Below are 112,148 nucleotides of genomic sequence, written 5' to 3'. Positions count from 1 at the left end.
GGCGTGCGAAATACCCGGCGCCTGCTGAAGCCGACCGCCGGTCTCGTCTGTCTGGCCGCGCTGGTGTGCTCCGGGTGCTCGGCGAGCGAGGACTCCCCCGCAGGCACGGCCGAGAGCACGACGGCGTCCTCCGCGCCCGAATCCACGACCGCCTTCGCCCCGTACGTCAGTGCCACGACCGCCGGGGACGGCGACAGCTCCGGCACCCCGTCGACGTACAACCTGGCCTTCGTCGTCGCGGACGGCGGCGACTGCGCGCCCGTGTGGGGCGGGACCACGGACATCGGCGACGACGCCGTGGCGTCCCGGATCGCGAAGCTGAAGTCATCGGGCGGCGCCGTCCGCGTCTCCTTCGGCGGGGCCGCGGGCAAGGAGCTCGCGCTCACCTGCGACAGCGCGTCCGAACTCGCCGACGCCTACGCCCAAGTCCTGGACGCCACGGGCGCGACCGAGGCCGACTTCGACATCGAGGGCGACGCGCTCACGGATGCCGCCTCCGTCGCCCGCCGCTCCGAGGCGATCGCGCTGCTCCAGAAGAAGCGCGACCTGAAGGCCACGTTCACGCTCCCCGTGATGCCCTCGGGCCTGGACGCCGACAGCGTGGCGCTCCTGGAGTCCGCCAACGACCACGACGCACGGGTCTCGACGGTGAACATCATGGCGATGAACTACGGCACGTCCTACACCGGCGACATGGGCGACTACGCGATCACGTCGGCCACCAAGGCGCACGCCCAGATCAAGAAGGCCTTCGGCCTCTCGGACAGGAACGGCTGGAAGGGCCTCGCGGTCACCGCGATGATCGGCGTGAACGACGTGAAGGGCGAGACGTTCACGCTCGCCGACGCGGCCCAACTGCGGGCGTACGGCGAGAAGAAGGGCGTGGCCTGGCTGTCGATGTGGTCGTCGTTCCGCGACCAGGAGTGCGCGAAGGGCACGTCGACGGCGAAGGCCCAGGACACGTGCAGCGGGGTGGAGCAGGAGGCGGGGGCGTTCGCGGAAACGCTGTCAGGCTGACCGGCACCTACCGCCGCCGGTACACCAGGCGTCCGCCGAGGACCGTGGCGACGCACGTCCCCGAGCCCTGCGCCAGGAGCCCGGCTTCATCACGTACGTCGAAGGCGGCGAGGTCGGCGCGACCGCCCACGCTCAGCGGACCGTGGACCGTACCGGCCAGGTCGATCCCCTCGACGAAGGGGTCGAGGTCAGGGCCGGTCGTCAGCGGCGGCGCAAGCCGCCACGCGTCCGCCACCTCGCGAAGCCCGGACCGCGTCACCGCCTGCCGCACCCCGTCCGGGAAGCCCCCGCCGACGTGCGTCGTGCCGTGCGCCAGCATGCGCTGCAGACCGCGCCGTACGCTCCCGGCCCACCGGGAGTCGTCGTCGCACTCGAAACCGACGATCGGCTCGGTGCCGAGTTCGTCGGCCTCGCGCGGGTCGGGGTGGTAGACGCGGGTCAGGAGCCAGCGGCCGTGCCACTGCCGGAGACCCGGCGTGATCACCCCGGGCCACTGCCGGACGCGGGCGCGCGGCTGCGCGGCCACCACGTCCTCGTACGTCCCGATGGCCGCGATCCGGTCGCCGTCGACGAGTACCGCACCCCCGGGAACCGGCGCCGCGCCGACCGGCAGGACCAGCGGCGCGGCGTGAACCGTCAGCACAGCGGCATCAGTTGGAGGCCAGCAGCTTCAGCTCGGGGTGGGCCGTGCCACCCTCGATCGCCGTGGACGAGATGTGCGAGGCGACGCGGTCGTCGGTCGGGTCGTTCGCCGGGTCGTCGTGCACGACGAGGTGCTCGTACGTCGTGGCGCGCTGGGCCGGCACCCGGTCCGCGGTGCGGATCATGTCGATCATGTCGCGCAGGTTGTTGCGGTGCTTGGCGCCCGCGGAGGAGACGACGTTCTCCTCCAGCATCACGGAGCCGAGGTCGTCCGCGCCGTAGTGCAGGGTGAGCTGGCCGGCCTCCTTGCCGGTGGTCAGCCAGGAACCCTGGATGTGGGCGACGTTGTCGAGGAAGATCCGCGAGATCGCGATCATGCGGATGTACTCGAAGATGGTCGCCTGGGTGCGGCCCTTGAGGTGGTTGTTCTCGGGCTGGTACGTGTACGGGATGAAGGCCCTGAAGCCCCCTGTCCTGTCCTGCACGTCGCGGATCATCCGCAGGTGCTCGATGCGCTCGGCGTTGGTCTCGCCGGTGCCCATGAGCATCGTGGACGTCGACTCGACGCCGAGCCCGTGGGCGATCTCCATGATCTCCAGCCAGCGCTCGCCGCTCTCCTTGAGCGGGGCGATGGCCTTGCGGGGGCGGGCCGGGAGCAGCTCGGCACCGGCACCGGCGAAGGAGTCGAGCCCGGCGGCGTGAATCCGCTGGATCGCCTCCTCGGCGGAGACCTTCGAGATGCGGGCCATGTGCTCGATCTCGGAGGCGCCGAGAGAGTGGATGACCAGCTGCGGGAAGTTCTTCTTGATCGCCGAGAAGTGCTCTTCGTAGTACTCGACGCCGAAGTCCGGGTGGTGCCCGCCCTGGAACATGACCTGCGTGCCACCGAGCTCGACGGTCTCGGCGCAGCGCCGCAGGATGTCGTCGAGGTCGCGCGTCCAGCCCTTCTTGGTGTCCTTGGGGGCCGCGTAGAAGGCGCAGAACTTGCAGGCGGTCACACACACGTTGGTGTAGTTGATGTTCCGCTCGATGATGTACGTCGCGATGTGCTCGGTCCCGGCGTACCGGCGGCGGCGCACGGCGTCGGCGGCGGCACCGAGCGCGTGCAGCGGCGCGTCGCGGTAGAGGTCGAGCGCCTCTTCGGCGCTGATCCGCCCACCTGCGGCGGCACGGTCGAGGACGGACTGAAGGTCGGCCTTCTCGGTCACCGGGGCGTCCCTTTCGTAAGGGTTCTGGACGGACCGATCCAGCGTACGCCAGGGGGTCCGGCCGCCCGACGTCAGGCGGCGTAGGCCCCGACGTCAGGCGGCGTAGGCCCCGACCAGCAGCCCCACGAACGCGCCGCCGATCAGGAACGGCCCGAACGGGATGGCCGTCTTGCGCCCGGCGCGGCGGGCGACGACCAGGCCTGCCCCGTACAGGGCGGCGAGCAGGAACCCGGCGAAGGTGCCGAGCAGCACCCCGCCCCACCCGTACCAGCCGAGGGCGGCCCCCAGGCCGAGCGCCAGCTTCACGTCGCCGAAGCCCATGCCGTTCGGACTGATGAGGAAGAGCACGAAGTACGCCCCGGCGAGCCCGAGCGCCCCGTACAGGGAGTGCAGCCAGGACCCACCGTGCTCGGGCAGCAGCGCGGCGGCCCCCAGGAGGGCGAGCGCGGCCACGGCGAGCGGCAGGGTGAGCACGTCGGGCAGCCGGTGCACCCCGAAGTCCACGACGGCGAGCAGCACCCCGCAGGGCGCGAGCAGCAGCCAGACGCCGAGCTCGGGCCGCGCGCCGGTGGCGGCGGCGAGGGCGGCGCAGACGAGGGCGGTGGCGGTGGCGACGGCCGCGGTCCGGGGCCCGTAGCGGGTCCCGTCCTCCCCGCACCGCGCGAGCCCGACCCACCCCCCGACGGGATGCCCGCCGGGGCAGCTGTCCCGCCACGCCTCATCGGGCGAGACGGAGAGCCGGTACGCGGCGCGGGGGACGAGCAGCCCCGTGACGGCGCCCCAGAGGAGGGCGCCGATGATGAGCGTCACGTACACGAGATAACCGTCTCCCCCGTTGTAGGCAGGCGTTCCGCAAGGCGATTGGGGTCTCCCCTGCTCGAGCGGAGCCGAGAGCTTGGGGAAGGGTGGGCACAACGCCGAAGCTGCCGAGTGCCGACTCAGCCGGCGTCAGCTGACAGCCGTGAGGCCACTGCGCCAGGCAGGCAGGAGCTCGTCCAGCAGGGCTTCCGTCCGGGGCGGCACGCCCCGAGCCCCACTCCGGGCGACGAGATCCGCGGCCACCTGCTGAAGGCGACCGGGGTCGCCCACCGCATGGGTGGCCCGCAGCAGCTCGTTCCAGAGCCGCTCATCGCCCGGCGCGGAATTCAGCGAAGCGTTCAGCGCCTCGATGGCCTTCTCCGCGCGCCCCTTCTCCAGGTGGAACTCGGAGAGGGCGAGCCCGATGTCGGCGACGAGCAGCGGCAGCTGCGCGTCGATGATCTCGTGCGTGAGCCACGCGTACCGCCCCTGCGGCCGGTCCGCGAGCAACGGCCCCCGCACCAGCACCAGCGCATCGGTGAGCATCCGCCCACGTACGGCCCGGCTGTTGGCCCCGCGCCCCTGCGTCGCCTCGTGGTAGAGCGACCGCAGGACATCCAGGTCGGAGACGACGGACTTGGCGAGCGTGAGCCGCCCGCTCTGGTCGGCCCGCAGCCGCGGCGATCCGTCGGGCTCGGTGCCGAGCCACTCGCGCAGCCGGTCGACGAGCGCGTCGCGTACGTCCTCGGTGACGCCCCGCGGCCACAGCGCGGAGGCGAGCACCCGGGGGTGCACACCCTCGCGGTGCAGCAGGAGCAGCGCCAGCGCCTCGTGCATCAGCGGGCTGCGCTCGCCGTCAGGCGTGTCGAGGCCGATGATCTCGTACGTACCGACGAGGCGCGCGTACACCGCGGGCCGCCCCTGCTCGGTGACGTCGACGAGGAACGGCGGAGCGGTGGCCGTACGACCGGAACCGGTCTGACCGGGCGAACCGGGTGTGCCGCCCTCGCCCGGGTCCGCGTCGACGAAGAGCTCCACGACTGAGCGCTGCAGGGCCTCGGGCAGGGTCTGCGCCTCCAGCTCCAGCCCGAGCAGCGGGGCGAGGAGCTTGCCCTGGGGGGTGATCTCCATCTCCCAGGCGGCGCCCGGCATGTCCCCGGACTCGGTGCCGACGAGATAGCCGATGCCCAGCCGGCTGGCGTCCGCGGCCAGTTCGGCGAGCTTCACGGCGTCGTCGCCGGTGGGCTCGGCGGCGAGAAGCACCAGGTGCGGCGCCCAGCGCGTGTGCTGGGCGGGCCCCGTACGACCGGTGAGCACGGAGTCGTGCCCGGCCGCGCCCAGGGCACCGCGCCGCTGGCGCGTCTCGGCCTCCATCGTCTCGATGAGCGCCTCGATGTCGTCGAGGTGGCGCAGCCGGTTGGGCGCGAGCGGCGTCAGGTCCTGCCCGAAGCCGACGAGGGTGATGGTCATGCGGTCGGACCAGCCGTTGGTGGCGAGCTCGGCGGCGACGGAGGCGAAGACCGCGGCGCGGTCGGCCTCGGTCCCGCTCAGCGACACGACACCGGGCACGGCTTCGAGGTTGAGCAGCAGCCGCGAGTCGTCGAGCGTGCCGAGGCTGACGAGCCCCGGGTAGGGAGCGGCGGTGTCCACGTCCTCGTACTGCTCGGCGTCGGTGCGCGCCAGCATCCAGAACGTCTGGTCCTGCCCCAACTGCCAGGGCGCGGGCGGCCGTCCGGCGGGCTGGGCGAGCTGGAGGTGCAGATCGCCGTTGCTGAGCCAGGCGGCGTAGACGGTGGGCAGCGCGCGCGACTCCTCGGCGAGGGCGGCGGCGAGCCCCCTCAGCGAAAGATCAAGAAGGCGTACGCCCTCGGGGTCGGCCCCCACGAGCAGGGCGTCCTGCGCGGCGGCCGCGCCCCCGGTCGGCGTCGGCGGCTCCATGCCGCGACGTCCGCCGACGGCGCCCATGGCCGACTGCCACAGGGCGTGACGCCTACGGCGGCCGAGGGCGCCGAGGAGTCCAGCGGCGAGGAGAGGCGCGCCGATGAGCGCCTCGGGCAGCCCGAAGGAGAACCCTTCGGACTCACTCCCGCTACTGGCGACGGGCGCCTCCTGCCGCGCGCCGTCGGAGGGCCGCTGCTCGGGAATGGTGATGTGCGCGGTGTCGCGGTCGACGGACCCGCCGCCGCCCTGCTCCTTGGCGCCGCCACCCTGCTGGCCGCCGCCTTGCTCGTTGGCGTGGTCCCCGGACTTGGCGTAGTCGGAGATCTGCTCCTTCACGTCCTGCGAGACCTTGGGTGCCTCGTCGGGCATCTCGACGAGCTCGCCGCCGTGCGCGTCCGCGGGCATCTCCATGATCCAGCCCGGCCGGATGAGGCTGGCCTCGGACAGCCGCGACCCGTCGGGCTGCTCGCGGTCCTTGTTGAGCTGGTAGATCTCCTTGTACCGGCGGCCGTCTCCCAGGTGCCGCTCGGCGATCTCCCACATCGAATCGTGGTGCCGTCCTTCGGGCGGCTGGATCCGGTAGTACTTGGTGTCCCCGTCCTTGGCGCTGCTGCCGGCCTGCGCGGCGGCCTGCTCGGCCTGCTCGGCGACGGCACTTGCGGCGCTCCCGGCCTGCTCCTGCCCGAAGAGACCGCCGGGGGTCTGCTGGGCGGAGGCGGCGGAAGCGGGCTTCTGATTCCCTTCCAGGGACTGCCCGAACTGCGAGAGCCCCGGCGCGAAGCTGGCGGCGGTGGCGCCGACCAGGAGCAGGGCGGCGACGAGTTGCCGGGCGAGCAGCTGACTGCCACCGGCCCCGGGAATGCGCCCCGGCATCCCGACCCCGGAGAGCGCGGCCTTGACCTCCACCAGCACGCAGGCGGTGAACTGGGCCCAGGCGAGCCAGACGACGACGGTCAGTACGTTGATGAACGTCCCGACCGTGATCTCCTGCTGCAACCAGTCCAGCGAGGGCGCACCGCCCGGAAGCGGCCACCCCACGGCGTACGCGAGCGCGCCAGGGACGCCGATGACGAGCACGGCCAACGCGACGAAGGCGAGGAACGCCTTGACGAAGTCCCCGAACGTACGACGACGCCGGGGCAGCGGCTGCGGCGTCCGATTCCGTGGAGCCGACGGGCCGCCGTTCGAACTTGAAGTGGTGCGCGCCATGGCGGGAGTCCTGGTGTCCTCTGAGAGGGAGCGGATAGGGATCAGCGGTGTGTGCGCTGAGGGTACTGAGGCGATGGTACGGAAGGGGCCGAAGATCATACAGAGGCATCGGTGCCCAAGGGTCTTGCGCGGGTGCCCGTTTGAGCCCGAGTTGAGAGTTAAGCGGCACTCTCTCCGCCCGCTTACGGTCCGCCTCCGCCCGTTCTCGCGCCCGGGATTGCCCGCCCAGAACAGGCACGCATCCCCCCTTCACTCCGCCGCGTCACAGTTCCGGCACGGAATCGCTGCGCCCCCGTAGCACTTGGGGCCCCGTCATTCGCGTTCGCTTCCGTCACCGCACAGAACACGAGAACCTTCACAAGGCCCACCGGTACTGGTTACCCACGCCTGGTAATTTCGTCCGGCTCCATTCTCTCCTGCACACACGCCGAACTCTGGGGGACTGCAATCGTGGCCCGTCGCACCCTGCCCACCGTGACCGCGCTGGTGACGAGCGCGGCCCTGCTCCTGAGCGCCTGCGGAGGCGGCGGGGGCGATGACTCCTCGGACAGGATCGAGGGGGCGGGGAAGGAGGGCGACAAGGCGGCAGCTTCGGCGTCACCCTCGAAGGCCCCGAATCAGCCGGACCTCACCCTGCCGAGCGACCTGGACCTGAGCTTCGACTTCGCGAAGCCGTCCGACCCCAAGCACGCCGCAGCGCTCGACAGCGCGCAGAACTACATCCGGGCCCTGAACCACGGAATCGTGAAGCAGGACGCGGAGGACCCGGCGTACAAGTTCTACTCGACCTCTGATGCCGCGCAGTACGCCAAATCCCAGATCCAGGCATGGATCAAGGGCAACTGGACCCCCACGGGCAAGGACGTCTACTCCAAGTCCGAGGTCTCTCCGGTCGGAGGGGGCAAGAACGTCCGCGCCACCTTCTGCCGGAACCAGGCCGAGTACTTCAGCAAGAAGATCAAGACGGGCAAGACCAACCGCACCGACGAGAACCTCGACAGCTACCAGAGGTTCAGCCTCCTCATGACGCCGCCGGACGCAAGCTCAAAGGTCTGGCAGGTACGACAGATCCGGGTCGAGGGACGGGTAAAGGAGTGCAAGTCCTGATGGTCAACCGACGAGTTCTCTGCTGGTCCTCCGCGCTGGCCACAGCCACCATGCTGTGGTGCGCGGGACCGGTCCAGGCCAACGGCGTCCCACCGAGCACGACTCCGCAGCCCGACGGGCCCAGCGGCAGTGCCGACAGCAACACCCTGAAGGCCTCTGCCTCCCAGTCCCAGATCAAGATCACGTACAAGAGCGGCGGGGACGGCGGCGGCAAACGGGGCAACCTCACGACGGTCGACCCCAACTGGGAACCGCCGCCCTGCTGGTACGAACCCGTGTTCACACCCGAGGAGCTCAAGGACTTCGTCGACAAGACGGACGGCGCCGGCGATGTCGGCGCGCTGTGGTCTTGGTACGGCAAGGGACTCTGGACGGATCACTACAAAGACGGCAAGTCGTGGGAGAACAACGACAACACCACAGCCGAGGGCTACAAGAACTACAACATCGGCAAGGGTGGTCACTTCTGGCGCAGCGTCGAGAACAAGGACTCCGACGGTGACCCCTGGGACTGCGGCAAGGTCATGTTCTGGCAGGCGGACAACGAGATCCCGAACGTTCCGAACGCCCCGACCGCCGAAACGCTGGCCGAGTACGCGTACAACAAGGTGAAGGTCCCCGACACCAAGGTCGAGCTGAAGCCCGAGGCCAAGTCGACGGTGAATCTGCCCACTTGGGTGTGGCTGGACAAGGGCACTTTCAAGGACGTCAAGGTACGCGCGGAGCTCCCGAACACGGATTTGTGGGCGGAGACCACGGCCAAGCCGAAGAGCCTGCACCTGGAGCCCGGCACGGCCGACGCGAAGACCTTCCCCGCCTCCGGCGAATGCGAGATCAACGAAGACGGCAGCATCGGCACGCCCTACACCAAGGGCAAGTCGAAGCAGGACCCGCCGTGCGGCATCAAGTACCTCCGGGCGACCGACGGAAAGCCGTATCAGCTGAAGGCCTCCATCACCTGGGAGATCTCCTGGGAAGGCACGGGCGGCGCGGGCGACACTATGCCGAACGGCACCTTCGAGACGACCCAGGACATGGACGTCCAGGAAATCCAGTCGATCAACCGCTGAGGCAAGAGGTGGCGACCCAGGCCTGGTTTCGACCCCGAGATATGGCATTGACGGCGGCGATTCACCGGCGGACCCTGGCCGGGGTCAGCGGTTCACGGACTGGATCTCCTGTACGGGAATCCGCTGAGTCGCGCCGAAGGAGCCGGACGGCAGCGAGCCGCCCTCGCCCGTGGTGCTGGTCCAGTGGATCTTCCAACTGAGCGTGGCCCGGACGGCGTACGCCTCGTCTGCGGCCGTGGAGCGCAGGTACGTCACCCCGCACGGCGGCACCCTCTCCGCCTTGTCTCGCACGTACGGCTCGCCGATGCCGCCGCCCTTGCGGATCGCGCACGCGCCCGACGCGGGAAAACGGGTCGCGTCCTGCGTGCCCGGATCGATGTGCAGGGCCTCGGGCTCGGCCGTCGTCGTCGCCGAGAGGCCCGTGCCGGGCAGGCTCGCGGTGACGGTGATCTTCTTGAACCTGGCCTTGTCCAGCCAGACCCAGGTGGGCAGGTTCACCGTGGACCTGCCGCGCGGCGCCATCTTGATCTCGGTGCCGGGGACGGGGAGTTCGTCGTACGCGTACTCGGCGAGGACCTCCGGGGAGACGGCCAGGGGCTCGTCCGGAGTCTGCCCCTTGTCCACCCAGAAGGGCTGCCGGTCGCACGACGTCGCCTCGGGCTCGCCCTCACGGTTCGGATTGACCACGGGCGCCCAGAACATGCCCTCGCCCTGCTTGGAGAGGTTGTAGTTCTTGTAGGGATGGCCGTCCTTGTAACGGTGCTCCAGCGCGTCGCTGATGACGTACCCGATCCCACCGACGAGCGGAGCCCCCGCCCCGAACCTCCGCCACGCCTTGACGGTGCGCTCGATCTCCTTCGGAGAGAACGCGGGCTCGTACCAGCACGCCGGGGGCGTCCAGTTGTCGGCCGTGGCAGGGGTCAATGCTCCCGTCCTCGGCGAGGCGCCGCTTCCGCTGACGACGGTGCGGATCCTGGTCTGAGCGTGAATACTGCCCCCGCTCACACCGCCTTGGGCGGTGACGACCTCCTTGCCGGCTCCGCCCGTCCCGATGCCATGGGCGGGCGACGACCATGCAGCCACTGTCAGAGCCACTACGGCCACCATGACGCATCGGCCCGTCACGACGGGAGACATGAGACAGCCCCTCGCTTCGAGAAGCCCTTCGTGCTCTGCCAGACGCCCTTCGAGTTCAGCGTCAGCCGCGTGTTGTAGAGCACGTAGTTGTCGTCGCGCTTCGTCTGGCCGGACTTCCTGGTCTCGCCCGTCTTACGGTCGGTATTGACCGCCCCGCTCTCGTCGGCGCAGTAGACGAGCGTCGCCGTTTTGTCGTCGACGATGGTCACCCGGCGGTCGAAGTAGCGGATCGTCCCCTTGTAGCTGATGCCTCCGTCCAGAAAGCTCTGCACGTACTTGACCTCCGACATCAAGGTGTCGCCCTTGTTGTAGAAGCGCAGGGCGGCAGAGGCCGGAGTGCCTCGCACGATGGCGTCGCTCTCGGCGTCGATCCCTCGCTCACTGTCCGCGAGTACCGCGTCCTTGGCCACATCCCCCGTACGCCCCTCAAAGACGTTCTTCACGTCTTTCGGAAGCCTGATCACCGGCCGCTCGATGCCGCCGTCAGCGGCGGACGGCGAAGGTGCCGCCGATCCGGACGACGTGCCCGCGCCGACGATCGCGTCCGAGCCGCGCTCCCCGCTGCCGCACCCAGCCAGCACCACCACAGCCACAGCCACACCAACCAGCGACGACGACGCCACTCTCGTACGCATCCGGACCTACCTCCTGCAAACGGGGACAGGAGGTAAAACCCGCCGCCGCTCCCGAAGGTCACCAGATGATCGTCGTCCCCGGAGTGAATGTCGGATGAGTCCGGCTGACCCCTCAAGTAGACGCCTCGCCGCGCATGCCCTTCGAGGCGTCTACGACGCCGGGCGCCACCCGCGGGGCGGCCTGAACGCCGCAGTGGTTTCGGCTCGACCCTCTCGCGGCCGAGTGGGACGATGAGATCTCCGCAACAGCTATGCGGGAATCGCTCCGGACGGCAAGCTCTACCTCGGCACCCAAGGGGGATACGAACATGGGCGGTAAGGGAAAGAGCGACCTCGCGGTCCCGCTCACCGAGCTGGAGGACTACGGATCCCGGCTGCGCTCCATCAAGGACCGCATGAACCGGACGAAGAAGACCTTCGAGTCCTACAGGGACGACATCGGCGACGGCGGCGTGTACGACTCGCTCGAGGACTTCGAGTCCAACTGGGAGGACGGCCGCGAGGACATCGGCCAGCAGCTGACCGCCCTCGCCGAACTGTCCGACGCCGTCGTACGCGAGTTCAAGAAGCTGGACGACAAGCTGGCCAAGGAAGTCAACGACGCGGTGAAGCCGAACAAGGGCACGGGCACGGGAAAGGGCAAGGGCAAAGACGGCACGTAGCCGTCACTCCGCGAAGCGGAACGTAGACGTCACCGCGTCGAAGATGTCGAAGAACGCGTCCGCCAGTTCGAGTTGTTGGCTGCTGCCCGAGACCAGTGCCACCTTGCCCTCCTGCCCCGGCACCGGAATGAAGGTCTGCATCAGGACGACGCGGATCGTGCGCTCGTCGCCCGGCACGGAGATGTCCTCCAGGCCGTACGTCCGCGCCGCGAGCCCGACGCCCGGGATGTCGACCGTCTTCACCTTCCGCCACGCGTCACCCTCCCGCCTGGCCTCGCGCACGCCGAGCTGGGCGACGATGCGGTCCGGGTCCGTCGGCAGGACGTCGCCGTTCGCCGTGCGGGCGCCGACCAGGGAGACCGTGACCGAGCCGGTGACCGGCGTATCGCCGCCGAAGCTCTCCGCCATGCAGCCGCAGTACAGGGCGCCGGACTGCCAGGCATCCTTCGACGCCTTGCGCAGGAAGCCCTCGAAGTCCTCCCGATACGGGGCCAGCTCCGGTCGCTGACGTACGCGGTCGTTGATCATCTGCCGGATGGCGGCGTCGCGCGACTCGGGCCGCACGTCGAACTCCCACCACGTCTCCGGCACCTTGATGCTGAACCCGCCGCGAGCGATGGTCCGCGGCTCCGTATACCGGGTCATGGCTGTCCTCGTCCTTTCGACAACACTCACCGCCGCCGGCGTCAGCCGACCGCGTTCTCCGCCGCCGCGCGGCCGTGCACCGTCACGTCGCCGCCGTAGAACATCCCCGTGAACACCGGGCTGTAGGTCAGCTGGACCTCGACCTCGACCTGGTTCGCGTTCGCCGTCACGCAGTGCGTCGCCGCGACGTCCGCGCCGCGCATGCCCGTCGAGCGGGCGTACTGCTGTACTCGCGCGCCGCAGTTCTCGAAGTTGATGGGCGCGCCCTTGGCACCTTCGTAGATGCCCTCGGTGTCGAGATCCTGCGCGGCGTACCGCGCGGCCTGTTCCGCGATGTCCGCGGCCCGCTCCCGTTTGGAGATCGACAGGCCGCCGTCGATGACGAAGGCCGAGAGCGAGAGGAAGACGAGCGCGAAGATGATGACGGCGCCCGCGCCCGAGCCGCGGTCGTCCAGGCGTTCACGGCGGGCGGCCACCCACGCGCGCAGGCGCGGGCCGATACGAGTAGCGGTGCTCACGCCGACCTCCGGTAGGGGTCCAGCGAAGAGCTGAAGCTGGCCTTCAGTGTCGTCTCCATGTCGAGGCCCAGCATGGCCAGGCCCCTTACCTCACAGCTCACTTCCACCGTGAAGAACGTGCCGGGGACGAAGCCCGCGCTCGTCTGGCTGACGGTGACCGGGCCCACGCAGACGCCCTCGAGGTCTGCCTCCGCCGCCGCCCGTGCCTCGGCCATCGCCGTGCCCATGTCCTTCTGGATCGATCCGGCGCGCGCGGCGTCACGCGCGGCGCCGTCGACGGCTCCCCGGCCGTCGACGAGCTGACCGAAGGCCACCAGGATCAGGATGAAAAGGATCATCACGGGCGCGAGGATGACCACCTCGATCGTCGAAAGACCCCGGTCGGACCCGAGGCCGAGCGCGCGGTACCGGCGAAGAGCACGTACCCATACGTTCCTCATCAGCCGCCCTCGCCCTCCTCGACGAACCGCTCCACCGGTCCGGACGACCGCGCGCGCACCGTCATGTCGAGGCCGGGAAAGACGGAAGGCACCTTCGCGGTGATCTCCACGCCGACCGTGTTCGCCTTCGGCTCGACCGTCTTCACGTCCGGGCCGAGCACCAACTGCGGGCCGAGCTGCCGGATGTAGGCGTCGACCACGTCCCGCGCCTCGCCCCGCCAGCCGCCCGGGTTCTCGTCGGCCGTCGCACGGGCCTTGCGCGCACCCGCCTGGGCCGCGGCCTGGGCTACGTGATCCGCGAAGAAGTACAGCGCGAACTGCACCGTCGCGAAGATCATGAAGAACAGCACCGGGGTGAGCAGCACGAACTCGATCGCGGTCATGCCGGATTCACCGCGGGTGGAGGCTGCCTCCACCCTGCGGCGTATCCATCGCTTCACGCATCCGCGCACTCGTATCCGCCCTCGCTCCCCGGTCAACGGCCGATCAGCAGGTGCCGTCGGCGTCCGCGCCCTCGATGCAGTTCTTGACGTCTTCCGCGCCGCCCTTCAGCGCGCCGTTGATCACGGCGGCGACCACGCCGACGATCGCCACGACGACCGCCGAGATGATGACCCACTCGACCGCGGACGCACCGCGGTCGAGCTCGCCGGAGCGGGCACGCTGCACGCGGCCCTTCAGGAAGGTGACCAGGAAGTCCACAGCCGGGTTGCCGGTGCTGAAGTTCCGTCCGTTCATGGTGAGTTGTCCTCTCAGGAGTGGGGGGAGGTTGTCGGGCCGCCGCCGTCCGCCGGCCCGTCCGTCGCCGTAAAGATCGCTAGACCTGGAACACGCGCATGGCCGCGGGGAAGATGAGGAAGACGAGGAAGCCGGCACAGAGGAGCAGCTGGGCGACGAGCATCGACTGGGACTTCTCGCCCGCGCTGCCCTCGATCTCGGCCATCTCGCGGTGGCGCATCGTCTCCGCTCGGGAGGCGAGCGAGTCACGCACCTTCGCACCGTCGTCCGCCACCAGGGCGAGCGAGGCCGACAGGTCCTTGAGCTCTTCGATGCCCAGCTGCTCGCCGAGCGTGCCCAGCGCCTGCCACTGGCTGATGCCGGTAATCCGCGCGTCGGCCAGAGCGGTTCGGATACGTTGCGTCGCCCATCCGTCGGAGATCTCCGCCGCCGCCATCAGGGCCTCGGGGAGGCCGCGGCCGCCCGCCAGGCTCATCGACACCAGGTCCAGATAGGCGCCGATGACGCGGCGCAGGTCACGCCGCTTGGCCGCGGCGTCCCTTCGCACTTCGAGGTCGGGAAGGAAGAAGAAGATGACGCCGAACATCAACGCGAGCCACACGGGGATGATCGGGCTGCGACCGACCCCCAGCGTCCAGATGATGACGAACATGAACGGGCCGAAGAAAACTCCCGCAGCCGCCAGCAACGTCTTGGTCGCCAGGAACTTCTCCCAGCTTCGGTCGAGCACGGCCAAGTCGGCCCGCAGCGAGCGCTGTTCCCAGCCCTGCGTGAGGTAGAACTCGGCGACCCGCTCGCCCACCCGGGAGCGCGTCGAGTCCAGCCGCCCCGAACTCTTGCCGGCGTTCCCGGCCGGTGAGCGGTGCGATTCGTACGCCGCCCCCCTGGCCCGCATCGCGTCGATCCGCGCGACCGTCGCGACCGCGCTCCGCTTGGAGGGCATCAGGGCGCGGACGAGGGCGTAGATGCCCAGGCCCATGATGGCGCCTATCACTATCGGCATCGTCAGGCTCATCGACGTACCCCCTCAGGATTCGAGTAGCCCGGCTGACCGGGGTGACCCGGCTGGCCCGGGGCCGAACCCGGCTGTGCCTGCGGCTGGCCGTACGGGCCCGCCTGGCCCGTCAGCGGGGCCTGCTCGCCCGTACCGGGGGCGGTGCCCGGGCCCCGCGGGCGCACGAACTGCACGCCCGGCTCGTCCCTGACCAGGAAGCGGTCCGGTGTCTCCACCGTCGAGAGCTTGCGCAGCCACCAGAAGCCGAGTGCGAACAGGCCGCAGACGCAGGCGAGTACGAGCTGGCCCACCGCCGTGCCGTAGGGCTCGACGAAGTCGCGGTTGAAGATCGAGAGGCCGAGCACGAACGCGATCGACACCGCGACCACGATCTGCACCGACCGCCGTGTCGACGCCCGCTGCGACATCACGCGCTGGCGCATGTCGACCTCTTCGCGCGCCGACTTGGCCAGGGCGCCGAGCACCTGCCGCAGACCCGGGCCGCGCAGCTTCGCGTTCAGGATCAGTGCCGCCACGATGATGTCCGCCGACGCGTCGTCGATCTCGTCGGCCAGGACCTGCAGCGCCTCCGGCAGCGGCGTACGCGCGCGCAGACGGTCCACCAGGGCGTCCAGGTGGGGACGGAGCACCGGAGCCGCCGCCCGCGCCGACGCGGGGATCGCCTGTTCCAGGCCGACCGCTCCCGCGATCGTGTCGCGCAGGGACTCCGTCCAGGCGGCGAGCGCCTCGACGCGCCGCATCTGCGACCGCTCCTCCGACGCGCCGCCGAACAGCTTGTCCCAGAAGAAGACGAGGATGCCGGACGCGATGCCCGCCACCGCCCAGCGCGTGAGGAGCAGGACCGCCAGGCCCACGCCGATCGCGAGCGAACCGCGCCGACCCGCGAAGCGGATGAGTTCGCTCATCCGCTCGCTTGCCTTCTGCTTCTCGTGCTCGGGTTTCACCGGCAGCCCGCGCAGCGCGATCGCGAGGACCGCGAGGCCACCGCCGACCGCGACACCGCAGCCCAGTGCGTACAGGACGGGCAGCGAGAAAAGGCCGCCCATCGAGCCGAGTGAGTTCATGTCGTGCTCACCCCCATTGCCCGGCGGGGCGGTAGCCGAACGCGGCCAGGTCGTCCATGCAGGAGATCGGCGCGTGCGCGACGACCTGCCCGTTCGCGGCCTCCGCGAAGACCTCACTGGACAGCACGCGGCCGTCGACGCCGTTGACCTCGCGGACCGAGGTCACCATGCGCTGGAGCTTGCCGCCGGTCTGGTAGTTGTTGCGCCGCTGGATGAAGACGACGAAGTTGACGGCTCCGGCCACGAGCATCTGGCTCGCCTCGATGGGCAGCCGCTCGGTGGCCTGGAGGGCGTACGTCGAGATGCGGTTGAAGACCTCACTCGAACTGTTGGCGTGGATCGTGGAGAGCGAGCCGTCGTTGCCTTGCGACATCGCGTTCAGCATCGTCACGATCTCGTCGCCGAGCACCTCACCGACGATGACCCTCGACGGGTTCATACGGAGCGATCGGCGCACGAGCTCCGCCATCGAAATGGTGCCCTGGCCCTCGGAGTTGGGCAGACGCTCCTCGAAGGCGACGACGTTCGGGTGCAGGTCGGCGAACTGGTCGAGGCCGAGTTCAAGGGCTCGCTCGACGGTGACAAGACGCTCGTGCGGCGGGATCTCGTTCGCGAGCGCCCTCAGCAGCGTCGTCTTCCCGGCGTTCGTCGCGCCCGCGATCATGATGTTCTTGCGGGCTCGCACCGCGCACGCCATGAAGTGCGCGACCTCGGGGGTCACCGTGCCGTTGCCCACCAGGTCCGACATGAAGACCTTGCCCATGCGGGCACGTCGGATGGAGAGCGCCGGGCGCCGCGTGACGTCCATGACGGCCGACAGACGCGAGCCGTCGGGCAGCCGGAGGTCGAGCTGCGGGTTGGCGGAGTCGAAGGGGCGCGAGGAGAGACCGGAGTAGGCGCCGAGGATCTGGATGAGCTCGACGAGCTCCTCGTCCGTCTCGGCGACCGGGTCGGCCTTGGCCTCGCGGCCGTCGGCGTATCCGACGAAGACCTGGTCGCACCCGTTGATGTCGATGTTCTCGACCTCGGGGTCGTCGAGCAGCGGCTGGAGCCGTCCGACGCCGAAGAGCGCCGCGTGCACGGCGGCCGCGTACTTCTCCTCGGTCTCGGCGTCCAGCGGGGTGCGCCCGGCGTTGATCTCTATCCGGGCGTACTCCTCCAGGATCTGGGCGATGACCGCGCGGGCGTACTGCCGCTCGTCCTCGCCCGACATGGGGGTGACGCCGGAGACCTGGTCCAGGCGGCGCTGCTCGGCGATGCGGTCACCGGCGTCCTGCCGGAACCGCTTCACGAGCTGGTGATCGACGGGAACGCTCATCGGCCGGCCCCGTGCGCGCCGGCCCCGTGCCCGCCGTGCGTGCCCGCGGTCGGGTTGGCCCACGCGGCGCCGTACTGCTGGTAGAGGTCGACGGTCACCTTGCGGGCCGAGCGGATCAGCATCGACTTGTCGAGACGTCCGCGCTTGCGGCCCGCCAACTGCTCGGCGCCCGCCGGGTCCTCGGCGAGCGTGCCGACGACGCGGGCGCCGGTCTGCGCGGCCATCAGCATGTCGTTGACCTGGTGGACGAGCTTGGCGGATGTCGAGGGGTCGGCGATCAGGAGTACGCCGATGAGCGGGGTCGCAAGGGACGCGGCCCCCCGCGATCCGCCGTGCAGCTTCGTGGCGAGAGCGGCGGCCCGGTCACGGACGCGCGCGATGGCCTCGGGCTCGGTCCGCGAGACGAGCAGCACGAGGGCCGCCTGCGGGAAGAGCTCGACGGCGGGGGTGTCCCCACTGATACGACCACAGTCGGCGATGACGTCGGCCGGCGCGTGCGGGGAGTCGGCGAGCTGGGAGAAGGCGCGGCCGAGGGTCGGCCAGAGACCCGCGAGCCCGGCGGCCTGCTCGGCCACTCCAAGCCCCACGAGGACTTCGAGCCCACCGGCCAACGGCTGGGTGTGGTCCCAGAGTTGGTCGGGCACGAGGCCGCGGCGTGCGGTGGCCGCAATGCTGAGCATCCCGGTGTTGGGGTTGAGCGGTCCGCCGTGCGCGGCGGCACTGCGGTAGACCAGGTCGCCGCCGGCGGGGTCGGTCTCCGCGACAAGGACGCGCCGCGGCCAGACGGCTGCGAGCGCGACGGCCGCGGTGGTGACTCCGGGAGACCCCTTGTCGGCGGCGAGAGCAATGAGCGCCATGTCTCTTCTACTCGCCTCTAGTTGCCGTCGGGAGACACTTGGACGAGGGAGACGGCACCGGCCGACGCGGCCCTGGTGACGGCTGCGGCGTCGGCGCTGTCCACCAGGAGCGTGACGCCGAGGGAGCCGGTGCTCACGGTGGCGTCGCTCTTGGCCGCGACGGAGCTGACGCGGGCGGCCGAGACGATCGGCGCGTCACTCGCGCTCGATCCGGCGGAGCCGCCGGTCTCCTTGTCGCTGGACCCCGAGGAGGCGGAGTCGCCGACCTGGTAGACGTCCACGCTGTCGCCGGCCTTCACGCCGTCCGCGGGGTACTGCCCCTCCTTGAGGGAGACGCCGACCGCGGACTTGCCCGCGGGCAGGCCGCTCTTGCTGGAGAACATCTCGCCGACGGCCACGGCACCCTTGGGGATGGTGTTGGTTGCCTTGAGCTTCGTCAGGCTGTCGAGCTGGGACCACTTGACGTAGTTGATCGCCGAGTCCTCGGCGACCATCACCGAGCTGACGTTCTTGTCGCGGACGACGGACTCCCCGGCAGGGATCTCCGCCGTCACCTGGACGACCTCGATCCGGTCCCCCGCGCGCAGCACGAGGACGGTGGCACCGAGGGCGCCGATGAGGATGAGCAGAACGGCCAGGGCGGCGAGTGCCGGTTTGCGCTCGCGAGGCGGCGCGGGAAGGCGCTCACCGACCGCTGGCTGAACCGGCGCGGCGGAACGGCTGTTGCCCGCCCCCGTACGCTCTTGGATCTTCACGCAACTGCTCCCCGCACGCCCAAGAAGATTCGGTCATTTTCAGACACTCGCGACTCTCTTCGCCCGCCTCGGGCGGGCTATTCAGCCCCAGGCACAGTGTCAAGTCATCGCACCGTATCAGCAGCACATAAGCCCCTCAAGGCGCGCTGAGACTGCTGCGGCCCACGCCCCTCATCGTTATCCACGCGCAATCCGTACTCCATGGTTCCCACGCATTCCGGCATCGGAGACGGAGGGCGAGGATGTGCGTACGCGAATAATTACCCTTTGCGCAACGGGCCCCGCGGAGTGCGGTGATGAGGAACACCAGCCGACCGGTGACCGATGAACAGCTGATCCACCAGCCGGACGGATGACGCCGGGAGGGGCGGGAGTGGTTCCCGGGTGGGCGGAGTTCGGCCATGTGGGGTGGTGGGGGTGGGGCTGGGGGTGGCGCTGGGGTTGGAGGTGGGGGTGGCGCTGGGGTTGGAGGTGGGGGTGGCGCTGGGGTTGGAGGTGGGGGTGGCGCTGGGGTTGGGGCTGGGGTTGGCGCTGGGGGTGGATCAGCTCCGCCGCAGCTCGCTCTCGACGTGGACGAGGAAGCCTCGGAGGCCGAGGGCGACAACCTCGATGCCCTCCGCACAGCGGTAGACGGAGCCGTCAACTCGCGCTGGCGGAAGGCGATACACGGTCGCGCCATCCGTACGGCTGAGGGCGAAGAGCGCCCCGCCGCCGTCGGACCCGAAGACGGCGACGGAGTCCTCGACCTCGCCCACGACCCGGGTGGGCAGATCCCCGCGGAGCCCGTCAGCTGTCTGCCGCACGGAATGGACGAAGAGTCCGACTCCTACGTCCGGCAGGCTGAGGCGGCTGATGTGGCGATAAAGGAGCGCAAGGTCGCCGGAGACGGCGAAGACGGCGGAGACGGCGAACACGGCGGAGGCTTCGTCGCGAACGGCTTCGTCGCACCCACTTCCGGTCTCGACGGAGTTGGGGTCGGGCGGATACCCGAACCGGAACTCGAACTCGTTGAGATAGACGGCCAGCTCACCTCTCACACGAGAAACCCAGCCGTCGATCCACGCCCCGGAAAGGGCGTCATGGCGCCATGACGTCATGGCGCCATGGCCCGGCGGCTCGACATTCCGCGGCACCCGATGAACCCCCACCAACGCTCCCCCGTCTCACAGTCCGGCACGCCGAGACCCGCAGCGACGGCGAGCCGAGCGGTGATGTACCGCACCACAAGAATCCCTGCTGTGCTCGACACGGAAGCGAAATTCAACCCCCATGAGACTTTCCTTTCCTTCGCACGTACGACGTACCTCGCGCAAGGCATCACGTAAGACGGTGGCGGCAGCCGGCGTGACCACGGCGGCACTTGCCATGCTGGCGACCAGCACCCCCGCCGCGCACGCGATCATCGGCGGCACCGAAGTCTCCAACGACGCCTACCCCTTCATGGCTGCCGTGCTGGACAAGGGCCCCGGCAGCCCGCTCGACCGCCAGTTCTGCGGCGGCAGCCTGGTCACCGCGGACACGGTGATGACGGCGGCGCACTGCCTGGTGGACGACGCGGGCAAGCCGCTGAAGCCGAAGAAGCTCCAGGTTGCGGTCGGCCGCACGGTCCTCTCCGCCTCCGGCCAGGGCCAGATACGCAACGTGGCCAAGGGCGGCGTGGTCGTGCACCCGCGCTACCTCAAGGGCCAGGAAGCGTACGACGTGGCATTCATCCAACTCAGCAAGCCGGTGCGGGGCATTTCCCCGATCGCCCTCCCCACGCAGGGCACGGACGCCCTGATCCGCCCCGGCCAGAAGGCCACGGTCGCGGGCTGGGGAAACACGGACACGGAACTCCCCAACACCCCTGACCGCTTGCGCCAGGTAAAGGTCCCGATTCTCTCGCACGCGGAATGCGCGACGAGTTACAAGGAATACGAGTCAAAGGTCAACTTCTGCGCGGGAGTTGAGACGAAGGACTCCTGCCAGGGCGACAGCGGCGGCCCCATCTTCCGCAACGTCCCCGGCCGCAGGGCGCCGATCCAGATAGGTGTCGTCTCGTACGGAGACGGCTGCGGGGCGCAGGGCGCTCCGGGCGTCTACACGTCGGTGAGCTCATCGAAGCTGTGGAAGACGCTGGACGAGTCGGCGGCGGGGAAGAGGGTGAAGCGGGGCATGAACCGCCGCTGACGCGAGTTGCGCTGAGCTGATCCGGCGGGCTGAAGTGCCGCGCTGATCACGCGGGCGGGGAGGGCTGATCGCTCCCCGCCCGTTGGCGGGCTCGGAAGCCGCGGTGTTCGGAGCCGCGGTGTTCGGAGCCGTGGTGTTCGGAGCCGTGGCTTTCCGTGTCCCCGGCGGGTGATTCGTCCCGCGAGCGGGCCCTGGCGAACGCGAGCAGATCGTCCAGCCCGATCTCGCACGGGACAACCGCGTCGGAATCCTGCGGAGGGCAGGCTTCCGTACGCCACTCCGCGATGAGCCACGGGCCGTCGTGCCACTCGACCCGCCACACCTTCCGGGGGCGTTCTCCAGGAGGCGGAGGCGGAGGTCGGCACCGGGCCGGTCAGGGCGGGCCACGGGATCGGGAAGAGGCAATGGCACATGGGCAGCGGGGCAGGCAGGGTGCGATCAGGCAGGGCGATCGCTGACCACGGTCGCCGCCGGCCCAAGGAGGCCGACCTCACAGGCAGAGGACGGCGACACCTCAACCGATCGGGCCCCAGTCGCGCCGCGGCCGGGGCGGCTCGGAAGGCGCGCCGGAACCGGCGGTCCCAGGCGACGCCGCACCCCTCCCACGCCACCGCTCCCGCAACGCCAGCACCCCGGCCGCCACCATCAGCCCCCAGGGGACGGCCATGATCGCCCCGAACCCGAGCGCGAACCAGCCCCCGCTGTTCCCCTGCGTCAACTGACGCGCCCCGCCGACGATCGCCACCGTCATCAGCGCGGTCCAGGGCAGCATCCAGGGCCACGGATCCGGATCGGGCACCGGCTCCTCGCGCCGCCCGGAAAGGAACGCGGCGTACCAGTAGCGCGCCGCCCACCAGGCGACGACCAACAGAGACACCCCCACCCACCCCAGGGCCAGCCCCCCGAGACCCCCCATGTCCCCGGAGACAGCGGAAACCGTCATCCCAAGGCCGGGTACGAGCAACCCCAGAAACAACATGACACCGGCAGCCAGCCGGTACCGACGACTGCCCTCGAGCGCTCGGGGTGAGATGTACATGCGCGCCACCCTAGGAGGCACCGCAACGCACTTGCGTCGCCCCCATGTCGCACCCGCGTCGCAGAGACCGACACCGATCTCCGCGACGGGTCTCTCGGGCGACCTCAGTGAGATCCACGTCGAACTCTTCGCCGCCGTCATGGCCACGTGCCGCCGGAGGACCGAGTGACCGTCGTCCATCCCTGCCGAAGGCAGCCGTACTGTCGATCCGTTCGTCGCCGAGTCCACTGCCTCCACCGCCACCCGCCCCGGCAGTCCCGGCAGCCCCGGCACTCCCCAGCATCACGACACGATGACAGTCCGCCGAAATGATCCCACTTGCCCCACAGACAACCCTGGCGGAACCAACAGCCCCACGGATAACGTCGGCCCGCTGAAGCCCCCCCCCACCCACCCCACCGGGAGCCGACCGTGAACCGCCGCACCAAGCACGTCACCGCCGCGCTCACCGCGACCGCAGCCCTGCTGCTGACGGCATGCGGCAGCGGAGACGACGACAAGGGAAGCAAGGGCGACAGTGCCGGCAAGGCGGCGGCCTCTTCCGCGGCCCCCGCCGAGAAGAAGCCCACCAAATCGGCCTCTCAGCTCTCCCTGACCAGGAACGAAGTGCCCGCCCACGCCGTGGTGAAGCCCGCCGACGGCTTCGTCTTCGCGAAGTCGAGGGACAACATCAAGGTCAGCAAGCCCGCCTGTACTCCGCTTGCGTACGCGATGAACCAGTTCCCCGCCGGCGACCCGCGGGACAGCTTCGTCCGCGTCGCGGAGGCGAAGGAGTTCGACGGCACCTTCACCTACATCACGCTCGCCACGTACGCGCCCGGGAAGGCGAAGGACGCCATGGCCGGCATGACGAAGGCGGTCAGTGCCTGCGCGGGTGGCTTCACCGCGAAGGGGGACAAGGCCTCCAGCCCGTACGAGTCCGTCGCCTCCGAGACCACCGGAACCGCACCCACTCCCGGCGCCGACGAGTCCCTGGCCTTCAGGACGACGAGCAAGTACAAGGGCAACACGCACACCGTGCGCACCCAGGTCAGCCGCCACGGCGCCGCCATCGCCATCTATTTCGCAGTGGACGGCAACGCCTACCTCCAGTCACGTGCCGGCGACGCCAAGATCTTCCCTGCGGTTGTCAAGTCGCAGGAAAAGAAGCTCAGTTGAGGGCGGGGGCCCGTCGCGACGGACCCTCTGGCGCGGCGTCGAACCCCCCGCGCGGCGGAGCCCCATCCCCGCAAAACCGGGCGAGGCCCCGCATAGCGGCGTTCTTCGCGTCACGACACGATGACAGTTCGTCGAAATAGAGCGCTTTGTCCGGCCATCGACCCTGGCGGAACCAACAACCCCACAGTTAACGTCGGCCTTTTGGAGACCCCCTCGCCCCACCGGGAGCCGACTGTGAACCGCCGGACCAAGCACGTCACCGCCGCGCTCGCCGCGACCGCAGCCCTGCTCTTGACCGCCTGCGGCAGCGAAGACGACGGCTCCAAGGACAAAGACAAGATCGCCGGCGCCGACCAGGGCGCAGACAAGTCGAAGAAGTCGAACGAGCCGTCGGACGCACCCGCCGAGGACAAGCCGGACGGCGTGGACCTGACTCTGCCCAAGGACATGGTCCTGGTCTTCGACTGGGACAAGCCGGCGGACAAGGACGAGGCCGCGGCGATGGACGACGCCCGGCACTTCGTGCAGTCGATCTACCGGGGCGTCGCCGAGCAGAAGGTCGATGACCCGGCGGTCGCCACCTACGCGACGGACAAGGGACTCAGCTACGCCCGCACCCAGATCAAGGGCCGCGTCGACGCGGGAGTGACCTCCACAGGCACCCGACGCCATTTCCAGGAGAAGGTGCGGAAGTCCCCGAACGGCAGCGCGGTCGAGGTCTCGTTCTGCGTGGACTCCAGCAAGTTCTATTCAAAGGACGTGAAGTCGAAGAAGGTCCGCAAGGGGGCACCCAGTGCGGCGTCGTACGACTTCTTCAAGATCGTTATGAATAAGTTCCCGGGGAAGGACGACTTGTGGCGCGCTTCGGTTGTGTTCGTGACGGAGAAGGCAGACCAGTGCGCGTGAACAGAGCCGCGATCACCTGCCTCTCACTGTCCCTCGTCGTCGGCGGTCTTCTGACGGGCGGCGTCGCCCACGCCGACGAAGATTTCGGCAACGGCAAGGGAAGCGTCAAGGAAGAGGGCGGCAGCGACAAGACCGGCGTCTACGCCGCCGCACAGGTCAAGTACTCGGGAGCCGTCACCAAGGACGGCGGCAGCGGAAACGTCACGTCTGCCGACGTGAACTGGGATCCGCCGGCCTGCTGGTACGCCCCGTACCTCGGTGCCAAGGACTTCAAGAAAGAGATGTCCGCGAACATCAAGGAGCAGTTGAACACCCCCGGCTTGGGCTCGGGGGGAACCGCCCTGGGGCAGCTCAAACGCCACTACGAGGACGATTTCGGCTGGACCGACACCCCCGGATACAAGGACTACAACGTCGAGAAGGACGGCGAGGGGATGTTCTGGGCAGGTGTCCAGAACCCCAACGAGCCCGACGTCCTCAAGCGCATGTCCTGCTCCGACATCCCCTTCTGGGTCGACAACGGCGAGCCGCCGCCTCCCCAGCACGAGGAGGCCATCACCCCGGAGATGCTGGCCGCCCTCGCCTACCAGCACATGGAGCTCCCCGGCACCAAGGTCACCCTCGCGCCCGAGGCCGTCACCAAGGTGAATCTGCCGACGTGGGCCTGGCTCGACAAGGCCGTCTTCGACGACGTCACGGCGACGGCGGAGATCAACGTCCCCGGCTTCAACCTCCAGGCGACGACGACCGCGACCCCCAAATCCCTCACGCTCGACCCCGGCACCAAGGACGCCACCACGATCCCCGCGAACGGTGAGTGCCCCATAGTCGACGGCAAGATCGGCGAGCCCTACGCCAAGGGCAAGTCCAAGGAGACGCCGCCCTGCGGCATCACCTACCGCCGCTCGTCCGGCGGCGACACGTTCCCGCTGAAGGCCTCCCTCACCTGGGAGATCACCTGGCAGGGCACGGGCCAGGCGACGCCGGTCGGCATGCCCAACGGCACGATCGAGGCGGTCCAGCAGATCGAGGTCGAAGAAATTCAGTCCATCAACCGCTGAAGATCACCGACTTAGGGAAGCGGTCAAGGGCCTGGTGGCGCCGCCAGGCCCTAGCGAAGGAGCACATGCACATGTCGGACGAGGAAGACCGTGATCCCGGGCCGTGGGAGTACAGGGCCCGGGAGGGGATAATCAGGAAGATGGTTCCGGGCGACGTCATCGCCGCGGTACCGGCTGCCCGCGAAGCCGCCGCATCAGAGGGTCGCAGGCTCCAGTTCGACTTCCTCGACGACGAAGCCGTCCTGAAAATGCTGCGCCTTCGCCATATCGACGACCAACAGATGAACAGTGCCGGAGCGAAAGCCGGAATTCCTACCGCATTGATCCTCGTCGGGCTCTTCATCTACTGGGGCGCCTACGTCCAGTACTGGGAGTCCCCGAGGAACCAGTCCCTCTTCTATGCGGCGGCCGGTCTCATCGTCTGTGGCACCCTGGCGTTCTTCTGCGCCACGGTGATCCGGCAGTGGAGCAACCGCCCCCGCCAGAAGGTCCGGGCCAGGGCAGCCGCGTACCGGAAGATCGCGCACATCGCGGCGGAGAACGGCGGCGACGTCCCGACCTTCTACCCGCACTACGGCCCGTACCCCTTCGCGGCGAACTTCCATTCCGACGCCGCCGAACTCGACCTGCCCGAGCAGAGCAGATTCTGACGGCAGGCATCCGCCCGCTGCGCCGCCCGCCAAAGAGGCGAGCCCCGCCTTCTGCTCTCTACTCCCAGTGAAGGGTTTCGGCCACAGTGTCGAAGAGCTCCACCATCTTTGGGGCCAGGCCCTCCATGGGAGTGGAGAAGGTGAGGGTCAGCCACAGATCGCTCGCGGGCACCGGCACGTGATAGTTCACCGTCGTCGTGGCGAGCGTGTTCCCCATCTGGCGCTCTGGGTCCGGAGCTTCGGTCCGCTCTTCCCGTACGGCGTCCCCGGCAGCATCCAGCCTCCGCACCTCCGGACGGCGGCCTGCGTCCGCCAGCCTACGAGCCAGGTCGTGCGCCGTACGGCAGCCGGGCCAGCGGTCAGGGAGAAGGCTCACCAACAGCGAGGACGCCAACGGCAGGCCATCGACGGTCAGCAGCGAGATGTACAGCTCGACACCGCCGGCGCGGTGGGCCGCCTTCGCCTGCTGTTGCAGCTCCCGCATCAAGCGTTCCTTGAGGACGGGCGCGTCGTCGATCCCGGCGAACTGCCGGTCGGCGAGGGCGACGATGCCTCGGTCGCGCTCATCGGGGTCTAGGTGCAATTGGAACCAACCCGCCGGAACGAAGATGGTGTAGTCGCTCGGCGGGGTGTCCCACTCGGTCTGGAGGGGCATGTCAGCGCTCGCTGGAAGGTTCGGTGAGGGTGTCCTCCGTGCCGGGGCCCGTGGGGACGGGCACGAGACGCATGGTGGGCACGAGGCGGTCCACGAGCTCCGTCAGCTCGTCCGTGCGCTCGAAGTTGAGCCATCTCGCCTCGACGACCAGGATCTCCTCCTGCCCATCCGGCCAGACCCCGTATTGGAGGGACTCACTGAGTTTCTTACCCCAGCCGAAGCGCCGCTTCTCAGCCAACACCGCCTGCACGCGAAGAGCCGGGCCGAGCGGTAGCTGAACGGTGGAGACCTGCGGTTCGCCCTGCAGCTTGGCGTAAGGCCATTCCAACAGCTGGGGCAGATATTCCTGCGGAGAAGGCCGCTGAACATCGTCCTCCCCGTACGCGAAGACCGACAGGTCGGCCAACAGCGAGCCACCCTCCGTGTAAGCGACAGTTGTCAGGACCGGCTCGGACTTGAATGCCGTCAGAGCCCGTTGCTCCAGTTCCTCTTGCAGCGAGTTCTTGTTGACGCCGAGACGCAGTGGATTGAACTCAGCCACAAGGTTTGCGGCCATCTGTCGGGCCTCTGCCCGGGTTCCCTCGTGGAGCGTCAGCGGGAGCCAGTCACCGCCGAAGTCGAAATCAACAACGTAATCGCCCCCGGGGCCAGGAGAAATCCCCGCCGCTTCTCTGTTCTCTCGCTCCATCAACTCACCTCATCAATAAGAAGACCACCGGCAGTGATTCCGCTACCAGCCGCATTCAGTGCCGTCGCTCGGATCGAACTGTCGTTGGTCGCGTACCCATCGCCCACGGTCTTACTCAAGTGCTTCAATTCCTTGAGCTCTGACGCTACGGAGGCGTCCGACAGGGAAACCGACTTGCCGACCCCCTTGATCAGGCTTCCGTTCCCGCGCTCCCTCAATTCCTGGGCCGATTCACGGTAGCCCCCCTTGAAGGCGTCCTTCCAAGTGGATCCCTTGAAAATCTCGGTTACCGGCTCCCGCATCGACCTCGAGATGTCGCCCTTCTGCAGCCCCTCGATGTGCCTCGCCTTGCTGTTGTACTTCTTGCGATTGCGCTTGATCTGCTTACCAGTCGGATCCGGCTCTTCGGTCTTCTTCGACCTGCCAGCCTGCTTGGCCCTCTTGGCGAGCCGCAGACGGCTCAGCATGCCATTCGCATAGCGGCCGCTGACCTTGGACATCGCCTTACCGGCCCCCATCATCAGCAAGCCCACCGCCGCCGTGGCCAGTGCCGTCCAGGACTCGTCGCCCATTCCGACCTGGATCGCCGTGCAGGCGATGTTGACCAGTGTGGCCACCATGGAGATGCCGCCCAGAAGACCGGCCAGCCCTTGCCCGATGATGGGGATCCAGCCGACGGCCAGCGCAGCGAGGCCAGCCCATTTGGAGATGACCTCCGTCACGTCCGCAAGCCACGCCACGGCATCGGCGAAGTCGTCCCAGAAGCCGTCCTTGAGGGCATCGTCGGAGATGACGTCGTCGATGGCCTCTCGCGCCTTGCGCGCGGCCGTGTCGCGAATTTCCTGGGCCTTTTGCAGCTTGCCCCGGGCCGCCTCCAGGGCCTTGCCCGCGGCCTCCGCCTGATCCTCCAGCTTTCCCTTGCGCCCCTTGGCGCCCTCTTTGTCGTCGTCCTTCTTGCCGGAATCGCCGGACAGGCCGTCCAGCCCTTTCCGAGCGGCGCTCTTGTCGGCCTCGGCGTCCTGGGCCTCCTGCCGGGCGATCTCGGCGATCCGCTGGGCCCGGTGGAGTTCGGTGGCGTAGCTGCCGGGCTGGGCAGCGGCGTTCGACTCGTATCCGGATCCGTGGTCGACGATCCGGTCGCCGACCGCGTCGGCCACTGTCTCGTAGCGCTTGTGCGCGGCCTCCAAACGGCCGCGGCACTTCTTGGCCTTCTCGCGGAACTCCTTGCCGGCGTCGCTGTCCCAGGACTCGACCTCGGACGCTGCCTTGAGGTGACGTACTTGTCGTTCCAGCTCGTCGGCCGTCTTGCGGAGCTTGCGGCCCAACTGCTCCAGACGATCCGGGTCGCCGGGAATCGGGTCGTGGTCGGCCAAGGGCTGCCAGTCCTTGGTGCGCGCACCGCCCATCAGGACTTCTTCGTCCGGCCGGACTCGCGCAGGACCTTGGCCAGCTCGCTGTCGATGCTCTCGTACGTCTTCGCGGCGGCCTTCGCGATCTCGCCCAGCCGCTTGATCTCATCGCCGAGTTCCTCGCGGTGCCTGTCCCAGTTGTCGACGAAGTCCCCGAACTGCCAGGAAAGATCGTGTTCGCCGAAGTCGTCTTCGTACTGCCCCTTCAGCTTCCCAAGTCCGTCGAAGGCGTCCTTGATCTTGCCCAGACCGACACCCATCTCCCGAATGACGTTGAGGTCGTCGATCCTGGTGCGCTCCCCCACAGGGCCCCCTCTACCGCGTCATGCGTCCCACTGCTTCTCGCCTGCGAACTGTTCGATCAGATATCCGACAGCACTCCTGCGGATAGTCTGATCGTCCGCCTCTGAGGCAGCAGCTTAGGGGTGGGACGGAAGGGATCGCACCCCGGTCGGGGCGCACACCGAACCGCGAGCCGGTGTGCGGGGGTTTACCTGTGGGAACGGTGGAACCCGGTCAGCAGCCCTGTCACATCACCCACCGCAGCGACCCCGCCATCGCATCGCACAGGCGCTCCATCGGGCCGGACATTCCCGTTACGGGGGCCGAGAAGGAGAGGGTCAAGTAGGCCGTTCCGCCTGGCATGTGGACGTGGATGTCCAGGGACGTGGGGCCCAGTACGCGTATCGCCGTGCCTGCGGCAAGGTTCACCACGGACACCTCTCTTCCGGCCCCGTCCTCCTCGGACTCCCGCGCCGCCAAGTACGTCGCGTACCGCTCTGGGTCCGCCAGCGTATCGCCCAGTGGCCTCAGCGACACCAGCAGTGATGCGGGCAGGCCGCCCTCCTGGGAGGTGGTCAGGAGGAAGAACTCCATGGCGCCGCGCGCCAGGCCGGCCTCCGCGGTGTTCCGCAGCGTGGTCCATACGTTGCGTGTGAGCTCCGCGGAGACGCCGCGGCCCTGCGCCTCGCGGTCCACGAACGTCTTCAGGTGACTGCGCCACCGGTCCTGCGTGAGGTCGACGCGGAACCACTCGCGGGGGACCAGCAGGCGGTAGTCCGTGGGGACCGCCTGCTGGTCCGCCGTGAGGGGTGAACCCGACGCCGGCCGTGGTTCGTTGACCGCGTTCACCCCGGCATCACCAAGGGCAGACCCTGCTCGTCGAAGAAGCGCACGCTCTTCACGACGCCGGCGAACATGGAGGAGAACGTGTCCCAGCCCTCGGCCGTCGGCGTACCCATCTCCAGCAGCATCACGGTCTGGTTGCTCAGCGGTATCTGGACCTGGATGAACGACGTCCAGATCGGCTCGTCCTCCCCCGACTCCGTGAGGCTGCCGTCCACGTAGGACTGCCGGGCGCCTATGCAGGTCACTGCCGGGCCGCAGGGCAGCTTCACCTCGTCCACCTGGCCTATGTCCAGGTGCCGCATCGTGGACGCGATGAAGCCCACCGGCTTGGGCCCGGCCCGTTCGTCCAGGTCCACGAGGCTGACGTTCACCGTGGCGGTGCAGCGGACGCCCTCGACCTCCGTCGTGACGAAGCCCGCGTACTGGACTCCCGCCTCGATGAACTCGTCGTAGTTCGCCATACACATGGCGGCCCATTCGAGCTGTACGTCCTCCGTGCCGCCCGGCAGGGCCTTACGGGCCAACTCCTCCAGTTGGTCCGTGAGTTCGTCCAGGTCGTCCGCCTCGAAGGGGAGCTCCAGAAACCCTTCGGGCATGACCCAGCGGACTTCGATTCCGTCGCTTCCCTCAAGGCTGCGCCGGGTGTCTTCCGTGCTGTCCGTGGTGTCCGTGCTGTCGGTGGTGTCGGTCGTGTCGGTGGTCAATTGAGGGTCCGCTCTCGGTCTCGTACTTCGCCGGACATCGCCTATGCCGCCAAGGCCGCGTTGAACGGCTTCGGCGACGCCTGGGGTGTGGGTGAAGGCCGGGGAGCAGGAGAGGGAGTGGGAGAAGGCGTGGGAGAGGGCTCGGCCTTCTTCGGCTCCTGGTATCCGGTCTTCTCGCCGTTCTCACCATTGCGCATACGGTTCAAGGCACTCGCGAGGCCCGACCCCTTGATCACCGCTGTGATCTTCTTGCCGTCGATGAGGTCCTTGCGCGCCGTCTTGCCCAGGATCTTGTTGACCCCCTTGACGGCAAGGCCGTTCAGGAAGTTGTGCCCGACGCCATCGAGAGCATTGAGGCCCCTGGCCCCCATGCGCCCGAGCTTCGTCATGTTCTTCATGCCCTTGAAGGCCTTGAATCCCTTGAGGGCGCCGAGGCCGGGCAGCACGCCCAGTGCGTCGGTGCCCAACTTCATCCAGTCGAGCTTTCCGCCGCGCGCCGTCATGTCGTACGCGTGGCCCGCGAGTGCGGCAGCACTGGTCAGCACCGCAAGGGTGGCGAGGATGGGAACCAGCACCTGGAGCGGGGGAACGAAAGCGCAGATCACCGCGAGCACGGACAGGACCGCGGAGATGTTCGAGAGCGCGTCCGCCCAGTCCGCGAGCATGTTCATGAAGCCGCCGGGGTCCCGGACGTCATCATGGTGCACGACGTTCTTGATGTGCTTCGCGGCCTTGTCCCCCGCATCGTCATAGATGTCCCTGGCGTCCTTCACCCCCTTTCTCGCGCTGCCGTAGCGGCGCAGAGCGTCGGCACGCTTCTCGACCCAGCGGTCGTAGTCCTCCTTGTCCTTCTCAGGGATATTGCGCGTGGGGTACTTCTCTTCGTACTTCTTTACTTCGCGGTCGGCGATGTCATGGTCACCCTCGGCCTCGCGATAATCGCTCAGCGCCTTGTCCGCCTTGCGCTGCGCCCTGCGCATTTCGCTGGCGAACTCGTTCGAGCTGCCTTCCCGCACCTGCTCGCCGACGGCCTTGGCCGCTTCGTCGTAGCGCTCGAAGGACTTCTTCAGTTTGTCCGCCGTGCCACCGGCCATCTCATGGAAGCCTCTTCCGGCTTCACTGTCCCAGCCCTCCACCGAGGCCAGCGCCTTGATGACCCGTGACTGCTCGTCGATCATGTCGGCCATCTTGCGCAACTTGCGCCCCAGTTCGGCCACTTCTTCGGGGTCGCCGGGCGTGGGGTCGTCGTGCCAGAGTGGCGGCCAGTCGCTGTCCGTCCTGCTCACTTACTTCCCCTTGCTCTTCGCCTTGGCGTCCCGGATGGCCTTCGCCAGCTCATGGTCGATCTTGTCGTACGCCTTGGCGGCGGTCGACGTGAACTCGGCGAGCTGCTCGAGTTCCTTCATCAGCTTCTTCCTGGTCTTCTTCCAGGTGTCCCCGAATTCCGAAAAGGCGTCCTTCAGGCCGCCGTGCCCCACCGCACTTCCGTATTCATCGGCCGGATTTCCGTTGCGCTCGAACTCGTTGTGAATCTTGCCAAGATCGCGTGAGCACTTCTTGATGGCGGCGAGATCCGCCTTGATATGGTCCCCCATGAGGGCCACCCCTCTTCTCGTTGATTTCCGACTGAGCACCTGATGCAAGGAGAGCCTTGACGTGACATCCAGGGGCAGACAGAGCGTGATATCCGACCGCCTCGGCCTCCAGGTCGACGCCGGGGCGTGGTGCTCGATCGACAAGATTCCCCAGCCGCCGTCGGACGTGCTCCAGGCGGCCGGTGCCCCGCGCCTTCGCCCCGGGAGGAAGCCCGCGCTCGACATGCTCGGTGCCGCGCTCTGTCTGCCGTTCGTGCCGTTCGGCTTGCTGTTCGTCCTTCTTGCCAACATGGGACAGGCGATCGAGCGATCCCTTGCCCCGAAGTCGGTGAAGGAGAGGCTGCGCGCCAAGCGCGAGGACGAGCAGCGGCGCGACGCCCTCGTCACAGAGCAAGGACTCGACCGCGTCTTCGACGGCAACTGGCAGGGCAACGCCGGGCAGTTCCTGCTGCGTTGGTACAGCCATTCCCCGCACGACATGCGACTCGTCCTCGTGTCCCAGGGCGACATCGTTCTGGCGGCCCCGCCCCGGCGCGTGTCCGGCAGCAGGGAGAAGCTGATGGAGATCGTCGCCCGCCTTCCCGCTGCCGAAGCAGCCCTTGTCGACCCGTTCTTCGGTGAGTTCGAGACCAAGATGCTGCTGCTGCGGTTCCGCGACGGTTCCTGGCTGCGGGTCGAGACCGAAGACGCCCGCAGCGACCTCCACATGTACCTCCTGCGCCAGCCCCGCACCGCCGGCTGAAAACCCCGCGCCGCCGCCCGGGACCTCCTGACCGACTTCCTGCAACACCCGGACTCCCACAGCCGACATGTCCGCCCCGAGCGCCTGCGGCTGCGTGGTGCTCAGCTCGGGCGCACCGCATGCGTGCGCTCCGGGAACGCCGCTCCGAGCGACCTGCGTACGCGGCTCCTCAGGGAGCGGTCGAGGCGGCATAGAGGAGTGCCAGTACGGGACGTACCGCGACGAGGGTCGCGATTCCGGCGATCAGCGTCACGCCCAACAGGCCTCGCGGGTCGAGCAGCTGGCAGACGCAGACGACCGTGAGCAGCGTGAGGAAGCAGACTGCGAAGAAGATGCGGATGTTTCTGGGGGGCTGCGCGACGATGCCCGGCTCGTCCGACTCCAGACGGTTCCGGCGGTCCCGCCGGACGCGTCCGGTCTCCGCCGTGGTGGTGGCGTCAGCGCTCATCGGCCTCACCACCCATCGGCCTCACCGCAGCCGCCTCACGACTCATCGCTGATGCGCTCCCCGTACTCACGACCGTCCGCCCGGACGCCCGGCTCTCCAGTCCCGCCGACGAGGGCGGGGCGACAGGATCCCCCGTCACCCCGCCACTCTCGGAACAGCCACCGTCACTACTTCTTGGCGGCGCGACCCAGCTCGTCGTCGATCTGCTCGAACTTGTCCGCGGCGTTGGTCAGGTAGTCGCCCATGCCGTCCAGACCGTCGAGCGTGTCCTTCGCGCCCTTGACGAACTCGTCGAAGTTCTCGTCGAACGCCTTGGACGCGCTCTTGGTCACGAAGCCGGACTCGACCAGGTTTGCGATGTACTTCCGCAGACCGTCGAGCTTCTCCTTGAGCTTGTCCTTCTCCTTGACCACATGCTTGGCCGCGTCACGCATGTCCTGATATGTGACATCAAGGTCCTTGGCCATGTAGCCCACTCCCTAATCAACTTGCCGCAGGGAAGGCCCCCGTGGCTCCCGTGTGCGCGGATGGTGTGATCGTCCGCTCTTTGCGGCAGCAGCTTACGGGTGGGGCTGGTGGGTTCACACCCCGGTTGAGTCACAGCTCTGCTATGAGCCGGTGCACAGGCCGTTGCCAGTGGGAAGGGTGGAGCGGCTATCGTCAACGCCATTGTTCATTACGGGGAGGACGATCGTGCGCCTGACTCTGACCGTCGTCGATCCGTTCGGCGGTGGGGCCGCCGACGTGGTCCTCGACGCCGATCCCGAGTCCACCGTGCAGGACATAGCGGTGGAGCTGGCCCGGCAGGTCGGCCACACCGGCGCGCAGATCATTCCGATCGGCCAGCGCCACCAGTCGCCCGCAGCGGGCGCCCCGATGATCTACGTGGACGGGTACGCCGTCGATCCCAGCGCCACCGTCGGCACCTCGCCCCTGCGCGAGGGCGCCGTCGTCAGCCTGAACGACCCGGCGGGATGTCTGCCCGGCGAGCCCGCCGGCCTCGTCGAGCTGCGCGTCGTGAGCGGGCCCTCGGCGGGCTCCCTGCACCGGCTGGGGATCGGGCGCTACGACATCGGCAGCGGCAACGCCTCGTACATCCGCGTCGACGACCCCGAGATGCCCGCGCGCGCCCTCACGTTGTCAGTTGCAACCGATGGAACATGCCAAGTCGCCCTGCACGGGGAGAAGAAGGACAAGGAAGCCGTAACGCTCGACGGCGAGCCCTTCGGCCTCGACAAGAGCGAGAGCGACCAGCACGACGACGAGAAGACGCGGAAGGAGCGGCGGCGGGAGAAGAAGGAGGCCAAGCGCGAGAGCAACAAGCGCGGCGGCGCCCGGCGCGACAGCGGTGAGTGGCCCCTGGGGGCACAGATCGCGGTCGGGAACACCCTCTTCGAACTCATCCGGTACGCACCCCCCAACGCGGCCCTCAAGTGGTCCGAGGACGGCGCGGGCCTCGACTACAACCGGCCCCCGCGACTGCGCCCGCCCGAGCGGCAGACCACGTTCCGACTCCCGGCCCCCGTACGGGACTTCGAGGCCCGGCCGCTGCCCTGGCTGATGGCGCTCTTCCCGCTGGTCGGCGCGGTCGTGGCCGCGATGATCTTCGACCGCTGGTACTACCTCATCATGGCGGGGCTCAGTCCCATCATGCTCTTCGGCAACTACTTCATGGACAAGAAGCACGGGCGCAAGTCCCATGCGAAGCAGGTCAAGGAGTACAAGGAGACCAAGAAGCGGATCGAGAAGGACGCACAGGACGCCCTGGTCGCCGAGCGTCTCGACCGCCGCAACGCCATCCCCGACCCGGCCACCGTCCTCGCCCTGAGCACCGGCCCGCGCACCCGCCTGTGGGAGCGGCGCCGCACCGACGCCGACCACCTCCTGCTCCGCTTCGGCACCGGCCAACTGCCCTCCGAGGTCGTCCTGGACGACCCCGAGAAGGACGAGCACCGCCGCCAGGTCACCTGGAAGATCGAGGACGCGCCCGTCGCGCTGCCCCTGAAGGGCCTGGGCGTCATCGGCATCGCGGGCCCCGACGACTCGGCGACCGCGCTCGGCCGCTGGGCGGTCGCGCAGACCGCGACCCTGCACAGCCCGATGGACGTGCAGTTCTACATCCTCACCGAGAACGGGGCGCGGAGCAGCTGGGACTGGGTGCGCTGGCTGCCGCACATCAGGCCGTCCTCCGGCCAGGACATCAACGTACTCATCGGCACCGACGCCGAGACCGTCGGCGCCCGCATCGGTGAGCTGACCCAGATCCTGGACGCCCGGCTGAAGATCCTCGAGGCGAACAAGAGCCAGGGCGCCAGCTTCAGCGAACCGGACATCGTCGTCGTCTGGGACGGGTCGCGCCGGCTGCGGTCCCTGCCGGGTGTCGTACGGCTGCTGCGCGAGGGCCCCTCCGTGGGCGTGTACGCGCTCTGCCTGGACACCGAGGAACGGTTCCTGCCCGGTGAGTGCCTGGCCTTCGTCGTCGCCGAGCCCAAGCCCAAGGACAACGAGCAGCCCCGCGGCGCCTCCCCGCAGCAGCCGGCCGCCGCGCCCCAGCAGGCCCCCGGCGGTTTCCCCTCCTTCCAGGCCTGGCACACCACCGCGCCCGACACCCCCCAGGCCAGCGCCGCGCAGGAACTGCGGCTGCGCGTGGAGATGACGGGGGCGGAGCGGGTCCTGAACGTACGCCCCGACTTCGTCTCCCCCGCCTGGTGCCTGCGGCTCGCCCGCTCGATCTCCCCGCTGCGCGACATCAGCGGCGAGACCGAGGACTCCGCCCTGCCCGGCTCCAGCCGACTGCTGGACGTGCTGCAGCTCGAGCCGCCCACGCCGGGCGCCATCGCCGCCCGCTGGCAGGCGGGCGGACAGTCGACGATGGCCGTCATCGGCGAGTCGTACGACGGCCCGTTCGGCATCGACATGCGCAAGGACGGGCCGCACGGTCTGATCGCGGGTACGACCGGTTCCGGCAAGTCGGAGCTCCTGCAGACCATCGTGGCCGCGCTCGCGGTGGCCAACACCCCCGAGAACATGACCTTCGTCCTCATCGACTACAAGGGCGGCTCGGCCTTCAAGGACTGTGTGAAGCTGCCGCACACCGTCGGCATGGTCACCGACCTCGACGCCCACCTCGTCGAGCGCGCCCTGGAGTCCCTGGGCGCCGAGCTGAAGCGGCGCGAGCACATCCTCGCGGACGCGGACGCGAAGGACATCGAGGACTACCAGGATCTGGTGCGCCGCGATCCCTCGCACGCGCCCGTGCCCCGACTCCTCATCGTCATCGACGAGTTCGCCTCGATGGTGCGCGACCTGCCCGACTTCGTGACGGGCCTGGTGAACATCGCCCAGCGTGGCCGTTCGCTCGGCATCCACCTGCTCCTGGCCACCCAGCGGCCGAGCGGTGTCGTCTCCCCCGAGATCCGCGCCAACACCAACCTCCGCATCGCCCTGCGCGTGACGGACGGCGGCGAGTCCTCCGACGTCATCGACTCCCCCGAGGCCGGGCACATCTCCAAGAACACCCCTGGCCGCGCGTACGTGCGTCTGGGCCACGCCTCGCTGGTTCCCTTCCAGTCCGGCCGCGTGGGCGGCCGGCGCCCCGGCGCCGCCGATCCGCAGTTGCTCGCACCGTGGGTCGACTCGCTCGACTGGGCGACCCTGGGACGTGGCGCGCTGGTCAAGCCGAAGGCCGAGGCGCGCGAGGAGGAGGAGATCACCGACCTGAAGGTCCTGGTCGACACCGTCATCGAGGCGAACGCGGCCCTCGGCATCCCCGCCCAGCACAGCCCGTGGCTGCCCGCGCTCTCCGAGACGCTGATCCTGGACGAGATCCCGGCACCGGCGCCCAGGACGGGCCCGGGGAAGCTGACCCCCGCCGCGTACGGCATCGAGGACCTGCCCGGCGACCAGGCGCGTCGCCCGGTCGTCGTGGACTTCGCCTCCTTCGGGCATCTGATGATCGGCGGCGCGCCGCGCAGCGGCCGCTCGCAGGTCCTGCGGACCATCGCGGGCTCCCTCGCGCGCACGCATTCGTGCGCCGACGTCCACCTCTACGGCATCGACTGCGGCAACGGCGCGCTCAACGCCCTGACCCGCCTTCCGCACTGCGGCGCCGTCGTCAGCCGCAACCAGACCGAGCGGGTGGTCCGCCTCGTCAGCCGCCTCAAGGGCGAACTGACCCGCCGCCAGGACCTGTTGGCGGACAAGGGGTACGCGGACATCGGCGAGCAGCGGGCCGACGCGGCCGAGGACGAGCGGCTGCCGCACATCGTCGTCCTGCTCGACCGCTGGGAGGGCTGGCTGCCCACGCTCGGCGAGATCGACCACGGAAGTCTGACGGACGAGCTCACCGCGATCATGCGTGAGGGTGCGAGCGTCGGCCTGCACATGGTGCTCACCGGTGACCGCCAGCTCCTGGTCGGCCGCGTCTCCTCCCTCACCGAGGACAAGTACGGCCTGCGGCTCGCGGACCGCTCCGACTTCTCCATGCTCGGCATCCCCGCCAAGAAGGTGCCGGAGGAGATCCCGCCGGGCCGCGCGTTCCGCAACGAGAGCGGCACCGAGACGCAGTTCGCGCTCCTCTCGGACGACGTCACCGGCCAGGGGCAGGCCGCCGCGATCTCCGCGATCGGCGAGGCAGCGGCGGCCCGCGACGGGGAAGTGCCGCGCCACCGGCGCCCGTTCCGCGTCGACACGCTGCCGAGCCGCATCTCCTTCGACGAGGCCTGGGAGCTGCGCGACCCGGAGGCTTCACGCTCCAGGCTGTGGGCCCTGGTGGGCATCGGCGGCGACGAGGTCATGGGCCACGGCCCCGACCTCGCCACGGGAGTACCGGCCTTCGTCATCGCGGGCCCGGCCAAGTCCGGCCGCTCCACGGTCCTGATGAACATGGCGCGTTCGTACCTCGCACAGGGCGTACGCCTCGTGATCGCGGCCCCGCGCCAGTCGCCGATGCGTCAACTCGACGGGACCGAAGGCGTACTGAAGATCTTCACCGGTGACGACATCGACGAGGACGACTTCGAGGAGTCCATCGAGTCGGCGTCCCCCGAGGAGCCGATCGTCGTGCTGATCGACGACGGCGAGATGCTGGAGGACTGCGACGCGGCGAGCCAGTTCAAGCGCATCGTCCAGCGCGGCACGGAGACGGGCCTCGCGCTGGTCCTCGCGGGCGACGAGGAGGACGTGTGCAGCGGGTTCTCCGGCTGGCAGGTCGACGTGAAGAAGGGCCGACGCGGCATCCTCCTCTCCCCGCAGGACAGTTCGAGCGGTGACCTCATCGGGCTGCGGATCTCGCGCAGCATGGTGGGCGGGCCGATCGCCCCCGGCAAGGGGATGCTGCACCTGGGCAGCGGAGAGATCTCGACGGTGACCACGCCGCTGTGACCTCGGGGGTGGGGGGGGGGGGGGGGGGGGGGGGGGGGGGGGGGGGGGGGGGGGGGGGGGGGGCGCCCCCCCCCCCCCCCCCCCCCCCCCCCCCCCCCCCCCCCCCCCCCCCCCCCCACCCCACTCACTCCCCCCTCACTCCACCCGCGTCATCTGCGCCTCGGGGTTCCCGGACTTCTCGTTCTCGGAGAGGTACAGCAGGGCGTCGCCCTTCGGGCGGAGTCGGACGGTGTGCGGGTTCTTCGTGCACTGGGCCGCGCTGTCCGCCCGGCCCTTGCCACGGGCCACGATCTCCTTCTTCGACACCGACTTCAGGGTCAGGTCCACCGCGCAGACGCCGCCCAGCTGGTCGGTCTGCGTCATGACCGCGAAGCGTTCGCCGACCTTGCCCTGCTCGACCTTCAGCCGGAACGTGCCCATCGGGACCGCGCCGTTCGCCGCGACCGCCTGGCCTTCCCAGGTGCCGCGGTAGGAGGCGGGCACCTTGCCGCCGGCCTGGTCCGCGCCGCCGTCGCCGTCGCCATCGCCGGGCTGTTCGCTCGCGGTCGCGGCCGGGGGCTGCGCGGCCCCGTCCTTCGACCCGTCGCCGTCCCCCGGAAGCAGCCCCATCACGAAGACCGAGCCGACCGTCACCGCGGCGAGCGCGCCCGCGACACCCAGGACGAGCGTGCAACTGACCTTGCGGCCTCGCCCGTCCGCTCCGCCGGGCGTGGAGGTCGCCGCCACCGAGACGGACACGCGGCCGGGCGGTCCCGACGGGTCTGACGTCTGCGTGGGGACGTACGCGACCGAGGGCGTGGAGGTGGCGGGCAGCGCCGCGTACGACGGGTCGGGCGGGCCGAACGAGCCGCTGGCCTGCGGCACTTCGCGCACCGGCGCGTGACTGCCCGACACCCCGCCCATCATCGACGTGCCGAACGGCACCGGCCCCGAGGGCTGTTCCCCCGTCCCGGCCCCGTCCGTCTCCAGGTCCAGGAGCCGCACCGCGCTCCTGGAGACCCGCTCGACCAGCGGCCCAGGCAGCCAACCGGCCGCCACCAGCTCGTCCGCACCCGAGGGGGCAAGCCGCCGCGCGATCTCCTCCGGAGCCGGGCGCGCACCGGGGTCCTTGGCCAGGCACTCCCGCGCGAGGTCGCGCAGATCACCCTCCAGGGCGCCGAGTTCGGGCTCTTCGTGTACGACCTTGTAGAGGAGCGACGCGGACGAGTCGCCCGGGAAGGGTGAAGTCCCCGTGGCCGCGAACACCAGGACCGCTCCCAGCGAGAAGACGTCCGCCGCCCCGGCGACGCCCCTGCCAAGGATCTGCTCCGGCGACATGTAGCCGGGCGAACCGACGGAGACGCCGGTCGACGTGAGCGATGCCGTGCCGTCCGTCGCCCGTGCGATGCCGAAGTCGATGAGCCGCGGGCCGTCCATCGTCAGCATCACGTTCGACGGCTTGACGTCGCGGTGCACGAGGCCGAGCCCGTGCACGTGCGCGAGGGCCTCGGCGAGGCCCGCCACCAGTACGCGTACGGAATGGGCGGGCAGCGGGGACAGGTCGCGCACCGCGTCGGCCAGGGAAGGGCCCGCCGCGTACCCCGTGGCCACCCACGGGACGGCCGCCTCCGGATCGGCGTCGAGGACCGGCGCGGTCCAGTCGCCGCCCACCCGCCGCGCCGCGTCCACCTCGCGCCGGAAGCGGGCGCGGAACTCCTCGTCGAGCGCGAAGTGCGGATGGACGACCTTCACCGCGACCGTACGGCCGCCCGCACTGCGCCCCAGATAGACCCGGCCCATGCCGCCCGAGCCCAGCCGGCCGAGCAGCCGGTAGGGACCGATGGCGGTTGGTTCGCCGGGATCGAGCGGGTGCATGACGAAGGCCTCCCCCGGACGCGCCGCACGGCCGCGGCCACTCGGGCCGCGCGCATTGTCTGCAGCTCAGGGTAGTGCGCGGGCACGACCCGTGGTTCAGTCATGCCCCACTGCCGACTGCGGCCCCCGTACCGCCGCCATGGCCGCCATGTCCGCTACTTCGGCTGTGAACCCAGCAGTTCCACCCGCACGTCCGCGGGGAAGCCCGTCGTATCGCCCACCCGGCGCGCGAACTCCGCGACGCCCTCCAACTGCGCGCTCCCGAACCGGAAGTCCAGCGTCGTGAAGTACTTCTCCAGGACCCCCGCGTCGAAGGCCTCCCAGCGCGCGGCCTGTTCGGCGACCTTGCCGACCTCTTCGAGCGAGAGGTCGCGCGACGCGAGGAACGCCTGGTGCACCGCGTCCACGACCGCAGGCTCGCGCGCCGTGTAGTCCTTGCGCGCCGCCCAGACCGCGAAGACGAACGGCAGACCCGTCCATTCCTTCCACATCTGACCCAGGTCGTACACGTCCAGACCGAGCCGCGGGCCGTCGATCAGGTTCGCCCGCAGCGCCGCGTCCCCGATGAGCACGGCGGCGTCCGCCTCCTGCATCATCACGCCGAGGTCGGGCGGACACGTGTAGTAGTCGGGCCGTACGCCGAAGCGCTCGGCGAGCAGCAGCTGCGCCAGGCGCACGGAGGTGCGCGAGGTCGAGCCGAGCGCGACGCGGGCGCCGTCCAGCTGATCGAGGGGGACCTGCGAGACGATCACGCAGGACATCACCGGGCCGTCGCAGCCGACCGCGAGATCGGGGAAAGCGACGAGGTCATCGGCGTTCCTGAGGAACTCGACGAGAGTGACGGGCGCGATATCGAGATCGCCCCGCACCAACTGCTCACTGAGCTTCTCCGGGGTGTCCTTCGTGAGCTCGAAGTCGAGCAGCGTTCCGGTCCGCGCGAGGCCCCAGTACAGAGGCATGCAGTTCAGGAACTGAATGTGACCGACGCGCGGCCTGGGGGTGCGGTGGTGGCCGGGGAGCTGATCTGAGCCCGCCCCGGCAAAGGTGCCAACGGGAGAATTGTCCACATCGGGGAGGCTAGCCCCCTTGCGGTACGGTGCAGAAAGCGGGGCCCGATCCCGTCCTTGTCAACCCCTTCGGACCTGGTCCGTCAACCCCTCTGGGGGGTCCGTCAAACATCCGGGTGACGTGATCTTGCCCCCTATTGCTTTCGGCTGCCTGCGTGCTAAGCTCGCCGCAAGTTGCAGTTTGGTTTCCCTTGCAGTACAGAGCCTGCGGAGCATGTGACCCGCGGGCTCTCGTCGTTTTCAGACTTATGCAGTTGTTTCAACAATCGCAGGTTCTGGAGCAGGGCAACCCTTTGGCCCAAGGAGGGCTTATGGCTACCGGAACCGTGAAGTGGTTCAACGCCGAAAAGGGCTTTGGATTCATCGCCCAGGAAGGCGGAGGCCCCGACGTCTTCGTCCACTACTCCGCGATCAACGCGAACGGCTTCCGCTCCCTTGAGGAGAACCAGGCCGTGAGCTTCGACGTCACGCAGGGCCCGAAGGGTCCGCAGGCGGAGAACGTCACCCCCCAGTAGGTGGGGCGCCCCATGTGAATGGGGCGTGTGACAGTTCCGGTGACTTGATCCGGACATGGATAGCAGTACCCAAGGAGCCCTGCCTTCCCGCGCGAGCGGGTTGGCGGGGCTCCTGCCTTTTTCCGGCCGGGGGGCCTATTGCGGGGTGGGGCTTTAGGGGGGTCGGGGTGCTTTGTCCCGTTGAAGGTGCGTTGGGGCTTGGCGCGCAGTTCCCCGCACCCCCTTCGGGGCGCTCCCCTAAGGGGTGCTCGGCGTTAGTGCCTTTCTTGCCTTGATCGCGTTCTGGGGATTCCAGCCCTCTCCCGGGACCGAGGCAAGCAGCAGGCTTGTGTAGGGGTCTTCCGGGGATGTCAGGACGCGTTCCGTCGGGCCCTGTTCCACCACCTTGCCGCGGCGCATCACCAGGACCTCGTCGGTGATGTGCTGGACCACCGCCAGGTCGTGGCTGACGAAGACCAGGGCCACCCCGGTGTCCCGGCGGATCTCGCCGAGCAGCTGGAGGATCTGGGCCTGGATCGACACGTCCAGTGCCGCCACCGCCTCGTCCAGGACCAGGACCTGGGGGTCCACCGCAAGCGCCCTCGCGATGGCCAGGCGCTGGCGCTGGCCGCCCGAGAGTTCGCGGGGGCGTGCGCCGGCCTCGCGGGAGCCCAGGCCCACCTGGTCCAGGAGTCCCGCCGCCAGGTTCTCGTCCCTGCCGTGCAGCTTCAGGGAGGTACGCAGGCACTGGGTGGAGGTGAGGCGGGGGTCCAGGGAGAGGTAGGGGTCCTGGAAGACCATCTGGATCTCCCTGGCCCTGGCGAGGCGGGCGGTGCGCTTCCTGGGGGTGCGGGCCTCGCGGGGGCGGCCCTTCACCGTCACCGTGCCGGCGTCCTGGCGGGCCAGGCCCACCAGCATCCGGGCCACCGTCGTCTTGCCTGAGCCCGATTCGCCCACGATGCCTATGGAGCCGCCCGGTTGGACGGTGAACGTCACGCTGTCCGCCGCCTGGTGGCGGCCGCCGCCCGGCAGGGGATAGCTCTTGCTGAGGCCGTCTACCGACAGCAGGTCCTGGGGCATCAGTGGCTCACCTCGGTTGCATCGGTACTCGGCATCTTGGGTTGTGCCCACCCGTTCCGCCCTGCGGAACGCCTGCCCACAACGGAACAGGCGACCGTTCCGCCGCCGTCCAGCTCCAACTGCTCCGGAGTCCACGTCTCGCACGTCGCCTCCGACTCCCCGCACCGCGACACGAACGGGCACCCCGTGAAGCTGTCCGACAAGGACGGCGGGCGGCCGGGGATCGGGTGGAGGGAGTGCGTCGTGTCGCCCAGGGTGGGTGAGCAGGAGAGCAGGCCCCGTGTATAGGGGTGTGCCGGGGTGTCGAACAGGGCCTTCGCCGAGCGCTGTTCCACCACCCGGCCCGCGTACATGACGTACACGCGGTCGCAGTACGCGGCCGCCAGGTGCAGGTCGTGGGTGATGAAGAGGAGGCCCAGGTCCCGGGTGGAGCGGAGCTGGCGGAGGAGGGCCAGGATCTCCGCCTGCGTCGTGACGTCCAGCGCGCTGGTCGCCTCGTCCGCCAGGAGCAGGCTCGGCTCCGCCGCGAGCGCGCCCGCGATGACCACGCGTTGCAGCATGCCTCCGGAGAGCTCGTGCGGGCGCTGGCGTACGCGGTGTCCGGGGTCCGAGAGGCCGACTGCCTCCAGGAGCTCCACCGCGCGTTCGCGCGTCGCTCCCCTCTCGACCAGGAAGTCGCCGATGCGGCGCACCGGGTTGAGGGCCGCGCGGGGGTCCTGGTGGACCATCGCCACCGTCCGTGCGCGGTGTGTCCGCAGGGCTTCGCCGGTGAGGGTGAGGACTTCGGTGCCGTTCACGCGGACGGAGCCCGATGTCGCCGACCCCGCCGGCAGGAGGCCAAGGGCCGCCTTCGCCGTGGTCGACTTGCCCGAGCCCGACTCGCCGACCAGGCCCACGACTTCGCCGGGCCGCACGGTGAGGGACACCGACTCCAGGAGCGGCCGGGCCGCGCCCGGTATCCGCAGGGTGAGGTCTTCGATCTCCAGCAGCATGGGTCACTGCCTCCCTAGCCGGTCGGCGGCCCAGACCCCGACCACGTTGAAGGACACGACGACCAGTGCGATGGCCGTGCCGGGGACGAGGGCGGGGAGCAGTGCGCCCTGGACCACGGCCGCCTGCCCCTCCTGCACCATCAAGCCCCAGTCGGATGACGGCGGTTGGGCGCCGAAGCCCAGGTAGGAGAGGGTCGCCAGGGACATCAGGGCTTCCCCGAAGAGCACCACCAGGTAGCCGAGGATCGCGCGGCCCAGGTTCGGCACCAGGTGCGCGCAGCAGATGCGTACGCCGCCCATTCCCTGCACCCGGTACGCGTCGACGTACGGCTTGCGGGCCTCCGAAAGGGCCAGTGAGCGCACGTACTTGGCGATCGTGGGGGTGAAGGCGAGGCCCAGGGCCAGTACGGACGTCGTCATGCCCGCGCCGAAGACCGCGATGATCAGGACGGTGAACAGCAGGCCCGGGAACGCGTACATCACGTCCGTGATCCGCGAGACCAGCGCGTCCACCCAGCCCCCGCGCCAGGCGGCGAGCACGCCCAGCGTGACGCCGAGCACGGCCGCGACGGCGAGGAGCAGGAGCGGGGCGATCAGGCTCGTGCGGGTGCCGTACAGCGCGCGGGACAGGAGGTCCTGGCCGGACGAGTCGGTGCCCAGGAGGTGGTCGCCCGACGTTCCGGCCAGGGATGCCGAGAGGTCGATCGCGTCCGGGGCGTAGGGCGCCAGGAGCGGTGCGAACACCGCCGCCAGGACGACCAGGCCGAGCAGGGCCGCGGCCACGATCACCCCTGCGGGGCGTCGGCGTCGGCGTACCGGCAGGGGTGCGAGTGCGACGGTGGGAGTCGATGCGGCAGCCATCAGGAGCGTGCCTCCTTCACGCGCGGGTCGAGCAGCGGGTGGACCACGTCCACCAGCGTCGTCACCACGATGTAGCCGGTGACCATGAGCAGCAGGACCGCCTGGGCCACCGGGAAGTCGTGCGTATTGATCGCGCCCACCAGGAGCGAGCCGATTCCGCTGATGCCGAACGCCGTCTCCACGACCACCGTGCCCGCCAGCATTCCCGCCATGACGAGTCCGCACATCGTGATGATCGGCCCGAGCGCGTTGCGCAGGACGTGCCGCCGGATGATGTCGCGTTCCGGTACGCCCGAGGCGCGTGCCGCCTCCACGTGGTCCGACGCGGCGGCGTCCGCCATCGCCTGCCGGGTCACCCGGCTGATGATGGCGAGCGCGCCGAGCGCCAACGACAGGGCGGGCAAGGTCAGATGGTGCAGCGTGCCGGTGAATCCCTCTCCCGAGCCGGAGACCGGGAACCATCCCAGCTGTACGCCGAAGAGGGAGACCAGGGCGATGGCCGCCACGAAGGACGGCACCGAGGCCGCGAGCGTCGTGCCCCCGACCACCGCCGAGTCCACCCACGTGGACCGCTTGACCGCGGCCAGGATGCCGGCGCCGACGCCCAGGACGACGAACAACACCGTCGCGTACGCGACCAGTTGCAGCGTCGTCGGGAAGCGGGCCGTCACCAGGTCGGCCACCTGGTCGCTGTACTTGAAGGAGCGCCCCAGGTCGAAGTGGACGCAGTCCCACAGCCAGCGGCCGTACTGGACCACCAGCGGCTCGTCCAGGTGGTACTGCGAGCGCACCTGGGCCAGGCGCTCCGGCGTCAGCTTGTCCCGGCCGCCCGCCAGGAACACCGCCGGGTCACCGGGCGCCGCGTACACGGCGGCGAAGATGACGAAGGAGGCGGCGAAGAGGGTGGCGACGAGGCCCGCGAGCCGTCGTGAGATCCGAGCGAGCACGTCCCTCACCTAGCCTTTCTTCAGGCCGAGTCGCGCGGCCCACGGGTAGTAGAGGTAGGCCTGCGACGCGGGCGGGCCCGTCAGCTTGTCGTCGACGACCAGGGCGGTGGGGACCTGCGCGACGGAGATCCAGACGCCCGCGTCCACGAACCGCTTCTGTACGTCGATCGCGAGCTCGGCCCGCTTCGCGTCGTCCAGGGTGCTCAGCGCCCGCCGGACCAACTTGTCGTACGTGGCGTCCTTGAAGCCGACCCAGTTGTTGGAGGAGTCGGAGAGGCCGTTGTCGTAGAAGCCCATGGGGTCGGCCTTGGAGATGTACCAGTCGCCCACCAGCACGTCGATGTCGGCCCGCGCGGCCGGGTCGCTGTAGAACTCCTCGAACTGGGCCGTGGGAACCGTCTTGATCTGGCCCTTGAGGCCGATCCGCTGGAGAGCGGAGCGCACCGCGTTCGCGACGACCGTGCGGCCCTGGCTGCTGTCCGTGCCGATGACGATGGGGTCGGCCGGCGCGCCCGCCTCCTTCACCAGTTCCTTGGCCTGTGCCAGGTCGGCGGCCGTGGGGGCGGCGGGCGCGGAGGACGCCAGCTCCTTCTGTGCCGCGGCGAACCGGGGCTTCTCGTACCCCCAGGCGCCCGAGCCGACCGGTGTGGCCCACGGCTGGACGAGGCCGCCGTACCCCGACTTCGCGATGCCCGTGCGGTCGATCGCGAGGGACAGGGCCCGCCTGATCTTCGGGTCCTTCAGGCCGCCGCGGGCCGTCGGGATGAGGACGAGCGACGCCGTGGACGGGCCGTAGTGCTGGTCGAGCCCCTTGCTGGCGCGCAGGGCGGATGCGGTGTTCGGGGATTCCGCGTACGTCCCGTCGGCGGCGCCCGTCTTCAGGGCGTTGACCAGGGCGCTGTCGGAGGCCCAGCGGAAGACGACCTGGCGGGTCAGCGGCTTCTCGCCCCAGTAGCCGTCGTACGCCTCGATGGTGATCGAGTCGCCGGACTTCCAGCCCTTCAGTTCGTACGGACCGCTGCACGCGTCGCCCTGTCCCGGCGTGCCGAAGTCCTTGCCCGCGCCGGTGACTTGCTCCTTGTTCCAGACGATGCCCGCGTCGCCCGCGAGCGCCTTCGTGAAGAGCGCGTCGGGGGCCTTGAAGCGGATGGTGACCTCGCGGGCGCCGGTCTTCTTCATGGACTTGACGTTGCCGAACTCGTCGGCCTGCTCCATGTCCGGATCGGCGTGCCGCTTCAGGGACCAGAGCACGTCGTCGGCGGTCAGCTTCGAGCCGTCGTGGAAGGTGACGCCGTCCCGGACGGTCAGGACGAGGGTCTTGTCGTCGGGCGTGGCCGCCTTCTCGGCGAGGAAGGGCTTCGTCGTCATGTCGGGCTGGAGTTGGTAGAGCCGCTCGCAGACGTTCGTGAGGACGACGCGGCCCGCGCTCGAGCCCTGGGTGTCGAGGTCGAGCGAGTCCGGCTCGTCCTCCAGGAGCCAGTCCGCCTTGTCCAGCGTGCCCTTGGCGGCGGCGGTCGTCGCGCTCAGCTTCAGCTTGGCGGCGTCGGCGGGCTTGCCGCCGGTCGCGGCGGTGTCGGCGCCGCTGCACGCGGCGGTGGTGAGGAGGGTGGCCACGGCGAGCCCGGCGACCACCGGCCGCTTCGAAGTCCTGGTGGTCGTCGTCATCTGTTGTCTCCGTACGGGCCGTCGTAGAGGTTCCAGGGCATGTGCTGGTAGTCGCGGTCACAGGGGGTGCCCGCGGTGACGTGGTAGTCGCCGCTGGTCAGGTCCACGCAGGAGGAGACGAGCGTGGACCAGTGCTTGACCTCGGGCTTGCGCGGGTCGGGGTGGGTGCAGAGCGACTCGGGGTGGCCGAGGTGGTCGGACATGGCCTGCTTGATCAACTTGCGGGACTCGTCGGCGCCGGTGGAGGAGCGCAGGGCCTTGAGCCCTTGCTCGGCGCGGGGGACGCGGACGAGCGAGTCCGACGACATGGGGCGGTAGTTCGCGGCGATCGCGGCCGGGATGCCCGCCTGGTAGTGGTTGCCGTGCACCAGGAGGCCGTCCGTGGGGTACATCCAGCCGTGCCCGGCGGGTGTCGTCTCCAGGTCGACGGCGAAGCCCTCGCGGCAGGTCAGCAGGGCGTTGGAGGCGATGTGCGCGCGGGTGCGGCAGAGCACGTCCAGGGCGTCGGTGACGGAGTGCTGGTCCAGGACGCTGCGGCGTACGACGGTCTGGGGGAGGCCGATCGCGTCGCTGAAGCGGCCGCCGAGGCCGTTCGCGTTGAGGGCGATGCCCGCGGAGTTGGCGCCCTGGCGGCCGATCTGGCCCGCCTCGACCTGCATGATCAGGGTCGGGTGCGGGGGCTGGACGATGCGCAGCATGACGACGGTGCCGGCGACTCCGGCCCGCCAGTCCCAGTTCTGCCCGGCCCATACGTGGCCGTCGCCGCTGGCCTCTCCGTAGGCGGCGAAGGAGGTGCAGCCTTCGGCGGGTTCTTCCTCGCTGTCGGCCTTGCCGGCCGCCTTCATGTCCGCGAAGGAGCGGTCGTAGATGACCTCGCCGCGGGCGTTGAGGGCGAGGATGTCGTCGAGGCCGACTCCGGCGCCCTCCGCGATGCCGCGCATCTCCTCCAGGAGGTGGGGCGCGTAGTCGCGGACCGGCTCCGTCCAGCGGGCGGCGCGGTCGGCGACCTGGCTCCAGGTCAGGCCCGACGACTGGCCGAACGCCTCCTCGTAATAGGCGAGGGCGGCGTGCAGCTGGGGGCGGACGGCTTCGCCGTACTGGTGGCCGCGCTCTACGGGGGTGCCGGATATCTCGATGAGCGGGAGGGAACGTTCGGAGCGATCAGGGGCGGCGGGGACGTCAGGGGCGGCGGGGGCGGTGCGGGGTGCCATTCTTCTCCTCGCGGCGGAGAGCTTCCGTCAACTGTCCTGTAACGTCGATTACGGGAAGCTCTCCTTCTGGAATGCGTTGCCCAGGAGAGTAACGGCCATCACACGAGAGTCAATAGCTGTAATGGAAATTTCAGAGGATCAGACGGGGTCCGGTGCCGGCGGCGGGGCGGGGCTCGCGCGGCTGCGGGCCGCGGTGCGCGACCAGTGGGAGACGCTCTCGACGTCCGAGCGCGCCGTGGCGCAGTACGTGGTCAGCGCCCCCGCCGAGTCGCTGCTCTTCGCCAGCGCCCAGGAGCTGGGCACGGCGAGCGGCACCAGCAACGCGACGGTGGTCCGCGCCATGCAGCGGCTCGGCTATGCGGGCCTGCCCGCGCTCAAGCGGGAGCTGGCGTCGGACTTCACGTCGGCGGTGCCGCCGGAGGTGCGCCTCCAGCAGCGCATCGCGCACGTGGGCCGGGACCTGGACGACATCTGGGGCGAGGTCTTCGACGAGGCCCAGGAGCGCATCGAGCACGCGCGGCGCCTGACGCCGGGCGAGGCGCTGCGGGACGCGGTGGGCTTCCTCGCGGAGGCTCCGGAGATCCACTGCTACGGCATCGCGGCGTCCGAACTCGCCGCGCGGCACCTGGCGTTGGCGCTGGGCAGGATCGGCCGCAGGGCGCGCTACTTCGGGGACACGGGGTTCACCCTCGCCGACCATCTCCTCGCCGTGCGGCAGGGTGACGCGGTGGTGATCTTCCAGCCGGGGCGCGCGCTGACCGAGCTGACGGTCCTGATAGAGCGGGCGCGGGCGGTGGGGGCGCGGGTGGTGCTGGTCACGGACGAACTGGCGGAGCTGTACGGGTCGCGGGTGGACGCGGTCCTGACGGCGCCGCATACGCCCACCGGCATCACGACGGAGGCGTTGACCGCGCTGCTGGTGGCGGACGCGCTGCTCCTCGCGCTTGCGACGCTGGACGAGGACCGGGCGGTGGAGACGTCACATCAACTGACGGCATTGCGGGAGCAGTTGCTGTCGCCGAGGCAGCGCAAGGGGTAGCTCCGGGGCGACTTCTCAGACGTGCTGCATGACCAGCACGAAGGTCGTGCCCGGCTCCAGTGCCTCGTACAGGTGCGGGACGTCTCCCCGGTACGACATGTAGTCGCCGGCGGCCAGCTCCACCGTCTCGTCGCGCGGGCCCGCGAGCAGCCGCCCCGTGGAGACGACCAGGTGCTCCATGGAGCCCGGGATGTGCGGTTCCGACTCCCGTACGGAGCCGGGCTCCATCGCGGAGTGGTAGATGTCGCGCCGCACACCGGCGGGCCCCGCGGAGAGCAGCGTCCCCGCGTACGAGGCCTGTTCGGCGTGCATGGTCGGCCCCTCCCCCGCCCGGATCACCGTCACGGCGGGGGCGGGCGACTCCACGAGCACGCTGAACGGCACGCCGAGCGCCACGGCGAGGGCCCACAGCGTCTCGATCCCGGGGTTGCCGGTGGCCGCCTCCAGCTGGGAGAGGGTCGACTTCGCGATCCCGGCGCGCTTGGCCAGCTCGGAGAGCGAGATCCCCGCCTTGGTGCGCTCCCGGCGCAGGGCCGCGGCGACCCATTCGCGGGGGAGGCGGGAGGGGGTGGGGCGGGGCTCGGCGGCTGGGGCCGCTGCCGGGCCGGGGGCGGCGCCGTCGGTCACGCCGGCCTTCTTCGCGGCGCCCGTGCCGTGCGTGCCGTGCGTGCCCGCGCCAACGCTCTCGCCCGCCCTGTCCTGCGACGCCATGTCCCGTGCTCCCTCGCCTCTCACCATCTACTGCCGTTCGCCATAGCGGGCAGATCGTTCGGCTTGACGAACGTAACCCACTCCGCCCATCCTACGACGTATGCGTTCGTCACACCGAACAGAATGCCCGACAGAGCGAACGAACGACGGTTTCGTGCGCCTCTCCCACCTGCCCCGCGGCGTCCTGCGCGACATCGCCCTCGTCTGGCTCGCCGACGCCGTCGTCGGTGTCTCCTTCGGCGCGATCGCCGTCGCGGGCGGTCTGCCCGTCTGGGTGCCGGTGCTGATGTCGCTGCTCGTGTACGCGGGCTCCGCCCAGTTCAGCGCGGTCGGCATCCTGGCCGCAGGCGGCGGTCCGGTGGCCGCGGCGGCGACGGGCCTGCTGCTCAACTCCCGTACGGCGGCGTTCAGCCTGGCCGTGGCCGACAGCCTGGGGCGCTCCTGGGCCGCGCGGCTCCTGGGCGCACACCTCATCACCGACGAGACGGCGGCCTTCGTCCTCGCGCAGCCGGACCAGAAGCGACGCAAGGCCGCGTTCTGGATATCCGGGCTCGGTCTGTTCGCCGTATGGAACGTCAGCGTCCTCGGGGGTGCGCTCGCCGGTTCCGCGCTCGGCGACACGGCCCGCTTCGGCCTCGACGCCGCGTTTCCGGCGGTGCTTCTCGCCCTGGTGCTGCCCGCGCTGCGCGGCGACAGCATGACGCGGCGGGCCGCGGCCGCCGGTGCGGTGATCGCGGTGGCCGCCGCGCCGGTGCTGCCCGCCGGGGTACCGGTCCTGCTCGCGCTCCTCGGCCTGCTCGCAGCCAGGCGCGGCCCGACCCGCCGCCCGACACACACCGACTCCGCCCCCGAGAGGAGCGCTCCGTGAATGCCTATCTCGCCTGTGTCCTTGTCCTCGCCGCAGGGACGTACGCCTTCCGTCTCGCGGGGCCTCTGCTGCATGGGCGCGTCGAACTGCCCGCCCGTGTACAGGAGTTGCTGACCGTCGGGGCCACCGTCCTGCTCGTCGCGCTGCTTGCCACCGGGGCGCTTACCGAGGGGCACGGGTTCGCCGGGTGGGCTCGGCCGCTCGGGGTTCTGGTCGGTGGGGTGCTCGCCTGGCGGAAGGCGCCCTTTGCCGTGGTCGTGGTGGGCGCGGCGGCGACTACGGCGTTGTTGCGTCTGGCCGGGGTGGCGTAGCCGCAGCGCCCTCCTTCTCGTACAGCCCCTCGACCACCTCCGCGTACCGCTCCGTCACCGCACGCCTGCGCACCTTCAGGCTCGGCGTGAGCAGCCCGCCTTCCACCGTGAAGTCCTCGTCAAGGAGGGCGAAATCCCGGATGCGGGCCGGGCGCGAGACCCCTGCGTTGGCCTCGTCCACCACCTCCTGGACGAGGGCGCGTACGCGCGGGTCCCGCGAGAGCGGCTCGGTCAGCTCCACGCCCTCGCGTCCCGCCCAGCCGCTGATCTCCTCCGCGTCCAGCGTGATCAGGGCGACGGGGTAGGGGCGCTTGTCGCCCACCATGACCGCTCGGGAGACGAACCGTGAGCGCTGGACGGCCAGTTCGCTGAGGGACGGGGTGAGGTTCTTGCCGCCGGAGGTGATGATCAGGTCCTTCTTGCGGCCGGTGATGCTGAGGTAGCCGTCGGCGTCCAGCTCGCCCACATCGCCGGTGTGCAGCCAGCCTTCCTCGTCCAGCGCCTCACCGGTGGCGGCCGGGTCCGCGTGGTAGCCGGGGAAGACCATCGCGCCCCGGGCGAGGACTTCTCCGTCATCGGCGATACGGACCTCGCAGCCCTCCACGGGGCGGCCGACCGTGCCGTACCGGACCGCGCCGGGGTGGTTGAGGCTGATGACACCGGCCGACTCCGTCATCCCGTAGCCCTCGTAGACCGCGATGCCGCAGGCCCGCAGGAAGTCGATGACGTGCGGTGCGATCGGGGCACCGCCGGTCAGCGCCCACCGCACGCGCCCTCCGAGTGCCTGCCGGACCAGGCCGTAGAGGGCCTTGTCGGCAGCCTCGTACGCGTCCTGGAGATCGGGCGGCAGGGCGCCGTCCGCCGCGAGGACGCCGATGCGTACCGCTTCCTCGAAGCGTTCGCGGCCCCCCTCCTGGGACTCGGCGAGGGAGAGGACCACGGAGTAGATCTTCTCGAACAGGCGGGGCACGGACGGCAGGTGCGTGGGCTTGGCCTCCGCCAACTCGGCCACGACGTTCTCGATCCTCCCGCCGAAGAAGCAGAGTTCGCCGCCCTCGATGAGCGTCGTGAACTCGATGAGCTGGGCGAGGAGATGCGCGAGCGGGAGATAGAGATACGTGGAGTCGCCGGGGCCGCTCTCGATCAGGGGGAGCGTGGCGGACTGGACGGCACCCAGATTGGCGTGGGTGAGCAGACAGCCCTTGGGGAGACCGGTGGTACCGGAGGTGTAGATGATGGTGGCCAGGTCCCCGGGGGCCCGGCTCCGGGCACGGTCCAACAGGGCATCAGGGGAGGCCGGTTCGGCGGAATGAGCCACCGAGCCCAGCTCGGCATCGGCAACGGCAACGGCGGACTGAGCCACCGAGCCCCGTTCGGCGCTTCCCTCCTCCCGCCCCGTCATCAGCAGCACATGCCGTACGCCCGGCAGGCGTGGCCGCAGGCGTTCGATCTTTGCCGCCTGCCTGGCGTTCTCGCAGAGCACCACCGAGGTGCCGGAGTCGCCGATGACCCACTCGACCTCCTCGTCGCCCGCCGTCGGGTAGACGGGGACGACCACCGCGCCCGCCGCGAACGTGGCGAAGTGGGCATAGGTCCACTCGGGGCGAGTCTCGGCGAGGATCGCCACGCGGTCGTCCGGGCGGACGCCGAGAGTGAGCAGCTTCTGCCCGAAGTCCCTGACCCGCTCGCGCAGTTGCTCGTACGAGACCTCCTCCCACGCCCCGCCTCCGGACTTGAAGCGGAGGGCGGGCCGCTCGCCGTGGCGGTCGGCCGCCCACTCGGTGAGGACGGCCAGGGTCTCGGGACGCTCCGTCGGCTGCATGCCCACAAACGCTAGGGAGTGCGCGGGCCGTCGCGGGATGACGGGAAGCGTCAGCGGGGTTGGCCGGGAAGCTCAGCCCCCGCTGCGGCCGGAGGCGCACCCGCCACCCCGAGTTCGAGAACCCCCGCGGCGGGGAAGGAACCCCCATGCCCAGCAGGACCATCACCGTCCATCACGTCCGCGCCATGCTGCACGGCGCCGAACGGCACGGCATCGATACCGTCCCGCTGCTCCGTACCGCCCAGATCCCCCCGCTCCTCCTCGGCGACGACCGGGCCCGCATCACCGAGGTCCAGTTCGCCCGGCTCTTCCGGGGGCTCTACCGCGCCACCGGTGACGAGTTCCTCGGCCTGGGATCGGCCGTCAGCAGGCCCGGGACCTTCGCGATGATGTGCCACGCGTTCATCGGTTGCCGCGATCTCGGCGCCGCCATGGAGCGGGGCGTCACCTTTTACGGGCTCTTTCCTGGAGGGCCCGATCTCACCCTCGAGCATCGCGACACCGGCAGCGCCGTCTTCGCCGTACGCAACGACCTCGAACACGACTACTTCCTCGCCGAGTGCCTCGTCATCATCTGGCACCGGCTGTGCAGCTGGCTGATCGGGCGCCGCATCCCCCTCCACTGGGCCGAGTTCGGGCATCCGCCGCCCCCGCACAAGGACGAGTACGAGCTCCTGTTCGGCTGCCCGGTCCGCTTCGGCGCGGCCCGCACCGGTGCCGGGTTCGACGAGCACTGGCTGGCCGCCCCGCTGATCCGGGACGAGGCGGCCCTGGAGGGGATGCTGGACCGGGCGCCGTTCGACCTCCTGTCGCGGCGCGAGTACGGGACCACGGTCGCCGAGCAGGTGCGCCGCGCCCTCTCCCGCGCGCTGCGCACCTCCCCCCGCCTGCCCTCCCTCGGCGAGATCGCCGCCCGCCTCGCGGTGAGCCCCGCCACGCTGCGCCGCCGCCTCGCCCAGGAGTCCACCTCCTACCAGCAGTTGAAGGACGCCGTGCGGCGCGACGCCGCGATCGCGGGGCTCGCCGAGGGCTCCGAACCGATCGCCGAGCTCGCCGCGCGGCTCGGCTTCTCCGAGGACACGGCGTTCCACCGGGCGTTCCGGCGGTGGACGGGGACGACACCCGGCGCGTACCGCTACGAGACCTGGGGTCAACAAAGGTGAGCGCTCCCGCCAGCGCCGAACTTACTCGCCGGTCACTACGGTCGTCGCCTGACCAACCCAGCCCCTGAGGACAGTTGGGAGAGCCGCATGCACGTACGTACCAGCGCAAGAGCCCTGGCCGTGGTGGCCGCGCTCGGCCTGTCGGTCGTCACCCCGGTCACGGCGCAGGCCGCCCCGGCGGACACCGCAGCGCCCGGAGACGTCGTCAGCTCCGCGCCGAGCAGCTTCCACCCGCTCCCGGGCCAGCCGACGAACACCAAGGCCTGGAAGATCAACTACCGCTCCACGACGGCGAAGGGCGAGCCGAACACCGTCTCCGGCACCGTCATCGTGCCGCAGGACGGCAGGAAGGGCCCCCGCCCCCTCATCACGTACGCCGTCGGAACGATCGGCATGGGCGACCACTGCGCTCCCAGCGCCGGCTTCCCCAGGGGGACGACCCTCGAAGCCAACCTCATCCAGCAGCTCACCCTGCGCGGCTGGGCGGTCGCGGTGACGGACTACGAGGGACTGGGCACCCCCGGCGACCACACCTACACGGTCGGCAGGGCCGAGGGGCACGCCATGCTGGACGCCGCCCGCGCCGCGATCCGGCTCCCGGAGGCGGGGCTCGGCGAGGACACCCCGGTCGGCGTCATGGGGTACTCGCAGGGCGGGCAGGCAGCCAGTTGGGCCGCCGAGCTGCACGGTTCGTACGCCCCCGATCTGAAGGTCAAGGGCACGGCGACCGGCGGCGTGCCCGGCGACCTGATGGAGGTGGCGGACTTCAACGACGGTTCGTACGGCTCGGGCCTGATCTTCATGGCGGCGATCGGCCAGGACGCGGCCTTCCCCGAGCTGAAGCTCGACTCGTACCTCAACCCGGCGGGCAGGAAGCTGATCGGCACGCTGCGGAACAACTGCGTGGCGGACGGCGCGGTGCTCGGCTCCTTCAAGAAGATCTCCGACATGACGGTGAAGAACCCCCTCGACCAGCCGGACTGGCAGCAGCGCCTGCGCGAGTCGACGGTCGGCACACGGGCTCCGGACGCGCCGGTGTACCAGTACCACGTGATCACCGATGAGCTGATCCCGTACGGCGTGGGCAAGCAGGTCCGCAAGGACTGGTGCGCCAAGGGCGCGAACGTGGAATGGCACACGATCCTGCTGGGCGAGCACGTCTCCGGGGTCATCACGCAGTCGCCGTTCGCGGCGAACTGGCTGGCGGACCGCTTCGCGGGGAAGCCGGCGAAGGGCAACTGCTAGCCGGTTTCGACGGATCGCGCGGCGCCTCCCGGGGGGCGAGGCCACCGCGCGATCCGTCCTCCCTCGGACCGTGATCCGTTCCTCAGACCGTCACCGAGGCGTCCGCTCCACCGGAATCCACAGCTCGGCCTCCGCCTCCGTCCCGTCGTCCGAGAGGCGGGTCCGCAGGATCTCGGGCCCCGGACGGCTCCGGTACGGATTCGACGGGAACCACTGCGTGAAGACGTCCCGCCACAGGAACTGAAGCGTCTGCGGGAACGGCCCCGAGCTCTCGAAGACGGCCCACGCCCCGGCCGTGACGTCGAGCGCGTCCATGTCCTCGGGCACATCGGCGCCGGACACCACACCGTGGTAGTAGTCGAGTTCGGTCCCTTCGGCCCGGCTCTCGTCCAGGTTGTCGCTGACCGAGACGATCCCCCGCGGCTCCTGGTCCGACAGGCTCTCGATGCGCCGCAGCGTCTCCTTTCCCAGCCCCCGGATGAACGCGGCGATGTCCGGGTTCACCCCCTCGTGCACGAGCGGGACCCGCGCCTTCCTGCCGACGACTCGGAACGCGTCCTTGTCCACGACCCGGTACCGCATGCTGCTGCTCCCTTCGACGATGAGGCGGAAGGACATCCGGGGCTGGGACCGCAGCGTCGCGCCGCCCCGCCTGGCTTCACCGGGACCCACCCCGTGCAGCGAGCGGAACGCCCGCGCGAACGCCTCGCCCGACGAGTAGCCGTAGCGCACGGCGATCTCCAGGAGCGTCCGCTCCCCTGCCAGTACCTCGGCGCCCGCGACGGTCAGCCGCCTGCGCCGGACGTACTCCGACAGCGGGAGTCCCGCCAGCGCGGAGAACATCCGCCGGAAGTGGTACTCCGACGTCATCGCGGTCCGCGCCAGGTCGGCCACCTCGATCCGCTGGTCGAGGTGGGCCTCGATGTGCTCCATGGCCTGGTTCAGCCGCTCCAGCACCCCGGTCTCCTTCCCTTTCACGCCCTCACGCTATGAAGGACCCACCCTGCCGGACCCGACATCCTGTGCCCGGTTCGGACCGGTCCCGTCCGGTCCTGTCGAGCTCCTGTGGAGGCCTCGGCCTCCGGGGTTTCGGGTACGGGGGGGGCGGGTAGCCGGGTGCCGTACCGTAAGGCCGCCCGGCCCGGATGGAACCGGTCGGAGTGGCGGTCTTTGGCGGGTCGGCCAAGGGCGAGAGGCGAGCGGCGAACTCCCTGTCAGCGGACGCGACATGGCCCTTCGGAGGGCCGACATCCTTCCGTCGCCGGACGCTGCCTGGCCCCTGCCGCCGATGGGCGCGGAAGCCGCTCGATCGGCAGGCGCAGCATGCCCACCACCGACCGCGAAGTACGGATCGCCCACGCCTTCCTCGACCTCGCACGCCCCCGCCCGGACTTCGATCCGCTGGAGCTCCTGCACGACCTGACCAGCCGGGCCGCCGCCCTGCTGCCGGTCCGGTGCGCCGGCATCACGGTCATGAACCGCAGCGGCACCAACGCGGTCTACGTCACCGCGTCCGACGAGCTGTGCCTGGCCCTGGAGGAGGAACAGACCGCGCTGAAGGAAGGCCCCTGCCTCGACAGCACCCGCAGCGGGCAGCCACTGCCGGTGATCTCGCTGACCGGCCCACCGGGCACCACCCGATGGCCACGTTTCGCTCCCCTCGCCCGGCGGGCCGGGATCACGGCGGTCGCCGCGGTGACCCTGCGCCTGCCCCACCTGCCCCACCTGCCCCACCTGCCGCGGCTGCCGCTGGGCTCCCTGAACCTGATGATGGCGGGCCCACCCCACCCCAGCGGCCGGGACCTGCGGCTGGCCCAGGCACTGGCCGACGTCACCAGCTCGACGCTGTCCTTCCGGCAGCAGCCGGCCGACAAGAACGAGGTCCTCGGCCAGTTGCAGATCGCCCTGGACAGCCGCGTGGTCATCGAGCAGGCCAAGGGCGTCCTCTCCGTCCGGCTCGGCGTCGGCATGGACGAGGCGTTCCAGCGGCTGCGCGGCCATGCCCGTTCCCGCCGGCAGAAGCTGACCGAGCTCTCCACCCGGATCGCCCGGGGCGACGTGCCCGAGGGCCCGCTCGCCCCCACCCGGTGAGCGCCGCCCGGTGACCGCCGCCGTGCCCGTCAGTGCCCCACGGGGCTCATGAGCCGGAGCTCGGCGGTGATGTGCGCCGCGCCGCCGCGTCGGAGAGGTCGCGCCGCCTCCCCTTTCGCAGTCATGTACGGCTACAGTTCCTTGCCCCCACGGCAGCACCGCCAACTCCCCCCACGCCTGCACCCCGAACTCCCGTACGTCCGTACGTGGTTCCATCGGAAAGGGAACGCCAGCCGTGTCTCAACGCCGTCACCTCAGACCCGCAGCCGTCGCCTCCGCGGCCGCCGTCGTCGTCCTCGCCCTCGGGTTAACCGGCACCGCCCACGCCGCCGCACCCGGCACCGCCCCCAGCTCCGCCACCCGCGTCGGCGACGACCCGGACCAGCCGGACAACCCGCTGTACGACGCCCCCGACAGCTTCTACGTCACCTCCGGGCGCGAGTCCGTCTCCCTCTTCTGGAGCCCGCTCTCCGCGGCCACCGGCTACGAGGTGTACCGCGCCGAGGCCGAGGGGACCGAGCCGGACGAGGTCGGCCCCTACGAGCTGCTCGACACCGTGGCCGCGAGTTCGTACGTCGACAGCGCCGGTGACCCCGACGTGACGTACGCCTACAAGGTCCGCGCCGTGGACGGCGCGGGTCACGTGTCGCCCTACACCGAGGCCCTCCGCGGCACCCAGGACTCCGTCGCGCCCTTCGCGCCGAGGGACCTCACGCGCACCCGCGAGGACGAGCGCGGGGTGACGCTGACGTGGCGCACCGGGGACTCGGACTCGGTGAAGTACGTGGTGTACCGCGCGGTGTCGCCCAACGCGCAGCGCGTCAAGGTGGGTTCGACGACGTCGCTGACCTTCCGCGACACGAAGGGCGACCCGGGTCTGACGTACCTGTACGAGGTGCGGGGCGTCGATGCCGTCGGGAACGAGTCCGAGGCGTCGAACACCGTGAACGGCACCAAGACGGTCGGCTCCAGCACCGCGCCGAAGGCTCCCGCCCTCGGCAACGCCCAGCTGGTGGGCCGGCGGCTCACGCTGTCGTGGTCGCAGAGCCCGTACGTGCCGGTGTCCTCCTACACCGTCTACCGGTCCAAGACCTCCCCGGTGGACATAACCGACCCGGCCAACAAGGTGGCCACCACGACGGGGACGGAGTACACCGCCACGGTGGGCGAGGACGAGGGCGAGCGGGACTACTACTACGCCGTCGTCGCCACGTCCTCGTACTCCGTCGCCTCGCCCGCCTCCGCGTCGGTCAAGCCGACGTACACGGAGCCGCGTCCGCCGGGTGCCACGCGGGTCTACGAGGTGACGCCGGGCGCGGGCAGCGTGCGGCTCAACTGGTTCGGTGTCCCGTACGGCAGCGACGAGGCGCCGGTGACGGGCTACCGCGTCTACCGCTCGACGAGCCCCGGCATCACCAAGGACAACGCGGAGTTCACGCACGTCACGAGCGACACGCAGTACGTGGACCGTGACCTGACGGGCGGCACGAAGTACTACTACGCCGTCGCCACGCTCAACGAGGACGGCCTGGTGTCCGCCCTCTCCCCCGAGGTGTCGGCCACGCCGACGTCCTGACGTCCGCCCCGGGCCCGGAAGGCTTCCGCTTCCGGGCCCGGGTTCGGACGCCCGCTACCCCCGGGGCTCCCCGTACCACCGCCACGCGCCCCGCCGCGCCCGGCCCGGCAACTCCCCGCGCCCGGTGGCCCAGAGCAGGGCCTGCCATGGCTCCTCGTCCGACGGGACGTCGGGGAAGAGGCGGTGGAGGACGCGGGAACACACATCGCCGGGAGGCGCCCACTTCAGCCCCAGTCCCTCGGCGAGGTCGTGCGCATGGACCACGGTCTCCACGACTCCCATGGCGGCGAAGCCCTCGGGATCGGAGACGCCGAAGCCGTGGTAGGCCCGGGTCGCGGGCGGGGCCGTACGCACCATGGCGACCAGCAACGCGCCACTGGCCTCCAGGACCTGGAGCAACCCGGCCGGTCCGGCGGCACGGTCGGCATGGACGGCATTGGCGGGCCCGCCGGGCCGCCGGGCCTCCCAGACGAAGGGCACCTCACCCTCCAAGGGCGGCTGCTTCGGGCCGAGTTGCACGGCGTACGCAAAGAGATCATCGGCGAGATGCTCGACGGTCTCCCAGCAGTCCCACTCCAGCGCACCCGCCTTGCGGGCCCAGGCGTCCGGTGGCGCGTCACGCAGGACGCCGAGCGCGAGCTGGACGACCAGCTCAAGATCATCGGGTGTCACGGGCCCGGGGGTGGCGGGTTCTTGTTCGGCTTGTCGACGCATGGAGGGGACGGTAGCCGCCGCGAAAGCGGCGCGCCCACCGACTTTTCGTCGCTCGGGCAGGGCGCCCGCGCCCGCCCGCGCCCGCCCGCCGTCACTCCTCCTCGTCCACCCCGCACGAGGACCCGTTCTTCGGCATCTCCCCGTACAGGAGGAAGCCGTCCACCTTCTCCCGCACGCACTTCGACCCGGCGTAACCGGTGTGTCCGTCACCCTTGTTGTCCAGGACGACGGCCGCCGACCCGAGCCGCTCGGCGGTCTCCTCGGTCCAGCGGTACGGCGTGGCCGGGTCGCCCCGGGTGCCGACGAGGAGGAAGTCGGGGCTCTTCACGTCGCGTACGTCGTCGCGGATGTAGTCCGTACCGGCGGGCCGCCCGAAGCAGAACAGCACCGGCATCAGCATCGACTGCCCGAAGATGGCGGACGTCGACTCGAACTCCTCCTGGAGTTCGGTGACTTCCCTCTCCAGGCTCTCGGCGTCGGGCCGGTCCGGGTCGTCCGCGCAGTTCACGGCCATGAGCGCGGCAGCCATGTTGTCGGCGGGAACGTCCTCGGGCGACAGGCCCCGGACGCCTCCCCGGATGGCGCCCCCGGGCATCTGCTGGGCCAGGGACCCGCTCATCCGCAGCAGCGCCCGGGGGTCACCGTCCGCCAGCAGCGCGCCGAGCGCCTGGGAGAGCGCGGGCCACGACTGCCTGCTGTAGAGCGCCTGCCCGAGTACGGCCACGACGTCCTGGCCGGTGAACTCCGCGCCGTCCGAAGACTGGAGCGGATACGTGTCGAGGCCCTTGATCAGCTCGGCCATGCTGTCGCGTGCGCCACGCGAGTCGGTGCCAAGGACGCAACCCGCGTTGTCCGTGCACCACTTGATGAAGTTGTCGAGGGCGGTCTGCCGCCCCTCCGCGCTCACCAGGGCCTGCTCCGCGACGTCCTCGGTCAGCGTGTCCACGCCGTCCAGGACCATCCGCCCGACGTTCTTCGGGAACTGGGCCGCGTAGACGGAGCCGAGCCGCGTCCCGTACGAGAAGCCCAGATAGTTGAGCTTCTTGTCGCCGAGCACCTGCCGCATGACGTCCATGTCGCGCGAGACGTTGACGGTCCCGACGTACGGAAGGACGGGTCCGGACTCCTTCTTGCACTGTTCGGCGATCTCGCGCATCTCGTCGATGACGGCACCCGGGTCGTCCGAGTCCCCTTCCACCGCCGTCTCCCGCGCACCGGCGTCCCCGCAGCTGACGGGCGAACTCTCGCCCACACCACGGGGGTCGAAGGAGACCACGTCGTACCCCTTGCCGAGGTACTCGAACTCCTTCTGCGCGTTCAGCAGCCCGGACACACCTGCGCCGCCGGGTCCGCCGAAGTTCAGCAGGAGCGAACCCCTGGGTTTGCCGCTGGACTTGATGCGGATCATGGCCACGTCGACCTTGCCGCGCCCCGGGTCCGCGTAGTCGAGGGGCACGGTGATCTTGCCGCACCGGATGTTCTTGTCCTTGGGCACGGCGGTGGCGTCGGACTCGGATATGAGGCCCGCGCCGTCTCCCTCGCAGGCGCCCCACTTGATCTTCTGCGTGTAGTAGCGGGAAAGATCGGGCGACGAGGAAGGCGATGGCGTGGCCGCCGCGCTCTCGCCCGGCAGCCAGGCCCCTGTCCCCATGACGGCCAGCGCGGTCACGCCGGCGAGTGCGACAGCTCTGCGCACGGCAACCTCCCAGGGTCTGCCCCTCGATCACCCTAAGCGCGGGGCAGCGGCCCCGCCCGTTCAGGTGACAGCGCGTGACAGCCGCTACCGTGCGTGTCCGTACAGGCCCTCGATCTCCGCCGCGAAGTCCCGCTCGATGGCGTCCCGCTTCAGCTTCAGGGACGGGGTCAGATGGCCGCTGTCCTCCGTGAAGTCCACGGGAAGCACGGCGAACCGCCGGATGGACTCGGCCCGCGACACGAGCTTGTTCGCCTCGTCGACGGCGCGCTGCAGGGTCTCGCGCAGATCGACGTCGTCCACGAGATCGGCGAGGCCGGTGTAGACCTTCTTCTTCATCCGGCACCAGTGCGCGATGCCGTCCGCCTCCAGGGTGAGCAGGGCGGTGATGTAGGGCCGGTCGTCGCCGACCACCATGCACTGGCCCACCAGCGGGTGGGCGCGCAGCCAGTCCTCCAGCGGGGCGGGCGCCACGTTCTTGCCGCCGGTGGTGATGAGGATGTCCTTCTTGCGCCCGGTGATGGAGAGGTACCCGTCGGCGTCGAGGGCGCCGATGTCCCCCGTCGCGAACCACTCCCCCTTCGCGGGCACCGCACGCCCGGCCTGCCCGTCCCAGTACCCGCCGAAGACCTGCCCTCCGGCGAGCAGCACTTCCCCGTCGTCGGCGATCCGCACCCGCGTCCCGGGCAGCGGCCAGCCCACCGTGCCGAGCTTCGGCTTCAGCGGCGGTGTCACGGTGGCCGCCGCTGTGGTCTCGGTCAGGCCGTACCCCTCGAAGATCTCGATGCCCGCCCCCGCGTAGAACGCGGCCAGGCGGCGCCCGAGCGGCGAGCCGCCGCAGATCGCGTACCGCACCTTGCCGCCGAGGGCCGCGCGGATACGCCGGTAGACGAGCGGGTCGTACAGCGCGCGGGCCACCCGCAGCCCGAACGTCGGACCGGGCCCCGTGCCGTGCTGCCGCGCCTCGACCGCCTCGCCGTAGCGGACGGCGAAACGGGCGGCGCGGTCGAAGGAGGAGGCGCGCCCCATCTTCTCGGCGGTGGCCCGTCCCGTGTTGAAGACCTTCTCCAGGACGTACGGGATGGCGAGCAGGAAGGTCGGCCGGAAGCCTCCCAGGTCGCCCAGCAGATCCTCGGTCTGGATGCTGGGCGCGTGCCCGAGCCGCACCCGCGCGCGCATGCAGCCGATGGCGACCATGCGCCCGAAGACGTGGGAGAGCGGCAGGAAGAGAAGCGTGGAGGCGGGCTCCTTGCTGACGGACTTGAAGACGGGATGGAGCAGCTCGATCGCGTTGTCGACTTCGGCGAAGAAGTTGCCGTGGGTCAGGACGCAGCCCTTGGGCCGCCCGGTGGTGCCGGAGGTGTAGATGAGCGTGGCGACGGAGTCGGGACCCAACTCGGCGCGTCTTCCCTCCACTTCGACATCGGAGATGCCTCCGCGCCGCCCCAGCTCGGCGAGCCGCCGTACGTCCCCCTTCTCGAAGGACCACAGGTGCTCAAGGTCGGGCATCCGGTCCCGCTCGGGCCCGAGCGACGCGGCGAGGGCGGCGGTCTCGACGGCGAGCGCGACGGCTCCGGAGTCCTGGAGTATCCACCGGGTCTGGTAGGCGGACGAGGTCGGATAGACGGGCACGGTGACGAGCCCGGCGGCCCAGCCCGCGAAGTCGAGCAGCGTCCACTCGTACGTCGTACGCGCCATGATGGCGAGCCGGTCCCCCGGGGCGAGCCCCTCGGCGATCAGCCCCTTGGCGACGGCGAGGACTTCCTCGGCGAACGCGGCGGCCGACACGTCCCGCCACCGCCCGTCGTCGCCCTTGCGGGAGAGCACGGCTTCGGCGGGTGCCTCGCGGGCGTTGTCGAAGGGGATGTCGGCGAGGGACCCCCGGCTGACGGCGGAGGCGAACGGCGGTACGGAGACTTCGCGTACGACGCCGTCGAGGTGGCGCAGGCGGGGTTCGACGAGGGCGGGCTGCGGGGTGACGGGGGACATGGGGTGGCGGCTCCTTGTCAGGGGGTGGTCTTGGGAGGGCCGGGCGCGGTTCCGCTGCTCGGTGGCGGACCCGGCGGAGGCCTGCAGGTCGGCTACCGCCTACCGCTCGAGAATCGCCGTCACCCCCTGCCCGCCGGCCGCGCAGATGGAGATGAGGCCGCGTCCGGACCCGCCCCGCTCGGCGAGCAGCTTCGCCAGGGTGGCGACGATCCGCGCGCCGGTGGCGGCGAAGGGGTGGCCCGTGGCGAGCGAGGACCCGGCGACGTTGAGCCGGTCCCGGTCCACGGCACCGAGCCCCCGCTTCTCCCAGGCGGCCAGCGTGGCGAGCACCTGCGAGGCGAACGCCTCATGGACCTCGACGAAGTCGAAGTCGGCGAGCCCGAGTCCGGCGCGCTCCAGCATGCGCGGCACGGCGTACGCGGGCGCCATCAGCAGCCCGTCCTCGCCCCCGACGACGTCACCTCCCACGAAGTCGACGGCGGCGGTCTCGTACGCGGTCAGACAGGCGAGCGGTTCGAGCCCGCGCTCGTCGGCCCACTCCTCACTCGCGAGGAGAGCGACGGCCGCCCCATCGGTCAAAGGGGTCGAATTCCCGGCGGTCATGGTCGGATTGGGCCCCTCCACCCCGAAGACGGGCTTCAGCTGCCCCAACTTCTCGACGCTGGACCCGGGCCGCAGGTTCTGGTCCCGTTCGAGCCCCCGGAACGGCACGACGAGCCCGTCCAGGAACCCACGGTCGTACGCGGCGGCAAGCCGCTGATGGCTCGCGGCGGCCAGTTCGTCCTGCGCCTCGCGCGTGACGCCCCACGCCTGGGCGGTCACGGCGGCGTGCTCACCCATCGAAAGCCCGGTGCGGGGCTCGGCGTTGCGCGGGATGTCGGGCACGAGGTGCGAGGGCCGCACGCGAGCGAGCGCCTTGAGGCGCCCTCCAGTGGTCTTGGCGCGGCGCGCGGCGAGCAGGATCTTGCGCAGCGAGTCGTTGAGACCGAGGGGCGCGTCGCTCGCGGTGTCGGCTCCGCCCGCCACGGCGGACTCCGTCTGCCCCAGCATGATCTTGTTGGCGGCGGCCACGACGGCCTGCAGGCCGGTGCCGCAGGCCTGCTGGATGTCGTACGCGGGTGTGGTGGCCGCGAGGCGGGACCCGAGGACGGTCTCGCGGGCGAGGTTGAAGTCGCGGCTGTGCTTGAGCACGGCACCGGCGACGAACTCCCCGACGACGCCGGGTCCGTCGAGCCGATATCGCTCCACGAGACCGTCCACGGCGGCAGTCAGCATCTCCTGGTTGGACGCGGTCGCGTACGGGCCGTCGGAGCGCGCGAAGGGGATGCGGCTGCCGCCGATGACCGCCACGCGGCGGGTGGTGGGCAGATTCATGTCTCGACCAGCTCCTGACCCTTGAGTAACCTTACTCTGAAGTAAATTTACGACCGAGCTGGGAGTTGGACAATGGCCGACCGCTATCTGAACTTCACGGGCACCGCACCCGGCCGCTTCCTCACTCGAAGGCTCGGCCTCCCTCAGCCGTCGCCACTGCGCCGCTGGACCCCGGAACACCCTTACCTGGAGGGCAAGTTGCTGCTCCTGACGGCAGGAGAGTCCACCCACGGCCCGGAACTGTCGACGGTCCTGTCGCGAACGCACCTCGATCTCGCGGCCGAATCCTCTTCCCCGGCAGCGGTGGTCGTGGACGCAACGGGCATAAGCGACGTGCCAGCCCTCTCCGAGGTGCACGCCGCGCTGCATCCGGTGGTGCGCTCGGTGGCGGAGAACGGCCGGGTGGTGGTGCTCGGCGCGCCGGTCTCACCGTCGGACCACCACCAGGCGGCGGCGCAGCAGGCGCTGGAGGGCTTCGTCCGCTCTCTGGGCAAGGAGCTGGGCAGGGGCCGCACGGCGACGCTGGTCCGGATGAGTTCGGCGGCGGCTGCGGAGTCGACGCTGCGTTTCCTCCTCTCACCGAGGTCGGCGTACGTGAGCGGCCAGGTGATCGAGGTGGGAGAAGCGGAGCCGCCGGCCACCCCCGTCGACTGGGACAGGCCCCTGGCGGGCCGTACGGCCCTGGTGACGGGGGCGGCGCGGGGGATCGGCGCGGCGGTGGCGGAGGTGCTGGCGCGGGACGGCGCGCGGGTGGTCGTCCTCGATGTGCCGTCCGCGCAGGCGGAGTTGGTACGGGTCGCGGACCGGCTGGGCGGGACGGCGCTGCCGCTGGACATCACGGCGGACGACGCGGGGGACCGGATGGCGTCGGCGCTCGCCCCTGCCGGCCTTGACATCCTCGTCCACAACGCGGGGATCACGCGGGACCGCAGGCTGGCCAACATGCCGGCGGACCGCTGGGACCCGGTCCTGGACGTGAACCTGACGAGCGTGCTGCGCACGACGGACGCGCTGCTGAAGTCCGGGACGCTGAACCGGGGCGGGCGCGTGGTGGCCACGGCGTCGATCGCCGGGATCGCGGGGAACGTGGGCCAGACGAACTACGCCGCCAGCAAGGCGGGGATCATCGGGCTCGTACGGTCCCTGGCGCCGGTGGCGTCGGCGGAGCACGGGGTGACGGTGAACGCGGTGGCCCCCGGCTTCATCGAGACGAAGATGACGGCGGCGGTCCCCCTCTTCATCCGCGAGGCGGGCCGCAGGATGAACTCCCTTGCCCAGGGAGGTCTTCCGGTGGACGTGGCGGAGACCACGGCGTGGTTCGCCTCGCCGGGCTCCGGCGGGGTGAACGGGCAGGTGGTGCGGGTCTGCGGCCAGAGCCTGCTCGGGTCGTAGCCCTCGTCGGAACCGGGCCTCTCCCCTGCCCCGCGGCTTCGCCCACCACGAACGACCTCTCCCACCCACCCGCCCGAAACCCAGCAGCACCCCTCACCGAACAAGCCCTTCCCACCCACCCGCCCGATTGCCCCGCAGCGACCAGTGATTCGCCGCAGTCGGCAGCGCTCGGGAGGGGACGTGCCGGTATGTCCGCCCGGAGCACGGCTCCCATCGCTCCGGTGCCGCAGCACCCTCGCGGCCACCGGACGATAGCGAGGACGGACATACCGGCGCGGCACCGCACCCACAAGCGGACCAGACCCGCAGCCCGCCCCACGGCCCGCACACGGCAACGCGACGCAAGGGAACGCGCCGGTAAGCCCACCCGGAGCGCGGGCCCCGCACCCACCCCCGAAAGGACCCCCATGCTCGCCCCCCTGCTCCTCCGCGGCGCGATACTCTCGCCCCTCAAGCGGCGGCCCCGCCCCGACGCCCCGCTCCCCGGCGCCCGCCCCACCCTCACCGACGTGCGCCCCAGCTCAGCGCACCTCGACGCCTACTCCCGCCTCTGCGGCTACCGCACAACCCCGCGCACCCTCCCCCTCACCTACCCCCACGTCCTCAGCTTCCCCCTGGCCATGCGCCTCATGACCACCCGCGCCTTCCCGCTCCCCCTCCTCGGCCTCGTCCACACGTCCATCGAGATCACCCGGCACCGCGCCCTGACAGCCGCCGACAGCCTCGAACTCTCCGTACACGCGGCCCACTTGAGCCCTCATCGCCGCGGCACCGAAGCCACCCTCGTCACGGAGGCCCGCGTCGACGGCACCACCGTATGGACCTCGAGCAGCACCTACCTGGCCCGTCACCGCACCGCCGACGCACAGCCCGGCCCGCCCCCGCGCGAAGTCGCCCCGCTCCCCGCCCGCGCCGAGTGGCAGCTCCCCCCGGACCTCGGCCGCCGTTACGGCGCCGTCTCAGGTGACCGCAACCCCATCCACCTGTACCCCCTCACCGCACGCCTCCTCGGCTTCCCCCGAGCCATCGCCCACGGCATGTGGACCGTGGCCCGCTGCCTCGCGGAGTACGACACCCTGCACGGCACCCCCGAAGCCGCCCACGTCCACGCCGACTTCAAGGCACCCGTACTGCTCCCCGGCACCGTCACCTACGCCGCCGACGGTCACGCCTTCCAACTCCTCGACGCCGACGGCACCACGATCCACCTCAGCGGCACCCTTCACCAGGGCACCCCTCGCTCAGGCACTCCTCGCTAAGGCACCCTCCGCTAAGGCACCCTTCGCTAAGGCACCCACCGCCGCCCCTCCATCAGCTCCCCCAGCCCCGCCCACGCGAAGTTCATCAGCGTCGCCGCGGCCTCCTTCGCGGACACCGACGCGTCCCCGTTCGCCCAGCCGGCGAGCGACTCCGCCGCCCCCACCAACGCCTGCGCCAGCCCCGCCACTTCACGCTCCGCCAGCTCCGGCTTGCGGTGCGCCTCGCGTGCCGCCTCCGCGATCAGTGACGTCACGAACGCCACGATCTCCTCGCGCATCACGGCGACCTCGGCCGCGAACGGCTCCCCTTGCGTCCGCGCCTGGTTGTGCAGGACCACCCACGCGTCGGGCCGCTCCGCGGTATGCGTGAAGAAGGCCCGCAGGCCGGCCCACAGCTGCCGGTCGGCGGGGCCGCCCCCGCTCACCCCGTCCCGCACCGCCGCGACCAGCGCCGCGGCCTCCCGGCGGATGCACGCCGTGAACAGTTCTTCCTTGGAGTTCAGGTACAGGTACACCAGCGGCTTCGAGACCCCCGCGACCTCCGCGATCTCGTCCATCGAAGCCGCCCGGTACCCCCGCTGCCCGAAGATCCGCACGGCGGCGTCCAGCATCTGCTGCTCCCGCACGGCCCGCGGCATCCGCTTCTGCCGCTTCCCCGCCGCACCGCCCGACGCGCCACCCGCCGCACTGCCCGCCGCTCCGTCGACCGCCCCGGCCTTCACGTCGCCCACCCCGGCCGCCCGCCTTCCACACAACCTGTGCACAGAAAAGACCAGCGTACGGTCACCTCACCCCCCAGAGACCACCCCTCCCCAGCCCGCGACCCCCACCTGGCACTGGTTGGCACCACCTGGCGCCAACCAGTGCCACCCTCCACCCCAAATCGGCCCACCCGCACACATGGCGCCACACCGGCTCCAGCCAATCCGCTCCCATCACCGCAGGTCAGAGGGTCCACCCCCGACACCACGACCCCTAAGGCACCAACGACACTTGCGGATGGCGCCAACATGGTGCCATCATGGCGTCATGGACCTCACCCCGTATGTCGACAACCTCCGCCGCGAACTAGCGGTGGCCGCCGAAGCCGGCGGGGAAGACGCTCGCGAGCTGGCCGATCGCCTCACCGCTCCCCTGGAGTCGGCGACCCGGCTGACCATGCTCAACGTGCTCTCCGCCGCGATGGACGAGATCACCCGCGACCTCGCCCCAGGTTCCGTCGACGTACGGCTGCGCGGGCTCGACCCCGACTTCGTGGTGACGCTGCCGCCCACCGACCGCGGCCCCGCGGAACCGGCCGTACCCACCGAACCGCTCAAGTCGCAGGCGCCCGCCGACAGCGACGAGGGCGGCACCGCCCGCGTCAATCTGCGCCTGCCGGCCCACCTCAAGGCGCGCGCCGAGGAGGCCGCGAACCGCGAGGGCCTGTCGGTCAACGCCTGGCTGATCCGGGCCGTGTCGGCCGCGGTCGACAGCGGTGCCGCGCCGCGTACGCCGGAGAGGACCCAGTCCATCGGACAGAGCTTCACGGGCTGGGTGCGCTAACCACGCCCACGCCCGACGCCCACTCCCGGCGCCCACGCCCCGCACCCGCATCCCAACCTCACCCCACCGCGCCCCACCTCACCTCACCCACACCACGTCCCACCAGCGGGGACGCCCCACGGACTCACGAGGACGGTACAGCCATGCCTTCTTTCGACACTCCCGAGCCGATCTCGGCCACCGCCCACGTGGACGCCGGGTCCATCCGGTTCTCCGCGGGCGACCGCCTCGACACGGTCGTGGACGTACAGCCCCGCGACCCGAAGACGGACCAGGACGTGCGGGCCGCCGAGCAGACCGAGGTCACCTTCTCGGGCGGCAACCTGCACGTCAGGACGCCCAAGCAGCGCCACCTCTTCGGCCGCAGCGGCACCGTCGACGTGACGGTGGAACTGCCCACGGGCTCGCGCGTCGACGTGACCGGCTCCTGGGCCCAGGTCCTCGGTGAGGGCAGGCTCGGCGAGGTCCGCGTGAAGATCTCGACCGGCGACGTCCGCCTCGACACGACCGGGCCGCTCCATCTGACCGCCTCCCACGGCTCGATCACCGTCGACCGCGTCGAGGGCCAGGCCGAGATCACCACCAGCTCCGGCAGCCTGCGCGTCGGCACCGTCAACGGCCCCGCCGTCCTGAAGAATTCGCACGGCACCACGACCGTCGGCGCCGCCCTGGGCGACCTGCGGGTGAGCGGCTCCGCCGGCGACATCGACGTCACGCGCGCCGAGGCCTCGGTCGCCGCCACCACCGCCCACGGCACCCTGCGCGTCGCCGAAGTCGCCCGTGGTGTCGTCCAGTTGGAGACCTCGTACGGCGCCATCGAGGTCGGCATCCGCGAGGGCACCGCCGCCTGGCTCGACGGCAGCTCCGACCACGGACAGGTGCGCAACTCGCTCACCGCGTCCGACGCCCCGGGCAAGACCGAGGACACCGTCGAGGTCCGCGCCCGGACGCGCTACGGCAACGTCGACGTCCGCCGCGCCAAGGCCTGAGCGCCACCCCTCGAACTCGCCCGCGCAGGCCCGGAGCCCCGGCCCCCACCCCTCAGGCCCAAGTCCCCAGGCCCAGTCCCCAGCCCCAAGTCCCCAGCCCCTTCAGCCTCCGATTGGGAGGGCTCCATGCCTTCTTCTGTCATGTCCACGACCGCTCACAGCGGCGACGGCCCCCAGTCGCCCACCGCCGTCTCCAGCCTCGGTCTGCGCAAGTCGTACGGCGACAAGACCGTCCTCGACGGCATCGACCTGCACATCCCGGCAGGCACCGTCTTCGCGCTGCTCGGCCCGAACGGCGCCGGCAAGACCACCGCCGTCAAGATCCTCTCCACCCTCATCAGCGCCGACGGCGGACAGGCCCAGGTCGCCGGCCACGACCTCAGCACCCACCCGCAGGCGGTACGTGCCGCGATCGGCGTGACCGGTCAGTTCTCCGCCGTCGACGGCCTGATCACCGGCGAGGAGAACATGCTCCTCATGGCCGACCTGCACCACCTCCCCCGCGCCGAAGGGCGCCGGGTGGCAGCCGAGCTGCTGGAGCGCTTCGACCTCACCGAGGCCGCGAAGAAACCCGCCTCCACCTACTCCGGCGGCATGAAGCGCCGCCTGGACATCGCCATGACCCTGGTCGGCAACCCACGCATCATCTTCCTCGACGAACCCACCACCGGCCTCGACCCGCGATCGCGCCACAACATGTGGGGCATCATCCGCGAACTCGTCGCCGACGGCGTCACCGTCTTCCTCACCACCCAATACCTCGAAGAAGCCGACGAACTCGCCGACCGCATCGCCGTCCTCAACGACGGCAAGATCGCCGCCGAAGGCACGGCAGAGGAACTGAAGCGCCTGATCCCCGGCGGCCACGTCCGCCTCCGCTTCACCGACCCGACCGCGTACCAAGCCGCCGCATCCGCCCTGCGGGAGGCCACCCGCGACGACGAGTCCCTCTCGCTCCAGCTCCCCAGCGACGGCACCCAGCGCGAGCTCCGCTCCATCCTCGACTGGCTCGACTCGGAGGGCATCGAGGCCGACGAGCTGACCGTGCACACCCCCGACCTCGACGACGTCTTCTTCGCCCTCACCGGCCCGGCCAACGTCCCCAACCAGCTCAAGGAGAACCTGCGATGAGCGCCCTCTCCCTCGCCGTACGCGACTCGAACACGATGCTGCGCCGCAACATCCTGCACGCCCGGCGCTACCCGTCCATGACGCTGAACCTGCTGCTCACGCCGATCATGATGCTGCTGCTCTTCGTCTACATCTTCGGCGACGTGATGAGCACGGGCATCGGCGGCGGCGGGGCCGACCGCTCCGACTACATCGCCTATCTCGTCCCCGGCATCCTGCTGATGACCATCGGCGGCACCACCGTCGGCACCGCCGTCTCCGTCTCCATGGACATGACCGAGGGCATCATCGCCCGCTTCCGCACCATGTCCATCCACCGTGGCTCCGTGCTCATCGGGCACGTCGTCGGCAGCGTGCTGCAGTCGGTCATGAGCGTGATCCTCGTGGGCGCCGTCGGCGCGGCCATCGGCTTCCGGTCCACGGACGCCACCCTCCTGGAGTGGCTGGCGGCCTTCGGACTGCTCGTCCTCTTCGCCACGGCGTTCACCTGGATCGCGGTCGGCATGGGCCTGGTCAGCCCGAACGCCGAGGCCGCCAGCAACAACGCCATGCCGATGATCCTGCTGCCACTCCTGTCCAGCGCGTTCATCCCGGTCGACTCGATGCCGGGCTGGTTCCAGCCGATCGCCGAGTACCAGCCCTTCACCCCTGCCATCGAGACCCTGCGCGGCCTGCTGCTCGGCAGCGAGATCGGCAACAGCGGCTGGCTCACGATCGCCTGGTGCGTGGCGCTCTCCGCACTCGGCTACTTCTGGTCGAAGTCGGTCTTCGACCGCGACCCGAGGTAACCGGCCGGACCCCACGCACACCCGCACCCGCACCCACACCCACACAGCGGTACGTCGATTCGATGAGCGGCCCCGAGCAGACCCGTCCCCGCCGCCGGGCAGCCCAGGCCCCCCCCCGGACGGCGATCCCGCCCTCCTGGCCCGCCTCTTCTCCTACGTCACGACGACAAAAAAACGTGCCCCGCACCCGGAACCAATCCGGGTGCGGGGCACGCTCGCTACGAGCGGGGGGACGTCAGGCGGTGGCAGGCACCGGCTGCCGCTCGTCGGCGGGCTCGTCGAACGCGTCGAGCGGCGAGGCCGACGCGTTCTCGTAGGCCTCACGGTCGAGGATCTTCTCGCGGGCGGCGACGATCACCGGGATCGCGGCCTGACCGGCCACGTTCGTGGCGGTGCGCATCATGTCCAGGACCGGGTCGATGGCGAGCAGCAGGCCCACGCCCTCCATCGGCAGGCCCAGCGTCGACAGGGTCAGGGTCAGCATGACCGTGGCGCCCGTCAGACCGGCCGTCGCGGCCGAGCCGACCACCGAGACGAAGGCGATGAGCAGGTACTCCTTGATGCCCATCTGCACGTCGAAGATCTGCGCGACGAAGATCGCGGCGATCGCCGGGTAGATCGCGGCGCAGCCGTCCATCTTCGTGGTGGCGCCGAACGGCACCGCGAAGGACGTGTACTCCTTCGGCACACCGAGACGCTCGGTGACCTTCTGGGTGACCGGCATCGTGCCGACCGAGGAGCGCGAGACGAAGGCCAGCTGGATCGCGGGCCAGGCGCCCTTGAAGAACTGGAGCGGGTTGACCTTGGCGACCGTGGAGAGCAGCAGCGGGTAGACGCCGAACATCACCAGGGCGCAACCGACGTAGATGTCGGCGGTGAACGTCGCGTACTTGCTGATCAGGTCCCAGCCGTAGTCGGCGATGGCGAAGCCGATGAGGCCGATGGTGCCGATAGGCGAGAGCTTGATGACCCACCACAGGGCCTTCTGGAGGAGAGCGAGGACGGACTCGCTCAGCTCCAGGATCGGCTGCGCCTTCTCACCGATCTTCAGTACGGCGACACCGGCGACGGCGGCCATGAAGACGATCTGCAGGACGTTGAGCTCGGTGAACGGCGTGATGACGTCCGTCGGGATGATCCCGGTGAGGAAGTCGATCCAGGAGCCCGCGTGGTCCGGCTTGGCGCCGTCCTTCGGGGTGAGGCCGGTGCCGGCGCCCGGGTTGGTGATGAGCCCGATCGCGAGGCCGATGACGACCGCGATCAGCGACGTGATCATGAACCAGACCAGCGTCTGCGTGGCGAGCCGCGCGGCGTTGTTGACCTTACGCAGGTTGGTGATCGACACCAGGATGGCGAAGAAGACGAGCGGGGCGACCGCGAGCTTCAGGAGCCCGATGAAGGTGCTTCCCACCTTGTCCAGGGTGGTGACCAGCCAGGACACGTCCTGGCTGCGGGCCAGCCAGCCGAGCAGGACGCCGAGGACCAGGCCGCCGAGGATCTGCGCCCAGAAGGGCACCTTGAGGAACTTCGGTATCCCGGAGCCGGACTTCGGCTGCTCGGCCGTGGCGACCGGGGATTGGGGGGACTTCGCGGACACGGACACACTCCGGGTAATGGCAAAGGGACGTGAGGGAGCGGCGACCGCGAGAGGTCAGAGGGAACGGCCGTAACGGCGCCGCCGCAGTGCGGATGTCACTTGGTGCTTGTCGCTCGCGTTGTTCAACGACGGCAACGACAGGCCGCGGACATGCAGCGGCAGAGATCGACATGCAGGCGCGCCACGAGCGGAACGCTCATGGCGATGCGGTGCGCGGCTGCTGTCTTCATGTCGAACACGTTAACACTTGAACTTTGAGAACATCAAAGGTCTTGTTTGAGGTAGACGAGGCCGATCGGAGGCGGGAGCCCCCCGGGACGCAAGAAACCCCGGCCCGGAGCGGCTGCTCCAGTACCGGGGTTGAGGCTTCTGTGACGAAGCTTACGACTTCGCGCGGGCCGCCTCGTCGGCGAGGTCCTCCTGGGTGCGGTTCGCCTCCAGGTTGGCCTTGGTCCGCTCGACGCGCTCCACGACCTGGACCGACGCGCGGTCGCGCTCCTTGCGCAGCACCACGAAGCTGATGGGCGCGGAGATGACGAGCGCGAGCAGCAGCACCCAGAGGAGGTTGGAGTCCCCGAGGCCCTTCGGCAGGACTCCGGCGTAGACAAGTCCCCAGACCGCGAAAAAGCAGCCCACGAAGACCCCGAGGCGCATCAGCGTGTAGCGGAGCATGTCAATCCACTCTTCCGTTCCGAAATGGGCCCGAGTAGGACGAGCCCCTCCAGTGAAGCACGGGAGGGGTCGCGTCCGGCAAGGGGGTGAGCCCTGCGGGAACCGTCAGCCGAGCGGCAGCAGCATGGTGATGTCGTCGCGGTCGTCGCCGGGGGCGACGCGGATCGCGCCGGGCACCCGCCCGACCTCCTTGTATCCGCAGGACTCGTAGAACCGGTCGACTCCCGTGCCGCCGCGGCAGGTCAGCCGGATCGCCTCGATCCCGTCGAGTCCGCGGGCGGCGTCCGCCGCGGCGGCCATCAGGTCGCGCCCGTATCCCTTGCCCTGATGCTTGGGGTGCACCATCACCACGTACAGCCAGATCCAGTGCGTCATCAGGCGGTGCGAGTTGTACGCGAGGAAGGCGGTCGCGGCGACGGCGCCGTCCTCGTCGTACCCGACCAGCAGCCGGGTGTGCCCCTCGCTCAGCTGCGCCAGGCGCTTGAGCCACTCGGGACGTATGTCCTCGACCGTCACGGGCGGTACGAAGCCGACGGCCCCGCCGGCGTTGGACACGTCGGCCCAGAGGGCGAGGACGCCGTCGCGGAGGGCGGGGTCGATCTCCGGGTCCAGCCGGAAGGTAAGCGTCATAGGGCGAGATTAACCATTACAGACAGCGGAGCTCAACCGTGTTCCGCATGCCGGACAACGTGACGAGCCCCGGCCGAAGAGGCCGGGGCTCGCTCACCACTCGTACGCGACGTGCGTCAGAGCCGTCAGATCTGTCAGATCCGTCAGAGCCGTCAGAGCCGTCAGAGCCGCATCGCCTGCGGCGTCTCCCGGAGCGACAGGTCGGGACCGTCGTACTCACGGATCGACTCGTAGCGCGTGTTCCGCTCGATGGGGCGGAAGCCCGCCTCGCGGATGAGGTCGAGCAGGTCGTCCCGCGTCAGCTTGTTCGGCGTGCCGAAGTCGTCCGCGTCGTGCGTGATCTTGTACTCGACGACCGAGCCGTCCATGTCGTCCGCGCCGTGCTGGAGCGCGAGCTGCGTGGTCTGGAGGCCGTGCATGACCCAGAAGACCTTGACGTGCGGGACGTTGTCGAAGAGGAGCCGCGAGACCGCGAAGGTCTTCAGGGCCTCCGCGCCCGACGCCATGGTGGTCCGCGCCTGGAGGCGGTTGCGGATCTTGCCGTCCTTCATGTCCACGAAGTCGTGCTGGTACCGCAGCGGGATGAAGACCTGGAAACCGCCGGTCTCGTCCTGGAGTTCGCGCAGGCGCAGCACGTGGTCGACCCGGTGACGGGGCTCCTCGATGTGGCCGTACAGCATCGTGCACGGGGTCTTGAGACCCTTCTCGTGCGCGAGCCGGTGGATGCGCGACCAGTCCTCCCAGTGGGTGCGGTGGTCGACGATGTGCTGGCGGACCTCCCAGTCGAAGATCTCCGCGCCGCCGCCGGTCAGCGACTCCAGGCCCGCCTCGATCAGCTCGTCCAGGATGTCGGAGGCCGACATCCCCGAGATCGTCTCGAAGTGGTGGATCTCCGTGGCCGTGAAGGCCTTCAGGGACACGTTCGGGAGCGCCTTCTTGAGCTCGCTCAGCGAACGCGGGTAGTACCGCCACGGCAGGTTCGGGTGCAGGCCGTTGACGATGTGCAGCTCGGTGAGGTTCTCGCCCTCCATCGCCTTGGCGAGGCGGACGGCCTCCTCGATGCGCATCGTGTACGCGTCCTTCTCGCCCGGCTTGCGCTGGAAGGAGCAGTAGGCGCACGAGGCGGTGCACACGTTCGTCATGTTGAGGTGACGGTTGACGTTGAAGTGCACGACGTCGCCGTTCTTGCGCGTGCGCACCTCGTGGGCGAGACCGCCGAGCCAGGCGAGATCGTCCGATGCGTAGAGGGCGATCCCGTCCTCGCGGGACAGCCGCTCACCGGCCCGGACCTTCTCCTCGAGCTCGCGCTTGAGCCCAGCGTCCATACCCCGGCCGCCTCTCCGTGTCTACATGTCTGCGTAAATCAGGCCTCGCCCACGGTACGCCTACGCTTCTTCCGGCAGCTCCCCGACCCGGTTCTCCCACTTCGTGGAGAGCACGATCGTCGTACGCGTCCTGGAGACGCCCTTCGTGCCGCTCAGCCTGCGGATCGTCTTCTCCAGGCCGTCCACGTCACTGGCCCGGACCTTGAGCATGTACGAGTCGTCGCCCGCGATGAACCAGCAGTCCTCGATCTCGTGCAGGTCCTTCAGGCGCCGTGCCACGTCCTCGTGGTCGGCGGCGTCCGAGAGGGAGATGCCGATGAGGGCGATGACGCCGAGACCGAGCGACGCGGAGTCGACGGTCGCGCGGTAGCCGGTGATGACGCCCGCCGCTTCGAGGCGGTTGATCCGGTCCGTGACGCTCGGTCCCGAGAGGCCGACGAGACGGCCAAGTTCGGCGTACGAGGCCCTGCCGTTCTCGCGAAGAGCCTGGATGAGCTGCCTGTCCACGGCGTCCATAGGTGCGATGCCTTTCATTATTCAGCGATACCGCGAGTCTATGTGTAGAATCTAAGGCGCAACAGGGTCTAGCCCCTGTGAATCTTTCTCAATCTCAGCAATTCAATGACGAATCTTCAGGAGTGAGTCACCCGTGTACTCGATCGAGATGGCCTACGCCCGGATGCGCGAGCTGCAGGACCTGGCCAACCGCTCGCGTGCCCACCAGACCGCCGCGCCCAAGGCCGAGCGCCCCACGAAGCGCGCCGCCAAGAAGCGCTAGCCCCCCGAAGGGGCAGAGCCTCCACCGAGCTCTCCCTTCCAACGGCGGTACAGCTGATGCGGCACCCCTGCCGCGTCGAGCGTCCGCCCGGCGACGAAGTCCACCAGATCCTGGATGTGCGTCGCCCCCGCGTAGAACGCCGGAGAGGCGGGCAGCACGACTGCGCCCGCCTCGTCCAGCGTCACCAAGTGCTTCAGCGTCTGTCCGTTCAGCGGTGTCTCGCGTACGCAGACGATCAGCCGGCGGCCTTCCTTGAGCGTCACGCTCGCCGACCGCTGCAACAGGTCCTTCGAGAGCCCCAGCGCCACCCCGGCCACGCACGCCGTGGACGCGGGCACGATCAGCATCCCCTTGGTCGCGTACGACCCCGACGAGGGCCCGGCCGCCAGATCTCCGGCCGCCCAGTAGCGCACGCCGTCGACCGGCACCTCGAAGGTGTCCGGCTTCCCGTCGGCACCGCGCCCGAGCCACTCCCGCAGGTCCTCCTGCCAGTGCGCGTCCCGGAAGGCGATGCCCGTCTCGTCGAGGATCGTCAGCCGCGAGGCCCGCGAGACCACCAGGTCCACGCTCTCCCCCGCCGCGAGCAGCGCCCGCAGCACGGCGGCGGCGTACGGGGTCCCCGAGGCCCCCGACACCCCCACGATCCAAGGCTTACGCTGCGTATCTCCTGGCTTCACGCTGTGAGCCTAGACGGTCAGGCCGCGCACCAGCAGATCGAGCAGCGCGCAGACGAAGAGCGCGATGCCGATGAAGCCGTTGACCTGGAAGAAGGCGCGGTTGAGGCGCGAGAGGTCATGGGGCTTGACGATGGAGTGCTCGTAGACGAACGCGCCGGCGACGACCGCGAGGCCGAGCCAGAGGAACACGCCCGCGCCGGTGTCGGCGGCGTACCAGACGAACAGCGCGGTGGTCACCAGGTGACAGCCGCGCGCGCCCCAGATGGCGTTGGAGATGCCGAACCGCGCGGGCACCGACATCACGCCGACCTCGCGGTCCGTCTCCACGTCCTGGCAGGCGTAGATCAGGTCGAAGCCGCCGATCCAGACGCCGACCGCGAGCCCGAGGATGACGGCCTGCCAGGACCACTCGCCGGTGATCGCGATCCAGGCGCCGACCGGACCCATGGCCTGGGCCAGGCCCAGGATCGCCTGCGGGAAGTTCGTGAACCGCTTGCCGTAGGGATAGACCACCATCGGGATCACCGCGATGGGCGCGAGGGCGAGGCAGAGCGGGTTGAGCAGGGCCGCGGCCCCCAGGAACACGACGAGCGCGATCAGCGCGCCGGTCCAGGCGGACTTCACCGAGACCGCGCCCGTGACGAGCTCGCGGTGGGCGGTCCTCGGGTTACGGGCGTCGATCTCCCGGTCGATGATGCGGTTGGCGGCCATGGCGAACGTGCGCAGGCCGACCATGCAGATGGTGACCAGGAGCAGCCGGCCCCAGTGGATGTTCCCGTCCAGCTGGAACATCGCGGTCAGCGCGGCGATGTACGCGAAGGGCAGCGCGAACACCGAGTGCTCGATCATGACCAGACGCAGGAACGCCTTGACCTTGCCCGGCGGCGCGGGCTCGGGCCCGAAGAGTTCCGGAGTCGCTGAATCAGCACTCATCTTTAGAGCCCGTACTCCTTCCAGCGGCGGTCGACCTTCGACGCCGTCTCCGGGTCGGACTCGACCATGTTCGGCCAGCCCCCGTCCCGGGTGTATCCCTCTTCGGGCAGCTTCTTCGTCGCGTCGATGCCCGCCTTGCCGCCCCAGAACTGCTGGTAGGAGGCGTGGTCGAGGTGGTCGACGGGACCTTCGGCCACCGTCAGGTCGCGCGCGTAGTCGGTGTTGCCGAGCGCGCGCCAGGACACTTCGTGCAGATCGTGGACGTCGCAATCCTTGTCCACGACCACGATCAGTTTGGTCAGCGACATCATGTGCGCGCCCCAGATGGCGTGCATGACCTTCTGCGCGTGCTTCGGGTACTTCTTGTCGATCGAGACGATCGCGCAGTTGTGGAAGCCGCCGGACTCCGGCAGGTGGTAGTCCACGATGTCCGGGACGATCACCTTGAGGAGGGGCAGGAAGAAGCGTTCGGTGGCGCGGCCGAGCGGCCCGTCCTCCGTCGGCGGCCTGCCCACCACGATCGACTGGAGCAGCGGACGCCTCCGCATCGTCACGCAGTCGATCTTCAGGGCGGGGAAGTCCTCCTGCGGCGTGTAGAAGCCGGTGTGGTCGCCGAAGGGGCCCTCCGGCAGCATCTCGCCCGGCTCCAGCCAGCCCTCGATGACGACCTCGGCGTGCGCGGGCACCTGGAGCGGGACCGTCTTGCAGTCGACCATCTCCACGCGCTTGCCCTGCACGAACCCGGCCAGCATGTACTCGTCCATGTCGCCGGGCAGCGGCGCGGTCGCGGCGTACGTCACGGCGGGCGGACAGCCGAAGGCGATCGCCACGGGGAGCTTCTCGCCCCTGCGGGCGGCCACCTGGTAGTGGTTGCGGCTGTCCTTGTGGATCTGCCAGTGCATGCCGATGGTGCGCTTGTCGTGGCGCTGGAGGCGGTACAGGCCGAGGTTGCGCACCCCGGTGTCCGGGTCCTTGGTGTGGGTCAGCCCCAGGTTGAAGAAGGAGCCGCCGTCCTCGGGCCAGGTGAAGAGCGCGGGCAGCTGCTCCAGGTCGACGTCGTCGCCGGTGAGCACGACCTCCTGCACGGGCGCGTTGTCGGACTTCACCTTCTTCGGCGGCACGTGCGTCATCGCGCCGAGCTTCCCGAAGGCCTCGCGCACGCCGACGAAGCCGTGCGGCAGCTCCGGCTTGAGGAGGCCGCCGATCTTCTCGCTGATCTCGCCGTACGACTTCAGGCCGAGCGCCTTCAGGAGGCGGCGGTCCGTGCCGTACACGTTCATCGCGAGGGGCATCGCCGAGCCCTTGACGTTCTCGAAGAGGAGCGCGGGGCCGCCGGACTTCTGCACCCGGTCGGTGATCTCGCCGACCTCCAGATACGGATCGACCTCGGCCTTGATGCGCTTGAGATCGCCCTCGCGCTCCAGTGCACGGAGCAGGGAGCGAAGATCGTCATAAGCCATGCGTTCCAGTATCGGGCACCGGCTACCCTGGCCCCGACAGCGGGGCCCGCACGCCGCCCCTCCTTCGTCGCTTGGGGAATCGCGCAAACATGCTCAGGTATCTGCCGTTCCTGCTGGTCCTGGCCGTGTGGATCTATGCCTTCATCGATGTCCTGAACACTCCGGAGAAGGAGATCAGGCATCTGCCGAAGGTGGTCTGGGTCATCATCGTGCTGCTCTTCGGCGAGGTTCTGCTCGGCCCGATCGCCTGGTTCGTCACGGGCAAGGTCCGCAAGACGCCCGCCACCGGGACCGGTCCGCGCGCCGGGCGCGGCGGACAGTGGGTGGCACCGGACGACAACCCCGAGTTCCTGAAGTCCCTCAGGGACGAGGACCCGGACGACAAGAAGCGGGACCGGGGCACGGAGAGCTAGGTCCTGGCGAACGGGAGTCCGATGATGGAACTGCGGCTGCTCGTCACCTTCGAAAAGGTCGCGTCCGTACTCAGCTTCACGCAGGCCGCGGCCGAGCTGAAGTACGCCCAGTCCAGCGTCACCAGCCAGATCCGCTCCCTGGAGTCCTCGCTCGGCACGGAACTCTTCGACCGGCTCGGCAGCCGCATCCGGCTCACGGAGGCGGGCGAGCGCCTGCTCCCCTACGCCCGGCAGATCATCGAGCTGACGGACGAGGCGCGGGCCGCGGTCGTCGACGCCGGGGAGCCTGCCGGGGCGATCGCGGTCGGCACGATGGAGTCGCTGACCTCCTACCGCCTGCCCCCGCTGCTGGAGCTCTTCCACCACCGCTACCCGAAGGTGCAGCTCTCCCTGCGCCCCACGCTGGGCGACGAGACCCGCCACGCGCTGCGGCAGGGGACGTACGACGTGGGATTCCTGATGGAGCGCGAGACCGAGCACGCGGGCCTGGAGTGCGAGGTACTCGCCGAGGAGCCGCTGGTCCTGGTCTGCGCGCCGACGCATCCGCTGGCCGGGCACGGGGGCGACTCGCTCGCCACGGGTGATCTGGCGGCGGTGCAGCTGGTCGGCACGGAGCCGGGCTGCCCCTACCGCGACCTCTTCGAGGAGGAGCTGCGGGTGCGCAACGGCGCTCCGCCGCCCTTCATGGAGTTCGGCACCATCGAGGCCACCAAGCGGGGAGTCGCCGGTGGCCTCGGTGTGGCGCTGCTGCCGCGGATGGCGGTGCGCGAGGAGCTGGCCTCGGGGGTGCTCGTCGCGCTGCCGTGGGAGCCGCCGTTCGTGCTGCACACGCAGCTGGCGTGGCGGTCGGGGAAGCGGCTGCCCGCGCATGTGCGGCTCTTCATCGAGCAGTCGGTACGGCTGGTGCGGGAGCAGGCAGCGGAGCCGGTGAACCAGCGACCGTACTGGGTGACTTGGCGCGGTTGACCTTCAGGCTGGCGAGGACGATGAGCGGTACGCCGAGCGCCTGGACCAGGCCGATGTGGTGCCCGTAGACGGCCCAGTCGGCGACCATCGCGACCGCCGGGTAGGTGAAGGCGAGTACGGCGATCTTGGCGGTGGGCAGCTTCGCGTACGCCGCGTACATCAGGACGTACATCAGACCGGTGTGGATGACGCCGAGTCCGACCAGCCAGGCCCAGCCCGTGCCCGTGCCGCTCATCGCGCCGAAGTCGGCGAAGGGCAGCAACAGCGGTATGCCGACGAGGACTTGGACCAGGGCGATGAGGTGCGGGCGTACGCCGGTGATGCGCTTGGTGACCAGCGTGGAGAGGCCGTAGAGCAGCGCGGCCAGGAGCGCGAGGCCGATGCCGGTGAGCGAGCCGAGGTCGCCGGGGCGCACTCCGGAGACCAGGACGAGTCCGGCGAACGCGATGCCCAGCCACATGAGTTGATGCTTCGTCAGCCGCTCGCGGAAGATGACCGCGCTGAGCAGCACGAGCAGGAACGGCTGGGTGTGGTAGACGACGGTGGCCAGGGAGATCGAGGTCGCCTCGTACGCCTTGAAGAGGAACACCCAGTTGAAGACGATGAACGCGCCGCCGAGCGCCGCGAGTCCGAGCTTCCTCGGGGTGAGGCCGTGGTCGCGGAAGTAGCCTCGGGCGAAGGCGTAGCCCCCGAGGGCAACGGTGCCGAAGAGCACCCGGAAGAACACGACGTTGAACGCCGACGCACCGGACTCGACGACGAAGATTCCGAGGGTGCCGGAGAGCACCATCGCGGCGGTCAGCTGGGCCGTGCCCTTGTTCTCTGAGGTCATGCCCATGAAGCTACGAGCGGACGTATGCGCTGGTCCACGAGCCAGTGGGGCGTCCTGCCGATGGGGTCATCGGCAGGGACGATGAGGCGTGACAGAGAGCGTGAAAGAGGGGTGTGCACATGGACCAGGCGCAGGCCCGCGCGTGGCTCGCGACCGCCGTCGACGAGGCCCGGCAGGGGCTCGCGGAGGGCGGCATCCCGATCGGCGCCGCGCTCTACGGCGCGGACGGGGCCCTGCTGGGGCGCGGGCGCAACCGCCGCGTCCAGGACGGCGATCCGTCGCTGCACGCGGAGACGTCGGCGTTCCGGGACGCGGGACGGCAGCGCACCTATCGCGGGACGACGATGGTCACGACCCTCGCGCCGTGCTGGTACTGCAGCGGTTTGGTGCGGCAGTTCGGGATCTCGCGGGTGGTCGTGGGCGAGGCGCGGACGTTCCTCGGCGGGCACGACTGGCTGGCGGAGCACGGCGTGGAGATCGTGATCCTCGACGATCCCGCGTGCGTGGCGATGATGGAGGACTTCATCGGGGCGCGGCCGGAGCTGTGGCACGAGGACATCGGGCTCGGCGACGGCTAGGGACAGGACGGCAGCCGCCCGACTCGACCGGGTGCGCTCCCGCAAGACGGGGCGCGCCGCGCGCCCGCCGTGGGCGTCCCGTTCCAGCGTTCCATCCGTGCTTCGTTTTACCTGGTCAGCGGAGGAAAGTGCGTCCCGGCTTCCCGTTCCGCCCGCTTCTTGTGGTGGCCGGGACCGGCCGGCTCGCAGACTCAAGCCGTCCACCACACGCAGCCGTTGACCGGTGCGCGCCAGGGAGATGAGCCCGGCCCGCCGTCGACGGCTCGAGCGCCGACAGCTCAGGGAGTCTGCCCATGACCCGTTCCACCATCAGCTCGCGCCGCCGCCTGGCCGGGGCGGCCACCGCCGCCCTGCTCTCTCTGGGGCTGCTGACCGCGTGCGGCTCCGAGTCCTCGGACACCGGCGCGTCGAGCGCCAGTCCGTCCCAGAAGGCCGGGTCGCGTGCCGGCTCGTCCGACAACCGCGCGAAGGGCCACACGAACCTGTCCTCCCCGGCCGAAGGCGGGGAGTCGAACTTCCAGCAGGGCGCCCCCCTCGCCAGCCGCACGTTCCAGTTGAACGTCGACGGCGGCACCGAGGCCCTCAGCAACGTCTCCGGACTGGAGATGCAGCAGAAGACGGAGCAGACCCCCTCCAACACGCTCATCCCCGGCGAGCAGAAGACGGGCACGATGACCGTGGTCCGCGGCGCCGAACAGTCCCAGCAGTTCACCGACCTGGTCAACGGCAACACCCGGCCCGAGACGGCGTCCGTCGACGTGCTGGACCACGCGGGCAACCCGATCAAGCAGTACACCATGCAAAAGCCCACGGTCATCAAGGTCGACAACCCCCCGACCGGCAACGCCCAGAGCGTCACGATCCAGTTCACGAGCCTGACGATCAGCTAGGGCCTCTCCCCCGGGACCACCCTGCCGACCCGCGGGGCCGAGCGATCACCGCGCGAACCCGCCGCCGGGTCATTGCGTGTCGGCCACCGGGTCCCCCACGGCTCCTCCCGTGGCCCTGCGGACGGCGCCTGCGATGCGTTCCGAGGCGTCGGCGAACTGCGCGGGGTCGGCGCCCTCCAGGAGAGCCGCGCCGATGTCCTCGTTGAGGACGCGGATGGCGGCGGAGGCCGCCGCGGCGTGCAGGCGCACCTCCAGGTCGTCGGCCGTGCGCCCGAGACGCTTCGCGACGATCCCGGCCATCTCGCGCTCCACCTGGTCACAGGCCATCAACCAGGCGGTGCGCAGGGCCGGTTCCGTGTCGGCGAGGCGGATCATGCGCATCGCGAGCCCGGTGTCGGCCAGCTCGACGGCGCTCGCCTCACGGCGGAACCGGCTCGCCTCCGCGCTGAAGCGCTCTTCGAGCGACTGGTGCGCGGGCCAGTCGCGCAGCGTGCGCATCTCCCATTCCACGCCCTGCGACACGATGGGTTCCGCGCAGCTCTCCTTGCTGCGGAAGTGGCGCCAGATGGTACGGGTCGACAGGCCCACCGCCTCGGCGATCTGATCACCGCTGGTGGCGTCCACGCCCTGCTCCCAGAACAGGCGGGACGCCTCCCGGGAGATCTCCAGACGCAGCCGGTGGCGCCGCTGCTCGCTCATGCCGTTCCCGCCACGCTTGGCCGTCGCCATGCCGGCCACCTCCGCTCGTTCCCTACCAGCACGTCAGTGTCGTAATGACATTAAGTGACGCGTGCCGTGCCCGGTGCCTGCACGGCGGGGCCGACGGCCCTGGGAGCGATGCCGCCCGTGCGCTCAGGCCCGGTCCGCGTCGTGCCGCGCGCTCGGGCCGTCCGCGTCGTCTCCGGGCCCGGCGCAGGCTTCGGCCAGCACGGCGGCGATGTCCCCGACGAGACCGGCGACGGGGTCGTGCGCGAGCTCGGTCATCCGCAGCCGCCCGCCGACGGTGACGACGCCGAGCACGTGCTCCCCCCGCAGCTGGGTGATCTGCGCCGGGCCCCACAGGGCGGCGAGCGTGCCCGCGCCCCGCCTCCGGGGCTGCGCCACCCCGAGGTTGGTGATCTGGATGTCGGCCGCGGTGGCGGCGGCCATCATCGCTTCGGCCTGCTCCCCGTTCTCGGGGGCGTACTGCGTGAGCTGCGCACCGGCGGCCTTGAGTGCCTGCCGGGCGCGCTGGCGGGTGAGCGAATCGCGGGTGCCTCGGGCGAGCTTCCAGAAGTCGTCGGCCTCGTGCGCCTCGCTCGAAGTCCGGGCCCCGGCAAAGCGGTTCACCACCTCGTCGGGCAGTCCGCAGGCCCGGCGCAGGTCGACGGGGGTCAGCACCCGTACGAACTCCCGCCCACGCCGGTGGAACACCACCGCGGCGGCGGCGCAGAGCGCGGCATGCACCGACGTGCCCTCCAGACGGCAGCGGCCGACGAGCCGGGCGGTCAGCTCCTGGTCCAGCGCCAGGGACTGGAGGTGCGGCAAGGCCCCCGAGAACGGGGCGAGTTCACCGGCGGCGCTCATGCGCGGATCGTCCGGCGGGGCGGTGGCGGCCGTGGTCGCGGCCGTGGTGTCCGGCGGCGTGACGACGCGGGCGAGGAGGTCCTCCTGCGCCTCGGGGACAGGGCCGGGCACCTGCTCCTCACCGTCCAGGACGGCCACCAGGTCCAGCAGTGCGCGCAGCCCGCCCACCCCGTCGGCGATCTGGTGGGCGAACGTGAGCACGATGCCGCTCCGCCCGCCCCACCTCAGCAGGGCGGCGCGGGCCGGCGGGCCCGGGGCCACGGGGATCGGCCGGGTCTGCTCGGCGGCCACGACCGCCTGCCAGGGCGTGCCGTCGGGCAGCGTCGTCACCGGGATCGGGCGGTCGGCCTGCCGGTAGACGGCCTCGGGCGCGGTGCGGTCCACCGTCACCGCGAGCAGCGGGTGGAGACGGCAGAGCTCGGCCAGCGCCGTGGCCAGCTCGGCCTCCGATATCGGCCGCTCGATCTCGGCGACCAGGGAGAACTGGATGGGGTTTCGGCGCATGTAGAAGTCGATGGTCCGCTCGAACGCGCCCAGCGGTCGTACGACGTCTCCTCGGCTCGCGGTCACTACGGCTTCCTCTCTCTACGGGGTGGCGGGGCGACCCGTGCGTCCGTGCGTACCGGGGCAGCCCGTGCGTGCGGGGAAAGCCGTACGTGCGGGGAAAGGCCCGTGCGTACCGGGAAGTCAGACGCGCTTGGCGGGCAGCAGGCCGAGGGCCGCGAGCCGCTTGTTCGAGCGCCGGGCGGCCCAGGCGACCACCAGGAGGGCCAGGGCGAGCAGCGGGAAGCCCATGGCGATCTTGGCGAAGCCCAGCGAACCGACCTGGTCGGTCGCGTAGAAGTACTGCTGGACGGCGAACCGGGCGCCGAAGACGGCGGCAAGGACCAGGGTGGCGATGTCGTAGTAGAGCCGCGAGCGCTTGTCCGCGCGCCAGACGTTGCCCTTGCCGGTGGCCGCGTTCCAGATCACGCCCGCCAGCGGCCACCGCACCAGGACGGAGAGGACGAAGAGGACGGCGCCTGCCAGGCTCGCCCAGATGCCGATGAGGAAGTAGTCCTTGGCGGAGCCGGTGAACCAGACGAGGCCCGCGGCGACCGCGACGCCGAACACACCGCCGATCGCGGGCTGCACCGACTCCTTGCGCATCAGCCGTTCCACGCCGATGCCGACCGCGACGGCCAGGGCGGCGATGACCGCCACCCGCAGTCCGCCCGCGCTGTTGGCGACGACGAAAGCCACCACGGGCAGCGCCGAGTAGACGATCCCCTTGGTGCCTCCGGCCTGGTCGAGGGCCGAAGGGCGCTGCCGGGGCGCTGTCTGTGCCGTCCGCTCTGCCTGCTCCGTCTGCTCCGTCCGCTCCGCCTGCGTGTCGGACTCTGTCTCCAGGAAGCTCTTGGCCTTCATGGCGGTCAGTTCTCCCGAGTTCGTCTGGGGGCGAGATGCGATGTCACCGTGTCACTAAGCGCTACTGTGTCATTAAGTGACACTCTTAGCCACCCCTCCCGCACCGTGACGTGGGTCACACAGCGGCGAATCCTCGGACACCCACCCTCCGGGCGGCGCCTCACACCCCTTCTGCTCCGGGCCATGGATCCCAATCACCGCAAGGGACCGACGGTCGGCGGTGATCGAAAGTTCACGAGCCACTTGCCGTGAGTGTCATTAAGTGACACTGTCACTAAGTGACAGATAGCCGATTGGCGTCGCCTTCTCACGGCACCGGACGCTGACCCCAGGAAGGGATCGACATGGCACAGCGGGAGACCATCTCCGTCGAGGAGTTCTTCGGGCCGCCGACTCGCGCGAAGGCGACCCTCTCGCCGGACGGCAGGGAAATGGCGTACCTGGCGCTGTGGAAGAACCGCATGAACGTCTGGATCGAGAGCGTCGACGCACCGGGGGACGCGCGGTGCGTGACCACCGAGGACCGCGGAGTGGTGAGCTACCACTGGACCCGTGACCCCCGATGGCTGCTCTACACCCGGGACCAGGGCGGCGACGAGAACCTGCACCTCTACCGCGTCGACCTGGAGACCCCGGACGCCCCCGCGGTCGACCTCACGCCCTACCCCGGGGTGCGGACCGTGGGCCTGGACCTGCCCGCCGGGCGGCCCGGCAAGGTGGTCACCCAGCTGAACCTGCGTGACCGGGCCGAGTTCGACCTCGTCGAACTGGACATCGCCACCGGCGACCTCACGACCCTCGCCCAGAGCCCCGGAAGCAATGTCGAGGGGTGGCTGTACAGCGAGCACGAGCTGTTCGCGGTGGCGACGACGGCCGAGGGCGACGTCGAGCTGTCCCGGTGGGACGGGGCGACGGGCGCGGCGACCCCCGTGGCGCGGTTCGAGGGCGGTGACGCCCCGTTGGGGATCTACCCCATGGAGGTCACACCGGACGGCGCCGGAGTGTGGCTGGGCTCCCACCGTGGGAGCGACCGCCTGCGCCTGGCCCGCCTCGACCTGGCCACCGGCAAGGAGGAAGAGGTCGACTCCCACCCGCAGTTCGACCTGGACACCCGCGCCCGGGTCTTTCCCGCCCTGCCCTCTCCCCTGATCCGCAGCCGGCGCGCGGGCGAGCTGCTCGGGGTGCGGTACCTCGGGGAGCGGCAGGTGATCCACGCACTGGACCCGCACTTCGCCGCCGTACTGGAGAACCTGGAGAAGCTGTCCGACGGCGACCTCGCCGGGCTGTCATCCGACGAGAGCGGACAGCGGTGGGTGGCCGGCTTCACCCACGACCGCGACCCCGGTGCCACCTTCCTCTACGACCACACGACGGGCGAGAGCCGCCTGCTCCACCGGGCGAAGCCGCACCTCGACCCCGATTCGCTCGCCCCGATGCGACCGGTGTCGATCACCTCCCGCGACGGTCTGACGCTGCCGTCGTACCTGACGCTGCCGGTCGGCATCGAGCCGTCCCGGCTGCCGCTGGTGCTGTTCGTCCACGGCGGCCCCTGGAGCCGGGACAGCTGGGGCCACCACCCCGCCGCGCAGCTCTTCGCCAACCGCGGCTGCGCGGTCCTTCAGATCAACTTCCGGGGCTCCACCGGCTACGGCAAGGCCTTCACCCGGGCCGGCATCGGGGAGTTCGCGGGCAAGATGCACGACGACCTCATCGACGGCGTGCGGTGGGCGGTCGAGCAGGGGTACGCCGACCCGGAGCGCGTGGCCATCATGGGCGGCTCGTACGGCGGTTACGCGTCACTGGTGGGTGTCACCTTCACCCCGGACGTCTTCGCCGCCGCCGTCGACGTCGTCGGTATCCCGGACCTGGCCAACTTCATGCGCAGCCAGCCCGACTTCGTCAAACCGATGCTCGCCTACAACTGGTTCACGTACGTCGGCGACCCGGCCGACCCGGAGCAGGAGGCCGACATGCTGGCCCGCTCCCCGATCAGCCGCGTCGACCAGATCCGCACACCGCTGATGGTGGTGCACGGCGCCAACGACGCCCGCGTCGTCCTCGCCGAGTCCGACCAGCTCGTCGAAGCCCTCCGCGCACGAGGCGTGCCCGTCCAGTACACGGTCATGAAGGACGAGGGCCACGCCATCGAGAACCCGGAGAACGTGATCGCCCTCTACACGGCGGCGGAACGCTTCCTGGCCGAACACCTCGGGTTCGAGGCCCACTTCGAGACCCGCATCTAGGCATCCAGACATCTCGACACGGGAGACGACATGACCCTGACGCTGCCGCAACGCCTCTACCTGCTCTGCTACACCGTGGACCAGGGCAAGTTCCAGCTCGACAACCTCCAGGGCCGCGGCCAGTTGCTGCGTGCCGGTGCCCTGACCGAGCTGGCGCGCGACGGGCTGCTCGACGCCACGGGAGGGAAGGTGGTCCGCGAGGCCGGCAAGGCGCCGGACGACACCTTCGTCGCCACGGTGTGGGCCGACCTGCCGGACAACAAGCCCAAGGGCTGGCTCCAGTTCGTGCACAACAAGGCGCACACCGCGGAGACGCCCGTCCGCGACCAGCTCGCCGCGCTGGGCGAGGTCACCGTCTCGCGCGGCAAGGTGCTGGGGCTCATCCCGGCCGACAAGGTCACCGTCGCCCGCCCGGAGGAGGTGCGCGCCCTCCAGAAGCGGGTGCGCGACACCGTGCTCGGCGGCGCCGACCCGGCGTCGATCCCGCTGGAGGAGCTGACCATGGCCGTGTTCGCGGCCGAGCTCGAGGTGACCTGCGTATGGAGCCGCGGAGACCGCCGCACCCACAAGCAGGCGCTCAAGGCGCTCGCCGCGCGCTTCGACGAGATCGTCCCCGGCCTGCGCAAGGCACTGCGCGACTCGTACCTGTCGAGCCGGGCGGTCGGTGGCGGCTGGAGCGCCTGAGCGCACGGCCGCCGACCGGCCCGACCGGCCCGACCGGCCCTAGCCGGGCCGCAGGACCAGCGCGAGCAGCCCCGGGAAGCGCGCGTCGAACTCCTCGCGGCGGAGGCGGTTGACCCGCCGCGGCCCCTCGTCACGCTGCTCGACGAGTCCCGCTCCCCGCAGCACCCCGAAGTGATGGCTCAGCGCCGCCTTGCCGACGGGGACGTCGAAGCTGCCGCAGGCGCGGGTCCAGTCCGGGGACGACGCCAACTCCCTTACCAGTTCCAGGCGTACGGGGTCCGCCAGCGCGGTGAGTGCGGTCAGCACGGGCACCTCGTCCGGATGGGCGTGCACCGGCGCCGCGCGGTGGTGATGGTTCGCCACAGGGTCACCCCTTCCCGTATGCCTCTTGCCGAGTGTTCGACGAAAACCATACACTCCCGAGTGTTCGCTTCCCATTGAACACTCGTCGAACGCTCGAAGGAGTGCCCAGCCATGTCCACCGAGTCCACCGAGTCCACCGCGTCCACGGTGTCTTCCCCGTCCACCATGCGCGCGATCCAGCTCCAGGAGTACGGCGGCCCCGAGGTCCTCAGGGTGGTCGACACGGGCATCCCCGAGCCGGGTCCCGGCCAGATCACCGTCGACGTCGCCTACACCGGCGTGAACTTCGCCGACCTGAAGGCGCGGGCCGAGGGCTACCGCGTGCCCGCGCTCCCCTACGTTCCGGGGCTCGAAGTCTCCGGGCACGTCCGGGCGCTGGGCGCGGGCGTGGAGGGGTTCGAGGTCGGCCAGGAGGTCGCCGCGCTCACCGCGGGCGGCGCGTACGCGGAGGTGGCTCTCGCCGACGCGACGACGGTGTTCGCCCTGCCGAGCGGCGTGGACCTGCGCACCGCCGCCACCCTGCCCACGGTCCTGCCCACCGCGCACGCGCTGCTCCACGAAGTGGGCCGGCTGAGCGCGGGCGAGACGGTCCTCGTGCAGGGCGCGGCGGGCGGAATCGGCACGGTGGTCGGCCAGTTGGCGAAGGCGGGCGGCGCGGGCGCGGTGTACGGCGTCGTGTCGAGCGAGGCCAAGGCGAAGTACGCGCTGGAGCACGGGTACGACGAGGTGTTCGTCGGGGGCTTCGGAGATCTCGGAGGCTCCGGGGGCTCCGGGGAGTCCAGGCAGGGCTTCGTCGCGCAGGTCCGCGCCGCCACCGGCGGACGCGGGGTGGACCTCGCCCTCGACCCGGTCGGCGGCGACACCTTCCGCGGCGGGCTCGCCGCGCTCGCCGTCTTCGGGCGGCTCGTCTCCTTCGGCAACGCGAGCTCGGCGGAGCCGTGGCGGGTGGGCCAGCCGGAGCTGTACGGAACGGCGCTCGGCGTCTCCGGCTTCTCGATCCTCTCCCTCGCCAAGTCGGCGCCGCAGGCCCTGCGCGAGGTCGCCGCACGGGCCTTCGCGAAGGTGGCCGACGGGACGGTGGAGCTGCCGGTGACGGCGGAGTTCCCGCTGGCGGACGCGGCCGGGGCGCACCGCCTGATGGGGGCGCGCACGAGCACGGGGAAGCTGCTGCTGCGGGTGGCGGGCTGACTCCGCGCCTCGTCCGGGAGGACAGTGGAGACCATGACGACCTCCACCGGAGAACCCGCCGGGGGCGAGCCCCGCATCCCCACCATCGACCTGCAGCCGTGGCTCACGGGAGACCCGGCCGCCCGTGCCGCCGTCGCGCGGACCGTCGACCGCGCGCTCCGGACGGCCGGGTTCCTGCTGGTGACCGGCCACGGCGTGGACCCGTCGCTGCGCACGCGCATCCGGGCCGCCGCCCGCGAGTTCTTCGTACTCCCTACGTCGGTCAAGGAGAGGTACGCGGCGAGGGTGGGTGGCCGCGGCTGGCTCGGCCCGGGGGCCGAGGCCAACGGCTACGCGGAGGGGACCGAGACCCCGCCCGACCTGAAGGAGTCCCTGACCTTCGCGACCGAGCGCCCCTTCGACGACCCGGCCGTCAACGCCGAGTGGTACGAACCGAACGTGTGGCCCGCGGAGGCGGCCGGGCTGCGGGCTCTGTGCACGGCGTACCTCGCGCGGATGGAGGAGCTCACCAACCGGCTCCTGTGCCTGCTCGGCGACGCGCTCGGCGAGCGGCCCGACTTCTTCACGCGGCACATGAGCCACCCGACGTACGGCTTCAACATCAACTGGTATCCGGGCACGGAGGTCGTCGGGGAGCCGCGGCCCGGCCAGTTCCGCATCGGCCCGCACACCGACTTCGGCACGGTCACCGTGCTCGACCGGCAGGCGGGCAGGGGCGGGCTCCAGGTCTTCACCGACGAGGGCGGCTGGCAGGACGCGCCGTACGACCCGGACGCCTTCACCATCAACATCGGGGACCTGATGGCCCGTTGGACGGGCGACCGATGGCGCTCGGGCCGCCACCGCGTCCTGCCGCCCCCGCCCGACGCACCGGCCGAGGAGCTGATGTCCCTGGTCTACTTCGGCGAGTGCACGCCCGGCACGCTCGTGGAGTCGGTGCCCGCGCCGGTGGGGCGGGTGGCGTACGAGCCGGTGGACTCGCACACGTATCTGCGGGCGAAGCTGGACTCGATCACGGTGAACTGATCAGGACTTCTCGTACGACTCGCGCAGCTTGCGCCACGGCTCCAGGCTCCACGTCGACCAGTCCTTCGGCCGCCCGTCGAGCGCGTCGACGAGGAACTCGAAGTGGTTGTGCCAGCCGGCGAGGCAGTCCAGGCGCAGTTCGTCGTCGCCGTCGAACTCGTTGGTGAAGCGCAGGGTCGTACCGGCCTTCCCGTCGGCCGCCTCCAGATGGAAGCGGCACCGCCCGTGCAGGTCGATCGTGTACTCGGCGACCCGCTCCGGGTCCCACGCGGTGACGCGCCCGGAGTGGGTGGCCGACTCGCCCCCGTTGAGCCAGCGCAGCACGACCGCGCCGCCGAGCCGCGGCTCCAACACGTCGGCGGCGGCCAGCCACCCCGGAAGCCCCTCCGGGGTGGCCACCGCGGCCCAGACCTCTTCCACAGGGTGGGGAAGGCGGAGCTCGTAATGGAGGTGCTGGGTGGAGCCTTCAGTCCTGCTCGTGCCCTGCCCGATCATCGCCGTCATGGCCCAAGCCTCGCCCGGTACGCCCCGTTCCGCACTCCCGGCGACTGCTTACGGGCGCTGACCGGCCCTGTCGAAGATCAGCTCCTGGCGCTGTCCGTCGTTTTCACGGGCGATCGCGACCCCCGAAGCCGCCAGGCCTCCAGGAAGGTGAGCGGCACCATGTCCTCCGCCGCCGACCAGTCCCCCGTCAGCCGGTAGGCGTGGTTGTAGACGGAGCGCGCGTACGCGTCGAAGAGCTCACCGAAGGCGTCGTCGTCCCCGTCCCTGATGCGGACGCGCAAGGCCCTCTGGTGCGCCTGAAGTTCCCCATGATTCGTCTCCACGCCCTCTTACCTGTCCGCACGGCAAAGGCCGGTTCTCATGACCTGGGTCACGGGAACCGGCCTTCGGGAGTCAAGGGCGGTAAGGGCGGTAAGGGCTGTTCAGACTCCGGCGTACGAGTGCTTGCCGGTGACGAAGATGTTCACGCCGTAGTAGTTGAACAGCCAGCAGCCGAAGGCGATCAGGGCCAGGTAGGCGGCCTTGCGGCCCTTCCAGCCCGCGGTCGCGCGTGCGTGCAGGTAGCAGGCGTAGGCGACCCAGGTGATGAAGGACCAGACCTCCTTGGGGTCCCAGCCCCAGTAGCGGCCCCACGCGTCGCCCGCCCAGATCGCGCCCGCGATGATCGTGAACGTCCACAGCGGGAAGACCGCGGCGTTCACGCGGTACGAGAACTTGTCGAGCGTGGCCGCGGCCGGGAGGCGCTCCAGGACGGAGGTCGCGAAGCGGCCGGGCTGCCCGCCGGAGGCCAGCTTGCTCTCGTAGGAGTCGCGGAAGAGATACAGGATCGTCGAGACCGCGCCCACGTAGAAGACGGCACCGCAGAAGATCGCGGTGGAGACGTGGATCCACAACCAGTACGAGTGAAGGGCGGGAACCAACTGGTCGCTGGCGGTGTACAAGACAGTGACGGCGAGACCGAGATCGAGGAGGACCGTGGTGATCAGCGGAAGCCCGAGCCAGCCGACGTTCTTCTTCAGCGCCAGGAGCACGAGGTACACACCGACGGCCATCGTGGAGAACGTCAGGTTGAACTCGTACATGTTGCCCCACGGCGCCCGCTGCACGGACAGCGCGCGGGTGAGCACGCCACCGAACTCCACGAGGAACGCGAGCACGGTGAGGGACACGGCGATACGGCCGTAGAGGTCCCCCTTCTCGTCACCGGCCGACGCACCGGGACCGTCCGGCACGTCGCGCGTGCCGGTGACGGAGCGGGTGACGACCTTGGGCGCCGTCTTCGGCCGGTCGAGGACGGCGGTGCCGCCCTCGGCCTTGACGGTGACGGCGGGCGCCTTGGCGGTGACGGCCGCGCTCTGCGCGGTCAGCGCGGCGGCCGTGCGGCCCACCTTGCTGCGGCTGCCGAAGATCCACTCTGCCATGTGCGCGAAGAAGGCAAGGAGATAGACGGCCATCGCGGAGTAGACCAGCACATTGCTGATGCTCGCGAGGTTCTCGTTCGGTTCGGCGGCGAGGGTGGTGGCGAGATTCACTTCTCAGCCCCTTCGGCAGGAACAACTTGGGGGGTGGAGTCGGCATGCGCGGCATCGACGTGATCGGCATGGTCGGCATGGTCTGGATCGGGCGCGCTCGGCGCCTTCTCATGGAGGTGCGCCGCGAGGTCGCCCAGCTCCTCGGGCAGCTTGGCGGACTCGCTGCGGCCGAGCCCGGCCATCTCGACGACGGTGACGCCGTCGGCGCCCCGGACGGCCCGCACCCACACGCGGCGGCGCTGGATGAACAGCGATCCGGCGAGGCCGACGATCGCGGAGATCGCCCCGACGAGCGCCCACATGCTGCCGGGCTGCTGGGAGATCTGGAAGGTCGCCCAGCGCTTGATGTCCTTCTCGAAGGTGATCGAGCCGGCGCCGCCCGGCAGCTTCATCGTCTCGCCGGGCACCATCCGCTTCTTCAGGAGCTCGCCCTTGGCGTCCTTGAACTTGGTCATCTTGCTGGTGTCCAGCTGGTACACGTTCTGCGGCAGACCGGAGTCCACGCCGAGGCTTCCGTGGTACGCGGAGAGCGCGAGGACGGGATAGTCGAGCGCGGGGAACTGGGAGAACATGTTGCCCTGGCCCGAGCCGGCGAACGTCGGCACGAAGAAGGCGTTGAAGCCGAGCTGTTCCTTCTTGCCGTTCTTGTCGCGGTAGCCGTCCAGGACCTTGATGGCTCCGGTGGCCGTGCCGTTGGAGTCGATCGGCAGCAGCGGGACGGACTGGGTGCTGACGACCTTGCCCTTTCCGTCGCGCACGGTGACGGTCGGCGCGTAGCCCTGGCCGATGAGGTAGACCTTCGAGCCGTCGACCTCGAGCGGCTTGTTGACCTCGATGGCCTTCTTCTTCTCGGGCCCGTCGACGCCCTCGCTGTAGGTGACGTTCGCCCGGTAGGTGCGGGCGGTGCCCTTCTCGGGGCCCTTCCTCTCGAACGACGACTCGAAGCTGTCCAGCTTGAAGCTGAACGGCGCCAGGTCGTCGGTGTTGAAGAGGTTGCCGGACTTGAAGTTGTCGTACTGGGTGAGGGTGTTGGAGAAGCCGTCCCCCTGGACGACGAGCTTGCCGCCCTCGGACTTGAACAGGGCCCCGACGGCGAAGGCCACCAGGAGCACGATCAGCGAGATGTGGAAGAAGAGGTTGCCCGCCTCACGCAGGTAGCCCTTCTCCGCGGCGACGGACGCCCCCGCGCCGCCCTTGCCGGCCGTGAGGTCCGCGCGGAAGCGGCGTTCCTTGAGCAGGCCGAGCGCGGCGTCGTGGACCTGCTCGGGCTCGGCCTCGGTGCGCCAGGTGGTGTACGCGGGCAGCCGGTCGAACCGCTTGGGCGCGCCCGGCGGGCGGCCGCGCAGCTGGCCGACGAACTGCCACGTGCGGGGCACGATGCAGCCGATGAGGGAGACGAAAAGCAGGATGTAGATCGCCGAGAACCACACGGAGCTGTAGACGTCGAACAGCTGGAACTTCTCGTAGATCGGCGCGAGCGTGGTGTGCGCGGCCTTGAAGTCCTGGACCTTCAGCTCGTCGATGCTGGTCTGCGGGATCAGCGAGCCCGGGATCGCGCCGAGCGAGAGCAGGAGCAGCAGGAGCAGCGCGACCCGCATCGAGGTCAGCTGCCGCCACATCCACCGCGTCCAGCCGACGGCTTCACGGCTGGTCCAGGTGAGCCATCCGGCGACCCCGGGGGCGCGCTTGCCGCCGAAGGACCCGGGCATCGCCCGGTCCAGGGGGGCGGTGGACAGCTGGGCACCCGCGGCGCCCAGATCCTGCTCGCCCTGGCCCGCACCGCCCTGGCCGGCACTGCTCCGGCCCGGGTCGTTGCTCTGCTCTTCAGGGGCTTGGGTCTTGCTCATGGATCAGATCCCCACCGTGTAGCCATTGGACCAGACCTGCATCTCCTGCACGATGCTGTCCCAGACGCCGGTGACGAGGAGCAGTCCGGTCGCGATCATCATGATGCCGCCGATGCGCATCACCCAGACGTAATGCTTCTTGACCCAGCCGAACGCGCCGAGCGCCTTGCGGAAGGCGATGGCCGCGAGGATGAACGGCAGCCCGAGTCCCACGCAGTACGCGACGCTCAGTATGGCCCCACGCCCCGCGCTCCCCTGGTCGAGGGCCAGGGAGTTGACGGACGTGAGCGTGGGCCCCACGCAGGGCGCCCAGCCGACGGCGAACAGCGCGCCGAGCACGGGTGCCCCCGCGAGCCCGGCGGCGGGCTTCTTGTGGAAGCGGAACTCCCGCTGGGACAGCCAGGGCATGAGCCCCATGAAGAAGATGCCGAGGGCGATCATCAGCACGCCGAGCACCTTGGTGATGACGTCCTGGTATTCCTGCAGGTTCTGCCCGACATAGCCGAACAGGGCGCCGGTGGAGACGAAGACCGCGGTGAAGCCGAGCACGAAGAGCCCGGCCCCCGCGGCCATCCGCCCCCGCTTGGCCTCCGCCAGATCGGTGCCGCCGACCCCCGTGACGTACGACAGATATCCCGGCACGAGCGGCAGGACGCACGGGGAGAAGAAGGAGACGAGACCGCCCAGGACCGCTACGGGCAGCGCCAGGAGGAGCGCCCCGTTCATGACGGTCTGGTTCGCTTCGCCGACGGCGGCGAGGGTGGACATCACGGGGAGATCACTTCTCCGCGATCAGCGGGTCGATCATCTTGCGCAGCTTCTCTTCGTTGAGCGCCTGCTGCGAGCGGGCCGCGATCTTTCCCTGCCGGTCGAGGATGATCGTGGAGGGGATGAACTTCGGGTTCATCGTGCCCTTGGGGAAGCGCAACATCAGCTTGCCCATCGGATCGTGCAGGCTCGGGTAGGAGATCTTCCACTCCTTCTCGAACGCGAGCGCCGGGTCCTTCTGCGGGTCGCGGGTGTTGATCCCGATGAACTGCACGCCCTTGTCCGCGGTGTCCTTCGAGACCTTCGCGAAGTTCGGCGCCTCGGCCCGGCAGGGCGAACACCAGGAGCCCCAGACGTTCAGGACGACGACCTTGCCCTTGTAGTCGTCCACGTCGAGGTGCTTGCCGGTGAGGGTCTCCCCCTCCAGCTTCGGCCCGTCCTGCCGCTCGCCCTTGTCGGCGGTGGCGATGCCGTCGGAGCCGGTGACGAAGTTGGTGTTCCCGGAGCCTCCGGACGTGCCACCGGAGCTGCACGCCGACAGGGTCAGCGCGGCGACCGCGGCCCCAGCGCCCAGAAGGACGGCGCGGCTGCGGCTACGGCTGCGGTTCGTGCGGTGGGGGGCGCGGCAGGCGGCACTCATGTGAAAAGTTTCGCATGTCTGTTTCGGGGATCTTCCGCACCCCCCGGGGTTGCGGAAAGTCCCATTTCAGACGGCCTTCCCGAGTGCCTTCCAGCCGCCGGTGGGCTCCGTGCCGACCTCAAGGCCCTGCAGGTCGGCGAGGACCTTGGGGTCCTGGACGTCGAGCCAGTCGACGAACTGCCGGAAGGAGACGAGACGTACGTCCTTTTTGCCCGCGATGTGCTTCAGGGCTTCCTCGACGGCGTCCATGTAGATGCCGCCGTTCCACTCCTCGAAGTGGTTGCCGATGAAGAACGGCGCGCGGTTGGTCTCGTAGGCCCGCTTGAATCCGGCGATGTAGGACTCGGTGGCCTGCTTGCGCCAGCCCGGATAGTTGGCCGGCGGGGCCTTCGTGGAGTTCTGCGACTGGTTGGCCAGGATGTTGTAGTCCATGGACAGGACCTCGAAGGAGTGCCCGGGGAACGGCATCGCCTGGAGCGGCAGGTCCCAGACGCCCATCTTCTTCTGGGGCCAGCGCTGACGGCCGCCGGGCGACGAGGCGTCGTAGCGCCAGCCGAGCTTCTTCGCCGTCGGCAGCAGATTCTCCTGGCCCAGGAGACAGGGCGTACGGCCGCCGACGAGTTCCTTGTCGTAGTCGAAGGGCAGCGACGGGAGATCGGTCCAGCCGGTATTCGTGCGCCATTCCTTGACGAACGACATGGCCTGGTCGATTTCGCTCTGCCATTGCGCCGGCGTCCAGTTGGCGACCGTGCCGCTGCCCGCGCAGAAGTGCCCGTTGAAGTGCGTGCCGATCTCATGGCCTTCGAGCCAGGCCTGGCGGACGTACTTCAGCGTCTCCTTGATGTGACCGTCGGTGAGATAACCGATGTCGGACGCGCCGACCCCGTTGTTCGGCGGCTTGTAGAGCCGCTTCTTGGATTCGGGAAGGAGATAGAGCCCGGAGAGGAAGAACGTCATCTTCGCGTCGTGGTCCTCGGCCAGCTTCAGGAAACGCGGGAAGAGGCCGTTGCCGACCTCGCCCGCACCGTCCCAGGAGAAGATCACGAACTGCGGGGGCGTCTCACCCGGCTCCAGGGGCACGGGCTTGCCCGGCTGATGCGGCTGCTTTCCCGTGTACGAGGACGAACCGTCGCCGATCGGCTTCGCCGGGTGCTTCTCGCCGCCCTTGCCGCCGTTGGCGGCGGGACCGGCCGAATGACTGCCGCCGCCCGTGCCGCAGCCCGCGAGTCCCAAAGCGGCCGCGGTCCCGACGCCGAGGCCGAGCATTCCCCTGCGACTGATGTCGCGCATTCCATCCCCATTCGTCGCGCCCTGCGTCCATGCACGATGGACGCCCCGTTAGAGGGCGCGACGAACTATGGGGTTCCGGCAACAAGCACATATTTAGTGCCTTTTACCAAGAACGGACATACAGTTGCCGGTCAATTACCCGCCGTCGACATCGAATCGAAGGCGAGCGGCCATTGGCTAAGCGCCGAACGCCTTCGCCTTCCCCTTCACCGGCTTGGCGCCCGCGAGGAGATGCGCGGGGACGAGATCCCGCGCCGGCTCGGTGTATCCCACCGACACGATCTTGTCGCCGCGGTACGTGAACGTCGTCAGCGAGGCGAGCGTGCACTGCCGCTTGCGCGGGTCGTGCCACAGCCGCCGCTTCTCCACGAAGCTGCGCACGATCCAGATCGGCAGCTGGTGACTGACACAGACCGCTTCATGGCCGCGGGCCGCGTCCTTCGCCGCGTCCAGGGCGCCCATCATCCGCACGACCTGCTCGACGTACGGCTCGCCCCAGGACGGCTTGAAGGGGTTGACCAGGTGCTTCCAGTTCTCCGGGTTCTTCAGCGCGCCGTCGCCGACGCCGAAGGTCTTGCCCTCGAAGACGTTGCCCGCCTCGATGAGCCGCCCGTCCGTCGCCAGATCCAGGCCCTGCGCCTTGGCGATCGGCGTCGCCGTCTCCTGCGCACGGTCGAGCGGCGATGCCACCACGTGCGTGATGTCGCGCGGGGCGAGATGCTCGGCGACCCGGTCGGCCATCTGCCGCCCCAGCTCGGAGAGGTGGTAGTCGGGAAGGCGCCCGTAAAGGATGCCCTCCGGGTTCTCCACCTCCCCGTGGCGCATCACGTGGACGACAGTGATCTCGCTGCCCGCGCTCATGCGGTGGCCTCCGTGGTGGGTTCAGTGGCTTCGGCGGCAGCGCGCGCCGCGCCCGGAAGGGCCGCCGCGATCCGCTCGATCGCCCGCTCGTCATGGGCGGTGGAAACGAACCAGGACTCGAAGGCCGACGGCGGCAGATACACGCCCTGCGACAGCATCGAGTGGAAGAACGCGGTGAAGCGGAACGACTCCTGCGTCTTCGCGTCGTCGTAGTCGCGCACCTCACGCTCGGTGAAGAAGACGGAGAACATGTTCGACGCGTTCTGCAGCCGGTGCGCGACGCCCTCCTTGGAGAGCGCCTCGGTGACAAGCCCGCGCAGCTGCTCGGAGACGGCGTCGACCTTCTCGTACGCCGCGTCGTCCAGGAGCCGCAGCTGCGCGAGGCCCGCGGCCGTCGCGATCGGGTTCCCCGACAGGGTGCCCGCCTGGTAGACGGGACCGACCGGGGCGAGGTGCTCCATGACGTCGGCCCGGCCACCGAAAGCGGCGGCCGGGAAGCCGCCGCCCATGACCTTGCCGAAGGTCATCAGATCCGGCCGCACGCCGTCGACGCCGAACCAGCCCGCCTTCGACGTACGGAAGCCGGTCATCACCTCGTCCGAGATGTACAGCGCGCCGTTCTCCCGGCACAGGTCGGCCAGGCCCTGGTTGAAGCCCTCGCGCGGCGGCACGACGCCCATGTTGCCCGGCGAGGCCTCGGTGATGACGCAGGCGATCTCTCCGGCATTCGCGGCGAACGCGGCACGCACGGAATCGAGGTCGTTGTACGGAACGACGATCGTGTCGCCCGCCTGGGCGCCGGTGACGCCCGGGGTGTCCGGCAGGCCGAAGGTGGCGAGGCCGGAGCCGGCCGCGGCGAGCAGCGCGTCCACGTGACCGTGGTAGCACCCGGCGAACTTGATGATCTTGGCGCGTCCGGTGAAGCCGCGGGCGAGGCGGATCGCGGACATCGTCGCCTCGGTGCCGCTGGAGACCAGACGCACCTGCTCGACGGGGGCGATGCGCGCGACGATCTCCTCGGCGAGCGCGACCTCGCCCTCACCGGGCGTGCCGAAGGACGTGCCGCGCGCGACGGCCTCCTGGACGGCGGCGATCACATCGGGGTGGGAGTGGCCGAGGATCATCGGCCCCCACGAGCAGACAAGGTCTACGTACTCACGGCCGTCGGCGTCCGTGAGGTACGGACCGGTACCGGACACCATGAAGCGGGGCGTACCGCCCACAGCGCGGAAAGCGCGCACGGGAGAGTTCACACCGCCGGGCGTCACGGCCGCCGCACGGTCGAAGAGAGTCTGCGAAACTGGGGCGCTATACGGGAAGCTCACATGAACCATGGTGTCAGAGGCTTCGGACATCCTGCGGACAGGTGTTTCACTCGACGTTTTAGCCGGTGACCGTGGGGGAGGTCACTGACACGATGATCGGGTTGCGCGGCGGGGGCCTCGCGGCCTAGAAAAGCAGGGGCGGGCGCCCTGGAAAAGCAGTCGGGTGGAGATATGCATCGCGGTGGCGGACTGGGCGAGGGGACCGACGACCTGGGTCCGCGGCGTGCCCGGCGGATCGGCAAGCACCGGCGCGAGGCGGAAGCGGCCGAGGCAGAAGCCTTGGCACGGGGCGAGACGGAGCGGGACCGGGCGGAGACCAGGAGTGGCCGGGTGGGCGGGGTGACCTACAAGTACTTCGGAGCCCCGGACGGCGCGACCGCCGCCCGCGTGCCCATCTCGATGCGCCCCGAAGAGCTCGGCGGCGACGAGCTCGGCATGGGCGGCATGTTCACGAAGATCAAGCCGGAGACGGTGGCCGCGATGGTCCTGACCGGCATCGAGGGCATACCCCTGAACAAGGTCCCCCCACTCGAACTGGTCGTCCTGCACCCCGACTACGCCGTGGTGAAGCTCCCCATGACGGTCGTCGACCCGCTGCGCGGCGTCGGCGAGGAGTCGGTGGGCGCCGCCGCGTTCATCTGGTCCACGGTCCCCGACCGCGGCGGCCCGCGCGACGCGTTCAACGTCTACCAACTGCTGCACGAGTGGCAGGACTTCAGCCACCGGCTGCATGAGGCGGGGCATCAGCCTTATTGCTTGGTGTGGCCCTGACCTGGGGTTTCGGTGGTTCTTGGGCGGGGTTTCCGACCCCGCCCTCGTCATGTACCGAGAGGGGCCGTCAGGCGGCCAGGGCACATTGAGGGCACATGGGGTTGGACGAGGCACTGATGTGCTGCGCTCCAGTCCGGCGTCCTCGGCGGAGGCGTCGTCGACCGCGGGTGCGGGGAGGGTCTGGGTACGGGGCATGCCTCCCCGGGTATGAAGTTCGCCACCGCGGAGGACCTCGGCTTAGACGTCATTCTTCGATTCGTTGCAGACTGGCTGCCCGGTGATCATCTGCAGCTGCCAACCCGTCCACAAGGCGTCGCCACCGTGTGATCTGATCCGGCTGCATCTCTTCGCGTGAGTGGACTGTCTGGAGCCAGTCGGTGAGGTACCAGCACTTGTTGGCAATGGCGCGATAGTTGCCGTCGGCCAATTGCTCAGCCCAGACCAATCCCGTGTCTCGCTGCCATTCGAGCGGAGCGCACTTGGCCAGGTTCGAGAGCGCGTCAAGAGCCTTGGGTTCCTGACGGGCGATCCCCACCCAGCGAACGACGAGATCTGCAATGGTGTCGGGGTGAAGCCAGCCTTCTCGCGCACGGGCCAGGGTCGCGTCAATCTCGGCGTCGCTGACGTCGATCCCCGGGACAGGCAGTAGGGCCCCCAGCCCATAGTCTCCCCAGTGACGATCTCTGCGTAGTTCACTTCCATCGCCGATGGCGTCAAGGGCCGCTTCCATGGCGACGGACCATACATCTGTCAGGGACGGGCGCAGGTCATCGTCGTATGTGAACAGGATGGCGATGTCACGGAGAAACTGGTACAGGGCGCGACTGTTCGCTGCGAAGCACCGCGCATGCGCCGTTAGCGGCCCGGTGTCACCGTGGATCGCCAGGTCGACGATGACGCGAGCGCTGTCTTTGCTGTGCCGATTCTCGTACCCCTCGCGCCCCCAGTGGTCCGAGGCACGGACATGGACGTCAAGCAGGACTTCGACAAGTCCTTTTGCCTGATCCGCCACACAGCTGTCGCTGAGGGACGCGGCACTTGCGGCGACAAGCGGTGGAATCAGTGACGTCAGATAGAGCCGCTCCGTCTCGACCTCGGGCAACGTCTGCTCATAGGGACCGTCGAGCTGGGGGCGGGCACGCGCACCGGTCTCCGGGTCCCAGTCGCCGAGGCGACAGTCCCGTAGCCCCACCCGCACAGCGTTGAGCGCTGCTTCGTGGCGGCACAGGCCCGATCGCTGATCGGCGTCGCACGGCGCGGCCCAGACCCGTTCGACAGCCTGGGCGAACGCGATGCGCACCTCGTCAAAGTGGTTCGTGGTGCAGCGGTCCAAGACACCGATGATTGCCTGCCTGTCGAGCTCGATGTCATCTGATGCCACGGCCAGGAGTGCCGGCAGACCGGTCGCCGCCGACCGGTCGGCACCCAGCGAGTAGAAGGAGGAGGCGACGTACCCGGTACGGCTCGGTTCGGTGATCGCCTCGACCAGGACAGTTGTCGCCCAACGCAAATCGTCGACCGGCACATCAATACGCCCTTGGGCATGGGCAACGGCAGTGCTAGCGGCGACGGCGGCGATCGGGTCAAGCCCGTTAAGAGCGGAGGTAAGTGGGTCGTCGCTCAAGGATCGCGCCAAAGCGATGTCAGCCAGGAGCGTGTCGACAGGGGCAACGCGATCGGCAGATCTGGCATAGGTGTTCTGCAAGCGCATCGCCTGGCTGGCTCGGTCGAACAGCTCGGCTTCGGGCTGTATCTGGGTCGCCAGCGGCTCGGGGTGCTGATACTGCACGATCAAGTTGCCGGAGTCATCGGATTCCGGATGGAAGTTCTCCGGTCTGAACGTCGCCGCCCATCCGCGAACCGAGGTGAGGAAGCGATCGGCCTCCGGGCCACCCTGAGAGTCAGCGACAAGCTCCTCGGCACGGCGGACGAGCTCCTCACCTGTGGCTGCAAGCTCGTTCAGCCGGGCCTGGTCGCCGGAGAGGGTCGCGCGAATCGTGAGTTCGGCGGCAACGTCGCGCAGGCTGCTTCGACGGCGAGAGAGACCAACGAGATCAGGCGCATCTGGGCCTTGGACGTAAAGCACTCCTTCACTGGCGACTCGCGTGAATTCAAGATGCCAAACGTGTGGATCGCGCACCCAGGGATCCAGCAGATCGCCTGCCTGTTCCAGGTGGCGTACAAGGAACCCGACTACGAGACCCGGCATTGCCAGGTTGTTGCAGCCGCGCAATAGGGACTGCACGACCCGATCCATCGGGACGTCGGCGATGGCGACCAGCTGGTCTGCGAGCCGCTCGACCGCGAGCAGCGCACTCACGCAGGGGTAAGGACCGACCGACGAACCTCGATACCAGGCCCATACGTGTCCGTCTCCGACGCAGTGCCTGACACCGACTCCTGGCAGATCCAGATCCGCTCCGGTCAGTTCGTCGGGCGCCACTTGGGTGTAGGCGTCGTGGTCCCCGACACGGACGGCCGCCGCATGGTCGAGCATCCGGTTGATCAATGCCAGCGTCGGCACGAGCCGGACCATCAGCAGCTGCCAGAAGGGGCCCCGGTACCACCCAGCCATCCGTTCGGTGATGCTTCCACCGCTGCGGTGGTGCCGGATGCCATCGTCGAAAGGATAAAAGCCGGACCGGCCATATCTGACCGCCTCGGCGTCGTACCGTTCTATGTAGTAGGACTCCGTCAGGCTCAGCAGCAGATCCGGCTGATGCTTGGCCATCTCCGCCACGGGCCAAAAATTCTCCACGACAGGGTCGAGACGAGCACCGCCGTCGTCGGCAATGCCCCTGAGGAATGTCTCGACGCGCCCATCAAGATCCGGGCCGAGCATTGCCAAGGCTTCCACCGCGAACTCGTCCCAGTGCTCCGGTTCGGCTGCGAGGATACGGTCCCGCACCATCTGCCGAATCGGGTCGGACGTGCCCGTCTCGGCTCTCACGAGTCCGCGTAGCCAGGCGAGCACCAGTTCACGGATGGATCGGCTCATGCCATCCGCAGCCCAGGAATCATCACCGGTATCGGCGTCGCGCTCGCGGCAGAAGATCAGATCGACCAGCGGCGCGAGCACCACGGGATCGCCGATGTCGTGGGGAGCGTAGCGCTGCATGGCCAGTCGGATCACGGTACGCAACCCGGCTTGCCGGTCGGCCTGCAGCTCAGACCACGTCTGGCCGAGGACGTCGCCAGCGACACCGAGGGTGAGCACAGCCTCCCAGGGCACGTCCGACCACCGCTCGCCGTGGTCGGATGCGATCTGGTCGAAGACGGCGCGCAGTTGCGCGAATGATCGCCTGACATCGGAGGTGGTGAGCAGCTGGGCCTGGCATGCGACACGTGCGGCACGTAGCGCCCAACGCGGTGCCTCGGCAGCCGCGAGGAGACCGAAGCCGTCCGTGACGAGCACACGCACGATCGCCATGTCCCGCACGAGATCACTGGCAAATCGATCGGAGGGGTTCCAGGCGCTGGTCGCGTTGAGTGGCGCCAGCAGACCGTCGGAGCGCAAGGAAGGCAACGCGGTTGAATCAGGTGACACAGAGTTGTCGTTTGGGAGCAGTTGGCGCCTGGCCAGCGCACACAGAGACTGATCACGAGCGTCAGGAGAAGGTCCGCCTGGTGGCATCATCTCTCCGCAGCGCACCAAGTGACGCCAGACGGCAGAGAACAGGTCGGCCTCGGACACTGTTCCCTCAGGCGCCGACGCGCCTGGCCCCGCGCGCAACAGCATGTCGACCAGGCCCGGCCTGCCCAGCAGCCACTGCGCACGCTCGTCATCGGCCCATCTCCGCAGCTGCGGGAAGGCCCCGACCAACTGCTCGATCTCAGCCGAAGTCAGCGCAGGCACCTCATGCTCATGGATAAGGTCCTCGACAGCCTCGCCATCTCGCGCCGCACTTTGCGCGGCCCGCGTGAGCACGTCACGTGTGGCTCCAGAACCATCAGTGCGGGTTACAGCGACCACGCCAAGCCCAGCGGTCATGGCCGCTCGGGCGAGATCAGAGAGCAACTGGGCGCGGCCTTCCAGTACCGACTCCGCGCCATCGACGACCAGCAGGCGCCCCGTGGCCACGGCTGAGGCTCCCAGCACCGTGATGACGCGGGCTCCGAGCAATGCCTCGAATTCCATCAGCCCTGCGGGCATCTCTCGCAGGTTCAGCACTATGACTGCAACACCATCGGCTCGCAGCCGCCCGGCTGTACGCAGGGCCAGAGCCGACTTGCCGGCATCCGGCTCCCCGGTGACGACCAGCGCGGTCGCACGCGATGCGGCAGTTCTCATTTCGCTAGCCAGGGCGTTCCCGGCTTCGATGCGTTGCAGTTCAAGGTTTTCGCTGGCACTGGTCAAGCGGAACCGCACGAGACTCTCGGCTGTCTCCGACAAGGCGTCTAGGACACGCCACGCCGCGGCGTACGACGGGGAGCGGTCTACAACCGCTGTTCCAGAGAGCTGTCTTCGCAGCATGCCGTCAGTGACTGAAGCGCCCGCTGGCGCGTAGCTGTGGGAAAGCCTCTCCAGCGCTTCAAACAGCGCGTCGGCGCCCGCCACCGAGGAGTCAGGAACGACGCTTCGCAGGCGGCCCACGACCGCCGTACGGTCAGACTGCTCGATGCCCTCCAGTCTGAGCTCCCACAACCACAGCACGTGCAGAACTCGCCAGGTCAGCTCCGCGTCGGGTATCTCCGTGCTTACTTTCGGGCTGGCCGCCGCCTGAGCGATCAACGCATCCAGATGGGTCAACCGGGTGCGAACAGCACCGTTCGTACGTCCAACCTGTGCCACCGCCGCGCGGAACGACTCCTCATCGGGCTGACCGCGAGCGATCACAGCCAGCTCACGCACCTGCTGTACGGCCGGATTGGGACTGGCTACGGCCAGTGCCAGCCGCCAACGCCCCGCGCTGGCCTCATCCCAGTGGTCGGTAATCACCCGCAGGTAAGACACGAGCAGGTCGGCCGTAGAGTCGTCGCTGGTTACGAAACTCGGAGCTCGGCGCACTCCGATCGACATCCGCCGCTGTGCACCGTCAGCCGTGTCGCCGACGACGATCAGGTCGTCCACAGGGCTGAACCGGCTGTCCTGGAAACGCACCGCCACCGGCGTCACGTCATCACCCAGTGCCGGAACAGGATCGCCTAGGAGAACGTGAGCCAGCAGGACAGCGCCGAAGCGATGCTCTAGGACAGTGCCACCACCACCCGTCGAGTATGGGCTAGCTACCTGTTCCGCATTGTCGCGATCTACCACGTCTGCAGCATATGGCGCACCACCACGACGCAGGCGAGTACCTCAATTTGGCGCCGCCGAAATGAGGTCCACACTTCGTCGCGCGCCAGGAAGAGCCGTCAGGCCGCCAGAGCACATCGAGGGCACGTAGATTTCGGCGGGAGCGCTGATGTCCCCTCGGCTTCCAGCCCGGGGGTCTCTGTGAGTGCGTCGTCGATCGCGCTGCGGGTGCGGGTCTCGCTGGACGGCAGCAGGTGTGTGTACGTCCGCAGCGTGAAGCCCGGGTCCGAGTGGCCGAGGTACTCGGAGAGCGCCTTGATGCTCTCCCCCGCGTCCAGGAGTACGGAGGCGTAGGCGTGCCGGAGGGCGTGCATGCCGTCGTCCGGCGCCGCCTGGAGGTAGCGTGCGCCGCGCTCGCGGGGAGGGATCACGCCGGCCGCGGCCAGGGCTCGCTTCCAGTCGCCCATGTTCAAGACGCTTCGGTTGTACGCCCGCGCCTTCGCGTCGACGAAGAGGAGGCGGAAGGTCTTCGGCTCGCCGTCCGGTTTGGCCCAGGGCAGGGTGATGGCGGTCGGCGGGAACTCCTTCATGTGAGCCTTGATGACTGCGGCGAGCTGGGCCGGCAAGGGCACTGACCGGATCTTGTTGCCCTTGGGCAGGGCGAAGACGGGCTTCGTACCGACGAGCCGTACCTGACGGTTGACGTGTATCCAGCCGCCCTTGAAGTCGATGTCCTCGACTGCGAAGCCGAACACCTCGCCCTGACGCAAGCCGCACCCGAAGGCGAGCTTGCCGCCGGCCTGGAAGCGCTTCGGGAGTCCGGCGATGACCGCGCGGACGCGCTCCAGCGGCCAAGGAATGACCTTCTTCTTGGTCGCGGTCGGAAGCTTGACCGACTTCGCCTTGCAGGGGTTCTTCGGCAGCAGCCCGTCCTCCACGGCCGAGCCGAGGATGCTGGAAAGGATGTCGAAGATGCCCTCGATCGTGGACACCTCCAGGCCGCTGTCCTGGAGCGTGCGGATCCAACCCTGGATGATCGAGGGCTGGTTGAGGGACCGAAGCTCGCGTCGGCCGAGGTGCCCGACGATGTGGTTGCGAACGGTCGCCTCGTAGCGGAGCGCGGTCGTCGGGCCGACGGAGTTCACGTCGAGCCACTTCTGCGCGTAGGCCCCGAGCGTCTGCTTCGTCTCGGCGGGGACGACGTAGGAACCGCGCCGGATCTCGACATCGACTTCGGCGGCGCGATTGTCGGCCGCGGCCTTCGTGTCGAAGTTCTCCTTGCGCTGTTGGCCGTCCAGGTCGCGGTAGCGGACCTGCCAGCGCTTGCCGATGCCGTGGTCGGCGGTGGGGACCATCCGCTTCGTACGGCTCTTGTGGTCGCCGCACTCGGCTTCGGTGGGCTTGGGGTGGGACTTGTGCCAGCGGTCGTACACGTCAGCCAAGAAGGACCCCCTGGATGCGCTCGGGGGTCTGAGGGGCGGCGTGGAGGCCGCCGGAGCCTATTTCGACAGGTCGGGTTTCCATGACAGATAGCTGTAACTTGCAGCCGGGCGCCGTGGCAAGAGTTAGTCCTTAAACTCTCCAAAAGTCGTTCGCGGGTGAAGTGGTGTTCGTCTCATCGAATTCTGGTACACCACAAGCCTTTCCAGATCGGCGACCGTGTTACCTTCCCTCGGCATCAAAAAGATGGGCGATTTAGGCATCTATCAGCCAAGGTGCCCGGTGGGTTGACCGCGCCCCTCCCGACGTCCAGGTCACAGCTCTGAGCTGTAGAGGTACCGGATTTCGGCACTTCCGCCAGTCCCGTGGCCGCAGTAAATTTCGGCTGCCGTAGGGGCGATTTCGGCAACCGGGGATCGACCCTTATTGTTTTGCTCTTCCCCGGCCACGCCGGAGAAGTAGGCCAGAGAATCGGAAGCTTCTTTGGGTCTTCCCCTGGGTGGGATAGCCGCCTTGGCCACACCACCCATCCAAATACCTAAACCCGATATGGAGACCTCATTGCCGCACCACTTGCCGCGTCTTGCCGCCGCCGAGCGTGACCAGCTCGCCAACCCCACCGACGTGGCCGCGTACCTCGGGGTACCGGTGAAGACGCTCTACCAGTGGAAGTACCGGGGCACCGGCCCCAGCGTCCACAAGGTCGGCCGTCACCTGCGCTACCGCTGGCGGGAGGTGGACGCGTGGCTGGACTCCCAAACGTCGTACGACCTCACGGCCTGACCTCGCGTCTGACGCGGGCAACGAAGCGGCCCCCGGCGCGCCAACGCCGAGGGCCGAAGACTCCCCTGCCGATTGCCCATCCCTGAACGAACGAGCTGGTGAGGGGATGGACCTTGCACGTCCTGCCTCTCACCGGAGAGGAACGCCTTTGGAGGACTCTACGTCCCCCAGCACCACGAACACGTCCCCCACCGGCTGGCCCACTCCCGCGGTCCCCGGCGAAGGCATCCCCTGGCGCCGCAGGGATCAGCCGGACACACGGTCGCCCGCGTCGGGGACCGTCGAGCACTCGGCGGATGCGCAAGCGCACGGGGACCGTCCCCAGCCGTCTGCCGATGCTGCTGTTCGGGACCGTCCCCGTGACCTGCCCGGTGCTCGGTCCCCGCATGCCCCGGTCCCCGAATCGACATCAGACGCAAACCCGCAGGCCAACGCCGTGAAATCGGGGACCGTTCCCCAAGAGGCTGCAGTTTCACCAGGGGACCGCAATGGGGACCGTGAGCACGGTCCCCGCCAGCCGCCGGTGACCGCCCAGCAGGAGGGGACCGGTCCCGTCGACGCACGGGGACCGGCCGACCCCATGAAACAGGGTCCCGGTGAGGGTGCGGAACTGCTGGATGAGTTGCGGACGGCGATCGGCAAGTACGTCGTGCTGCCCAGTGACGAGTCGCTGACCGCGGTCACCCTGTGGGTGGCGGCCACGCACATCCAGACCGTTCTGCAGCACGCGCCGCGTCTGGCAGTCGTCGGCCCGACGAAGGGCTGCGGCAAGTCCCGGGTGCTGGACATCCTCCACGAGACCGTCCACCAGCCGATCATGACGGTGAACATGTCCACGGCGGTGCTGTTCCGGGTAATCGGCAAGAACCCGCACACGATCCTGGTGGACGAGGCCGACACCATCTTCGGCCCCAAGGCCGGCGAGAACGAGGAACTGCGCGGCCTACTGAACGCCGGACACCAACGCAACCGGCCCGCCTGGCGCATCTCCGGGCCGGAGCACAAGCCGACCCCATATCCAACCTTCGCCATGGCCGCGCTGGCCTCCATCGGCGACCTGCCCGACACCATCACGGACCGGGCGGTCGTGCTCCGCATGCAAAAGCGCAAGCCGGGCGAGAAGGTGACCGCGTTCCGCTCGCGCTACGCCGCGCCGGAACTGAACGCGCTGCGGGACAGACTCGCCGCCTGGCTGGGACCGCTGCGCGGCACGGCCGGCCGCATGGCGCCGACGATGCCGGTGGAGGACCGGGCGGCGGACACCTGGGAACCGCTGGTCATCATCGCCGACTTGGCCGGCGGCCACTGGCCCGCCAGTGCCCGTGCGGCCTGCGTGGCTATGACCCACTACGAGGCCGTCCAGGACGAGCAGACCAACCTGAAGACACGGCTGCTGCGCGACATCCACGGCATCTTCGCGGCACACGGCGACCCCGAGGCCCTGTCCAGCCTGGATCTGGTCACCACCCTGCTCCAGGACCCCGACGCCCCCTGGGCGGAGTACGGCACCAAGGGGCTCAACGCATACCACCTGGGCAGCATGCTGCGGGGCTTCGAAATCCGCCCGGCCAACTACCGGTTCGACAAGGGCAGGCAGGCCAAGGGGTACGCCCGTAACCGGTTCCTCGACAGCTGGGCCCGGCACTGCCCCGACCTCACCGAGACGAGGCCCGCCCCCGCGCACGACGCCACACCCGCGCGCCCAACCCAGGGCAAGCCGCCCGCGGCCCCGACAGGTCAGCTGCCCATCGGCCCGCCCGGCGGCCCCGCTGGCCCCAATCGCGCCCGCTGACCCGCCTCTCCCTCGGTCCGTATCACTTCGTCGCATCCGTCCCCGCGCAGGTCAGCGCGGGGACGGATGTCCTCACCGGGACGGACTTCTCCGTACCTGCCCGAGTGTCCGTACCTGTCCTGACCAGGCATGGGACGGATGCAACGCACGTGACCCAGCCCCTCACCACCGGAGCACACCATGCAAGAACAGCACCGCGAACTCCCCACAGCTCGGCAGCAGACGCACACCATGTCAGCCCCAGACAGCGCAGCAAGTTGTCGGATAAGGAGTCCTTACCCGGTCCCCGCCCCGGGGGAGGCGGAGGCATCCGGCGCAGGGGCGCCGGGGTCGTTCGGCCCGAGGGTGCCGAACGAGACAGGGGGTGAATCGTCGTTGCGCGAGCACCACCGCCCCGCGCCGCGTCGTCGTCTGCGTGACAAGCAGCTGCGCGAGCGCCGCGTCCATCCCCGTTATAACGAAGCCGAGTTCGCCCTCGTCCAGAAGGCCGCTGCTCTGAGCCGCATGAAGCCCGGCGGCTATGTCGCCGAGTGCGCGCTCGCCGCTGCCCGCACCGACGACCCCACCGCAGCCGTCGCCGACTACCGCGCCCTGGTGAAGACGCTCATGGCCGCCAACGGGCAGCTCGGCAAGGTCGGCAGCAACCTCAACCAGCTCACTTGGCACCTCCACCAGGACAGCGCATGGCCCCACCCCGACACCGTCCAACGGCTCCTGGCCCGCGTCGAGGCATCCATCGCCGAGCTGGAC

105 protein-coding genes and 1 pseudogene (1 of these 106 only partly in view) are annotated in these 112,148 nt (G+C 69.7%); 38 read left to right on the top strand and 68 right to left on the bottom strand.

All coding sequences use genetic code 11. From position 1 onward, the window contains the following. Positions 1-3 precede the first annotated feature (3 nt). Positions 4-1,017, top strand: coding sequence for a chitinase (locus ACIGXX_RS29650; protein WP_361469064.1), 1,014 nt, complete (start codon positions 4-6; stop codon positions 1,015-1,017). A gap of 7 nt (positions 1,018-1,024) precedes the next feature. On the opposite strand, the gene ACIGXX_RS29645 is transcribed toward ACIGXX_RS29650, so the two are convergent. The 4 genes from ACIGXX_RS29645 to ACIGXX_RS29630 form a co-directional block, all read right to left on the bottom strand. Next, positions 1,025-1,660 carry an imidazolonepropionase-like domain-containing protein gene (locus tag ACIGXX_RS29645; RefSeq protein WP_351170198.1) on the bottom strand — a complete coding sequence of 212 codons (636 nt, stop codon included), beginning with the start codon at positions 1,658-1,660 and terminating at the stop codon, positions 1,025-1,027. A 7-nt stretch (positions 1,661-1,667) separates the two neighbouring features. After that, complete coding sequence (mqnC, locus tag ACIGXX_RS29640) at positions 1,668-2,867, bottom strand: cyclic dehypoxanthinyl futalosine synthase (RefSeq protein WP_351170196.1); 1,200 nt, start codon at positions 2,865-2,867, stop codon at positions 1,668-1,670. Positions 2,868-2,960: 93 nt separating this feature from the next. Continuing rightward, complete coding sequence (locus tag ACIGXX_RS29635; RefSeq protein ID WP_366461869.1) at positions 2,961-3,683, bottom strand: A24 family peptidase; 723 nt, start codon at positions 3,681-3,683, stop codon at positions 2,961-2,963. Between the two features lie 132 nt (positions 3,684-3,815). Then, positions 3,816-6,815, bottom strand: coding sequence for a BTAD domain-containing putative transcriptional regulator (locus tag ACIGXX_RS29630; protein ID WP_399980206.1), 3,000 nt, complete (start codon positions 6,813-6,815; stop codon positions 3,816-3,818). A gap of 450 nt (positions 6,816-7,265) precedes the next feature. Between ACIGXX_RS29630 and ACIGXX_RS29625 the strand changes: the two genes are divergently transcribed. Both ACIGXX_RS29625 and ACIGXX_RS29620 read left to right on the top strand, forming a co-directional pair. Then, positions 7,266-7,922 (top strand): hypothetical protein, encoded by a 657-nt coding sequence (locus ACIGXX_RS29625; RefSeq protein ID WP_361469076.1) that lies wholly within the window; start codon positions 7,266-7,268, stop codon positions 7,920-7,922. Continuing rightward, positions 7,922-8,992 (top strand): hypothetical protein, encoded by a 1,071-nt coding sequence (locus ACIGXX_RS29620; protein ID WP_399980202.1) that lies wholly within the window; start codon positions 7,922-7,924, stop codon positions 8,990-8,992. Before ACIGXX_RS29625 ends, ACIGXX_RS29620 begins: the two co-directional genes overlap by 1 nt. 84 nt (positions 8,993-9,076) lie before the next feature. On the opposite strand, the gene ACIGXX_RS29615 is transcribed toward ACIGXX_RS29620, so the two are convergent. After that, a complete protein-coding gene (locus tag ACIGXX_RS29615) occupies positions 9,077-9,916 on the bottom strand; it encodes a hypothetical protein (protein ID WP_399980199.1) in 840 nt (279 codons plus the stop codon). A gap of 197 nt (positions 9,917-10,113) precedes the next feature. Further along, entirely contained in the window at positions 10,114-10,728 is a 615-nt protein-coding gene (locus ACIGXX_RS29610; protein ID WP_399980196.1) for a hypothetical protein, read from the bottom strand. A 344-nt stretch (positions 10,729-11,072) separates the two neighbouring features. On the opposite strand from ACIGXX_RS29610, the gene ACIGXX_RS29605 reads away from it, so the two are divergent. Then, entirely contained in the window at positions 11,073-11,426 is a 354-nt protein-coding gene (locus ACIGXX_RS29605) for a hypothetical protein (protein WP_351170178.1), read from the top strand. A 3-nt stretch (positions 11,427-11,429) separates the two neighbouring features. Here the strand turns inward: ACIGXX_RS29605 and ACIGXX_RS29600 are convergent, their stop codons facing one another. The 11 genes from ACIGXX_RS29600 to ACIGXX_RS29550 form a co-directional block, all read right to left on the bottom strand. Next, complete coding sequence (locus ACIGXX_RS29600; protein ID WP_351170175.1) at positions 11,430-12,071, bottom strand: hypothetical protein; 642 nt, start codon at positions 12,069-12,071, stop codon at positions 11,430-11,432. A 41-nt stretch (positions 12,072-12,112) separates the two neighbouring features. Beyond that, positions 12,113-12,589, bottom strand: coding sequence for a TadE/TadG family type IV pilus assembly protein (locus ACIGXX_RS29595; RefSeq protein WP_383820340.1), 477 nt, complete (start codon positions 12,587-12,589; stop codon positions 12,113-12,115). Next, a complete protein-coding gene (locus tag ACIGXX_RS29590; RefSeq protein ID WP_351170172.1) occupies positions 12,586-13,029 on the bottom strand; it encodes a TadE/TadG family type IV pilus assembly protein in 444 nt (147 codons plus the stop codon). The genes ACIGXX_RS29595 and ACIGXX_RS29590 overlap by 4 nt, the downstream gene beginning before the upstream one ends. Beyond that, entirely contained in the window at positions 13,029-13,412 is a 384-nt protein-coding gene (locus tag ACIGXX_RS29585) for a TadE family protein (RefSeq protein ID WP_383820344.1), read from the bottom strand. Before ACIGXX_RS29585 ends, ACIGXX_RS29590 begins: the two co-directional genes overlap by 1 nt. Before the next feature lie 103 nt (positions 13,413-13,515). Beyond that, positions 13,516-13,767 carry a hypothetical protein gene (locus tag ACIGXX_RS29580; protein WP_351170169.1) on the bottom strand — a complete coding sequence of 84 codons (252 nt, stop codon included), beginning with the start codon at positions 13,765-13,767 and terminating at the stop codon, positions 13,516-13,518. Between the two features lie 79 nt (positions 13,768-13,846). Beyond that, positions 13,847-14,782 carry a type II secretion system F family protein gene (locus tag ACIGXX_RS29575; protein ID WP_351170166.1) on the bottom strand — a complete coding sequence of 312 codons (936 nt, stop codon included), beginning with the start codon at positions 14,780-14,782 and terminating at the stop codon, positions 13,847-13,849. Further along, positions 14,779-15,846, bottom strand: a complete 1,068-nt coding sequence (locus ACIGXX_RS29570; RefSeq protein ID WP_351170163.1) for a type II secretion system F family protein — start codon at positions 15,844-15,846, stop codon at positions 14,779-14,781. The genes ACIGXX_RS29575 and ACIGXX_RS29570 overlap by 4 nt, the downstream gene beginning before the upstream one ends. 7 nt (positions 15,847-15,853) lie before the next feature. After that, entirely contained in the window at positions 15,854-17,164 is a 1,311-nt protein-coding gene (locus ACIGXX_RS29565; RefSeq protein WP_351170160.1) for an ATPase, T2SS/T4P/T4SS family, read from the bottom strand. Continuing rightward, positions 17,161-18,021 carry a hypothetical protein gene (locus ACIGXX_RS29560; protein WP_351170157.1) on the bottom strand — a complete coding sequence of 287 codons (861 nt, stop codon included), beginning with the start codon at positions 18,019-18,021 and terminating at the stop codon, positions 17,161-17,163. Before ACIGXX_RS29560 ends, ACIGXX_RS29565 begins: the two co-directional genes overlap by 4 nt. Positions 18,022-18,038: 17 nt before the next feature. Continuing rightward, positions 18,039-18,776 (bottom strand): RcpC/CpaB family pilus assembly protein, encoded by a 738-nt coding sequence (locus tag ACIGXX_RS29555; RefSeq protein ID WP_351170154.1) that lies wholly within the window; start codon positions 18,774-18,776, stop codon positions 18,039-18,041. A 542-nt stretch (positions 18,777-19,318) separates the two neighbouring features. After that, the gene (locus tag ACIGXX_RS29550) at positions 19,319-19,813 is read right to left on the bottom strand and encodes a hypothetical protein (protein WP_399980186.1); all 495 of its coding nucleotides are present in this window, start codon (positions 19,811-19,813) and stop codon (positions 19,319-19,321) included. A gap of 292 nt (positions 19,814-20,105) precedes the next feature. Between ACIGXX_RS29550 and ACIGXX_RS29545 the strand changes: the two genes are divergently transcribed. Further along, positions 20,106-20,945, top strand: coding sequence for a S1 family peptidase (locus tag ACIGXX_RS29545; protein ID WP_399980183.1), 840 nt, complete (start codon positions 20,106-20,108; stop codon positions 20,943-20,945). A 514-nt stretch (positions 20,946-21,459) separates the two neighbouring features. On the opposite strand, the gene ACIGXX_RS29540 is transcribed toward ACIGXX_RS29545, so the two are convergent. After that, positions 21,460-21,822, bottom strand: a complete 363-nt coding sequence (locus tag ACIGXX_RS29540) for a hypothetical protein (protein ID WP_399980180.1) — start codon at positions 21,820-21,822, stop codon at positions 21,460-21,462. Between the two features lie 573 nt (positions 21,823-22,395). Between ACIGXX_RS29540 and ACIGXX_RS29535 the strand changes: the two genes are divergently transcribed. From ACIGXX_RS29535 to ACIGXX_RS29520, 4 genes are all read left to right on the top strand, one after another. Further along, complete coding sequence (locus ACIGXX_RS29535; protein WP_399980177.1) at positions 22,396-23,142, top strand: hypothetical protein; 747 nt, start codon at positions 22,396-22,398, stop codon at positions 23,140-23,142. 234 nt (positions 23,143-23,376) lie between these two features. After that, positions 23,377-24,048 (top strand): hypothetical protein, encoded by a 672-nt coding sequence (locus ACIGXX_RS29530; RefSeq protein ID WP_399980174.1) that lies wholly within the window; start codon positions 23,377-23,379, stop codon positions 24,046-24,048. After that, on the top strand, positions 24,039-25,109 hold the full coding sequence (locus ACIGXX_RS29525) for a hypothetical protein (protein WP_399980171.1): 1,071 nt from the start codon (positions 24,039-24,041) through the stop codon (positions 25,107-25,109). Before ACIGXX_RS29530 ends, ACIGXX_RS29525 begins: the two co-directional genes overlap by 10 nt. Before the next feature lie 140 nt (positions 25,110-25,249). Further along, the gene (locus tag ACIGXX_RS29520; RefSeq protein ID WP_399980168.1) at positions 25,250-25,759 is read left to right on the top strand and encodes a hypothetical protein; all 510 of its coding nucleotides are present in this window, start codon (positions 25,250-25,252) and stop codon (positions 25,757-25,759) included. A 58-nt stretch (positions 25,760-25,817) separates the two neighbouring features. On the opposite strand, the gene ACIGXX_RS29515 is transcribed toward ACIGXX_RS29520, so the two are convergent. The 8 genes from ACIGXX_RS29515 to ACIGXX_RS29480 all read right to left on the bottom strand — a co-directional run bounded on the left by ACIGXX_RS29515 (position 25,818) and on the right by ACIGXX_RS29480 (position 31,938). Beyond that, positions 25,818-26,414 carry a hypothetical protein gene (locus ACIGXX_RS29515; RefSeq protein ID WP_399980165.1) on the bottom strand — a complete coding sequence of 199 codons (597 nt, stop codon included), beginning with the start codon at positions 26,412-26,414 and terminating at the stop codon, positions 25,818-25,820. A gap of 1 nt (position 26,415) precedes the next feature. Further along, the gene (locus tag ACIGXX_RS29510; protein ID WP_399980162.1) at positions 26,416-27,102 is read right to left on the bottom strand and encodes a hypothetical protein; all 687 of its coding nucleotides are present in this window, start codon (positions 27,100-27,102) and stop codon (positions 26,416-26,418) included. Next, positions 27,102-28,508 carry a hypothetical protein gene (locus ACIGXX_RS29505; RefSeq protein WP_399980159.1) on the bottom strand — a complete coding sequence of 469 codons (1,407 nt, stop codon included), beginning with the start codon at positions 28,506-28,508 and terminating at the stop codon, positions 27,102-27,104. Before ACIGXX_RS29505 ends, ACIGXX_RS29510 begins: the two co-directional genes overlap by 1 nt. Next, positions 28,508-28,816, bottom strand: coding sequence for a hypothetical protein (locus ACIGXX_RS29500; RefSeq protein WP_399980156.1), 309 nt, complete (start codon positions 28,814-28,816; stop codon positions 28,508-28,510). Before ACIGXX_RS29500 ends, ACIGXX_RS29505 begins: the two co-directional genes overlap by 1 nt. Before the next feature lie 223 nt (positions 28,817-29,039). Beyond that, positions 29,040-29,642, bottom strand: coding sequence for a hypothetical protein (locus ACIGXX_RS29495; protein ID WP_399980152.1), 603 nt, complete (start codon positions 29,640-29,642; stop codon positions 29,040-29,042). Beyond that, positions 29,639-30,343: a hypothetical protein gene (locus tag ACIGXX_RS29490; RefSeq protein ID WP_399980150.1), complete on the bottom strand. Its 705-nt coding sequence runs from the start codon at positions 30,341-30,343 to the stop codon at positions 29,639-29,641. Before ACIGXX_RS29490 ends, ACIGXX_RS29495 begins: the two co-directional genes overlap by 4 nt. Positions 30,344-30,384: 41 nt before the next feature. Further along, positions 30,385-31,629, bottom strand: coding sequence for a putative T7SS-secreted protein (locus ACIGXX_RS29485; protein WP_361469112.1), 1,245 nt, complete (start codon positions 31,627-31,629; stop codon positions 30,385-30,387). Beyond that, entirely contained in the window at positions 31,630-31,938 is a 309-nt protein-coding gene (locus tag ACIGXX_RS29480) for a type VII secretion target (RefSeq protein ID WP_351170124.1), read from the bottom strand. A 61-nt stretch (positions 31,939-31,999) separates the two neighbouring features. Between ACIGXX_RS29480 and ACIGXX_RS29475 the strand changes: the two genes are divergently transcribed. Beyond that, complete coding sequence (locus ACIGXX_RS29475) at positions 32,000-32,680, top strand: hypothetical protein (RefSeq protein WP_351170121.1); 681 nt, start codon at positions 32,000-32,002, stop codon at positions 32,678-32,680. A 169-nt stretch (positions 32,681-32,849) separates the two neighbouring features. Here the strand turns inward: ACIGXX_RS29475 and ACIGXX_RS29470 are convergent, their stop codons facing one another. Beyond that, complete coding sequence (locus ACIGXX_RS29470; protein ID WP_399980144.1) at positions 32,850-33,128, bottom strand: hypothetical protein; 279 nt, start codon at positions 33,126-33,128, stop codon at positions 32,850-32,852. Between the two features lie 167 nt (positions 33,129-33,295). Beyond that, a complete protein-coding gene (locus ACIGXX_RS29465) occupies positions 33,296-33,595 on the bottom strand; it encodes a WXG100 family type VII secretion target (RefSeq protein ID WP_351170116.1) in 300 nt (99 codons plus the stop codon). 226 nt (positions 33,596-33,821) lie between these two features. Between ACIGXX_RS29465 and ACIGXX_RS29460 the strand changes: the two genes are divergently transcribed. Continuing rightward, entirely contained in the window at positions 33,822-38,510 is a 4,689-nt protein-coding gene (locus ACIGXX_RS29460) for an FtsK/SpoIIIE domain-containing protein (RefSeq protein ID WP_351170113.1), read from the top strand. Between the two features lie 135 nt (positions 38,511-38,645). On the opposite strand, the gene ACIGXX_RS29455 is transcribed toward ACIGXX_RS29460, so the two are convergent. Both ACIGXX_RS29455 and ACIGXX_RS29450 read right to left on the bottom strand, forming a co-directional pair. Next, the gene (locus tag ACIGXX_RS29455; protein ID WP_351173926.1) at positions 38,646-40,364 is read right to left on the bottom strand and encodes a serine/threonine-protein kinase; all 1,719 of its coding nucleotides are present in this window, start codon (positions 40,362-40,364) and stop codon (positions 38,646-38,648) included. Positions 40,365-40,519: 155 nt separating this feature from the next. After that, positions 40,520-41,341, bottom strand: a complete 822-nt coding sequence (locus ACIGXX_RS29450; RefSeq protein ID WP_351174001.1) for a menaquinone biosynthesis protein — start codon at positions 41,339-41,341, stop codon at positions 40,520-40,522. 401 nt (positions 41,342-41,742) lie between these two features. Between ACIGXX_RS29450 and ACIGXX_RS29445 the strand changes: the two genes are divergently transcribed. After that, entirely contained in the window at positions 41,743-41,946 is a 204-nt protein-coding gene (locus ACIGXX_RS29445) for a cold-shock protein (RefSeq protein WP_018528239.1), read from the top strand. A 237-nt stretch (positions 41,947-42,183) separates the two neighbouring features. Here ACIGXX_RS29445 and ACIGXX_RS29440 read toward each other — a convergent pair whose 3' ends face one another. The 6 genes from ACIGXX_RS29440 to ACIGXX_RS29415 are packed head-to-tail and all read right to left on the bottom strand — an operon-like array spanning position 42,184 to position 48,681. Further along, positions 42,184-43,005, bottom strand: a complete 822-nt coding sequence (locus ACIGXX_RS29440; RefSeq protein ID WP_351173930.1) for an ATP-binding cassette domain-containing protein — start codon at positions 43,003-43,005, stop codon at positions 42,184-42,186. Continuing rightward, positions 43,005-43,997, bottom strand: a complete 993-nt coding sequence (locus tag ACIGXX_RS29435; protein ID WP_351173933.1) for an ABC transporter ATP-binding protein — start codon at positions 43,995-43,997, stop codon at positions 43,005-43,007. Before ACIGXX_RS29435 ends, ACIGXX_RS29440 begins: the two co-directional genes overlap by 1 nt. A gap of 3 nt (positions 43,998-44,000) precedes the next feature. Beyond that, positions 44,001-44,858 carry an ABC transporter permease gene (locus tag ACIGXX_RS29430; RefSeq protein WP_351173936.1) on the bottom strand — a complete coding sequence of 286 codons (858 nt, stop codon included), beginning with the start codon at positions 44,856-44,858 and terminating at the stop codon, positions 44,001-44,003. Continuing rightward, positions 44,858-45,805 (bottom strand): ABC transporter permease, encoded by a 948-nt coding sequence (locus ACIGXX_RS29425; protein ID WP_351173939.1) that lies wholly within the window; start codon positions 45,803-45,805, stop codon positions 44,858-44,860. The genes ACIGXX_RS29430 and ACIGXX_RS29425 overlap by 1 nt, the downstream gene beginning before the upstream one ends. Positions 45,806-45,814: 9 nt before the next feature. Beyond that, positions 45,815-47,470, bottom strand: a complete 1,656-nt coding sequence (locus tag ACIGXX_RS29420; protein WP_351173941.1) for an ABC transporter substrate-binding protein — start codon at positions 47,468-47,470, stop codon at positions 45,815-45,817. Then, positions 47,467-48,681 (bottom strand): C45 family peptidase, encoded by a 1,215-nt coding sequence (locus ACIGXX_RS29415; protein WP_361473809.1) that lies wholly within the window; start codon positions 48,679-48,681, stop codon positions 47,467-47,469. The genes ACIGXX_RS29420 and ACIGXX_RS29415 overlap by 4 nt, the downstream gene beginning before the upstream one ends. 121 nt (positions 48,682-48,802) lie before the next feature. Here ACIGXX_RS29415 and ACIGXX_RS29410 point away from each other — a divergent pair, with 121 nt between their 5' ends. After that, entirely contained in the window at positions 48,803-49,720 is a 918-nt protein-coding gene (locus ACIGXX_RS29410; protein ID WP_361473806.1) for a MurR/RpiR family transcriptional regulator, read from the top strand. 15 nt (positions 49,721-49,735) lie between these two features. On the opposite strand, the gene ACIGXX_RS29405 is transcribed toward ACIGXX_RS29410, so the two are convergent. Then, a complete protein-coding gene (locus tag ACIGXX_RS29405; RefSeq protein WP_361473803.1) occupies positions 49,736-50,431 on the bottom strand; it encodes an XRE family transcriptional regulator in 696 nt (231 codons plus the stop codon). 100 nt (positions 50,432-50,531) lie between these two features. Between ACIGXX_RS29405 and ACIGXX_RS29400 the strand changes: the two genes are divergently transcribed. Further along, positions 50,532-51,299 (top strand): AzlC family ABC transporter permease, encoded by a 768-nt coding sequence (locus ACIGXX_RS29400; protein WP_351173953.1) that lies wholly within the window; start codon positions 50,532-50,534, stop codon positions 51,297-51,299. Continuing rightward, positions 51,296-51,610 (top strand): AzlD domain-containing protein, encoded by a 315-nt coding sequence (locus ACIGXX_RS29395; protein WP_351173956.1) that lies wholly within the window; start codon positions 51,296-51,298, stop codon positions 51,608-51,610. Before ACIGXX_RS29400 ends, ACIGXX_RS29395 begins: the two co-directional genes overlap by 4 nt. Here the strand turns inward: ACIGXX_RS29395 and ACIGXX_RS29390 are convergent. Further along, positions 51,576-53,432 (bottom strand): AMP-dependent synthetase/ligase, encoded by a 1,857-nt coding sequence (locus ACIGXX_RS29390; protein WP_399980131.1) that lies wholly within the window; start codon positions 53,430-53,432, stop codon positions 51,576-51,578. The genes ACIGXX_RS29395 and ACIGXX_RS29390 overlap by 35 nt on opposite strands. Positions 53,433-53,578: 146 nt before the next feature. On the opposite strand from ACIGXX_RS29390, the gene ACIGXX_RS29385 reads away from it, so the two are divergent. Continuing rightward, positions 53,579-54,595: an AraC family transcriptional regulator gene (locus ACIGXX_RS29385; protein WP_361473791.1), complete on the top strand. Its 1,017-nt coding sequence runs from the start codon at positions 53,579-53,581 to the stop codon at positions 54,593-54,595. A gap of 87 nt (positions 54,596-54,682) precedes the next feature. Beyond that, positions 54,683-55,840: a lipase family protein gene (locus ACIGXX_RS29380; protein WP_399980126.1), complete on the top strand. Its 1,158-nt coding sequence runs from the start codon at positions 54,683-54,685 to the stop codon at positions 55,838-55,840. A 90-nt stretch (positions 55,841-55,930) separates the two neighbouring features. Here ACIGXX_RS29380 and ACIGXX_RS29375 read toward each other — a convergent pair whose 3' ends face one another. Then, positions 55,931-56,797, bottom strand: coding sequence for an AraC family transcriptional regulator (locus tag ACIGXX_RS29375; RefSeq protein ID WP_351174004.1), 867 nt, complete (start codon positions 56,795-56,797; stop codon positions 55,931-55,933). Between the two features lie 366 nt (positions 56,798-57,163). Between ACIGXX_RS29375 and ACIGXX_RS29370 the strand changes: the two genes are divergently transcribed. Together ACIGXX_RS29370 and ACIGXX_RS29365 are read left to right on the top strand one after the other, a co-directional pair. Then, positions 57,164-57,931 carry an ANTAR domain-containing protein gene (locus ACIGXX_RS29370; RefSeq protein WP_399980123.1) on the top strand — a complete coding sequence of 256 codons (768 nt, stop codon included), beginning with the start codon at positions 57,164-57,166 and terminating at the stop codon, positions 57,929-57,931. A 235-nt stretch (positions 57,932-58,166) separates the two neighbouring features. Continuing rightward, entirely contained in the window at positions 58,167-59,507 is a 1,341-nt protein-coding gene (locus tag ACIGXX_RS29365; protein ID WP_366462522.1) for a hypothetical protein, read from the top strand. Between the two features lie 54 nt (positions 59,508-59,561). Here ACIGXX_RS29365 and ACIGXX_RS29360 read toward each other — a convergent pair whose 3' ends face one another. The 4 genes from ACIGXX_RS29360 to ACIGXX_RS29345 all read right to left on the bottom strand — a co-directional run bounded on the left by ACIGXX_RS29360 (position 59,562) and on the right by ACIGXX_RS29345 (position 65,277). Beyond that, on the bottom strand, positions 59,562-60,221 hold the full coding sequence (locus ACIGXX_RS29360; protein ID WP_399980119.1) for a maleylpyruvate isomerase N-terminal domain-containing protein: 660 nt from the start codon (positions 60,219-60,221) through the stop codon (positions 59,562-59,564). Between the two features lie 91 nt (positions 60,222-60,312). Then, the gene (locus tag ACIGXX_RS29355; protein ID WP_361473780.1) at positions 60,313-61,917 is read right to left on the bottom strand and encodes an alpha/beta hydrolase; all 1,605 of its coding nucleotides are present in this window, start codon (positions 61,915-61,917) and stop codon (positions 60,313-60,315) included. An 84-nt stretch (positions 61,918-62,001) separates the two neighbouring features. Beyond that, positions 62,002-63,903 carry an AMP-dependent synthetase/ligase gene (locus tag ACIGXX_RS29350; RefSeq protein ID WP_383820401.1) on the bottom strand — a complete coding sequence of 634 codons (1,902 nt, stop codon included), beginning with the start codon at positions 63,901-63,903 and terminating at the stop codon, positions 62,002-62,004. Between the two features lie 99 nt (positions 63,904-64,002). Continuing rightward, positions 64,003-65,277: an acetyl-CoA C-acetyltransferase gene (locus tag ACIGXX_RS29345; RefSeq protein ID WP_366462524.1), complete on the bottom strand. Its 1,275-nt coding sequence runs from the start codon at positions 65,275-65,277 to the stop codon at positions 64,003-64,005. A 72-nt stretch (positions 65,278-65,349) separates the two neighbouring features. Here ACIGXX_RS29345 and ACIGXX_RS29340 point away from each other — a divergent pair, with 72 nt between their 5' ends. Both ACIGXX_RS29340 and ACIGXX_RS29335 read left to right on the top strand, forming a co-directional pair. Next, on the top strand, positions 65,350-66,669 hold the full coding sequence (locus ACIGXX_RS29340) for a 3-oxoacyl-ACP reductase (RefSeq protein ID WP_399980114.1): 1,320 nt from the start codon (positions 65,350-65,352) through the stop codon (positions 66,667-66,669). Positions 66,670-67,076: 407 nt separating this feature from the next. Beyond that, on the top strand, positions 67,077-67,928 hold the full coding sequence (locus tag ACIGXX_RS29335; RefSeq protein ID WP_366462526.1) for a MaoC/PaaZ C-terminal domain-containing protein: 852 nt from the start codon (positions 67,077-67,079) through the stop codon (positions 67,926-67,928). Between the two features lie 26 nt (positions 67,929-67,954). On the opposite strand, the gene ACIGXX_RS29330 is transcribed toward ACIGXX_RS29335, so the two are convergent. After that, positions 67,955-68,566: a TetR/AcrR family transcriptional regulator gene (locus ACIGXX_RS29330; RefSeq protein WP_361473829.1), complete on the bottom strand. Its 612-nt coding sequence runs from the start codon at positions 68,564-68,566 to the stop codon at positions 67,955-67,957. 391 nt (positions 68,567-68,957) lie between these two features. Between ACIGXX_RS29330 and ACIGXX_RS29325 the strand changes: the two genes are divergently transcribed. The 4 genes from ACIGXX_RS29325 (at position 68,958) to ACIGXX_RS29310 (ending at position 72,381) form a co-directional block, all read left to right on the top strand. After that, positions 68,958-69,473: a toxin-antitoxin system HicB family antitoxin gene (locus ACIGXX_RS29325; RefSeq protein WP_351173992.1), complete on the top strand. Its 516-nt coding sequence runs from the start codon at positions 68,958-68,960 to the stop codon at positions 69,471-69,473. 143 nt (positions 69,474-69,616) lie between these two features. Then, positions 69,617-70,462, top strand: a complete 846-nt coding sequence (locus tag ACIGXX_RS29320) for a DUF4097 family beta strand repeat-containing protein (RefSeq protein WP_399980110.1) — start codon at positions 69,617-69,619, stop codon at positions 70,460-70,462. Positions 70,463-70,588: 126 nt separating this feature from the next. Continuing rightward, entirely contained in the window at positions 70,589-71,593 is a 1,005-nt protein-coding gene (locus tag ACIGXX_RS29315; RefSeq protein WP_399980107.1) for an ATP-binding cassette domain-containing protein, read from the top strand. Then, positions 71,590-72,381: an ABC transporter permease gene (locus tag ACIGXX_RS29310; protein ID WP_399980104.1), complete on the top strand. Its 792-nt coding sequence runs from the start codon at positions 71,590-71,592 to the stop codon at positions 72,379-72,381. The genes ACIGXX_RS29315 and ACIGXX_RS29310 overlap by 4 nt, the downstream gene beginning before the upstream one ends. 235 nt (positions 72,382-72,616) lie before the next feature. On the opposite strand, the gene ACIGXX_RS29305 is transcribed toward ACIGXX_RS29310, so the two are convergent. The 5 genes from ACIGXX_RS29305 to ACIGXX_RS29285 all read right to left on the bottom strand — a co-directional run bounded on the left by ACIGXX_RS29305 (position 72,617) and on the right by ACIGXX_RS29285 (position 77,121). Then, entirely contained in the window at positions 72,617-73,978 is a 1,362-nt protein-coding gene (locus ACIGXX_RS29305) for a dicarboxylate/amino acid:cation symporter (protein ID WP_383820412.1), read from the bottom strand. A gap of 381 nt (positions 73,979-74,359) precedes the next feature. Continuing rightward, positions 74,360-74,650 (bottom strand): DUF4229 domain-containing protein, encoded by a 291-nt coding sequence (locus ACIGXX_RS29300; RefSeq protein WP_351174130.1) that lies wholly within the window; start codon positions 74,648-74,650, stop codon positions 74,360-74,362. A gap of 105 nt (positions 74,651-74,755) precedes the next feature. Continuing rightward, the gene (locus tag ACIGXX_RS29295; protein WP_361470925.1) at positions 74,756-75,280 is read right to left on the bottom strand and encodes a GNAT family N-acetyltransferase; all 525 of its coding nucleotides are present in this window, start codon (positions 75,278-75,280) and stop codon (positions 74,756-74,758) included. A 161-nt stretch (positions 75,281-75,441) separates the two neighbouring features. After that, positions 75,442-76,605 (bottom strand): aminofutalosine synthase MqnE, encoded by a 1,164-nt coding sequence (gene mqnE, locus ACIGXX_RS29290; protein WP_351174124.1) that lies wholly within the window; start codon positions 76,603-76,605, stop codon positions 75,442-75,444. 60 nt (positions 76,606-76,665) lie between these two features. Then, positions 76,666-77,121 carry an Lrp/AsnC family transcriptional regulator gene (locus tag ACIGXX_RS29285; RefSeq protein WP_351174121.1) on the bottom strand — a complete coding sequence of 152 codons (456 nt, stop codon included), beginning with the start codon at positions 77,119-77,121 and terminating at the stop codon, positions 76,666-76,668. 133 nt (positions 77,122-77,254) lie between these two features. Between ACIGXX_RS29285 and ACIGXX_RS29280 the strand changes: the two genes are divergently transcribed. Next, positions 77,255-77,383: a hypothetical protein gene (locus ACIGXX_RS29280; protein ID WP_351174145.1), complete on the top strand. Its 129-nt coding sequence runs from the start codon at positions 77,255-77,257 to the stop codon at positions 77,381-77,383. On the opposite strand, the gene ACIGXX_RS29275 is transcribed toward ACIGXX_RS29280, so the two are convergent. From ACIGXX_RS29275 to ACIGXX_RS29265, 3 genes are read right to left on the bottom strand one after another with little or no spacing between them, the layout of a single operon-like run. After that, complete coding sequence (locus ACIGXX_RS29275) at positions 77,380-78,024, bottom strand: UbiX family flavin prenyltransferase (protein WP_383820419.1); 645 nt, start codon at positions 78,022-78,024, stop codon at positions 77,380-77,382. The genes ACIGXX_RS29280 and ACIGXX_RS29275 overlap by 4 nt on opposite strands. A gap of 45 nt (positions 78,025-78,069) precedes the next feature. Further along, complete coding sequence (gene mqnP, locus ACIGXX_RS29270) at positions 78,070-78,993, bottom strand: menaquinone biosynthesis prenyltransferase MqnP (protein ID WP_351174115.1); 924 nt, start codon at positions 78,991-78,993, stop codon at positions 78,070-78,072. Positions 78,994-78,995: 2 nt separating this feature from the next. Then, entirely contained in the window at positions 78,996-80,453 is a 1,458-nt protein-coding gene (locus ACIGXX_RS29265) for a menaquinone biosynthesis decarboxylase (RefSeq protein ID WP_361470920.1), read from the bottom strand. Between the two features lie 89 nt (positions 80,454-80,542). Here ACIGXX_RS29265 and ACIGXX_RS29260 point away from each other — a divergent pair, with 89 nt between their 5' ends. Further along, entirely contained in the window at positions 80,543-80,866 is a 324-nt protein-coding gene (locus ACIGXX_RS29260) for a PLD nuclease N-terminal domain-containing protein (RefSeq protein WP_351174109.1), read from the top strand. 24 nt (positions 80,867-80,890) lie between these two features. After that, the gene (locus ACIGXX_RS29255; protein ID WP_383820534.1) at positions 80,891-81,832 is read left to right on the top strand and encodes a LysR family transcriptional regulator; all 942 of its coding nucleotides are present in this window, start codon (positions 80,891-80,893) and stop codon (positions 81,830-81,832) included. Here the strand turns inward: ACIGXX_RS29255 and ACIGXX_RS29250 are convergent. After that, positions 81,747-82,664 (bottom strand): DMT family transporter, encoded by a 918-nt coding sequence (locus tag ACIGXX_RS29250; protein WP_399980094.1) that lies wholly within the window; start codon positions 82,662-82,664, stop codon positions 81,747-81,749. The genes ACIGXX_RS29255 and ACIGXX_RS29250 overlap by 86 nt on opposite strands. 119 nt (positions 82,665-82,783) lie before the next feature. On the opposite strand from ACIGXX_RS29250, the gene ACIGXX_RS29245 reads away from it, so the two are divergent. Both ACIGXX_RS29245 and ACIGXX_RS29240 read left to right on the top strand, forming a co-directional pair. Next, the gene (locus ACIGXX_RS29245; RefSeq protein ID WP_351174103.1) at positions 82,784-83,242 is read left to right on the top strand and encodes a nucleoside deaminase; all 459 of its coding nucleotides are present in this window, start codon (positions 82,784-82,786) and stop codon (positions 83,240-83,242) included. A 293-nt stretch (positions 83,243-83,535) separates the two neighbouring features. Continuing rightward, on the top strand, positions 83,536-84,132 hold the full coding sequence (locus tag ACIGXX_RS29240) for a phage tail protein (protein ID WP_399980090.1): 597 nt from the start codon (positions 83,536-83,538) through the stop codon (positions 84,130-84,132). Between the two features lie 69 nt (positions 84,133-84,201). Here the strand turns inward: ACIGXX_RS29240 and ACIGXX_RS29235 are convergent, their stop codons facing one another. From ACIGXX_RS29235 to ACIGXX_RS29225, 3 genes are all read right to left on the bottom strand, one after another. Then, positions 84,202-84,861, bottom strand: a complete 660-nt coding sequence (locus ACIGXX_RS29235) for a TetR family transcriptional regulator (RefSeq protein WP_351174097.1) — start codon at positions 84,859-84,861, stop codon at positions 84,202-84,204. 123 nt (positions 84,862-84,984) lie between these two features. Beyond that, positions 84,985-86,268: a peptide synthetase gene (locus tag ACIGXX_RS29230; protein ID WP_399980087.1), complete on the bottom strand. Its 1,284-nt coding sequence runs from the start codon at positions 86,266-86,268 to the stop codon at positions 84,985-84,987. A 117-nt stretch (positions 86,269-86,385) separates the two neighbouring features. After that, entirely contained in the window at positions 86,386-87,105 is a 720-nt protein-coding gene (locus tag ACIGXX_RS29225) for a DUF3159 domain-containing protein (RefSeq protein ID WP_351174091.1), read from the bottom strand. 344 nt (positions 87,106-87,449) lie between these two features. Between ACIGXX_RS29225 and ACIGXX_RS29220 the strand changes: the two genes are divergently transcribed. Further along, complete coding sequence (locus ACIGXX_RS29220; protein WP_399980084.1) at positions 87,450-89,348, top strand: S9 family peptidase; 1,899 nt, start codon at positions 87,450-87,452, stop codon at positions 89,346-89,348. A 30-nt stretch (positions 89,349-89,378) separates the two neighbouring features. Further along, positions 89,379-90,032, top strand: a complete 654-nt coding sequence (locus tag ACIGXX_RS29215) for a GPP34 family phosphoprotein (RefSeq protein ID WP_351174085.1) — start codon at positions 89,379-89,381, stop codon at positions 90,030-90,032. A 39-nt stretch (positions 90,033-90,071) separates the two neighbouring features. Here ACIGXX_RS29215 and ACIGXX_RS29210 read toward each other — a convergent pair whose 3' ends face one another. Next, positions 90,072-90,395 (bottom strand): transcriptional regulator, encoded by a 324-nt coding sequence (locus tag ACIGXX_RS29210; protein ID WP_351174082.1) that lies wholly within the window; start codon positions 90,393-90,395, stop codon positions 90,072-90,074. A gap of 165 nt (positions 90,396-90,560) precedes the next feature. On the opposite strand from ACIGXX_RS29210, the gene ACIGXX_RS29205 reads away from it, so the two are divergent. Both ACIGXX_RS29205 and ACIGXX_RS29200 read left to right on the top strand, forming a co-directional pair. Then, positions 90,561-91,583 (top strand): zinc-binding alcohol dehydrogenase family protein, encoded by a 1,023-nt coding sequence (locus tag ACIGXX_RS29205; protein WP_399980323.1) that lies wholly within the window; start codon positions 90,561-90,563, stop codon positions 91,581-91,583. Positions 91,584-91,616: 33 nt separating this feature from the next. Further along, positions 91,617-92,609, top strand: a complete 993-nt coding sequence (locus ACIGXX_RS29200; protein ID WP_399980079.1) for an isopenicillin N synthase family dioxygenase — start codon at positions 91,617-91,619, stop codon at positions 92,607-92,609. On the opposite strand, the gene ACIGXX_RS29195 is transcribed toward ACIGXX_RS29200, so the two are convergent. The 9 genes and pseudogenes from ACIGXX_RS29195 to hemL form a co-directional block, all read right to left on the bottom strand. Beyond that, positions 92,610-93,113 carry an SRPBCC domain-containing protein gene (locus tag ACIGXX_RS29195; protein ID WP_351174076.1) on the bottom strand — a complete coding sequence of 168 codons (504 nt, stop codon included), beginning with the start codon at positions 93,111-93,113 and terminating at the stop codon, positions 92,610-92,612. 116 nt (positions 93,114-93,229) lie between these two features. Beyond that, positions 93,230-93,394: pseudogene (locus tag ACIGXX_RS29190) on the bottom strand (RNA polymerase sigma factor); the annotation flags it as partial. A gap of 141 nt (positions 93,395-93,535) precedes the next feature. Next, the gene (ccsB, locus tag ACIGXX_RS29185; RefSeq protein WP_351173455.1) at positions 93,536-94,645 is read right to left on the bottom strand and encodes a c-type cytochrome biogenesis protein CcsB; all 1,110 of its coding nucleotides are present in this window, start codon (positions 94,643-94,645) and stop codon (positions 93,536-93,538) included. Next, on the bottom strand, positions 94,642-96,492 hold the full coding sequence (locus ACIGXX_RS29180; protein WP_351173452.1) for a cytochrome c biogenesis protein ResB: 1,851 nt from the start codon (positions 96,490-96,492) through the stop codon (positions 94,642-94,644). The genes ccsB and ACIGXX_RS29180 overlap by 4 nt, the downstream gene beginning before the upstream one ends. Positions 96,493-96,495: 3 nt before the next feature. Next, the gene (locus tag ACIGXX_RS29175; protein WP_351173467.1) at positions 96,496-97,260 is read right to left on the bottom strand and encodes a cytochrome c biogenesis protein CcdA; all 765 of its coding nucleotides are present in this window, start codon (positions 97,258-97,260) and stop codon (positions 96,496-96,498) included. Between the two features lie 10 nt (positions 97,261-97,270). Next, the gene (locus tag ACIGXX_RS29170; RefSeq protein ID WP_361470904.1) at positions 97,271-97,900 is read right to left on the bottom strand and encodes a TlpA disulfide reductase family protein; all 630 of its coding nucleotides are present in this window, start codon (positions 97,898-97,900) and stop codon (positions 97,271-97,273) included. Between the two features lie 66 nt (positions 97,901-97,966). Continuing rightward, positions 97,967-99,190, bottom strand: coding sequence for a hypothetical protein (locus tag ACIGXX_RS29165; protein ID WP_399980073.1), 1,224 nt, complete (start codon positions 99,188-99,190; stop codon positions 97,967-97,969). A gap of 177 nt (positions 99,191-99,367) precedes the next feature. Then, positions 99,368-100,051 carry a histidine phosphatase family protein gene (locus tag ACIGXX_RS29160; protein ID WP_351173444.1) on the bottom strand — a complete coding sequence of 228 codons (684 nt, stop codon included), beginning with the start codon at positions 100,049-100,051 and terminating at the stop codon, positions 99,368-99,370. After that, positions 100,048-101,385 carry a glutamate-1-semialdehyde 2,1-aminomutase gene (gene hemL / locus ACIGXX_RS29155; RefSeq protein ID WP_361470901.1) on the bottom strand — a complete coding sequence of 446 codons (1,338 nt, stop codon included), beginning with the start codon at positions 101,383-101,385 and terminating at the stop codon, positions 100,048-100,050. The genes ACIGXX_RS29160 and hemL overlap by 4 nt, the downstream gene beginning before the upstream one ends. A gap of 162 nt (positions 101,386-101,547) precedes the next feature. On the opposite strand from hemL, the gene ACIGXX_RS29150 reads away from it, so the two are divergent. After that, positions 101,548-102,147 (top strand): hypothetical protein, encoded by a 600-nt coding sequence (locus ACIGXX_RS29150; RefSeq protein WP_399980069.1) that lies wholly within the window; start codon positions 101,548-101,550, stop codon positions 102,145-102,147. A 244-nt stretch (positions 102,148-102,391) separates the two neighbouring features. Here the strand turns inward: ACIGXX_RS29150 and ACIGXX_RS29145 are convergent, their stop codons facing one another. Both ACIGXX_RS29145 and ACIGXX_RS29140 read right to left on the bottom strand, forming a co-directional pair. Then, complete coding sequence (locus ACIGXX_RS29145; RefSeq protein ID WP_399980066.1) at positions 102,392-107,404, bottom strand: hypothetical protein; 5,013 nt, start codon at positions 107,402-107,404, stop codon at positions 102,392-102,394. Between the two features lie 98 nt (positions 107,405-107,502). Further along, positions 107,503-108,816, bottom strand: a complete 1,314-nt coding sequence (locus ACIGXX_RS29140) for a tyrosine-type recombinase/integrase (protein ID WP_399980320.1) — start codon at positions 108,814-108,816, stop codon at positions 107,503-107,505. A 556-nt stretch (positions 108,817-109,372) separates the two neighbouring features. On the opposite strand from ACIGXX_RS29140, the gene ACIGXX_RS29135 reads away from it, so the two are divergent. The 3 genes from ACIGXX_RS29135 to ACIGXX_RS29125 form a co-directional block, all read left to right on the top strand. Then, entirely contained in the window at positions 109,373-109,606 is a 234-nt protein-coding gene (locus ACIGXX_RS29135) for a helix-turn-helix transcriptional regulator (RefSeq protein WP_399980062.1), read from the top strand. Between the two features lie 580 nt (positions 109,607-110,186). Beyond that, entirely contained in the window at positions 110,187-111,398 is a 1,212-nt protein-coding gene (locus ACIGXX_RS29130) for a DUF3631 domain-containing protein (protein ID WP_399980059.1), read from the top strand. 375 nt (positions 111,399-111,773) lie between these two features. Further along, a protein-coding gene (locus tag ACIGXX_RS29125) for a plasmid mobilization protein (RefSeq protein ID WP_399980056.1) crosses the window boundary here: on the top strand, positions 111,774-112,148 show its 5' portion. Its footprint extends 33 nt past the window's final position; the window shows 375 of its 408 coding nt (coding positions 1-375); its start codon is at positions 111,774-111,776; its stop codon lies beyond the right edge, outside the window.

Source organism: Streptomyces sp. NPDC055243 (assembly GCF_044544025.1).
In the GTDB taxonomy this organism is placed as follows: Bacteria; Actinomycetota; Actinomycetes; order Streptomycetales; family Streptomycetaceae; genus Streptomyces.
This window is presented reverse-complemented; position numbering and strand designations above follow the sequence as displayed.

What these genes read in the sequence shown, in the direction of transcription:
- ACIGXX_RS29420 (WP_351173941.1), bottom strand. Translation starts at nt 47,470, where the DNA reads ATGACGACGACCACCAGGACTTCGAAGCGGCCGGTGGTCGCCGGGCTC.
- ACIGXX_RS29320 (WP_399980110.1), top strand. Translation starts at nt 69,617, where the DNA reads ATGCCTTCTTTCGACACTCCCGAGCCGATCTCGGCCACCGCCCACGTG.
- ACIGXX_RS29285 (WP_351174121.1), bottom strand. Translation starts at nt 77,121, where the DNA reads ATGGACGCCGTGGACAGGCAGCTCATCCAGGCTCTTCGCGAGAACGGC.
- ACIGXX_RS29165 (WP_399980073.1), bottom strand. Translation starts at nt 99,190, where the DNA reads ATGCGCGACATCAGTCGCAGGGGAATGCTCGGCCTCGGCGTCGGGACC.
- ACIGXX_RS29580 (WP_351170169.1), bottom strand. Translation starts at nt 13,767, where the DNA reads ATGAACGGACGGAACTTCAGCACCGGCAACCCGGCTGTGGACTTCCTG.
- ACIGXX_RS29520 (WP_399980168.1), top strand. Translation starts at nt 25,250, where the DNA reads ATGGTTCCGGGCGACGTCATCGCCGCGGTACCGGCTGCCCGCGAAGCC.
- ACIGXX_RS29295 (WP_361470925.1), bottom strand. Translation starts at nt 75,280, where the DNA reads ATGACGCTTACCTTCCGGCTGGACCCGGAGATCGACCCCGCCCTCCGC.
- ACIGXX_RS29515 (WP_399980165.1), bottom strand. Translation starts at nt 26,414, where the DNA reads ATGCCCCTCCAGACCGAGTGGGACACCCCGCCGAGCGACTACACCATC.
- ACIGXX_RS29360 (WP_399980119.1), bottom strand. Translation starts at nt 60,221, where the DNA reads ATGCGTCGACAAGCCGAACAAGAACCCGCCACCCCCGGGCCCGTGACA.
- mqnP (WP_351174115.1), bottom strand. Translation starts at nt 78,993, where the DNA reads ATGAGTGCTGATTCAGCGACTCCGGAACTCTTCGGGCCCGAGCCCGCG.
- ACIGXX_RS29400 (WP_351173953.1), top strand. Translation starts at nt 50,532, where the DNA reads ATGCGTTCGTCACACCGAACAGAATGCCCGACAGAGCGAACGAACGAC.
- ACIGXX_RS29390 (WP_399980131.1), bottom strand. Translation starts at nt 53,432, where the DNA reads ATGCAGCCGACGGAGCGTCCCGAGACCCTGGCCGTCCTCACCGAGTGG.
- ACIGXX_RS29585 (WP_383820344.1), bottom strand. Translation starts at nt 13,412, where the DNA reads ATGACCGCGATCGAGTTCGTGCTGCTCACCCCGGTGCTGTTCTTCATG.
- ACIGXX_RS29195 (WP_351174076.1), bottom strand. Translation starts at nt 93,113, where the DNA reads ATGACGGCGATGATCGGGCAGGGCACGAGCAGGACTGAAGGCTCCACC.
- ACIGXX_RS29215 (WP_351174085.1), top strand. Translation starts at nt 89,379, where the DNA reads ATGACCCTGACGCTGCCGCAACGCCTCTACCTGCTCTGCTACACCGTG.
- ACIGXX_RS29300 (WP_351174130.1), bottom strand. Translation starts at nt 74,650, where the DNA reads ATGCTCCGCTACACGCTGATGCGCCTCGGGGTCTTCGTGGGCTGCTTT.
- ACIGXX_RS29235 (WP_351174097.1), bottom strand. Translation starts at nt 84,861, where the DNA reads ATGGCGACGGCCAAGCGTGGCGGGAACGGCATGAGCGAGCAGCGGCGC.
- ACIGXX_RS29240 (WP_399980090.1), top strand. Translation starts at nt 83,536, where the DNA reads ATGACCCGTTCCACCATCAGCTCGCGCCGCCGCCTGGCCGGGGCGGCC.
- ACIGXX_RS29405 (WP_361473803.1), bottom strand. Translation starts at nt 50,431, where the DNA reads ATGGCGTCGCAGGACAGGGCGGGCGAGAGCGTTGGCGCGGGCACGCAC.
- ACIGXX_RS29445 (WP_018528239.1), top strand. Translation starts at nt 41,743, where the DNA reads ATGGCTACCGGAACCGTGAAGTGGTTCAACGCCGAAAAGGGCTTTGGA.
- ACIGXX_RS29220 (WP_399980084.1), top strand. Translation starts at nt 87,450, where the DNA reads ATGGCACAGCGGGAGACCATCTCCGTCGAGGAGTTCTTCGGGCCGCCG.
- ACIGXX_RS29570 (WP_351170163.1), bottom strand. Translation starts at nt 15,846, where the DNA reads ATGAACTCACTCGGCTCGATGGGCGGCCTTTTCTCGCTGCCCGTCCTG.
- ACIGXX_RS29310 (WP_399980104.1), top strand. Translation starts at nt 71,590, where the DNA reads ATGAGCGCCCTCTCCCTCGCCGTACGCGACTCGAACACGATGCTGCGC.
- ACIGXX_RS29250 (WP_399980094.1), bottom strand. Translation starts at nt 82,664, where the DNA reads ATGACCTCAGAGAACAAGGGCACGGCCCAGCTGACCGCCGCGATGGTG.
- hemL (WP_361470901.1), bottom strand. Translation starts at nt 101,385, where the DNA reads ATGGTTCATGTGAGCTTCCCGTATAGCGCCCCAGTTTCGCAGACTCTC.
- ACIGXX_RS29455 (WP_351173926.1), bottom strand. Translation starts at nt 40,364, where the DNA reads ATGCACCCGCTCGATCCCGGCGAACCAACCGCCATCGGTCCCTACCGG.
- ACIGXX_RS29605 (WP_351170178.1), top strand. Translation starts at nt 11,073, where the DNA reads ATGGGCGGTAAGGGAAAGAGCGACCTCGCGGTCCCGCTCACCGAGCTG.
- ACIGXX_RS29430 (WP_351173936.1), bottom strand. Translation starts at nt 44,858, where the DNA reads ATGGCTGCCGCATCGACTCCCACCGTCGCACTCGCACCCCTGCCGGTA.
- ACIGXX_RS29170 (WP_361470904.1), bottom strand. Translation starts at nt 97,900, where the DNA reads ATGAGTGCCGCCTGCCGCGCCCCCCACCGCACGAACCGCAGCCGTAGC.
- ACIGXX_RS29200 (WP_399980079.1), top strand. Translation starts at nt 91,617, where the DNA reads ATGACGACCTCCACCGGAGAACCCGCCGGGGGCGAGCCCCGCATCCCC.
- mqnE (WP_351174124.1), bottom strand. Translation starts at nt 76,605, where the DNA reads ATGGACGCTGGGCTCAAGCGCGAGCTCGAGGAGAAGGTCCGGGCCGGT.
- ACIGXX_RS29180 (WP_351173452.1), bottom strand. Translation starts at nt 96,492, where the DNA reads ATGAGCAAGACCCAAGCCCCTGAAGAGCAGAGCAACGACCCGGGCCGG.
- ACIGXX_RS29345 (WP_366462524.1), bottom strand. Translation starts at nt 65,277, where the DNA reads ATGAATCTGCCCACCACCCGCCGCGTGGCGGTCATCGGCGGCAGCCGC.
- ACIGXX_RS29150 (WP_399980069.1), top strand. Translation starts at nt 101,548, where the DNA reads ATGCATCGCGGTGGCGGACTGGGCGAGGGGACCGACGACCTGGGTCCG.
- ACIGXX_RS29350 (WP_383820401.1), bottom strand. Translation starts at nt 63,903, where the DNA reads ATGTCCCCCGTCACCCCGCAGCCCGCCCTCGTCGAACCCCGCCTGCGC.
- ACIGXX_RS29340 (WP_399980114.1), top strand. Translation starts at nt 65,350, where the DNA reads ATGGCCGACCGCTATCTGAACTTCACGGGCACCGCACCCGGCCGCTTC.
- ACIGXX_RS29245 (WP_351174103.1), top strand. Translation starts at nt 82,784, where the DNA reads ATGGACCAGGCGCAGGCCCGCGCGTGGCTCGCGACCGCCGTCGACGAG.
- ACIGXX_RS29470 (WP_399980144.1), bottom strand. Translation starts at nt 33,128, where the DNA reads ATGAGCGCTGACGCCACCACCACGGCGGAGACCGGACGCGTCCGGCGG.
- ACIGXX_RS29255 (WP_383820534.1), top strand. Translation starts at nt 80,891, where the DNA reads ATGGAACTGCGGCTGCTCGTCACCTTCGAAAAGGTCGCGTCCGTACTC.
- ACIGXX_RS29315 (WP_399980107.1), top strand. Translation starts at nt 70,589, where the DNA reads ATGCCTTCTTCTGTCATGTCCACGACCGCTCACAGCGGCGACGGCCCC.
- ACIGXX_RS29130 (WP_399980059.1), top strand. Translation starts at nt 110,187, where the DNA reads ATGAAACAGGGTCCCGGTGAGGGTGCGGAACTGCTGGATGAGTTGCGG.
- ACIGXX_RS29410 (WP_361473806.1), top strand. Translation starts at nt 48,803, where the DNA reads ATGGAAATTTCAGAGGATCAGACGGGGTCCGGTGCCGGCGGCGGGGCG.
- ACIGXX_RS29260 (WP_351174109.1), top strand. Translation starts at nt 80,543, where the DNA reads ATGCTCAGGTATCTGCCGTTCCTGCTGGTCCTGGCCGTGTGGATCTAT.
- ACIGXX_RS29560 (WP_351170157.1), bottom strand. Translation starts at nt 18,021, where the DNA reads ATGGCGCTCATTGCTCTCGCCGCCGACAAGGGGTCTCCCGGAGTCACC.
- ACIGXX_RS29325 (WP_351173992.1), top strand. Translation starts at nt 68,958, where the DNA reads ATGGACCTCACCCCGTATGTCGACAACCTCCGCCGCGAACTAGCGGTG.
- ACIGXX_RS29175 (WP_351173467.1), bottom strand. Translation starts at nt 97,260, where the DNA reads ATGTCCACCCTCGCCGCCGTCGGCGAAGCGAACCAGACCGTCATGAAC.
- ACIGXX_RS29335 (WP_366462526.1), top strand. Translation starts at nt 67,077, where the DNA reads ATGCTCGCCCCCCTGCTCCTCCGCGGCGCGATACTCTCGCCCCTCAAG.
- ACIGXX_RS29370 (WP_399980123.1), top strand. Translation starts at nt 57,164, where the DNA reads ATGCCCACCACCGACCGCGAAGTACGGATCGCCCACGCCTTCCTCGAC.
- ACIGXX_RS29330 (WP_361473829.1), bottom strand. Translation starts at nt 68,566, where the DNA reads ATGCCGCGGGCCGTGCGGGAGCAGCAGATGCTGGACGCCGCCGTGCGG.
- ACIGXX_RS29565 (WP_351170160.1), bottom strand. Translation starts at nt 17,164, where the DNA reads ATGAGCGTTCCCGTCGATCACCAGCTCGTGAAGCGGTTCCGGCAGGAC.
- ACIGXX_RS29135 (WP_399980062.1), top strand. Translation starts at nt 109,373, where the DNA reads ATGGAGACCTCATTGCCGCACCACTTGCCGCGTCTTGCCGCCGCCGAG.
- ACIGXX_RS29575 (WP_351170166.1), bottom strand. Translation starts at nt 14,782, where the DNA reads ATGAGCCTGACGATGCCGATAGTGATAGGCGCCATCATGGGCCTGGGC.
- ACIGXX_RS29385 (WP_361473791.1), top strand. Translation starts at nt 53,579, where the DNA reads ATGCCCAGCAGGACCATCACCGTCCATCACGTCCGCGCCATGCTGCAC.
- ACIGXX_RS29380 (WP_399980126.1), top strand. Translation starts at nt 54,683, where the DNA reads ATGCACGTACGTACCAGCGCAAGAGCCCTGGCCGTGGTGGCCGCGCTC.
- ACIGXX_RS29600 (WP_351170175.1), bottom strand. Translation starts at nt 12,071, where the DNA reads ATGACCCGGTATACGGAGCCGCGGACCATCGCTCGCGGCGGGTTCAGC.
- ACIGXX_RS29160 (WP_351173444.1), bottom strand. Translation starts at nt 100,051, where the DNA reads ATGAGCGCGGGCAGCGAGATCACTGTCGTCCACGTGATGCGCCACGGG.
- ACIGXX_RS29435 (WP_351173933.1), bottom strand. Translation starts at nt 43,997, where the DNA reads ATGCTGCTGGAGATCGAAGACCTCACCCTGCGGATACCGGGCGCGGCC.
- ACIGXX_RS29465 (WP_351170116.1), bottom strand. Translation starts at nt 33,595, where the DNA reads ATGGCCAAGGACCTTGATGTCACATATCAGGACATGCGTGACGCGGCC.
- ACIGXX_RS29590 (WP_351170172.1), bottom strand. Translation starts at nt 13,029, where the DNA reads ATGAGGAACGTATGGGTACGTGCTCTTCGCCGGTACCGCGCGCTCGGC.
- ACIGXX_RS29480 (WP_351170124.1), bottom strand. Translation starts at nt 31,938, where the DNA reads ATGGGGGACCATATCAAGGCGGATCTCGCCGCCATCAAGAAGTGCTCA.
- ACIGXX_RS29440 (WP_351173930.1), bottom strand. Translation starts at nt 43,005, where the DNA reads ATGCCCCAGGACCTGCTGTCGGTAGACGGCCTCAGCAAGAGCTATCCC.
- ACIGXX_RS29505 (WP_399980159.1), bottom strand. Translation starts at nt 28,508, where the DNA reads ATGGGCGGTGCGCGCACCAAGGACTGGCAGCCCTTGGCCGACCACGAC.
- ACIGXX_RS29510 (WP_399980162.1), bottom strand. Translation starts at nt 27,102, where the DNA reads ATGGAGCGAGAGAACAGAGAAGCGGCGGGGATTTCTCCTGGCCCCGGG.
- ACIGXX_RS29265 (WP_361470920.1), bottom strand. Translation starts at nt 80,453, where the DNA reads ATGGCTTATGACGATCTTCGCTCCCTGCTCCGTGCACTGGAGCGCGAG.
- ACIGXX_RS29225 (WP_351174091.1), bottom strand. Translation starts at nt 87,105, where the DNA reads ATGAAGGCCAAGAGCTTCCTGGAGACAGAGTCCGACACGCAGGCGGAG.
- ACIGXX_RS29620 (WP_399980202.1), top strand. Translation starts at nt 7,922, where the DNA reads ATGGTCAACCGACGAGTTCTCTGCTGGTCCTCCGCGCTGGCCACAGCC.
- ACIGXX_RS29205 (WP_399980323.1), top strand. Translation starts at nt 90,561, where the DNA reads ATGCGCGCGATCCAGCTCCAGGAGTACGGCGGCCCCGAGGTCCTCAGG.
- ACIGXX_RS29630 (WP_399980206.1), bottom strand. Translation starts at nt 6,815, where the DNA reads ATGGCGCGCACCACTTCAAGTTCGAACGGCGGCCCGTCGGCTCCACGG.
- ACIGXX_RS29415 (WP_361473809.1), bottom strand. Translation starts at nt 48,681, where the DNA reads ATGGCACCCCGCACCGCCCCCGCCGCCCCTGACGTCCCCGCCGCCCCT.